Below are 115,343 nucleotides of genomic sequence, written 5' to 3'. Positions count from 1 at the left end.
ACAAGCGTGTCCTGGACCCAAGACTCACCGCTAAGCTACTGCGTTACCAAGCCGCCACCTTGATGGGGATGGTCAAGAATCGCAAGCTGCTGCTATTCCGATTCAACACCTTGAACGAGATGCCCGCTCTACCGCGTGACCTGCCTCTCGAAACAAGCCTGATGGGTTTATTGGTTGACTACGCGTTGCACTGTGACGCAGCACTGATTCCGCAAGACGATCCAGCGAACCGATACAAACGCGCTGCCGCTCGTGGACAAAACATGGATCGAGCGGGCTTGTCCCCCAAGCACATGAAGATCATTTCGCTACTGACCGAAGAACGCTCGGTCGAAGAATTGACCACCCGAACGGGCTGGGATCGCGAAGAGGTTCGTCGTGTGCTCGCCGGTTTTGTCATGGCTGAAATCCTGGAATGCACTCGCAATGAATCGCAGGGCAGCTTTGTCACCTATGTAACCAATGCCGTGGCCGCTGCCAAGTTACGTGCCGAACTCAAAGCCGATCAATCACCCTACCAGGGCAAGATTGTTCGCGACACGCTGACACTGCAATTGCTACTCAAACGCACCAAGCCGGACGCGGTATTCATCGCGGTTGATTCGCCCGAGTCCTGTGCGCAGGTCCGCGAAGCCTACACCAACGCGGTCGAGGCCTTTGGCACATCCAAGATCATCGCTCTGGCACCAGCACAAGTGGTCAATGATCCCAACACACCATGGCAAGACCTGCTGGGCTTTACTCCCTCGCGACTGATCCAATCCCCCTACTCGCTTGACTCCATCATGCAAACCATGGGAGAGGTTGCTGACTTACCGGCACCAGCCACGGCTTCAATACCCGCCGCTGAAACTGCCGAATTATCGCCCCCAGCTACTGCTGTCGATCCCGCGATCGAAAGCGGTTCCAATCAAGCACCGACTCATCAGTAAGTTCGCATCGGAGTGCATCTCATGACTGCAATCAACACGAAACAACAGTTTACGATTCGCATCCGGCGCAAGGGGTCTGGCGACTCAAAACATGAACTGCAAAGCGGAAGAAGCATCTTCCTGGGCACGGGCGACACCTGCGGCATCAAGGTCTTAGGAGACAATGTTGCTGCGATTCATTGCCTGCTGGCTGTCGAAGACCATGCGGTTTACGTGCAAGACTGGGCGTCACCGACCGGGACGCTCATCAACGGCCGAGTCATCGAAGAGAAAACCCAGTTCAAACCTGGTGACACTCTGCGCATCGGCGACGCCTCACTCAGCCTATTCTCTAAAGCGATTGAAACGGCGGAAATCAGCGACGAAGACGAGGGCCATGAAGAAGCCATCGGCATGGAAAGCCTCGGCTTAGAAGACGCCAAAATCGCCACGGATCAGGCTCCGGTCGCCCCCGACCACACTGACGTGGGGAACTCACTGGTCGATCGACTAAGCGACCTGATTGATGCCACCAAAAACATCGATTCACACGAGGCCGTTGAAACGGGACAGACACCTGAAGAGGCTCCTGCACAGGATTCATTGGCTAACGAAAACCAGAGTGCCGAAACGATCGACGATGAAGTCGAGCCTGCAAAACCAAACACCGGCCTGATGGGGCACGACGCGTTCGAATCGTTGATCGACAACGACTTTGATGAAGACGACGCCTCAACTCTTGAAGACTTCCAGTCAACGAGCTTTGATCGCGATCCGATGGATGCCACCGACTCTGACTCAAGTCCCTTCAACAGCTTTGACTCGTCTGACGATGACAGCTTTGGCCAAAGCGATCACTTTCAGAGCAGCGACGTTGACACCTTGGACCTGAGCAGCGATGACGACACACTCGAACTGAGCAGCGACGCTGACACGTTGGCTGATCCGATCAGTGAATCCGACGAAGCATTGGCGATTTCCAACCCCCACACCCACTCAACCTCCACTTGGCAAGCCGTCGAAGCGACGCCTGGAACACAAGGACTGGACTGGGGCGATCAAGAGGAAAGCGTTGCCCCTGAAGTCGTCGAACTGCTCAAAGCAGAGATTGAGGACTTGCAAGCACAACTGGCCGAACGAGATCTTGAACTGGCGGACTTCGCGGGACTCGATTCCCCGACCAGTGCAACGGCCCATTCACTGGTGGATGCCAACGACCAAAACCCGGAACTTGAAGCTCGGGTCGAAGAGTTGTTGGCGGAACTCGCCGAACACGACGAGCGTGTCTCGACCTTGCAGCAACTCCTCGAAGCTTCGGAAATGCAGATCCAGAATCAGCAAGCCGAACGCGACAGCCTGGAAACGTGGGTCGGCGAAATTGAACAACGGATTGCCGGCCGCGAAAATGAATGGCAGGCCGAAATGGATGCCTTGAAAACTCGCTTGGAGCAAACCACCGAGGAACGCGACCTGCTGGAACGACGCTTAGTGACAGCCGCCCAGCGGATCGGCACCGATGCCCCTGACACGGCGGCGACCGACAAAGCGGTGGAGCAGCTGCAACGCAAAAACCGCAGCCTGCAGTCGGACTTGGATGAATCTCAGAAACGCTGCGCAACGCTCAGTCGTCAAATGGAACGCGCCAAAAGCGAAAGTGAGGAAAAACTGCAGGCCGCAATCGCCGAAGTCGCTCAGGAAAAAGCCGAACTGTCTCGCAAACAGGTCGAAATGCAAAAGCAAATTCATGCCATCGACCAGCCCTCCGAATCCAAAGATGTCTCGGATCGTGAGTTTGCTCATAAGCTGCAGACCCTACGCGAGCACCTTCGCGAGATTCACGAAGAGGAACAGGAAAAAAGTCGTGGAGATTCGCTGTTCCAACGAATCTCTGGACTCTGGAAACGTGTTGATGACGAATACTAATGCAGTGGCGATCTCCCATCGCCATTGCCATGACCTCGTCCCCTTTCAATCGTCTGTGGTGTTGAAACCAATGCCACATTTGCCGATGAAGCCCATGTCTGACTAAAGCCAATGTCTGACCACTCCACACCATCACAACCCAACCAACCCAGTGCTGACGCCAAAAAAGGTTCAAGCATCTGGTCTGGGTTCTGGTCGAAACCGACTCCCGAAGAAGCTCAGCCAGCAGAGGCTGGGAGCGATCATTCGCTGGCTTCGCTAATGGAAACGGTTGGGGAGCTCAAGCGTCAAACAACAGCACAGCAACAACCAGCACAGCAAACAACAGCACAGCAACAAGCAACACCCGAGGCGGTCACCGATGCCTCCGCGGCTCGCGACTTTTCACAGCGATTCATACAGCATCTAGAAACCACCGAAAGTTTGGTGGGAACGGTGGAGCAATTCGCCAACTCTTGGGTTCAACGTGGTCAACTGCTCGTGACCATGTCAAAGTCCATCAACATTGAAAAACAGCAGCTCGAGCAACAGATCGAACAGCAGAACGTCGAGCAGAAGCAGTGGTTGAATGAGTTTCACCGCCGAGAAACCGAACTTGGCGAACAAATGCAACTGGTCACTCAAGCGTGGCTCGAAGTCGAAGATGCGCGACGGCAAGCCTTGCAAGCCGCTCGGCAAGCACCAGCGATTTCGCCCATGCCAACTCACCAGCCCACCGCGGGTGACAATCAGTATGTTGACCCCGCCGCCTTTGCTGGTGCCGGTTCGGATCATTTGACATCCACCGGCCATCCCGCTCAGCCAGGCACGACGCTCCCGGCAGCGTCCCAGTCTTACAACAACCAGCCCTACAACATTCAGCCGGGCTACCCTGGCACTGGCGCAAACAATCAACCGGGCCAGCTCAATCAACCGGGCCAGCCGATCGCGCCCGTGGCACCGCATCAGCACCCTGCCGCAGCAGCGTCCCCCAATCCACAGCCTCCCAGCACCAGTCCTCTTCAGCAGCCCTATTCCCAGGATGGCTACCCTGCGGGGGCGGACCGTCCAGCAGGTGCTCACATGCCTGCGCCTCCGCCGGTTCAAACCAATGCTCCGTTGCCACCGGCTAGCCCGCAATCATGGAACAGCCCGCAACCCCCTTCGATGCCCCAACCACCGGCGGCTTCGTACCCGATGACTCCGGGCGTCCCCAACCCGTATGGGAATCAATCCCCAACCGGCCACAACGAACCTCTGCCGCCCAGCGCCGCAGACCAATCATCGAGCCAATACTCAAACTATCCCTATCCAGGAGCCACACCAACGTCTCCTCAATACCCCCATCGATCCGATGGTTCTTCAACCAACGCATCGGGGGAGTGATCGACCAGTGACTTTAACCAGCATCCTGACCAGCCCCTTCCGACTCTTTCGCCCCTCTGCGCCTAAACCGGCGCCGGAGCCAGAGTTCGCTGTCCCCGTTCTGGACTTCCCTGAAGCACCAGCCGACATTCGACAGCTGATCCGACTGCGTCGTTACGCCGGCATTGTTCGTCCCCGTGATGGCGTCCCCTTTGATGGCGAATCGATGCGATTTGCTTGGAAGGCCATCGAGCACGACATGGCGCTTGTGCCGGCCGGCAGCGTTTCGATGGTGGCCGAATACGCCACCACCACGGACAAAGGATTCGCCTTGCTGCCTCACGCCATCGGACCGACCCCTGTCGAATCGGTCTATATCGATCGCTGGTGCGTCACGAACGCTGACTACAAGCACTTCATTACCGACGGTGGCTATGAAAACCCCAACTTCTGGCCCGAACAAATCGTCCCAACGCTGTCTCAGTTTCGCGACCAAACGCGTCACCCTGGTCCAGCCTATTGGTGTGACGGGCAACCTGCCGCAGGCACCGAATCGCATCCCGTTGTCGGCATTTGCTGGTACGAAGCGAACGCTTATGCCCAGTGGGCCGGTAAACGAATGCCCACCAGCGCCGAATGGCAACGTGCCGCGGTTTGGGAAAACACAAACGCAGAGACCGGCCGCGAACCACGCTACCCCTGGGGCGATTCCTTTGATCCTCAGTATGCCAATATCTGGTCATCCCAGCGTCATGGAACAGCCAGTGTTCAGGAGTTCCTTGAAGGCAATACAACCAGTGGCGTTCGACAGTTGATCGGAAATGTTTGGGAATGGGTCAATACGCAATATGTCTTGGCTGCCACAGACAATGTGCAAGTGCTGAGCAACGAGCCGATGGCGGAGATTCGCGGCGGCGCCTTTGACAGTTACTTCCATACCCACACGACGGCCCAGGCTCGCAGTGCAATGCCCTTGATGACGCGAGTTACCAACCTCGGATTCCGATGCTGCCTGCCAGCGACTGGACTGACGCCGCCTGCGCCGCAACGGCCGACGGACAACCCAACCGAACCGCCATCCACTCACGACGCCTAAGGGCAATGGCTCACCTCGCGATTCGCATCACGTGCAGGCAAAACTCATGAGAACTGAAGACTATTCCACCGCAGTGCTAGAAGCGGAAACCAACCGTTGCATTTGCTGCCAGTCAGCGATCAGCGACCAGAATGATTTCTGTGATCATTGCCACACGCCAACGGAGATCACTCGATCCGTCGGACGACGCCAAAAGGATCCGCACTTTATTTCCATCGTCGGTCCCAGTAACGCCGGCAAAACGGTTTACCTTGGCGTGCTGCTGGACATGCTGTGCGGTGGCTCACAAAACTTGAAAGGCATTCCCAATGGTGCCTTTTCGATTGGGCTCCAGGAAAGTGTCGTGCGTGATCTTGAAGCACGTCGTTTTCCCGGCAAAACGCCCAACGAATCCGACCTTTGGAATTGGCTTCACTGTGTTGTCACCGACAACACTCCGAACGAAGAACGCACCGTTGACTTTGTCGCGCCGGACTTCGCAGGGGAAGCCATTGCGATGGAACTGGAACAGCCCGGCACCTATCCGGCTGTCGAAAACATCATCAAACGCACGTCCGCATTCCTGCTTCTTTGTGACTCCATGGAAGTTCGGGACAACGGCTCTAGCGCAGACTTATTCGCGATGAAACTTGGCTCCTACATCGTGCAAAAACAATCGCTGGCTGCACAGGAAGGAAAGGATGCAATCACCCCTGCGGTGGGCGTGATCTTCACAAAAAGTGACACCTGTCTGGATGCGGAGCAAGATCCCGCCCGATTCTTGGCAAACAACATGCCTCGATTCCGCGACTTCTGCTTTCATCACTTTCCCAAACATGAAGCCTTTAGTGCCAGCATCGTTGGATCATCCGTCTTGCTTGCCGACAGCTACGGCGGCAATGCGCGTGTCCCGTTGCACATCCAACCCAAAGGCGTGATCGAACCTCTCAAGTGGGCCATCCAAAACAGCTGACCAATGGCGCCTCTCTGAGACGCAATGCGTGGCCTTTCTTCCTTGCGATTGCTCGCCAGCATCGCCTCAACCGACATCGACCCGACTTCGACCGACCATGACTTCCACCCAGGCAACCTTACCGATGATGAGCGTCGATCAGATCACTTATGGATCGGTCGATCGCATGCGGATGAAGGGTTACCAAATCATCGGCAAGTCTGCGGGCATTGACCAAGCCATGTCATCGTCCTTTTGCAAGTGGGCGCCCTCGCACAGTTCGCTTGAAGTGGATCAGTTTGAAAACAATGTCGACGCTTGGGGGCTGAGCTACTTTCCAATCAATGACCAACAGTTCGCGCTCGCACGCAGCGTACATGGAGCCCCGGAGTACAGTGGCCGAGGCGGCCTGACCGTGATGACGCGCGCACTGGTTTTGAATCGCCAGCAGATGCGCCAATACGAGGGACAAGTCGTCAACTTGGCTAGAATTGCAATGAGCCTGGGCGGACTGATTCTGGGCGACTCTGCCAACGAAGTCTTAGAGCCGTTTGAGATTCCCGAAAACGGATTCCATCTCTCTGAACTCGCCAGTGACTTTACGGACTCTACCGAACCGGTGCTGGAATACGGAGTTCAGCGCGCAATCGTGCAGCAAATTCAACTGCTAATCCAACGAGGGGCTCGCGTGATGGTGATCGGCCGCTGTGATCCACTGCCAATTCTGTCCAATGTCTTCAGTGGCTTGGAGACACAACGAAGGATCGCGACCAGTTTTGCTTGCGGGCTAAAGCCAACCAACCGACGTGTCTTTCAACTTCAGTTCACCCAGGAAACACTCTCGCAGCGGCAACACAAGGAACTGCAGCGATCAAACCTGGAGATCATTCAGATCGAAGACGTGCTACAGATGTTCTAGCCCCCGCAGAGACGACTGCGTGCTGCTGCCAAAGCGATCAATTTCTAGCCCCATCCGATGCGCCAGCGGCACAAACAGGTTTGCCAACGGTGTATTCTTGGCTTGATCATGAGCGACATACCGCCCGTGCCGATAGCCACCACCCGCAACGATGATCGGCAAGTTACGCCAATCGTGCGAAGACGCGTTGCCCAGGTTAGACCCAAATAGAATCGCAGTGTGATCCAAAAGTGAACGGCCCTGCTCTTGGACTGCCTTGAGCTCTGCCAAGAACGTCGCAAAGGCATCGAATTCAGCCTGCTCGACCAATCGCAGCTCATCGATCTTCTCTTCATCCTTGCCATGGTGGGACAAGTTGTGCCAGTCCGTTTTGACACCAACAATGTTGCTGGGCACGGCGTTCATGCTGCCCAGGGTGTAAGTCACCACGCGAGTCGAATCGGTTTGCAACGCTAACTGAACCATGTCGTACATCAAACGCTGCTTGGCAATGATGTCTTGTTTGTCTCTGACATCAGTAGGAGGCTGATAATCGACCGCAGGCTTTGGCTTCCGGGCCCACTGTTCGCTTTGCAACAAACGATCCTCTAACTCCCGAACCGACGAATAATACTGATCTAACTTGTCCCGATCGGCTGGACCCAACGTCTGATTTAGACGCTTGGCCTGTCCTGACACCGTGTCCAAAATACTTTGTCCACGCTGTAGCTGGCCAACCTGTTGCTGAATCTGATCCTCCGTCCCAGCAATAAACAGCTTCTTGAACAACTTTGCTGGCGATGATGCTGCCGGAATGTTGACACCACTAGACGTCCACGAAAGCGATGGTCCTGTCGCCGTTAATGCCAGGTACGGAAACCGAGTGGCGACGGCTAACTTGGCAGCCATCTGCTGGTCAAGTGAAATCGTGTTTTTGAATCCTGCCAGCCCAGGTCGCTGAGCGGAGGTCAACCATGTCATGCCTGACGCGTGACCGTTGTTACCATTCTGATTCGGATGCGACAATCCAGAGAACAGCGTGATCTGATCAAGATGATCACGCAGACGATTCAAATACGGCGTCGATGGCTGAAGCGGGCCGGGTTGATCAGGGAACAAAAACGGCCCATGAAATCCTAACCCGGCACAGATGGCAATAAAGCGCTTGGGCGTTTCTGCGGCCGCAGCAAAGGCTGGCTGCATGGCCGAAAGCATTGGCAAAGCTAATGAAACACCAGCTGAACGCAACAACGTTCTACGCGACATGCCTCGCTGACGAAAATTAATTTGCACGATCTGCCTCTGTTCAATGTTCGGTTAGGAAGCATGCCATGAATCTGCATGCACGCCATCGTACCTGAAAACACCTGTCAACTGCGATAACTATTTCTGCCGAAAGATCGAGCTCTTGACGACAGCCATCAGCAAATCTCGCGCTCGGTAGCCCGTCTCGGCAGTGCTGTCAACAATCCGCTGCACCTCTTGGCGATCGGAAAAACCGAGCTCACGGCCACTGGCAAAGGTCGCCAGTTTTCCTACAAACGCTCGGGCCAGCTGCTCATCTTGATCAGCCAACAACTGCCGAAACTCCTGGAAACTGGCGAAGCGATTCCCATCTGACTCTTCGCCCGAAGCGTCCACCGGCGGCCCCAGGCGATAATTCACCTTACGCCCCAAAATCACGCGGTCCACCCGATCGCCTTCTCCCAAACTTCGATAGCGATCACGAAAACCACCAATCGGATTGAAACACTCCAGAGCAAATCCGGGTGGATCTATCTTTGCATGGCAAGCGCGACAGTTACTGGAATCACGATGCTTGGCCAGTAACTCGCGCAGCGTGCTGGCACCGCGAATGTCGGGCTCCACGCCAGGGACTCCCGGCGGTGGTGGCGGGGGAGTCTTTCCCAGCAACCGCTCACTGACCCACACGCCGCGAACCACCGGGGAGGTATTGGTTCCGTTGGCAGTGACCTTCAAAATCGCCGCCTGAGAAAGCAAGCCGCCGCGTAGGGAATCGGGCGGCAACTTCACCAGCTGGATCTTTTCGCTTTTCAACTTGGGCAGTCCATAGTGTTCGGCCAAGCGACAATTCAGCATCGCAAAATCAGACTGCACTAGGTTGCGAATCGGCAAGTTCTTGACCAACAAGTGTCGCACGAAGGCCTTTGTCTCCAGAGGCATGCTGTGCCTTAAGAACAAATCGTATTCAGGAAATAGCTTGCGATCGGGGGCCGTAAAATCCATCTGCCGCAGGTCCAACCAGTTATCGCAAAAGTCATCGATAAAGCGTGCGAACCGGCCACTGTTCATCATGCGCTGCGTCTGTTGGGTTAGCACATTCGGATCAACCAAACGCCCCTGCTGAGCGAGTTGACGCAAGGTTTCATCAGGTGACGACCGATGCAGAAAGTACGCCAGTCGTGAAGCCAAAGCATGGTCATCCAGTTGGCCGGGCTTTTCCTGCAAGAACAAAAACTGCGGGGAACACATCATCGCCAGCACAGAAGTCCGCAAGGCAATTTCATGACTGTCTCCCGCGTCGACGCGTCGCTGAAAGAGCGCAAACATCTCATCAACAGTCTCTGGCTGAACAGGCCGCCGAAACAGTTGATCACCAACCCGCACCAGCGCACGGCGCACATCGGCTTCCAGATCTTCGGAGACGATTTCAAACGCGGGCTTGTACCAGGACTTGGTGCGATCGTTGGGATTGCGAGGTGGAATCTCTCGACGCCCCATCCCAGTGAAGATCAAATCATGGCCGACCGACGGAAAACGATCCACCAGCGGACCCTCGACCTTGATTTCACCAATCGCAAGTCCGGGTCCCTGGTATTGATCAATGGGATCTCCGCGACGAAAACCGCTCATCGAAAGTCCATATGGCTCAATCTGCACCATGTATCGTGGTTCAATCCAAGTCACCAACTGCACCGTCGTTGGTTCACCGGACGGCGCTTGGTAAAAGCCATAGATCGGCTTGTCGCTCCCCGCAGCAAAACTGGTTCCACCGATGGAAAAGACAATCGGCTGATCCGATTGATGGGCATATCCGGTCACGGTAATTCGATAATAGCCAGCCTTGCCAAAGTCGGTGCCGCGAACCATTCCACTGGGATAACCACCGCCTGCAAACCGCACCATGTAGCCATCATCAAGCAGTTTCCACGACTTGCCAACATGGGTACTAGCTTCTCGCGTGTCTTTGTACCAAACCGTCTTGGTTTCAACCTTCTCTGCTTCGGTGCGACTCGCGATGGCCGCATCCAGCACTTTGTTGCCAGCCTCCAAGTAACGCTGCAAGTGGACCATCGAGAGGCCCAGCGATTGGCCAACATTGTCAAATTCATGACTGCGGGCGTCTTCTGGCAGCATTGCCGCCAGCGCCAAGTTGGTTCCAAAGAGATCATTGACCGTGTTCTCATACTCTTGGCGGTTCAAACGCCTCAGCACCGTCCCCTTTCGATGGGCATGAACGGCAAACAAAGGCGTCGCGACCGTTTGAACAAACTCCTGCCGCGACGCGTCGTCTAATTCGCTTGCCTGGGCAGGTGGCATCTCACCGGATTCAATTCGATCATGAATGGTCTCCCATTGATCAAAGACAGCGACTCGCGCCAGGTCCCAATCCAACTGCTCAATCGCGAAGCCGCCTTCCGACTGGCCATTGGCGTGGCAGTCAGCGCAGTGCTGCTGCATCAAGTGACGCAACTCCTGCCGATCCGAATCAGCAAACCCCGCCGTGGCTTGCTGAGCGTTGAGCACCGGCTGAACCTGTGCCTGAGCAACGCCAGTGACGATCAACAGCGCGATCACCAACGGGATACGTTTCCAATGTCTCAACAGTTGATTGCAGGCACACGACATCATGACCACCAAGATTCCAGTCACAACAAGTCAAACGAGAGGCAAGACCGACAGGACGATAGTATACTCCACCTGCTCATGCACCGCGTCGATTAAACGTCATGCCCCCATGCTGCAGCACTCCACGACTTCACCGTCGCCACGTCAGCGAAGAATCCCAAGGCGGTAGGCTTTCTTGATTGCCGCGGGACAGCATCTGGCCGGTCCAACGACTGGACTGGACTGGACGCGGTGCAGAAACCAGAACCTAGAATAGAGTCTCAGATTCTCAACTGCCTCCCCACGAAGATTCCATGCGTACACTGCCCACTCTGTTGTCGCTCGTGCTCTGCTGCTGCGCGAACTCCCTGTTGGTCGCACAACCATCATCGAACAACGATCGTTCCCAGGACACGTTGCCACCGATGACCGCCCAAAGCCTTCCGGCCGACATCCCCTCGTTGTGGGCAACCTTTGATCCGGCCAAGGATCCGCTGGATGTACAGGTCTTGCATCGTTATCAGCAAGACCATGTCACCATCGAAATGATCTCCTACGTTGTGGGCACTTTCAAAGGCAAACAAGTGCGTATGGGCGGCTACCTCGCCTATCCATCCAAGCCAATGGGCAGGGTTCCCGGCGTGGTGCAAATCCACGGTGGTGGTCAACGAGCCATGGCGGAACTCGCCTTTGGCGTGGCTCAAAACGGTTACGCCGTGCTGTCAACGAATTGGGGCGGTCGCTTGATGCAGCATCAAGAACCTGGCCAACCCGGCGAAGGCAAAGTAGGCACCGATTGGTCGCCACTGGATGCGACTCAGAAACACAACGGCTGGTATGCGAAGACTCAACCTGACCCGCTGACCTACGACGATTTCGATTCACCACGCAACAACAACTGGTTCCTGATCAACCTGGCCAACAAACGAGCGATCACGCTGCTGCAACAATTGGACTTCGTTGATCCCGATCGGATAGGTGTTCACGGCCATTCGATGGGCGGCAAGCTTTCTGTCATGCTGGCCGGCACGGACGATCGAGTCAAAGTTGCCGTGCCCTCTTGCGGCGGCACCGGCGCAGCCCCTGCAGCGTTAAAGCAACGCAAGGGCAACTCCTCTCGCCCCCAACCACTCCAGCCACTCTATGCCAAGTACATCGATGACACGCGAATGTTGCAAGATGTGCGTTGCCCGATCCTGTATCGTGGCCCACAAAACGACTTCAATGGAATGCTTTCCAATCTGGCCTTTAACTGGCCTGCGATTCCTGCTGACACACCGGTGCGGTTCTCGATCACGCCTCATATGAATCACCGGCATGCTGCCGAGTGCGACTTCACGCATTTGCTGATGTTCGAACAGTATCTCAAAGGCACTTATGAACTGCCGAAAACGCCTGCAATCAACGTCGACCTACATGGGGACGAGACGGGGCCGATTGTCACCGTCCTCCCCGATCGCCCAGCGGAGGTGGAGCGTGTGGAAATCTATTATTCTCAGGATCCCAACGGCCAATTTCGCTTCAATCGATCCGCTCGCGTCGAAAAGCAAGGCGATGCCTATGTTGCCTCGGCGCCAATCACTTCGAGCGACCTGGGCTTCTTTACTCTGGCCAATGTCTATTACAAACATCCCCAAGCTCTCCAGCTACATGGGCCGCGCTGGAAGAAAGATCCCGCGGAGCTGTTTGCCTTGAGCACCAACGTGCAGAAGTTTGAAATCCCCGAGGTCCAGAAAGCTCAGCCAGCTGTCACCGACGTCACAACGCGTCTGATTGAATCAAGCTTTGCGAACGATGGCAAACCGGACTGGTATCGCTATTCGAGCGATCGCTTGAACACTCGCAAGATCCGCGACCCCAAATGGCGTGGCCCGATTGGTGCCAAATTATCACTCGACGTGCTCGATCCGATTGGCGAAAACCTGATCCTTGAATTCACCTTCAACAGCTACTCCAAATATGGACGTGAGTTTCCATCGGGTGACTTCTACTGCGTCGTGCCAATGATGGCATCCGACGATTGGCAAACACTGACCATCGACATCAGTGATCTCAAGCCAAAGCTTGCAAACCAAACCGATCTGCCTGCCGATTGGCAAACCCTTGATCACATGACCATCGCCGATCAACTGGAAGCAGTCGCTGACGGCCAGCGCAAGGTTTTCAAAAGCAATGCCAGACGAGGTCAAGGTCGCCAGATGCGAAACCTCAAATGGGTCGGAGGCACCTACCCCAAGACCATCTTGCTAAACGGCGGCGGATTAGAACTCGATGCCAAGGCATATCAACAACAGTTCAACGATCAGATCGATGTTTCGATCGGCCTAGAAGAAAAGGTCGACGGGCTGCAACCCGCTCAAGACTAAGAAGCCAGCAGGAAGCCAAGCCAGTGGCGACCTACACCGCACCCATCACTGGTCCGTGGCCTGGGCGACGATGAAGTAACCGCCCGTGTTCCAGCGACTGCGGGCCAGGCCATCACCGTGCAGGTTCACTCGATCAATGACTTGCACCTCCCAACCGGCAGTGGCAAACAAACGGGTTAACTCTCGTTTGGAGAAACGATGCATGAACATCTTCTCCAGACCTCGATAGCCATAAACAGCGTCACCCCATTCTGTTTCCGGTTGTCGCCACGCCTGCCAGGCACCTCCGATCAGTTTGCCCAGTCCACCGGTTTCGCGCAAGGCCGCTAGATGTCGATGCACGTGCGCAATCATTAAACCCTCCGGCTGCAAAATGCGGCGCACGTGTTTGAGAAACTGCAGTCGATTTTGGGCCCCCTGGATCATGCCTAAAGTACTGAACATGCAGATCGCGGCGCTGGCCACCTGATCAGCGATCCCGTCCAACTGAACCAGATTTGCTTGGACAGGGTACAGACGCCCCAATTTGGTTTCGGCAGTGGTTTGTGGCGGTGCTTTGGCATCTGAATCGGCGGTTCGCTGACAAAGCTGGCCGAGCATGGGCAGGCTCAAGTCGATGGCCAACACATCCAGACCTTGATGTGACAGCGGCACACTGATTCGCCCGGTTCCGCAGCCCAGATCCAGAATGGGCCGCGTGGGCAGCCCGGTACCGGCAAATGAATTCTCTATCAGGGGGGTTAAATGTCGCAGGACGTAGTCCAGGTCCAACTGACAAAGCGGAGTGCCCGCCACAAAGCCATCATAGTGGCGTGCGATTGCCCCATGATGCACGTAATCCCAGGTTCCGGCGGCGACGCCAGGCGGTCGCTGCCAAGCGGGTGGTGTTGATTCAGGGGTCATGGTGTAAATTCGGCTGCGTTTCTATAATCTGCTCTGCGTGGATTCCACAATCGTTTTGCAGCAGGCTCACTGCCGTGGTTTAGTGTTGTCGCTCAACTGCCGCAGCTCAACTGTCGTAGCTCAATTGTGCAACACAACATTGAATTGTTGAAATTGTATTGTCGTCGCGTTTCATCGCAAAAGACATTCCCCTTCCCCGAGACTGATGACAACGGCCAGCGAGCGGTTGTGATCCAAACCAACCTTTTATAAACCAAGGAGCGATCAATACCGTGGGTATTCGAGTTGCAATTAACGGTTTCGGCCGCATCGGCCGTTTGACATTCCGAAACTTGATGGAACGCAGTGACGAGTTTGATGTCGTCGCAGTCAACGACTTGACGGACAACAAAACGCTGGCGACCTTGCTGAAGTACGACAGCATTCACGGTCGCTACCCAGGTGAAGTCGAATACGACGACGAATCCTTGACCGTCGACGGCAAGAAAATCGCCGTCCTCGCCGAGCGTGACCCAAGTGCTTTGCCTTGGGGCGATTTGAACGTTGACATCGCGATCGAATCAACAGGGATCTTCACCTCACGTGCAGGCAACGGCAAAGCTGGCTATGACAGCCACCTGACCGCTGGTGCCAAACGTGTCATCTTGAGCGCTCCGGCGAAAGACGGCGCTGACCTGACTTGCGTTTTGGGCGTCAATGACGACCAACTGACTGCCGACCTGAAGTGCGTCAGCAACGCGTCTTGCACCACCAACTGCTTGGCTCCTGTTGCGAAGGTTTTGAACGAAACCTTCGGCATCGAAAGCGGTTTGATGACCACCGTTCACGCGTACACAAACGATCAGAACGTACAAGACCAGCCTCACAGCGACTTGTATCGTGCTCGTGCTGCTGCGTTGAACATCATCCCAACGTCAACCGGTGCTGCCAAAGCTGTTGGTCTGGTCATTCCAGAACTGCAAGGCAAGCTGACCGGCATCGCGATGCGAGTTCCAGTGCCAACCGGAAGCGTCGTCGACCTGACCGTTAACCTGGGCAAAGACGTCACCGCCGAAGAAATCAACGCTGCCATCAAGGCCGCCGCTGATGGACCTTTGAAAGGCGTGCTGAAGTACACCACTGACCCAATTGTCAGCAGCGACATCGTTCACGATTCGCACAGCAGCATCTTCGCTGCCGACTTCACACAAGTCATCAATGGCAACATGGCCAAAGTTGTTAGCTGGTATGACAACGAATGGGGCTACAGCTCACGCACCGCTGACTTGGTCGCTCGTATCGGTGGCATGCTCTAAGCAGCCGCTTTAGCGAACGAGAAAAACATCAAACCCGCTGCGTGCATGCAGCGGGTTTTTTGTTGGCTCTCAGCGGTGATGGTGAATGGCACGCCCCGACTCGGCCGGCCGCTAGGTCCGCTCCGGCCGGCCGCCAAACGAACAGGCAATCAGCTCATTTGCGGGCGCTGCAGGCAGGCAATGAGCGTAGTACAATGGTGGGTTATCCGCAGGCGTCCCCTCTCCATCCTCCTGCGTCCGCCGCCACACGCTACGATGGCATGAACATGCGATTCCTGGCCTTGCTTCTGCCACTGCTACTCCAGCTCCCTCAGCTCTTCCAGTGCAGTGCCCTGCTCTCCCGCGCGAACGCTGAATCCTGGGCGACCTATCGCGGCGACGACCGACGCTCGGGAGTCGCTGAGGTTGACATCTCAACTCACGATCTCGCACTCCTCTGGCAGCACCAACTGACGATGCCACCGCGACCAGCCTGGGATGGCCCGGCGCGCTGGGACGCCTTCAACGACCGACGTCATTTGCCTTCGATGCGGAATTACGATCTGTGCTACCACCCGGTGGCCAAGGACGGCACGGTCTACATCGCTTCGTCCGCGGATGACTGTGTCTACGCCTTCGATGAAAGCACGGGAGAATTGAAATGGCGGTTTGCAACCGGTGGCCCGGTTCGCATGGCTCCAACAATCCACCAGCAATCGGTCATAGTCGGCAGCGATGATGGCCGCGTGTATTCTTTGGGGACAGAATCCGGCCAGCTCCAATGGTCCTTCTGCCCCAGAGAACACCAACTGCCCCACGAAGCTAGCGATGCACTGCACGACCATGTGCTCAACGACGGACGCCTGATCAGTCTGTGGCCTGTTCGCACCGGTGTCCTGGTTCACGAGGACCAAGCCATCTTCGCCGCCTCCTTGCTACCTTGGGAACCGTCCTATCTGTGCAGCATCGATGTGAAAACCGGAAAAACCAACGAAGCTGGCTTCGTCAAACGACTCAACGATCACACGTTTGAAGGCGCCATGGCTATTGCCAATCACACACTGATCGCACCACAGGGTCGCATCGCACCAAAGTTCTTCTCCGCTCGAACCGGCAAATTCTTAGGCTCTCCCAAAACAGGCGGCGGCACGTTTGCGATCATCACGCCCGAACAAAAACTCGTCCTCGGTAACCACGCTGAAGCAAAGCAATTCAATCCAGAGAACAATGCCGCAAGCTTGGCCGTTTACCGCGACGTCCGATCGGTCGTGATCGGTGGCGGTCGAGTGTTTCGCATGACCTCTGATCGCATCACCTGTCGCGATCATGCATCGCAAGAAACGCTTTGGAGCCAGCCGATCCGCACCGGCAATGCCCTTGCACTGGCCAAAAACGCGGTGATCGTTGGCACTGCATCGGGCCTGAATCTCTACCGCCCAGAAACCGGCCAACTGATCTGCACCGCCAAATCGACATCCGACCAACGCGGTCGTCCAGTGCATGGCATTGCCATCACTGAAGCAGGGCAAATCATTGCCTCCACTGAATCCGGGACACTCCTATGCTTTGGATCGGCGGAACTATCCAAGACCGCTCAGGGAAAGGATTTCGTTCATCATTTGAATGCCCCGTCCAAACAGTCCGCAACCAATCAAAGCCATGCCCCCGAACTGCCAACATTGGCGAAGGGACTGCAAACGGGACTCATCAGTCGTTGGGTCCCTACACGCAAAGGCATCGAGGCAAACAACCGTCGTCAAGCCCATGAAACGAAGGTTCCCAAGGGACTGAAGGTCTTTGACCAAACTGGCGATCAACATGGCCGATTGCGAGAATCAGCGACGATTCAATCGTGGCCAACGGGAGAAGCCTTAGAACTCGCTGGCACGACTTCGATTGAGATCTCCACCGGCGCGACTCCGGCATGGTTACCAAGAAACGCGCTCACCGCTTTGGCGTGGGTGCGACTGCGTGAAGGCTCCGAATGGGGCGGCGTGATCTCGGCGGTTCGCGACAACGGCAACGATGAACAAGGCTGGGTACTGGGTTACCGACGCAACAAACTCGCCTTCGGCATCAAACAAAGCGGCACAAAAACCGGCGTCCGCTACTGCATTGCCCCGCAGGATTTCCAATCTGATTCCTGGCATCAAGTGGCGGGAGTCTTTGATGGCCGTCAGCAATCACTGTATGTCGACGGCAAACTGGTCACCCAATTGGACTGCGAATCGGCAGGCATCCAATATCCCGACACGCTTTTTGTCACCTTAGGAGCCTTTCACGATGAAGACGAACACCATCGAATGAAAGGCATGCTGGGCGAGGCCAGAATCTACGATCGTCCCTTAACCGCCACCGAGGTCGCTACGGACTTCAACCAGTTGCGCACGACCTTCCCTGCGGTTGAGCCCACCCCTGAGCCAAAATCATTACGCCAGGGACCCATCGTTCAATTCCTGACCTCCGGCCAGGCTGCGTTTTGGGGACAGACCCACAAATCCGTCCCAACCGGAGCGCTAACGCTGAAATGGAAAGAACAGGGAAGCCATCAGTGGCAGATCGCAGCACTGGAATCCGATTCACCGTTCATTACGGCAACGCTGACGGATCTTCGTCCACGCAGCTTGTACGATTACGCTGTCTTTCAGGATGACCAACTGCATGCTGGCCCCTGGCTGCTTGACACTCATTTCAGCTATGCCTGGCAGCGCCCGCATGGTGCGGGCACCGATTCACCGGCATCGGCATCCACCGATTTCATACCTGGGCTGGGCCAAGTGCTTGAGAGCGTTTCGTCTTTTCCACGATCAGCGCAGCGGCCCCTGATCGGCATCGTTGGCAATGACGTCGCAACGGCAATTGCTGTCCAGACCGCCAGCCAATCTCAGGTGGTGATGCTTTGCCCGGCTGAACCAAAAGACATCATCCGCATTCGCCAAGAGCTTGCAGCACGCAACTTAAGTGGCCACAGCATCGCCGCAATGCCACTTTCTGGCGATGCACCAGAGGACTTTGTCAACGTGCTGATCACGCGAGACCACGCGGCACTGGAAACGGCCTGGAGGCACGTGCGCCCCGACGGAGGCGTGGCGATTGTTTGCCAATCCAATCTGGATGCTTTGACCAAGACGACGAACCAACTCGCTCAACTGGAGTCCTCTCAACAACTTGATCAACACAGTGTCTTGATCAAAGGCAAACGGCGCGGCGCAGCAGACTGGACTCACATGTACGGCGGCGCGGACAACTCACACTTCACTGGCGAAACACTTAGCGATGCCAACCAAGCCAAGGACTTAAAGGTTCAGTGGCTGGGGCGACCGGGGCCAAGACACCAGTCCGACCGAGAAAACCGCAAGCCATCTCCACTGTACGCCGACGGCCGACTGTTTATCCAAGGGCACCAACGCATCTTGGCACTCGATGGACACAACGGCACCATCCAATGGACACGAGAAATCCCGGAGATGGCTCGCTTCAATATTCCCCGCGACTGCTCCAACTGGTGCACCGATGGCAAGCACCTTTACCTTGCCATCGGCGATCGATGCTGGACGCTGGACTGCCAAACGGGACAGTTAACAAAGTCCATTGAAGTGCCTGATGATCCAAACGCTGACGGCAACAAAGCCTGGGGTTACGTGTCCATGTCCCAAAATCAATTGATTGGATCGGTCACCAGTGATGCATCAGCGTTCACAGATTGGTACGGAAAACAGTTTTGGTACGACAGCCAAAACGGTGCGTTGGCGGCCAAAGTCGTCAGCTCGTCCCTGTTCGCGATTGATCCGGCAAGCTCCAAACGGCTGTGGACATTCCAAGACACTCTGATCCTCAATTCGACCATCACCATCGCCGGCGACCATGTCTTTTTCTGTCAAGCCAGAGCTCCCGAGAACTTTGACAGGAGCCTCATGAGGCTCCAAGACGCAGCGGCTTGGGATTCACTGGAACTTGTTGCCGTCGACCGCAAGACCGGCAAGGAACACTATCGCACACCATTGCCTGGGATTGACCTGACAACCAGTCTGTCTGTGACTGCGTCAGAGGATTGGCTCATCGTCTCCGGATCCGCTCAGGGTCGCTTTGAAGTGCTAGGCATCAAGCAGCAAGACGGCAGCCAGTGGTGGCGCCGCAAGATTCCTTGGGAAGCCGATCACCACGGCAAGCACTTGTCACGACCTGCGATCGCTAACGGCAAAGTCTTTCTGCGCCCTGTCGTCCTGCAGTTGGCAACCGGAGAAACCCTGGATGCATTGAAGTTCCCCGGGGGGCACACTTGTGCGTCGTACACGCTAACGGCGCGTTCAATGTTTCTGCGTGCCGGCAGCATGACCATGTGGACGCCGGAGAAAAATCAGTCCAGCAAATGGAATCGCTTGCGCACCGACTGCTGGATCAGTCATGTTCCAGCCGGTGGCATGCTGCTGATGCCCGAGGGCGGCGGCGGCTGCAGTTGTGGAGGCTGGTTGGAAACATCAATGGGCTTTCGCCCTGACAAGTAGGGCTTGCTGAATAAGTCGAATACCTTGCTTTTTACTTGGCTTGACGGCTTGTTTGTTGTTTCGGGTGCAAGGCTTTGGGCGAAACACCTTGCATTTGCTTGCATTCCAAGGGACTATCCCGAACCAGTTGTAGAACACCTACGGCGTTCGGAGACGATGTGCATAGGACCTGTCCCCAGGGTGCGCTGCGCGACCCTGGGCTATGGGGTAGAACACCTTCGGCGTTCGGAAACTTCGGTGTGATGAAAATCCGCTCGATGGAATCTCGCTGGCAGCCGTGGTGTGTTTCCCTGATTCTGTTGGATGAAGAAACGTCATCATGGACTGCCCTGCGCCATAGGTGTTCCACACTTGCAATCGGGCGTTCCGTGGAGAGAGCAAGTGTCATCTGCAGCTTTAGCGTTAGCCAGAGGTGGCGCTACCAACCGAGCCAGCAGTGCTGACAAAATCAGCAAGCCCTAAGTCGAGGCGGGACGAGCGGTTTACCACCCGTTGGTCATCCAACCGCAACGTCATAGCCGACGCGCCTGAAGCGTTTTGTGCAGAGACATCAAACGCGCGAGCCGCTGCCTCTATTGGCGCTGCTGCACCAAGTCGACGATTTGCTGTTTGACTTCCTGAGCAGTCAGGCCATCGGAATTGACAACCACCGCGCCATCGGCGATTCGCAAGCGTCCGACAGGCCGCGATTCATCCTCATGATCGCGTTTCATTTGTGCTGCCAACACCGCCTGAAAGTCCTCTTCGATCCCCTGCTCTGCCAGCTGCAAGACACGGCGCCGGGCTCGTTCCTCGGCAGTGGCGGTCAAGAAAATCTTGCACTCCGCCTCTGGGAACACCTCGGCACCCTGATCGCGTCCCTCGGTCACCATGTTTCGACCATGAGCGATGGACTGCTGGATCAACGACAGCTGGGCACGGACGCGAGGCTCGTCGGCCAAATACTTAATCGAAGCGGTGACTTCAGGGGTGCGAATCTGCGTTGAAACATCGCTTCCGTTGACGCGAACCTGAGGATCCTGCCAGCGAATCTCCAGCTGAGAAACAAAATCGGCCAGCGTTTGAGGATCTTCCAAATCCACCCCGGCTTGCAAGGAAGCCAAGGTAGCCGCACGATACAGTGCTCCGGTGTCCAGGAATTCGAATCCTAGCGCTTGAGCGATTTGCTTTGCGATACTACTTTTACCCGCTCCGGCAGGTCCGTCGATGGTAACGATCACTGAAAACTCCGATGAATGGGCCACACTGCAAACGCAACCCTGGACCATGCGTTTGGTTGCCGCAACCCTGATTTTGCCCCCCAGATTTTAACGCAGCCGCCACTCCAGCAGTCCAGGCATTGCCTCATTGTGCCCCGCATATGAAACCACATCAATCTGGCCAAATTTTCGATTACCTGAAACTGCACTTCGTGATTTTGTTGTGGGGATTCACTGGCATTCTGGGGGATCAAATCCCCATGCCCGCCACACAGATGGTCTGGGTGCGCAGTTTGCTGGCCACTTTGATCTTAGTTGCTGTGCTTCCCAAACGAATCAACGTTCACTGGAAAACGGCCTTGGCATTGATTGGCAATGGCATGCTGCTGGGGTTTCACTGGGTCCTGTTTTTTACGACCGTGAAGATCGCCAACGTCTCGATTTGCATGATCGGAATGGCGACCGTTTCGTTCTGGACCGCAATTATGGAACCGCTGATGGTTCGATCGGTGAGAATGCGTTGGATCAACGTGTTACTCGGCTGCATCATCATCGCGGCGGTGTACTGGATCTATCGCAATGAAACCTCGTATCACCTGGGACTGGGCATTGCGTTGTTGGCGGCAATCATCGCCACCGTATTTTCCATCTTCAATGGGCAGCTCGCTCCCCATGCTCACCCGCAGACCATATTAATGTACGAGATGGCAGGCGCTGCGCTGTTCTGTACGTTCGCGCAACTGATCGGGCCGTCGCTTTACCAACAGATCAATCAATTCAGCGACGCGTCGCTCGCCTGGCCAGAAAACGTGTGGCAACTGAGCGCGTTGGAGATTTTCTACTTTGCCCTGCTGGTCCTGGCGGGCACGATCTTGGCTTACCAGATCTACATTGAGTTGCTTGACCGGCTGAGTGTCTTCACGATCAACTTTGCCAATAACTTGGAACCCGTTTACGGCATTAGCTTAGGGGCCCTGATCCTGCAAGAGAACCACGAACTCGGTGGCAGCTTTTACGTCGGCACACTGGTCATGCTGGCGGTCGTCATCGCACAACCGTGGCTCAATGAAAAGCAAGAGCGTCAGCTAGCCCCAGAAAGCTGACGGTTCATCAGCCAGCGACTGCTCGGTGGCCGCTGGGCTCCGTCCCGTGAACCCGACTCCCATCGCGTGCGCCTAACAAGCACTGTCCTACCAGGCACTGTCCAGTAGGCCTCTGCGCCATGGTTTCACTGAGGCAACTCGCAGGGAATTGCGTTTTCTCTGAACTGATTGTGGCAACATCCCTGGCGGCGCTTCGGTTAGAATCGCGGGTCTCGCCTCTTCGCCCTCCCTTTGACCATTCGGTGACCACTGATGAACACAGATCGTGAACTCTTGCAACAGCGCCGTCAACAGGATCGTCGCTTATTCCTGAAAACCAACGCGATGCTTGGAACCGCACTGGTTGGCGGCTCGCTGGCCAGTGCTCAAGAAGCCCCTCGATCGGCGAATCCAAATGAGCGTTTGACCATCGGAATCATGGGCGTCAACGGCCGCGGCGGGGCGATTGCAAAAGGGATGCTGCAAACCGGACAAGTCGACATTGCCTATCTCTGTGACGTTGACTCACGGGCCGTTGAACGCGTGACCAAGCAAGTCAATGACAAGCAATCCTTCAACGCCAAGTCGACCAAAGATTTTCGCCGCATCTTAGATGACAAATCCGTTGACGCGTTAGTCTGTGCGGCGCCCAACCACTGGCACGCCCCAGCGACGATTTTGGGATGCAGCGCCGGGAAGCACGTGTACGTGGAAAAGCCTTGCAGCTATTCGCCCGAGGAAGGTGAATTGGCGGTCGCAGCAGCACGCAAGAATAAACGCATCGTCCAAATGGGGACACAGAGACGCACCTGGCCTGGAATCGTTGAAGCCGTCGAAAAAGTACACTCCGGAGCGATCGGCGACTGCCTGTACAGCCGCTCCTGGTACAACAATCGCCGTGGGCCGATCGGTCATGGCAACGTCACATCGCCACCGGACTGGCTCGACTGGGATCTCTGGCAAGGCCCCGCCGCGCGGCGAGACTACAAAGACAACGTGGTTCACTACAAGTGGCACTGGCATTGGCACTGGGGCAACGGCGAACTTGGCAACAACGGCGTGCATGGACTGGACGTTGCTCGTTGGGGCATGCAAGTTGAATTCCCCACCGCTGTCTCCGTCGGTGGAGGCAAGCATCGCCATGATGACGATCAAGAAACACCCGATACCATGATGGTTGTCTATGACTTCCCGGGCAGAAAAACCATCACCTGGGAAGGGCTCAGCTGGTCAGCTCTGGGACCACATGACACGGGATTCGGGGTCAGCTTTCACGGCACCGACGGGTCCATTGTGATTCGCAATAGCGGCTACACACAATATGACCTGCGCAACAAAGAGGTGGCGACGGGAACCGGGGCCGGTGGCGATCAAGATCACTTCATGAACTTCATCAACAGTGTTCGCGGCAGCGAAAAACCCAACGCAGAAATCGAGATCGCCCATCGCAGCACCTTGCTGTGTCACCTGGGCAATATGGCCTATCGCGTCGGTGAACGCCTGGAAACCAATCCAGCGGACGGGCGGCCAATCAAGAACGCAGCGGCGGACCGATTATGGGGACGCGAGTACGCCAAGGGCTGGGAGCCCAAGGTCTAACTCGCCACCATCATCACTAGCCTTCACCACGTCCCAAACGCCCCCCAAACACGCCCACCCCAATACGAACATGATTCGAACCACCCTTGTCGCCTTGGCGATCCTCATCAACCTACCTCAGTTCTCAGCCGCTCAGGAAAAAACAATCCGAGTCGGCATCATTGGTCTCGATACCTCGCACGTGCCCGCGTTCACTCGCAGCATGAATGCGACGCCTGCTGACCCCGACATGAAAGGCTGCCAGGTCATTGCGGCTTATCCCTACGGAAGTCGCACCATCGAAACGAGCTCCAGCCGCATTCCCAAATACACCGCCGAAGTCAAAGCGATGGGAGTCGAGGTCGTGGACAGCATTCCTGAATTGCTTAAACGAGTCGACTGTGTCCTGCTGGAGACAAATGATGGCACGATGCACTTGGACCAAGCGATTGAGGTCTTCAAAGCTGGCAAGCCTGTCTTCATTGATAAGCCCGTTGCCAGCAACCTTGCCGAGGCCGTCGCGATCTTTGAAGCAGCGGAACACTTCGGCGTGCCGATGTTCTCCAGTTCCTCGCTGCGTTACAGCGCCGGCCCCCAAGCCATCCGCGGGGGCAGCATCGGCGACGTCCTGGGCTGTAACACCTATAGCCCCGCTTCGCTAGAACCCTCGCACACCGACCTGTTCTGGTATGGGATCCACGGCGTGGAACTGCTTTACACCTGCATGGGAACGGGATGCCAGAGCGTCAGCCACACCTCAACGAAGGATCGTGAGTTCGTTGTCGGCACCTGGGACCGTGGTCGAATCGGAACCTTTCACGGCATGCGGAATGGCAAAAAAAGCTACGGTGGCACTGCGTTTGGATCAAAGGCCATCGCACCGGTTGGCAAGTACGACGGCTATCAACCGCTGGTCAAACAAATCACAGCCTTCTTCGATTCCCGTCAACCTCCCATTGCGCCACAGGAAACCATCGAACTGTACGCGTTCATGGAAGCCGCTGCGGAGAGCAAGAAGCAAGGCGGGGCCAAAGTTTCCATCGCTGAGGTCTTGCAGCGGGCTCAAACGCAGGCTGAGCAACTGCTAAGCACACGCCTTTAAGCCGCACAAACCCGCCGCGACAGCGGCTGTGGCAACCGCACAAACTCCCCCCAGCCGGCCAGCAATGGCCGGCTGTTCTTTTGTGACTGTGTCGACGCGGCCCCACAGGGAACCATGAACAACGCTGTCGATCTTGAACGGGGCGATCCCTGACGTTAAACCGATCCTCTGATCAAGACGATCGACGATCAGCTATGATAATCGCCAGCGTAGCCCTCTGTTCCCCTTTGGTACCAACTCATGGCAGGCTCGACCCACCTGCAGAAAATGCGCCTTGGTGCATCCGTTTTACTGGCCACCTGTGTGACCGCTGTGATCGTTTACATGATCGCCGGCTGGACGTTACTAGACTCGGTTTACATGGTTGCAATCACGGTGTTTGGAGTCGGATACGGCGAAGTCCAACCACTGGACGATCCCTGGCTAAAGTCCTTTACAGTGTGCTTGGTCATCACGGGCTGCAGCAGTGGGATTTATACCTTGGGCGGCTTCCTGCAAATGATCGCCGAAGGTGAATTGCACCGCGCACTAGGAGCAAGACGAATGAGCCGTGGAATTGATCAAACCAACGACCATGCAATCATCTGTGGTTATGGCCGAGTGGGCCAGCGCTTAGTCCTGGAACTCCACGACGCCGGTGTCCAACTGGTTGTCATTGATCAGGATGCCGAACGCTTAGCGGAAGCTGAACGGGCAGGCATGTTTGTCATCGTCGGGGATGCTTCCCAGGAATCGGTTCTCATGAAAGCCGGAGTCCAACGCGCAAAAGTCCTCGCCACCGTCTTGCCTGCCGATCCAGACAATGTCTTTGTCACCCTGACTGCTCGTGAACTGAATGAGGACGTCGAAATCATCGCTCGCGGTGAATCCGAAGCGACGGAGCGAAAATTGCTGCGTAGTGGAGCGAACCGAGTCGTGCTTCCAACAATGATCGGCGCCACGAAAATTGCCAACATGATTGCCAGCCCGACCCTGGAAAGTCTGATCGATGACTCACAAGCGTTTGGCAGATTGAATCAGGACCTGGGACTATTCGGGCTGGAGATGCAAGAGCTGGTGGTGGAACCGAACTGCGAGCTCAATGGTGCCACGATCCGAGAGATCGAGCTAACCGGCGATGGTGGAACCGTGGTCGTGGCAATCAAACGCCCTAACGGCCAAGTCCTGCGAAATCCCAAGCACACTGACACCATTGCCACCGGCGACGTCTTGGTGGTGCTTTCGCATCACGAAGACATGCCCGAAGTCAGTCGTCGCGCAACAAGGCAGCAAGAAGCCATGGTGTATCGCGGAACACGGTACGAGAAGTAACCTCCGCTGCACACAGTGCCTCGCCGCGCCGTACAAGCACTCGATCCATCACAGCAAGCGCACCGTCGGCCACCATTCCCGGCAGAGACGCGTCAGCACACGCCTCTGCCGTCAAACAGAGCGGAACACATTACTTGATGACCAACAGCATGCGTTGGTTGCCGCGACGCAGCACTAAACGGCAGGCAACATTCTGGCGCTCACACTCTGCCAAAATGGCCTTGAGCTGCTCGGCAGACTTCAGGGGTTCGCCAGCAGCCGATTCAATCACGTCACCCACTTCCAACCCACTCTGGTCAAATTCACTGTCATCCTTCAGTTCAGTGATGATCAATCCGGAATTCAGATTGCTGTATCCGAACCGTTTGGCGGTTTGCGGTGTGGCGGGTGTCAACTGAGCGCCACCAAACGAGCCCGTTCCGAACTCTGCCAACGCATCACCGGTTCGCTCTTGCAGATTCACAGTCACCTGCATCGGCCGGCCACGTCGATCAATCTTCATGACCACTTTGGATCCGGGAAGACGACTGGCAATATAATTGCGCAGCAAGTCCAATCGCTTGACTTCGCGACCGTCCACTTCAGTGACAACATCGCCGGGACGAATGCCAGCGCGGTCGGCTGGTTTATTGTCCAAGACTGATCGAATCACGACACCACGCGACACCTTCAAATCCAGCTCCGCGACCGTGTCCTCATTCACAGGCCCCAGTTCCGCTCCCAGAAAGCCGCGACGGACCGAACCGGATTCAACAATCGATTCAAACACCGGTCGAGCGAGCGACACCGGAATTGCAAACCCGATCCCGGCACTCGATCCGGTGCGCGACATGATCGCAGTGTTGATTCCGATCAACTCGCCACGCAGGTTCACCAGTGGACCACCGGAGTTACCAGGATTGATCGCGGCATCGGTTTGCAGGAAGTCTTCGAAGCCGTCACCGTTACCAACGATGCCTCGAACCCGATTTTTGCCGCTGATGATTCCTGCGGTCACGGTTTGGTCCAATCCAAATGGGCTGCCAATCGCAACGCACCAGTCACCGACTTGAACATTGTCGGGATTGCCAAACGGAATCGGCTCCAGCCCTTGTCGGTCGATCTTGATGACGGCGACGTCGGTTTGCGGATCGGTGCCAATGATTTTTCCTTCGACAGTACTCCCGTCGCTCAGTTCGACTTCTAGTCCATCGGCGTCTTCAACAACATGATTGTTCGTCAGGATGTAGCCGTCGGTGCTAATGATCACACCGCTGCCCACGCCACTTGCTTGGCGCTCTTGCGGGCGATCGAACAAGTCTTCAACCCCAGGTGCAATCCCCCGTGGCAAAACGCGCGGACGAACCGAGCGTTTCACAGTGGTATTGATGCTGACCACGCTCGGTCGCGCGTATTCGGCCACGTTGCGAAAGGCCTGGGAAAGCCCAACAGCGGCCTGCAAATCCTGCGCTGGCAGCGGCGCCCGTGAGCGATTGTCCAGGTTGGCAGAAGCATTGGGACGGTTCAAGGTCTCCGCGACCGGATCATGTCGCAGGACCTCTGGAGTGCTCATGACGACACCGGTGACAAGACTACCGATCAGCATGGCGGCGAGCACAGCGCTCATGTGTTTCCATTGGTTGATCATTCGTTTGAACTCCATCTTTCGAATTTGTAAATCGATTAACGTTCAATGACGTGAGGGGCAAGAAGCCTGGCACGTGCAGTACAGTTTCAGCTGCCGAAAAGTTCGAATCTCAGCCGCCGAGGACCACTGGAGCCCGGGATTTCGCTAATCATGCTGTCAAAATTGCAGGCTAACACTCAGTGGCCAGGCCATGAATTGCAAACCGCGGGCCAATCGATTCCCTTTTCGCTAGCGGCGACTGAGTTTCTTGTATAGACAATCTATGCCCGAATACCGTACGTTAGGGGAAACCGACATCGGATTTTCCCGCATGATTTTCCCGCTGGAAATGAAGTATTCTCCAGCCCTGGCGGCCAGAGGTGGCGCCTTGGCTCAGTCCGCTCTGATAAACCAAGGCGGCTTACCCCAAATAATGACGAATGACAGGCCTGCATGATCCAGAAGCGATCACCCGCAGGTAGAGTTTCATTCAGTTCAGGCGGTCGGATTGCCGATGCTGGAAGCATTGGTTTACCAGAGGCTTAACCAACCCGTTCCCACAGCGTTGCAAAGGCGTCACAGATGCGAGACATACTGACAGTGATTCTGGCCGGCGGTCGAGGTTCAAGATTAGAACCACTGACCCGTGACCGCGCAAAGCCTGCTGTCCCTTTTGGTGGCCTGTATCGCATCATCGACTTTGTCCTTAGCAATTGTCTGAACAGTCAAATGCGACGACTGTTGTTACTGACTCAGTACAAAGCACAGTCGCTTGATCGTCACATCAACTTGGCCTGGCGACAATACTTCTGCCGTGAACTGGGGGAATTCGTCGACGTCGTCCCTCCCCAGCAACGACTCGCTGGTGATTGGTACAGCGGCACCGCCGATGCGGTTTACCAAAACATCTATGCGATCGAACGTGAGTCTCCTGAAGAAGTGATGATCCTGGCAGGTGACCATATTTATAAAATGAACTACGGACCGATGGTTGAATACCATCGTCAGCAAGGGGCCGACATCACGATCGGTGCCCTGCGAGTGGGAATCGAGCAGGCGCGACAGTTTGGCGTCATGCAAGTTGATGCGGATCAACGTGTGATTGGATTTGAGGAAAAGCCTCAACATCCGACACCACTGCCCGAGAATCCCTCGCTGTGCTTAGCTTCAATGGGCATTTATGTCTTCAATGCAAGATTCTTGTACGAGCGTTTGTGTGCTGATGCGACACAACCGGGCAGCAACCATGACTTTGGCAAAGACATCATCCCGCGAGCGATCCAAGATTCCGTCGTCTGTGCGTATCCATTCCTGGATGAGAATCGCAAGATGGACGCCTACTGGCGAGACGTGGGCACGATCGATGCCTACTACGAAGCCAGCATGGACTTAATCAGCATCGATCCCCAATTGAACCTGTACGACGACCACTGGCCGATGCGTGCTTACCAGCCCAACCTGCCACCGCCCAAATTTGTCTTTGGCAGTGAAGGTGGCTCGACGCGTCGTGGTGTCGCGATGGATTCAATGGTCTGCCAAGGCGCGATCATTAGCGGTGGTGAAGTGGCGCGTAGCATCATCGGCCCCGGTGTCCGAGTGAACAGTTACAGTAGCGTTCAAGACAGCATCTTATTTGACGATGTCTGTGTCGGTCGCCGCAGTCAGCTTCGCGGTGTGATCATCGACAAAGGCGTACAAATCCCGCCTGAAACCTCCATCGGCTTTGACCCGGAATTGGATGCGGCCAGAGGTTTTCAAGTGACCGATAGCGGGCTGGTCGTGATCAGTCGCGACCATGAAATCACACCGCAACCCTCAGCGGTCCCTGCGCCAAAATCAACTCGCATCGTTCGCAGCACCGAACAGAGCGCGAAAGAACTGCCCATCGACTAACCGATTGACATCAACTGCAAATGACAAACCGCATCGCGGCCAATTGTGCCGCTGCGAGGTCCATCCTGACACGTTGACGGGGTTGGATGTAACGGCTAGGCAAACAACTTCATCGGCTCGTAACTGGCCCCCAAGGCCGTTTCGGCATCGCCGCCCAGCCAGTCTTGAATGATCCCCGCGTAGACGGTGCGAAAATCAATTTGGTGCTTCAAATCGCCTTGCTGCAGATCAGTGAGATCCGCTTTCTGGCCCAGCAATCCTGGCTTGAGAGACTCGCCACAGAGCATCATCACCCCAGCCGCTCCATGGTCGGTACCCTCACTTGCATTCTCTGCAACGCGGCGTCCAAACTCACTGAAGGTCAAAACACAAACCTGCTGTGACAACTGGTGATGTTTGAGATCTTTCATAAACGCCGTCACCGCCTCGCTGTATTGCCGCAGGAGCGCAGCGTGCGAATCAGCTTGCTTGGCATGAGTATCAAACCCGTCGAGTTCAACGTAGTAAACTCGAGTGCTGAGCTGCGACGTGATCAACTGGGCGACCATTTTCAGCTTGGCACCCAATCCAGATTCTGGGTAATCAACGGGAGTCTCGTAATCCTTGATGGCACTGGTAATGCGTTCGCTGGCGGCAATCGCGTTAGAAGTGCTGGAATTCAGAAAGCCTAATAGGGATGAATCCGCTGGCGCGGTTGGCGTTGCCTGATCTTGCATCGGTTGGTTGCCCAGCAACTCGCTGACGACGGCCGATTCATCACCACGCAACTGAAATCCTTTCAAGCTTTTAACGGTCGGAATCGTCAAATCTCGGGAGGCCAACGCCAGCGGCTGGGCGTTGTGCCCAAGATGCATCGCCGGAGCATCTCCACTCCGAGGCGATGATTGCGATTGCAAGTAACGGCCGATCCAGCCTTCTTCGGTCCGCTGATCTTTACGAAAGCAAGTGTGCCAGATATCCATCGATTCAAAATGAGATCGATTGGGATTTGGATAGCCTACGCCTTGGATGATCGACGCATTGCCCGCTTGCAACAGTTCGTTGAAGCCGCTTAGTGAAGGATGCAAGCCATGCTCATCATCCAACTTCAACACATCACTGGCCCCGATTGACAACTTGGGGCGAGCAGCCGTGTACGCGTCATCGTTGTACGGCACCAGCGTGTTCAGGGCATCGTTGCCACCGGATAACTGAACCACCACCAGGATTTGCCCCGAGTCTGATTCGCTGGCAGCAGCAATTTGTTGAAAGCAGGCTGGCACCACAGAAGAGGTGCCAACGCCTACCGCCGCCGTGCCAGCGGCAGCTTGCTTGAGCCACAATCGTCGATTAAGTGCAGAGTTTTGCATCGAACGTTTCTCAGTACAGTGAAGACAGTCAGAATCTGTTGAATCAAGATCATTCCAAGTCACACGAATGAATGATCTGCATTAAGTGAATGGCGATTAACCGAGCTGGAACGTCGGTTGTGACGCAACCGCATGAAGCAGTCCACGATGCCTAGCCTCTTTGTCCTTGCCAAACTTGGGAAAGGATTCGATCAGCGTTTGCCGCGTCTTATCAGGTAATGCAGTGACCATCATTAAACGCTGGTACAAATCAATTGCCGCATCGGGGCGATCAGCTTTGATCCGTTTGAGATAATCACTCAAGCCACCTTGGTCGAATTTGGTATCCGGATCACGCACCAGATCACGAATCAGATTGGCTCTTCCCAGCAGCGTCGATGAATTGATCCAATCGCGCCCGCCCGCCCAGCCTTTTACGTTAGGCGGATAAAACAATCCCTGGCCGATCTCTCGAATGCCCTCGGCAATTCGATGGCTATTACTCGTCGCTTTCAGACCACGCATCAAGCCGATCACCAAGTGCGCCGGCGACTTAATTTTGCGATGACGTGCCCATGAGGACTGAAACAGATTGCTGCCGAGCATCAGCTTTAACGTCGGCAAAAGTTGCAAATCTGACTGGCGAAGCAGCTCGGCGGGTTGTTCCAACAATGACTTTGGTGTGGTGACTCCATCGGCGATCAAATACCGAAACAGCTTCTCGCAGATAAACAATGGCATGGCTTCCTGTGCCAGCACAATGTCAACGGCCTCTTCGCCATCAAAGTTGCCGGTCTTAGAAAGCACCGTCTTGCTTCCCGAATCGTGCTGGTAGCGGTTCTTGCGAAACTTATTGTTGCGAACTTCCCAGCCGGTAAAGCATCGCGCCAGTTCCAAGACATCGTGCTCGCTGTAATTCCCCTCGCCTAGGCAGAACAATTCCATCAACTCACGGGCAAAGTTCTCGTTGGGGTGCGACTTGCGATTAGAGACTGAATCAAGGTAAATCAACATTGCCGGGTCTTTGGCAATGCTCTGTGTCATCGCGGCGATGTCGCCAAAGGCATGCTGTCGCAGCATGCGATTCTGTTGCCACATCAGACTGGCTTTTTCAACCTTGTCTGCGCCGGTGGCAAAGTGCCCATGCCAGAACAGGACCAAGTTTTCCAAGGCCGGCTCGGGCGTAAACAGCAGCCGATAAACCCAAGCTGCCGAGAGCGTCATTGGGTTATCACTGGCCAACAGCGTGTCAGCCATTTGATCGGAAACCTGCTCAAAGACTTCTCCGTTGTCGGCTTTCGCCAACAGCAAATCAACCGCCTGAGCGGGAGTTCCCGAGGCAAGTGTCTTGATGCGGGCATCGTCGGCACCAAAACTTGCTCGCCGCACCAAATGCGCCGCGGCGTCAAAGTTCCACGGATCACTGTCGCTGGGCTGAAACGACTGCCAAGCCCATTGCGGATCAAGACTGTTTAGGAACAACTGCTCAGAAGAGGCGTTCATTGCAACGTCACTTGGAGGGTGGAAACGAAGTTCATCCTGAAACCGGGACAGTCCTAGCAAGCAGTTTAGTTCGATGTTACGAATCGCACTTCCGTCGAAAACTTCAAATGCTGATCATCCGTTCGCAATTGTATGGTTGCATCTTTGAACATGGACAGAAGATTAAACAGGATGCCGATCTCAGCCTCTGCAGCTTCCATGCCGTGCCCTTTATCAAGCATGCTTTGAGCAACAAGCTGCTGTCGGTTCTGTTCCAACACCGATCCAATGGGCGCGACTTCGAAATGCATCAAACCATTGTCACCCGGTTGAACCAAGTTTGGCTGATCGGCCTTTGCTTGGCACATTGCAGTCGCCAGTTCGGTTGTGCTGGCCAGCACCATGCGATCGCCGCTAAACGCCAAAGACGGTGAAAAGTTGTACTGAATCGGTGCCTTCTTCCAGTCTTGCTTGTCAATCGGCGGGACGAAACTGGCGATCACACCGCTGACTTCGCCTTCCTTTAAGAAATCCAAATCCAATTGCGGTTGGCCATTCATCGCGCTAACGATGTTCAAAAAGCCGACAAAGCTTTGGAAGACTCGCCTGAACTCACGCGTGGTGGTCTCCGCGTCAATCATCTGCACTTCAATCGCAAACGCGGGCAACTTGATCGCTGGCAACGGTGCCTTGTCAGAAAAGGTTTGGGAGACCACGATCCAGCTGATCCCCGGCTTTAACGCTCCAAGAATGTCTTCACCAAAGTCACGCCCCGAGAACAACGTTGTTAACGTGGTGTCCGCTTGCGCCAGTTCCTCGTTCGCGTTGTCAGTCATCAAATCGGGGCTCAGCAACCACATTTGGCCCAGGTCGCGATAGAGACTGCCGCGATGCAAAGTCTCTGGTAAACTGACAATCGCCGGCGCCGTTGCCCTGCCATCTTCACCGAAAAAGTACTGGCGTGGTTCGATGTTCTCCGGATCGAACGCGCTGGCAGCTTGCAGGCGAATGGCTTCGTTGCTGAGCTGAAAACCCACCGCAGCATAAGGTGTGTGCTGCAAATTGCCGACCAAGCCACCAAACAAAAACTCTGCGACGAGATTGTCTGTCGTTCCGCGATAGATCTCCGGTGCCACGTTGAGTGCTCGGATCGCTTCGACATCAACATAACCACGCAAATTACACTGTTGAACTTGCTTCAACGCCGCCTGGTAACGACTGTTTTTTGCGAGTGATTGATCAAAGGTTTTGTCGGCATAGTTGTCGATGATCAATCGTCCTAAGTCGCTATTGTTGGTGATCAGCAACCATTGATCCATGATCGCCATCTTTGCTTTGTCGGTAATTGCATAGGCATCGAAACCTCGATACTCAGCTTTCTTTGATTTGCCCAGACTGTTGTTGGCCAACTGAATGGTGCCTAGCGCAAGTGTTGAAAACTTTTTCATGTCTTCGGCATTGCTGCCTTTAATCAAGACGGCAACACCTTGGGTGGGTGCATCCAGTGCGATGCAGACACCACCGGAAGTGAATGACTTCAGCGCCTGCTGCCAGGACATTTCGACTTGGCCTTCGAAGCCCTTAAGAATGTTCTCTAAAAAAGCCAACTGAGGAGCCTGCATCGCTTGTTGCCCGACGGGCGATTGCTTGATCTGCTGCGTCACCGAATGGTTCAAAACCGTCTCGACCAGTCCAGCCAAATCGGGCGCGTCGGCATAGGCGACCACGCTGTCTGGCAACAGATCGGCGGCCGTGAGTTCCTGGTCGGGCTCGGCGGCAACGGACGTGTGTGCTGTAACGCCAGTGACAAAGACTGCCAGCAGCAAAGCAAAACCACGTGGAAAAAGGCGTGAATGACAGAGAGAACGAGAACGCATGATCGGCACCGCATGCTGTGCGAAAAGAAAAAATGCAGCAAAAGAAGTTTTAACACCGAGCATTGGCAAGAGTTTCGGGGCTGCAAAAAACCGGATGGTTTTGCGCCCCGATCTGGCTGTGCCCCTGCCCATGTCAAAAAAGTTTGCCACCGAACGACTAGTAGTTTACTTGATTCGTCGGACGGGCGTCAAAATTGGCTAGCGTCCAAGAAAATATTCGTCAGCTGCTGAAACCACTTCCTCTTGCCCCAACAAGTATCGCTCATCTCGCTGACCGGTGCGGCGGTCAGCGGTCGATTTGACAATCACTCGAATTCCATCGGCCAACGAGAAGGTTTGAGCAAGCTTTGCGGCCCACTGCAACTGATACCTGGCTTGCGGATAGACCGGAACCCACCGCTGCTGAAGAGAAAGCTGCCCCAAATCTAAGGTGAGCCAGCGGTCGTCGAACTGGGATTCCAACAACGTCTCGCGCAGCGACTCGGGCAGTTCGCTGGCCGAGGTTTCATGAATCTGGATCAGAGCTCGACTGCTGTGCGGCGCATAAAGCGCCCAACTCGCCCAGTGATCCCAATAGCCGAAACGTTCACTCAGTGGAGCCAACAATGCCAGCACAACAACCCCTCGCGCGACATAGCCCACCCAAGGCATTGAAGCCTGTCCCTGGCCTCGCTCAGATGACTCGGAAGCACTGGATGCCTGATCACCGGCAGGCTGTGGCAGGAAGAGCAGCGCACTCTGGACAGCCAGAACAGTATTCCACATCAACACTCCATAGCTATGATTCAGCGACCAGGGTCCCAGCAAACCAATCAATGTGATGTGCATCACGATCGCCAACGCGCCCCCGAGTCGTCGGGTCTTGGGAATCGCGATCAGGATGGCAAACCCCAATTCGGCCGACGGCAAGAGCAAGGCAAGCTTGGCTGCGACACCCTTTTCAACGCCCATCAACGGGGACAGCAGTGTGCGAACAAACTGCGTGCCAACCGTCTGCGCGAACTGGTAGTCCAGCTTTCCAGTCGCACTGTAACAGTAAATGCTAATGGCAATCGCGATGATCCAAGGTCGTGCTTGTTGCCAGGAAAGTGACGCCAGCAACATGGCATACAAGCAGCACTGAATCGCCCACGGTTGCAGGTGTTGCTGGTCAACCACAAACAGCAACAACAGACCGCTAAACGGAAACCACCACAGCCTTGTCCGTTGCGGCCGAAAGAGAATGGCAACGACTCCGATCAGGACCAACGCAAGCCCGATCCAGCCCAGTGATGCCAGTGCAGCAACAGGCAGTGGCAGGCTGGGAATCGGTGGGTAATCAGCAGCATCAGTGCCTGCGAATCCAATCGGCAACCACAGTGGCGCAGTCGCCGCCATCAAAGCCAGCAACGCCAAGGCGACAAATCGGCAAAACCGCTCGCCAGAGCATGGGCGGAGAAAGTTGCTGGGCTGGTTGTTCATGCGTCAATCTCTTGCTGCGGAAGCCCTTGCCACCGTCATCTCTCAATTCCAATCGTGCATCAGACGTCACGCTGGCACTCACTGGATCATAGGCCAAATCCTGACCACATTGGGAGCGATTGTCGGCGTGTTGACCGCAAATGCTCGCCAGCCAGCCGGCACGGTGCTAGCCAACCCAGTCCAGCACTGGCCAATCCAGCACTGGCCAATCCAGCACTGGCCAATCCAGCACTGGCCAATCCAGCACAGGCCGGAAACTTAGCGGCCAGATTCAAACAGGTTGATCGCACCAAGAGCTATGATTTCCCATTCACTTTCCGCGCCCATACAATAGAGACTTCTGTTTTCACCCAACCGATTCGTCTGCGGTCAGCCAGCGGGCGGATAGCAGGTCATCACGAGACGAGAAAATCATCATGCACAATCCCTGGGGCTTGCTTGTCACCGCTATCGGCTTGCTGATCTTTCTTGGTGGGCTCACCGAGTCCAACTTCATCCTCTATCGCCTGATCACGGCACGTTCACGCCTGCGTTGGGGAGACCACGTGCATCGGTTCAGCATGGTTGCAGGGACTCTGATGGCAATCTTCGGTGCTCTGGTTGCCTTTGGCCTGATTGGCCGATAGCCCAGTCGGCCGATAGCCCAGTCGGCCGATAGCCCAGTCGGCCGATAGCCCAGTCGGCCGATAGCCCAGTCGGCCGATAGCTCAGTCGGCGAGCTCGCCTCATCTGCGATGTGAACGGGATGAAATCGGCCACCGCAAATGCGACCGTGGTAACCGTTAGAGGAAGTTGGCGAAACACATCATCACAAGGATGCGATATCGCCCAGGCACTGTATCCATCGCCCAGGCACCCCATCAATCGCCAAAGCACCCCCAGCAGGATTCGAACCTGCGCAGACGCAGCTTAGGAAGCAACCGCTCTATCCTCTGAGCTATGGGGGCGTGAAAGCGCATCTGGGTTGGGGGAATCAAGCGTCATCACTTGCAAGCCCCACGCCCCACTGACACGACGGCAATTGTATCCACGCGTTGGCATCTTGTCGCCCCCTGCCATCAGCAGATGGCGATCAGCAGATGGCCATCTGCAGAGGCGATCGCTGGAGAGACGGCATCGCGTTTGCTGCGGGTCTGAGATCAATTGCGGTCCTTAGAACGGCGCTTCTTCGTCGCCGACTTGATTGAACGCGTCGTTGGCGTCGCTCACACGCTCGGTGCCATTGTCACTGTTGGCGCCATCCCCGGTCACGCGAAAACTGAGTGCTTCGACGTTGACAAAGAAACGCACTTCGCTGTTCGCATCCTTCTGCCAGCGGCGACCACTTAGGCGGTACGTGATTTCAACTTCGTCGCCTTCATTCAGTTCGTCCACCGAGTCACAGGCATCGCGTGTGAATTCAACCGGGACAAAGTTAGTGAAGCTGCCTTTGTCCTGTTCCAGCACGACCATTCGTTTGCGAAAGCCCTTGCTGCCGTAGGTTTTGGTTTCTTCGATCAAGTGAATGACGCCGGTGACGGTTGGATCACTGCTCATTTGTATTCTGTTCTATCTAACGTTTCGTTGTGGGTTGATGCGGCCAATGGCCATCTGGCAAGCATTGCTGCCGGGAAGCCCCGCCAGCGATGTTCCGAATTGTAGCCGCACCACGGGGCCATTTGCGAGGGTGGGCAGCGGGAAACTTCCCCGACCAACGCAAAAGCCGAATCTCGCCCAGCTGGGCCCTCGCAGTGGACCCTCCGAATCCCCACCCCCGCTGGCCCTCCCTTGATCGGCGAAATCACACAGGGGCGTGGTACGAATTCCCAGACATTGGACTACACTTGCGAAGGCCGATGGTGCCCGGTGATGCGTCTAGACGTCGCCGCGTGGGTCCGCCAACCCCCAGCCCCACGCTTGCTGGCTGCGTCCCCTTCTGCGAGGTAGCCCCCCGCGAGAGTCAGGCACAGCAAGCGAAGCAAACCACAGTACACTGTCTGCTCTGAGCGACAGCCAATCCGTCCCTCTCTCCCTGTTTAGGAACCCTTGCACGATGAACTACATTCTGCGTCCTGCTCTGTTGATCACCTTGGTCGGTTTGCTGGCCGGCCCAGCCATGACCGCCCAAGCTCATGATGGTCATCCACCCGCCGAATCAGGCATGACGGTCTTGTTCGATGGCGAAGGCCTGGAAGGCTGGGACGGCGACCCACGTCTTTGGTCCGTTCGCGATGGTGTGATTCACGGCGAAACCACTCAAGAGAATTCGACCAAGGGAAACACCTTCTTGATCTGGAAGGATTCAGCCAAGGACTTCGAACTCCGCTTGTCGTTCCGCTGCAACGCTGTCAACAACTCGGGTGTGCAATACCGATCCAAACACCTCACAACCGGCAAGAAAGCAAGCAACCAATGGGTCCTGCAAGGCTACCAGCACGAAATTCGTAACGAAGAAAACTTCCCAAACGTGCCCGGCTTCATCTATGACGAAAAGGGGACGCGCGGACGCATCTGCTTGGCCGGTGAGAAAGCTGTCTGGACAAAGGACGGCAAGAAGGTTGATCCCGAAGCACTAATTTCAGCCAGCGAGTTCAAAGAACTGATGAAGGTCGACGACTGGAACGATATCGTGATCATCGCCAAAGGCAATCGCATTCGCCACTACTTGAACGGCCACTTGATTCTGGACTTCACCGACGAACATCCAGAAAAAGCACTCAGCGAAGGCCGAATCGGACTGCAATTGCACGCCGGAAAACCAATGTGGGCGGAGTTCAAAAACATCCGCTTCAAAGCCCTGTAAGCATCGGCTCAATCCATTCGACTCGCGAGGTCTGCATCTCTGGCAGGCCTCGCGACCGTTGCTCACGTGCCTCTAAGACATCACGCTCAAGAATCAGCGGTGCGCGAACTGCACTTCTGTTCATTGCTCACCAACGCACTCTCATCAATGGTGACGCTGACGCCTGAGCAACAACGCACTCAAGAGCCCCAAGCATAACGGCAACAGCACCGCCGGCTCGGGAACCACCGCAACGGTGATCGTACTCTCAAACGCTGCAACGCCAGCACCTTCAGAGTGCGCTTCAGGACGCTGAAACACGGGCTCCACCATCGACGCAATCTCAGTGCCTGGATCACGCAAGACAAATGAAGTGGTTCGTGAGCCGCTTGCATCTGCTTGGCCCAGCACATCCAGCGTGACCGAATCCCCCGCACTGAGCTCCAACCCACCATAGTCCATCGTGAGCGTCGCGATCCGTAGCGTTTCGTCATCAGCCAGCAACCAGGGCGTTGGATCACTTAGATCGGCGAACGCATCCAGGGAAACCTGAGACTCGAAATCCACGCGACTGCCAAAACCTTGGCCGTCGAACCAGGAATCAAATCGCGGACTGATCTGCAAATCCACACGCTGATAACCACGACCTTGGTCAAGAGTTCCCAAACCCTGGGCTGCCTGATCGAAACGCTGAATTCGACTGAAATGCAGATCCAGGTTGACGAACTCAAGCTCTTGGCCGATGGAACTGCCCCGCGCCTGGATCATCAAGTCGGATTCAAACGCCGTCTCGCTGACAGCTTTGGCAGCCGTTAAATAAGCCACCAATTCTCCATGACACCGAATTTCCGCGGGATCAGGTCTCACGAGAGCGACGACCAAGGCGGCGATCAAGGCGGACAATTTCATGGTGACCTAGGGCAGCTTGTGGAGGGCTGTGAAAATCGGGAATCGCAAGGCCGCTAAAAAATGCTTGCATCTTACGGGGGGATCGGTACCATCTAGCGGTTCGTGCGGCCACTTAAGTTTATCAGGAATGGGGGTGCCTTCGCTACAGGCTGCCTCGGCTTTTCTTCTTCCTGTGATCTGGCCCGGCTTCGTTGGGGCAAACGGAGCAACACGGCGTAAGACAGGTGTTCCTGGGCTGAAACTGGTTGCACGGCATGAATGAATTGATTCGGTACGCTCCCACACCGAGATTCCCCTATGCCCTCACGCTCTGTTTCAAAACGCCCACCGCGCGCACGCACCAGTCGTCGGCGGAATCGCAATCAGGCCACTCGAGCCGAACTTTGCCGCCGCTTGCTGTCCCCGTTCGAATCACTGGAGGACCGGCGCGTGTTAGCCGCTGGCCTGCCCAGTGATGACGGCCCCCACGAAAAAACGTCGGCACTGTGCGCATCTGTGGGAACTCCCAACGATCAAATTCAGCGCGGTGGATCAAGACTGCGGATGGATCTTCCGGGACAAAGCCAAGCAGACGCAGCATCAGATGCAGCCTTAGCCGTTAACCTGCAACGCACGCCCCATCCGAGTGTTGGCAGATTCTTGGTTCTCGGCCAAACCCCGGAAGCCGAGCAGGCACCAGGTCAGGCAACCGCTCTGGTTCAGGCAACCACACTGACCACGATCGACTGGCTCGGCGGCGATGGTGACTGGTCGGACCCGACGAAATGGAATGGTGGAGCGGTTCCCGGCCCATTAGACATCGCGATGATCGACGACCCGCTGGCGACAATCACGATTAACCATGATCAGACCTTGCAACTGGCAGCGTTACAAAGCAACGCCACCATCAATTTGTTAAGCGGAGCGTTGCTCGTTCAAAGCGACTCCACGATCAGTGGAACCTTCTCCGCGACATCGGGAACAACGATTCAGGCGACGGGCAATCAAACCAGTCTGACGATTGCCGGAACCGTTGACATCGATGGTGCAAATCTCAAAGCGTCCGATGGTGCGCGGATTGAATTGCAAACGTTGACCGAGTATCAGCATGCTGCCCCCAGTTCCTCCAAGCACCGCACTTGGATTGCGGAGGGACTGGGTTCACGAATTGACGCACCACAGTTAGAGCAACTTACCGGCGGCGTGCAAATCGGTAGTCGCTTCACGATCCGTGCAAAGGACGGTGGCGTCATTACGCTTCCCAAGCTGGCGCAAATCATCGATCGACAAGACGGCAATGCTTCCTATCGAGCCATTGTGTTGGAAGCTGACGGCAATGCAAGTGCGATCACAATGCCGGTGCTTGAACAGTTCACCGATCGCAAAACCTCGCATTCGTCCGACAGCAGCTACTCACAGCTTCGCGCCACAAACGGTGGGCAGATCCATGCCACCAGCCTGCATCACCTGGACGGCGTCTGGGCCACCGTCGATTCGGCCAGCCAACTGGCAATCGAAGCGATCAAAACCTGGCACCATGGCCGACTGGACCTTGCCGGCGGCGATCTTTCCTTGCCGCAATGGCTGGAATCACAAACGACACATCTGACGATTGATGCGGGAACCGTAACTGCCAATCAGTTGCAACATTTCAAAGGTGGTTCAGTCGCCGTTCATCAGGGCGGCCAATTCGATGCCAGCCAGATCGTCAGTCTCGATGGCAGCGGACTGGAAGCATGGTCAGGATCAGCGCTTCGCTTCCCGGCGGTGGTGGCATATGTGTTCGAGAGCTCCACTCACACCTACCATCGCGACTGGATTGCTGACGGAGAGGACAGCCGAATTGAATTGCCGAACCTCACGGCATTGACTGGCGGTGATCGCTATGAGTCCAGGTTGTGGATCACCGCGCAGAACCAAGGGCAAATCCTGTTGCCCAAGGTGCAACGCATCGCGGATCCTGAAACCGGCTTTCAGCGACGTGGTGCCATTCATGTGACTGCCGACGGCGCGTCCAGCCATGTGGACTTGGGTTCCTTAGAAGAAGTCACGGATCGCGGACAGCAGCCAGTCGCCAGCGGCGCTGGTGGAATTCGCTCCAGCATGGTTGCAACCGCTGGCGGCAGCCTCAACCTGACGTCCTTGCATGCGTTACAGAACGTCGACGTCTTGGTGGACCAGCAAGCAACGTTTCCTTTTGAACAACTGGATCAGGCGATCAACTCGATCCTGCAATCCTCTGGCACACAACCGCTGTCCTTTGCCAAGTTGATGTCGGCTCCCGGTTCGGCAATTCGCTTGCACGGCCATGCCGCCGACTTGTCGACGCTAAGCGATCTGCGACAGGGTGAGCTCAGTTTATCAGGAGGCGCCAGCGTCTTGGCGCCGCAACTTGCCAACATTGACTCGGCAAGCCTCCTGGCCGCAGACGGTGCGGTGATCAGATTGCCGAATGTGAGCCGGATCGATCACAACCTCTCTGCCAACGCGAGCGTCGCCAGATTGCGAGCAGAGGGGCCCGGCAGTTTGCTCGACCTCAGCCAGGTCACGCAAATGACCGGCGGAACCGCCTTCGGAACCGTGCTGGCAATCGAAGCGGCTGACGGGGGCAAAGTGGATCTAAGCAAACTTCAATCGATTCATGACCCAGAAATCGGGGACAAAGCCAATCGACGGACCGAAATCATCAGTGAAGGACTGGGCAGTCAAATCCGATTGCCATCACTGCTGCAACTGACCGATCGCTCATCGGGCAGCCTGACGGGAACCAAGCGATTTTCATTGGTGCAAAGCGTCGATCAGGGCGTGATCGACTTCGGCACCGATCGTCGCTCTCAAGGCCAGCCTGCCGTCGAGCTGACGGGTGTTTTCGTCTCCGCGGGAAATCAGCCCAACGACCTCAGCACCGACGCGCCACCGACCCTTATCGGTGACCTGCAGATTGCAGAGTCATCGATTCTGGCAGGACATGGCCGCATTGAAGCCACCGAGATCCATGTCGCTGGCTCATTACAACCCAGTGGCAAGCTAACGATCGCCGGCGCCCTGACTCTGGACAGCGCCGCGGAGCTTCTGATAGAAATTGGTGGCCTGAACGAGATCAGCCAGTACGATCAAGTTTCCGTCACGGGGCAGCTTCAGGTCAACGGGGACATCCGGTTTCAATCCAAGAACGGGTACGCCGCTGGACCGAGCGATCTGTACCAAGTCCTGGCATTCGGATCACTGCTGGGAGACCTGACCTATCAAGGGCTGGACTTTCCCGGGCACGCGTTGGTTCCCCAGCTCAGTCCCACCAGCTTGTCGCTGACCACTGGCTTTGCAACCGGACCACGGCTTGATCAGGTTCAGCCGTCCCTTGCCGCACAAGATCTAGAGGCACCCTTCTTGGTGATGGCGTTTGACAAACCCATCGACGCCAGCACGTTGACGGAACAGAACGTCCGTGTGGAAAACCCCAGCGGCGACTTCATCAGTTGGCAAGTGATCGAACCTGTCGATGAAACGCTGCGCACATGGAAACTGGTGGCCGACATCGGCAACTGGATCAATGGAACGCATCAATTGACGCTCGGTCCTGGAGTGACGGATCTGAACGGCAATCTGATGAACCAAGATCAAGACTTGGTCAATGGCGAAGCCGGCCAAGACGAATACACCCAAGCGGTGCTCTGGGAGATGCCTTTGCTGGTCGACTTTGTTCCCAGCGAACTCAAAGCTCCATCGATTGCACAACCAGGCGATCGCATTGATGTTCGCTGGAATGTGCTCAACCAGGGAAATCGGGCCACGGACGCGGCTTGGATTGATCGCCTGGTGCTCCTTCCTCTTGAAGAGGGCTATCAGCGGTGGGTCGGATCGGTTCGTCACCAGATGCAGGTGCACCCTGGCAATGACTATTCATCCACCTTGTCCGTTCCGTTTCCAGCGATCCCCGATGGCCAGTACCAGTGGCTGATCGAAGTGGATGAATCGGACGACTATTACGAAGCCCAGTACGACACCAACAACCAACTGCATGGAGGGACTGTCACCGTTTCTCGGCCCGATGTCTGGCCGGTTTCAGCGACGGCCCCGTCGCAGGCAATCGCAGGACAACAGGCTTCTATCTCTTTAGAGTTGACCAATACCGGAAGCGGCGCAGCACGAGCGTGGACACAAGGCTTTTATCTGTCCAGCGACGAAACCCTGTCGGCAGACGATCGCCTGGTTGACCGCTTGATGGTCGATCAAGCCCTGGCGTCGGGCGCAACTCAAGTGTTAGAGACAGAACTGACGTTGCCGGTCGATCTGTCTGGATCGCTGTACTTGTTATCAGTCACGGACGATGACAATCAACTCTTCGAAGGCAACACTGGTGAAGCCAACAACGTTATCGCAACCCCCATGCAAGTCACATTGGCCCCCTATGCAGATCTTAGCATCAGCAGTTTCAATGCTCCCCAGAGAGTCATTGGCGACCCTGTCACGTTTGATGTGTCTTGGACCGTCGAAAACATCGGAACAGGCCTTGGATTGACCGACACCTGGCACGACGAAATCGTCCTCAGCCCGAACAACGTGATTGGAGATGACGATGACTTGCTGATTGGCAGATACTCTCACCCGCACCCCTTGCAGGTCTCCGAACGCTACCAACGTCAAGAAACCATTGAATTGCCCATCGGATTTGATGACCGCTTTCACATCGCGGTGATCACGGACGCTGATCAGCAAGTATTCGAGAATCAACAGGAGGCAAACAACGTCCGGCAAGCATCTCAGCCCATCGACTTGATGCAATCGTTGCCTGCGGATCTGGTTGTCACGGAGATTGAACTGGCTGGCCAGATTGACGCCGGCGAAACATTGCAAGTTCGCTGGACGGTGGAAAACCAAGGCTTGGGCATCACGGATCGCGGCGATTGGGTGGACCAAATTTTCCTGATGAGCCAACCGGCGGACGATTGGCAGTCCGCGGCGCCAATTGACGGCACGTTGATTGAGTGGCAACACTTTGGACAAGTTGCCGTTGGGGGACAGTACACGCACGAAGCCGAAATCTTGATTCCACACGGCTTACAGGGCGAACATTACGTTGTCGTCCGCAGCGCTGCACGGCAGGCGCCTTATGAATTTATCTTCGATCAAAACAACGGGGCACTCAGTGATCTGGTAACAATCACTGAACCACCATTGCCAGATCTGCAGATTCAATCCCTTCAAGTCCCCGAGCAGTTTACCGAAGACAGCCGGATTGATGTCCAGTGGACCGTCAGCAATACTGGCAACGGAGATCTTGTCACCAATGCCAACTCGCTGACCGGTTGGCAGGATCGCCTGCTGTTGCGACCGCTGGATCCGGCCAGCGCGCCCGGTGGCGCATCCGGCGACCGTTTGCTGGCAAGCTATCGTCGCGGCGAATCACTGTTGGCTGGTCAGTCCTACACCCGCCGCGAGTCGGTGCAAATCCCCGGCCAGCTGGCCGGCGCGTTTGAATTCGTCGTGATCACTGACGCGATCGGCGACGTTTACGAAGGCCAATCGGTCACCAACAATCAACGGCAACAGAACGTCGTGGTCAACGCCCATCGGCGACCTGATCTGCAAGTCAGCTCGATCGACATCCCCGAACAATTAAGCCCCGGTCAAGTCCTGGCGCCCTCCTTCACCGTGATCAACCAGGGAACAGCGGCAACAGGGTCAGAACAATGGGTGGATCGTGTTTACCTGTCGCTTGATGCGTCCATCGATGAAGCGGACCTGTTGCTGGGTGAGGTTGATTCGGTTAGCGCGTTGGAATCCAGCGCGGAGTACGCTTCGCAAGTCAGCGGCTTGACGGTTCCCATGCGATTTCGCGGCGACGCCTATGTGATCGTGCAAACCGACGCGAAGGACCAGATTGACCAATGGCCTCACGACGGCAATGACATCCGAGTCCAATCGTTGTTCATTCAGCCCACGCCGTTGCCAGACCTTGTTGTCGAAGACGTTGTCGTCGCAGATCAGGCCATCGCGGGATCAACGATTGATGTTCGCTTTACGGTGACGAACTATGGACCAGGTGAAACCGTTCGCAGCGTCAACGATGCCAACGCCATGCAGTGGGACCAATCCATTTGGTTGACCCAGGATCGCAATCGACCACACCCTGGTAAAGGCGACCATTTGCTGCGCCGCGAAACCCACCAAGGCAGCCTACAGAGTCTGGCCGGCTATGACGAACAGGTGTCAGTGACGCTCCCCGACCAGCTGCCATCGGGCAAGTGGTACATCATGCCGTGGGTCGACTCCTATGACAGGATCGTGGAAGACACGCTCTCGACGAAGATCAATTTGGACGATCCGTTACAAGCGGACAACAACAACTATCAAGCTGCCGCGATTGACATCATCGGATCGCTTGCCGATCTACAGGTCACTCAGATCGATGCCCCCGCATCGCTGACCGCGGGACAGCAACTGGACGTCTCCTGGGTCGTGCAAAACCGGGGGCTCAGCGACGCCGGTCCGGGGCCATGGGTCGACCGTGTGTATCTAAGCGATTCGCCCAACCCAAATCGCGACGATGCCAACACGTTCTTGCTTGGCGAAGTGCAACGCAAAGGCGGCTTGGTCGCTGGTGGTTCCTATGCCGAACAACTTTCGATCCTGCTTTCACCGGCAACCACAGGTCAATACCTGATCGTGATTACCGATGCGGTGCAGCCCTCCAGCGGTGGTCTCGATTTGTCAGTGATCTATGAAAGCCTGGGCGCGATCGACACCCAACCGGTGATTCAAACCGTCACCGAAATCAACGAACAAAACAACTGGCGCGCCGCTCCTGTTGATGTAACCGTCCAGGCGGCCAACCTTGCGATTGTGGATTTCGAATTGCCTCAACAAGCTCAATCGGGTGAAGTCGTCTCGCTGCGATACACCGTTGAGAACGTTGGCCAGACAACCCTCTGGCCGGGCACTGGATACTGGAAGGACTTTCTGTGGCTTTCACCAGACCAAGAGTTTCATCGTCACAGAGCATCCTACTTGGGCGAAGCCACTCATCTTGCCAGCCAGCCACTGAAGCCCGGCGATCGCTATACCATTGAAAAAGAGATCCAGTTGCCTGAGGGCACCGACGGAAATTATTCGCTATGGATTCATCTCAATGCAAACAATGATCTTAGCCCCTTGGTGTTTCCCTATGACTCACGAATCTTGCGGACCGATTGGTTTCCGATCCAGCAGGGACGCAATCAGGATTGGCTCAGCCACTTCCAACGATGGGCGTTTGAAGATCCACGCGATAACTTGTTCCGAGTTGATCTGCCGATCAGCTATTACGAAGCTGATCTACAGGTTAGCGACGTCACGATCCCCGCTGTCGTTGCGTCCGGACAATCAATCGAGATAACGTACACCGTGACCAACGTGGGCAATCGGGCCACACGTCAAACGTCGTGGACGGATCGAGTGTTTCTCTCACATGATCCCTCCCTCGATCAAACCGACACTCAATTGTTGGCATCACCGCGTGTCGGAGTGTTGCATCCCGGACAGCACGAAACACGGACGGTCCGTGTCAATGTCCCAGCGGGCATCGAGGGTGACTTCTTCGTGACCGTGTTTGCCGATGCTGCGGCCAGTCGGGATCGCGGAAACCGTCCAAGCCACATTGGTTTGGGACTGACCGGTTTGGAGTTTGAGTTGCCTGGTGAATTAGCACCTTGGGATTTGGCATCACAAGCGGCACGACGATCCGCTCGCGGTCGGGTTCATGAATTCCAAAACGAGGGAAACAATGCGCTGACGCTCCCGTTGCATGTGAACGCGACCACACTTCCAGACCTGCAAGTGACCACCGTCGAGGCTCCCCAGCGAGCTCCCAAGGCTGGTCAGATTCAAGTGAGCTATCAGGTCGCGAACGAAGGCAGTGCAATGCCACCTGACCAAACCGCTTGGTTCGATCATGTCTATCTTTCACGCGATCAGTATTTAGATGTGACCACGGACCTCTACTTAGATTCCTTTCGGCATGAAGACCGATTGCCCTCTGGCCAAGAGCGCACCGTCAGCGTCTTGTTGGATCTACCCCCGGATCTCTTAGGTCCTTTTCACGTGATGGTCGTCACAGATCCATTGGGCCGCAGCGCTCACGGCAAGGTGCTCGAAGGGAAACAGGAGCACAACAACACGAACGCGGATCCGGTGCCAACGCTCATCGAGCTTCCAGCTCCCGTCGACTTGGTGGTCTCCTCGATCGAGGTTAGCGAGCTGAGCGAAGTCGGGCAGGAGTTTCAGCTGCAGTGGACAGTCACCAATCAAAGCGACCAACCGGTCACAGGGCGCTGGTTTGATGCCGTCTATCTAAGCCAGGACGCGGCGTGGGACGCAACAGACCACGTGCTGCCAACCAGCGAGTTTGACGGCGTTTTAGCAGCAGGGGAAAGCTATTCGAAAGTCATCACCGTTGCCGCCCCCGCTTTGACTCCTGGCACCTATTACGCCTTGGTTCGCACCGACATCTTCGACCAAGCCTATGAAGAAAATGCCAACGAGAACAACGCGGGAGCCTCAGCATCCACTCTGACCATCACGCCCACAACGATCCAACTGGGCACGGCACTGGATTCACAGATCGCGACGGCAGATCGATTGTTTGCCGTTCAGGTCTCAGCGGGCGAAACCTTGGAAGTAGCCATCAACAGCGACTCGGCAACGGGCAACGAAGTGTTTGTTCGGTACGGCCAAGCCCCGACTGTCAATCAGTTTGATGCTCGTTCGGCGGGCTTGGTTTCCACACAGGCCAGCGCAATCGTTCCGCAAACAAGAGCTGGCATCTATTACGTCTTGCTGCGCAACCGGGGCGCTGTGATCGCACCCGACCCCGACCCAATCCCCGTTCAGGTCTTGGCCAGGACCCTGCCACTGACGATCACCGATGTGCAAACCGATTTCGCTGGCGACACGGGACTGGTAACGGCATCTATTCATGGTGCAGGATTTGATACCAACGCAGTCGTGCGGTTAGTGCGTCCGGGGTTCGCGGAGATCGAACCGGCGGCAATCGAGCATCTGTCAGCGACCGAACTCCGCGTCCGATTTCAGTTTAACGAGGCCTTGCATGGCCTGTACGACGTACAGGTGATCAACCCAGATGGTCAAACCGTTGTCGCACCCTATCGTTTCTTGATCGAATCAACGGTGCCAGCCGAGATCGCCGTTGGCATTGGTGGCCCTCGCTATGTCTTCGCAGGTGATAACGGCACTTACAGTCTTAGTTTGCAGAACATCGGCAATGTGGATGCGTCCTATGTGGCTTTTGATGTGCAAGTCCCTGCATTAGGCGTCAACCGTCAGGTGCATAACCTGCCGTTTTTACATTTTGCATCCAACTTAGGTGGGCAACCATCGCTGGGTGAATCAAGTGATTCAGAACAGTGGGCGCTGCTGGACTCAGCGTTGAACTTGGACGGTTACGTGACGGCCTCAGGCTACGCCTTTGCGCATGCCGCTCAGGAGATGACGGGAATCAGTTTTGATGTACAAACCTACCCCGGCTTGCAAGCGCTGCATGATCACGCCTGGGAAGAATTCAAAGCAAAGATCTACGAGGCGCTTCCCAAATACGCGGAAACGGACCTGCTGGCCGAAGGTCCCAAGGCTCTGGATCTGATCTGGCCGGGGCTGTACTTGCTTTGGGAAACGTTCGGCTCTGTCCCCAATCTTTTAGTTCAGCCCTTGGTCCCATTCCAGTTCCATGTCGCTGCCTCGGCGACAGCGATGACCGAAGACGAATTCATTCGTTATGCAATCACTCAGGGCGAGATCCTGCGCCAAGGGATTCTGCAAGATCCCGGCGCGGATGTTGCTTTGGTCTCCTTGGCCGCTGACGCCAATCAGTGGGCGGCGCTGTATCTCGATTCCTTAAGATCCTCCGGTCAGCTGCATCGAATGGATCAGCTGTCCACGATTGATACCGTTTTGATCAGCCAAGTGGCGTCGCTTGCAGGGTTAGTGCTCAATGGCCCCGCGGGACAAACAGCAATCGCAAATGGCAATCCGGTGGATTTGTTTCAACAACTGCGGATGTGGTACGGGCATGACTCAGATCAGTTGGCGGAAACTCAATTGTCCGGTGACAGTTTCACAGCGGATTCGCTTGCGTTGCTAGCGATGCTGAAAAACCCCAACCCTGTTGCTATCGTACCGACGATCGACGACGTTGACCTGGGGCTGCAGTCACCGACGCACTTTCAAAGCACTCGCGTCTACGTGCCCTGGGTGCCGTTCCACCAACGCGACACTGGCATCCCCGCAGACTATCAAGTCAATGGCATCCTGACCAATGATCAGCAGCCGTTGTTCCCGCTTCATCCCCCCGTGGGTGAAACGCAATCGGATCGCGTTGCAACCGGCACGATCTCCCAGCAAGGACCGCTGGCGATTCAATCGTCCGGTTACCTGGCAGCGGATCAAGCGATTCCGATGGCGGTTCATTTTCAGAACACAACAAAGAACGGCCGGTATCTGAACGAGATTCGCCTGCACGTTCCACTGGATCCGCTGATCGATCCAACACGTTTCACGCTGGGCGAGATTCGGCTTGGGGATTTGCAACTGACCCTGCCAACAGGCCGACCACAGTATCAACGCGATTATGAACTCCAAGAACAATTGGGATTCAACATTCGATTAAGCGCTGGCATCGACGCGACTCACTCCACCGCGTCTTGGTTGATTCAAGCGATTGACCCTGCCACGGGCCAAGTCTTGACGGATCAACTGCGAGGACTGTTGCCACCGAATAACGCCAGGGGTGACGGTGCGGGCTATGTACGTTACCAAGTCCAGCCACTTCCCACGGCCAGCACTGGCAATTCGATTCGCTTGGGTGCCTCATGGCAATCCGATCTCACTGCACCGGATGCTGCCGAGCCATTGATCTACCAATTGGATGCGACACCGCCAGTGGCTTCTCTAACGGTCTCACAAACCGAGGAACGGTGGCAGGTTTCCTGGCTGGCTAACGAGGAGACCGAAGGGAGCGGGGTGCGGCACGTGTCACTTTATGTGTCCAAAGATGGAACCAACTACCAACTTTGGAAACGGCAGGAGGCTCAGCCCGAAGGCTCAAGCGTCTTCCAAGGGCTTCCAGGAGAAAACTATCAGTTCCTGGCACTGGCCACCGACTGGGCCGGCAATCAAGCCTCACCACCGCTTGGGGCGATCGTTCCCTTTGATGGCAGTGTTCACTCGGTGACCGGGCAGCCGGCCGCCGGTGGAACCAGCGTGCCACCGGTGATCCCACGGGCGGCCCGGACCACCAGCGCACCTCATCCATTACTGTCCGCAGCGGCTCAGCAAGTCGTCAGCGCGACGGAGGAGGATGGAGCCTCGCAACCCTCCTTTCAGTCCGCCGTCCAGCCTTTTCAATTGGAGCGCTTTGCGGGCAACTTTAGTGGCTTGCAAGATGCATCGGGCATTGGTCCGACTGCAATTGCCCAGTCACCCCAGGGCGACTGGTGGATTGTTGCCGGCAGTGGACGCAATCAACTGTATCGATTTGGTCAGCGCGGCGATCGACACGCCGGAGGCACCGCCGCAGCCCTGATTCACCAACTGCCCTACCCTGTTTATCAAATGCAGTTTGATGATGCTGGGCGTCTGTGGGCGACAACCGGTGGCGGCCCACTGCTGCTACTTGATCCAAGCGACGGATCCTTGATCGAGCAATATGGTGACGGACTGACCTTGGGACTAGCAATCGATCCAATTTCGCAGAATGTCTTCGTTGGCTCTCGATTCGGCGTCGAGCGTTTTGATCCTGAAAGTCACCAATTCACTCGATTCACACGCGATCAAAACTTGCGTTACGGCAGCTTGGCCTTTGACGAATCCGGGCGACTGCATGCGGTGGTTTGGCCCCAGCGTGATCGTGTGGTGCAGTTTTCGGAAACGGGACGAGCATCCACCGTCGCGGAGTTCAAGACGCCGATTGATTCCATCGCTTTTGGGCAACCGCAAACGGCTTTGTCAGGCCTCTTGTTTGTGTCTCATAACGGTGAACCGACGGACCAGGGCAGCCATCTCACGATGATTGACCCCGGCAGTGGGCAACGCGCAATCATCGCCCGTGGTGGCACGCGCGGCGATGTCGTGATGACAGGACGTGATGGCGCGATCTATGTCAGCCAGACGGACACCGTTGACCGGCTCAGCACGGTCAGCGTTCCACAGGTCGTCGCGACGCGTCCCGCACCGGGAACGATCGCCGCGCTTCCACTGGCAACGTTGCGCGTGACCTTCAGCCAACCGATGAACGAACACGCCCCTGATCATCCGGGATCAGTTCTTAATCCGGACAACTACCTTCTAAGTTACCGCAACGATCCGAGCGACACTTATCAACCCACCGATCAGGTCGAAATCAACACCATAATTTATGACGCGGATTCACGCACGGCGTTGGTTTCCGTTGCAGGCATGCAAATCGGTGACTATCAGTTGACGGTGGTCCCCAGCATCGAAAGCCGTGGCGGTTTCCCGCTGCCGACCGCCTATCAAGTTGCCTTCCAAACCGTCAGTGACTTTACGGCACAAGTTGAATGGGAAATAACCGGGACACGATACCACCGTTTGGAACAAACCGTTCGTTACGAGGTTCGATTCACCAATCGCACGCCATACGATCTCTTGCTACCGATGTCGCTGGGACTGAGTCCCAACAGTGCGTCATCGGACTCCGTCCCCTTGAATGCCGCGTGGTCGCCGCAATTGAACACCTGGCTCGTGGATCTTGCCCCCGCCTTACCCGAGACATTGAGCCTGCGTCCCGGTGAAAGCACCGATTCAGTGACCGTTGAATTGTCGCTTGATGAAGTCGGTTCGGCGGACTTCGTTCCAACTCTGTTTGCCAGCGCGACGGTCAACCAACCGCCGCAACTCCAGAAACCAAATCCCGCGTCAATCAATGCGGGAGCTTTATACCAACATCAACTCCAGGGGCAAGACCCCGACGGCAGTCAACTCTGGTTCCTGCTGGTCGATGGACCGGAGGGCATGCAACTTGATGAACAGACTGGCTTACTTTCCTGGCAGACCAACAGCGACTCCCCACAGCAGACCACCGTCGGGGTCATCGTGATCGATTCGCGGGGAGCGATCGCATCGACAGCGTTTGAACTGCAAGTGATTGGTGGAAATCGTCCTCCACGGTGGATTGATCCACCTAGCGATCTCACACTACGCGAAGACCAATCACTGGCGATTGCGTTGAATGCGTTAGATGTCGACGGCGATCCCATCGAGGTCTGGGCAGATCACCTGCCGCCGGGCATGTTTTTCGACCCCGATTCAAATCATCTGCTTTGGTCACCGACAGCGGACTCCGCAGGCCGCTACCGGGATGTCACTCTCTTCGCCAGCGATGGCAAGCAGACGACAACACACGCTTTTACGATTGACGTCATGGATCTCAATCAAGCACCTCTTGTCACACTCGTTGATTCCTTGACCGTCCGACAGGGAGACTTCGTGCTGCATCACGTTCAGGCAAGCGACCCCGACGGCGACACTTTATCCTTTACTTCGGAACACTTGCCAAGTGGCGCCACGCTAGATCATCAAACCGGTTTGTTGCAGTGGCGCGTTGGCTACGCTGCACCGTCGCAGTTGAGCATTCCCATTCAAGTTCATGCCGGCCAGCACTCCAGCGAATTGACGCTGCCGTTTGAAGTACTCAATGCCAACGGCATTCCGTTCTTTGAAAATCGACCGGTTCGTTACCTCCAGCAAGGCCAGTCGCTTGATGTCTCGATGCGCGCGATCGACCCCGATCATGACGGGGATCCTGTTGAACGCTTGCAGTATCAGGTCAGCAACTTGCCAGCCGGTGCGACGTTCGATTTCCAAACGGCACAGCTTCAATGGACACCAGATCATCATCAATCGGGACGCTTTGAAATTGAAGTCACCGCCATCGACGATGGCGATGGAACAGAACAACTCCATTCGGCCTCAACAACCTTGGTGGTCGAAGTCCAGCCGATCAACCTGGCTCCTGTGATCGAGCCGATTGATGCGATTCAAATCACGCGAGACCAAACGCTACAGGTCCCTGTGACAGCCGCCGACCCCGAAGGCAATCCAGTCTCACTGCAACTCAACCGTTGGGCCGACCATGCTGCGTTGCCATCGTTCATTCGTTTCAGCGACCATCAGGACGGAACCGGAACGATCGAGCTTCAACCAACGGTGGGCGACCGGGGAAGCTACACGTTCAGCCTGGTTGCCACGGATGACGGCGACGGCGAGGGAGCGAACTTCATCGCTCAGTCACGCTATGACTTCTCGGTGGTCGTGTTAAGCGAAAATGAGCCGCCAACGATCGAGCCCATTCCCGACACCGTTGCCCTAGTCGACACGCGCGTCCAAGTACCTCTCCAGGTTTTCGATGCCGATCAAGAGCCACTGTCGGTCACTTTTTCGGGACTACCCGATCGAGCAGTGCTGTTGGCAGGACCGGTTTACGGGCAGTACTTATTGAAGTTCGATCCCGGCACAGCAGACGTTGGACGTTACCAGGTCACCGTCACGGCAAGGGACTCTGGCAACGGAGAGACCAATCGTTCCTTGTCGACCACAACACCATTTGACTTGATCGTTCGTCAACAGAACTCGCCGCCGCAGGTGAACAGCGTGGAATTGCTTGATCGCTCTGCAGGGCAGTTGCAACATGCTGATATGGAAACCGCCTCGGTTCAAGTCAGTGAGGGTCAAGAATTGGCGATGCAGTGGCAGACCTCGGACCCGGAGGATGACGCCTTGCATTGGACCAGCACCGCCTTGCCGCTAGGCGCTCGCCTGGATTCTGTGACGGGACAGCTGTTTTGGACGCCAGCTCATGACCAAGCGGGCACACACACCATTGGCCTGCATGTCAGTGATGGAGCCTCGGCACAGTCATTTCAATTGACGATTGATGTCGCGAACACGAATCGAGCGCCCTTGATCTCTAATCCCTTGCCACAGTTTGGGCGTGAAGGATCGCCCCTTGAATTCAGAGTGTTTGGGGCGGACCCCGATGCAGACTCGGCGACTTGGTCGGTGGCCAACTTACCCCGAGGCGCCAGCTTCGATCCCAGTCGCGGCCGAGTTCGCTGGCTGCCCGACTTCGATCAGGCCGGACGGTATTCCATTGACCTCATGCTGACAGATGCTCAGGGCGCGGCCCAGCAGGTCACGGTTCCAATGATCATCTCAGATTTCAATCGAAACCCTCAGATTGCAGATGCAGTGTCCCAAGCATTGGTCGGCCAGCCATTCGAATATCAAGTTCAGGCTGATGACTTGGACAGGGATGACGACTTGGTGTACACGGTCGCAAACCTGCCGGAGGGCGCGACGTTCGATGAACAACGGCCTGTCATTCGCTGGTCCCCCAGTCCCGGCCAACTGGGTGTGCATGTGATCGACTTATTGGTTGACGATGGCGTGGCTATCTCGCGAGGCACGCTGCAAGTCCACGTGACTGCGATCGCCAGTCAGCCAATCATTGAAATCGTGACCACGCCGCTGCAAGCAGCCACACCCGGCCAATCGATCCGTGTCCAAGTGATAGCCAGCGGAATCGCAGCGATCGTGCAGCGTTCACTGGTGGCCAATGAACAACCCGTCACGCTGGATGCAAACGGCGTCGGTTCTCTAGAGATGCCCGCTGATCAGTCGCTCCACCTGACAGCTACGGCCCATGATGCCGATGGTTTCATCGGCACCCAATCACGCGAACTCAAGCCACGAAGCGGCCCTGTCAATCAGCCAATGCAGATCGCCTGGTCCAACCTTGACGATGCGTTGATCACCGAGCCTAGAGAGATCCGAGCGAGCATTGTTGCACCCAACTTGCTGAACTGGACTCTGGAACTGGTCGCAACGGACAGCCAGTCAGCACGCTTGTTGAATCAAGACGACATCGTTGGTCACGAGAGTTTGTTGACCACCCTGGACCCCCGACGGTTTGCCAATGGACACTATCGCTTGCGACTCACGACGACCGATCTGTCAGGAAACATTGCCTCGATCGAACAGCCGATCGAGATCCTGACCAGCGACAAAACACAGGGCTTTCAGCGTGTGGACGTTGATGCGGTGCTGGAGGTGAACGACAAACCCTTTGCACTGCAGCGCAGATACGATGCACTGACAGATCAATGGCAATTCACCTGGGATGACTACCACGTTCAATACCCTGTCCCAGTGACTGGAAGCGACGAAGGCGGCTACCCCGTCCGGCAAGGCATCCGGTGGGGACAGCGTGTGTACCTAACGCTCAAGGAGGGACGCCGCGTCGCGTTCCGCTTCGAACCGCTCGCGATTGAGGCGCCAGCATCCACCGGTGGCCCACAGTACTTTGAACCACATTGGGTTAGCCAGGACGGCGTCAATGTTCAGCTACGATCGCCCAGTCAACGCTTGATTCGTGGTGGCGACACGTTCTACGATGCAATCAACGGTGTTCCCTACCATCCAGGCGCGGTCCAACAAGATGATTCAGAATCCGCTGCGGAGGCCTTGTCGATTCATTATGCCGATGGCGTGATCGACCACCTGAACGGACAAGGGAAGTTTCTTCAACGCCGAGTGCTTGACCAAACGGTCGTGAAAAACAGTGACAGTGGACTGCGATTCGGCGATGGCACGTTTGTTCCGATCGTGCGTGACAAACAGGGACGCCCAACCGCCATCCGCTTGCCTGATGCTGAATTGCAATATGAATCTGATCACCAGAATCGTCTTGTCGCTGTCTACCGGGTCGAAGCGGATGATGATTCAGCGCCGCTGCGATTGCATGCGTACGGTTATCTTCCGCTGGTGGACGATCCCACCCTCAACGTGCTAAAGGTTGCAACAGATTCCAACGGTGGTGGAACACATTACCCATCTCAGCGTCCCATTCGGCAGGACTTGGGCGGCACGGTGGAATTTGCGGGATTCGAACAAACCGGTCGCTTGTCCCCCCAGCAAATCGAGTCCTTTGCCTTCCGAATTGATCCCGTCCAATTGCAGCAGACCGCTCATCAACAAGTCTGGCTAAGAGTGCACCTAGAGGGCAACGGGCGACACTTTTCGCCCGCCGTGCCGCAGATCGATGGCTTGCAACCGCTCGCCATTGGCAGTCACGGCGACGGGGTTTCGGCGGTGTATGCTGTCCACCAGGCCGGACTCTACGCTCTGAACATCGGTGCATCTGAGATGCTGGCCGCCAGTGACTATCGCTTGACGATCGACCTGATCGGCGACATCAACGGCGATGGAGCAGTCTCGGGCTACGACAGTCAGCAATTTTGGGATCACAGCGGAGCAACGTTTGGCCAATTGAACTACAACCGCCGCGCTGACTTCAACGTCGACGGAGTGATCGATCGGCAAGATCGCCAATGGCTGGGAGTGAATTTTGGCATCCGTCGCAGCCAGCAAAGTCCGGTCTCACATCGCGGATTCTTTTTTGATCCGGATCGGCAGATCGTGGGGGCCAATCTCCTGGCGACAACCGGCGAACCGGAGTCCGCAGTCAAAGCACCAGCGACTGAAATTGAGCGACCGTTCTCGCTCTCCACAGCGTCCATCTCCAGCGTCACCGTCAATCCACCGTCCAGTTCACCGGGGCCCCTCGCGCACTCGTTGGTCATCCTGGATGATGCGATCATTGGGATCCGCAATGGTGATTTCGACACCGTTTCGGGTTGGTCCCCGAGTGGCCATGCCGTGATTGAATCAGGGCAAGCGAAGATCCACGAATCGCCTGGTTCACGAAGTTCATTACGACAAGGGTTCTATGTTCCGCAAACAGCAACCGTCTTGGAATTCAATCTCCAGGGACTGCAACTCAATGCGACAGAAGATCGAGCTCCTGATGCGTTTGAAGTCGCACTCTTAGACGCTCAGACGCTGCAACCCTTGGTTCCAGCGTTGACGCAACATGACAGCGACGCGTTGCTAAGCTTTGCCGCGGATGGAACGGCGATGACGGCAAACGGTGTCACCATGGTGGATGTCACACCAGCGCGACCGAGCAATGACCTCGGTGGTCAGTGGACGAACGGTCAGATGCATGTGCAAATCGATTTATCCACCGTCACCACTGGCTCATTGGCGATCCTGTCCTTTGATCTCATCGGCCAAGGACACGCGGACAGTACCGTGATCGTGGACACGCTCAACTTGCGAGGCAACACGTTGACGCCACCCTGGACTGCGGGCGACCAGGCGGTGATGCTAGAAGATCAATCAACGACCTTGGATCTGTTGATGAATGATCAAGAACAACTGAACCCTAACAGCCTTGTGATCGTTTCCGCACCCAACCATGGGACGCTGCAAATCGACGATGAAACGGGCCATGTGACCTATACCCCGATGCCCGATTACTCGGGCGACGACTTCTTCACGTACACCGCGTCGGACCATCGAGGGCTTCAAAGCGAAGAAACGCTGGTATCGCTACAGATTTTGCCGGTCACAGATGCTCCAATCCTGGTAGCGAATCCACTTTCTGGCGACCAGGAACAAACCCTGGCGATGATCATTGACGCCCAATCTACCGATCTCGATGGCAGTGAAATGCTGCTGATTGAAATCGATTCGTTACCTGTCGGAGCGATGCTAAGCGCCGGCCAGCGCCAGCAGGATGGTCGTTGGCGATTGACTGCCGACCAGTTGCAGAACTTGCAATTGATTCCATCGGTGGGCTGGAGCGGCCAAGATCAAGTGATGGTGACTGCGATCGCCCAAGATGGTTCCGCCGATCCGATCGGTAAAACCGTCACGGTGCAGGTTGATGTCAGTCACACCATCGCCCAGCCCGTTTCCCTCATGGATTTCCAAATCAATCGCGGCCACCTCCAACGATCATCGATTGATGAGCTGAGCGTCACCTTCAACCAAGACGTTTGGTTCTCGGACGTTGCTGCCGATGTTCAAGTGGTCGATGCGCTGGGGCATCCCATCGTCATCCCACCGGATCGCTACCAGTACGATGCTGATTCAGCGACGTTACAGATCCATGTTTCTGGGCTCATCCACAAAGATGATCAATACTATTTAACGCTGCGGACCACGGGAATTGCCAGCGCTGCCAATCGCAGACAGACGATGGGAATGGATGCCGACTCCACGTCACCCTTCGCCAGCCTCCCTTTCCATCGTTTGCTGGCAGATGTCAACGGTGACAGTCAGGTCTTGCACGACGACTGGCTGACCATTCGCCAAAGTCTTAACACGCTGCAAGGCAACGAACACTACGTTGCCCATCACGACTTGGATTCTGATGGACGCGTTGACCGCTATGACTTCACCATTTGGACCAATTTGCAAAACAAGTTTGTCGATCAGTATGCACCGCGTGTGACAGCAGGACTGACGCTGCCCAACTTTGAACCATCGTTTTCACAGACGTTTCGTCGCGATGCATTGCTGACCGTCTTTGTCCATGACTACAGCGAGATCAGCTCGTTAAACGTCTCTGTCAATGGGCTCAACGCGCAGGACTGGATCGAGAGCCTATCGACTGAGAACAGTCTGCAACTCTCGCTAGAGGAGTTGTTGACCGCCAATCAGTTGCCCATCACAGACCAAGCTTACTGGATTGGAATCATCGCTGAAGATCGCTTTGGCAACCACAGTCCACAGGTCGTCATTGATTTTGACATGGATGAGACAGCGCCGCTGGCACCGTTACCACCCACCTTGGCTGGCAATCCAAACGCTGCCGACACCCTCACCCTTCGCACAGGCGACTTTCAAATCCAAGGACAGGTCGATCACGATGTCGCGATGCGTTTGTTTCAAAATGGACAACCGATTGCAGTCGCTGCTGGACCGACAAGCACCTTTCCCTTGCAACTGGATAGTTTAGGCGATGGTGACTATCAGTTTCAGATTCAAGCGATCGATCTGGCTGGCAATCACAGTCCATTGTCGCCACCACTGACGGTCTTGATTGACAGCACGGCCCCAGTCATTGAGTCAATTGACCTAAGCGCCGCAACCGACACGGGTGTTCGCCACGATCGCATGACGGAGACCGGCGAGATTGTCTTGCAGGGGCAGACCGAACCGGGAGCCCTCGTCGAAATCCTGGGATTGCCTGGAACCTGGGTTGCCGATCCAAACGGACACTTCGAACTCACCGGGATTCCGCTGAACTTTGGAATCAATCACGTCGAACTGTCGGTGCGTGATGCGTTCAACAACCAAAGCCACTCGACATTGGCCATCGTTCGCATGCGTCCCGAATCCGCTGCTCCTGAGTTGGCCGTCAGACTGGCAAATGATAACGGTCGATACACAGGCGATGGGCTAACAAATGATCTGGCCATCACGGGAAGTTGGCTTGACGAAAGCCCGTTGGCTCACTTGTACATCCGTGCCACCGTGAACGATGAACTTGGCGTCGTGTCTGAATTCGATGCAGTGGATTTGGTCACTGCACCGACCGTGGGCACAGAACTCGCCCAAGGCGTCATTCAGCTAACAACCAGTGAACTCGAAACGGTCCTCGGAGCACAACTGCCCGACGGGCATTATGAATTAGAGTTCCAAGCGATCGATGAATACGAGAATCGTTCGGCAACGTCGACCATTAGAGTGCAACTCGATCGCAGCGCGATTTCAGCGCAAACCGCTCCCGATTTGGTTCCCGCCAGCGATACCGGCATCCATGACAATGATGATTTAACAAAGTCATCGTCACTGACCTTTGCCATCCCGTTTCGTGAACCTGGACAAGTCGTGGTCTGGGTGAATGACATTGAACACGGTCGCTACCAAGTCTCGGGCAACGTCTCGGGAGACCAAACGAATCACGTCACGATTGATGGTTTGAACGAGGGCTCGCATCTCGTTCGCTATCACTGGATCGATGCCGCAGGAAATGTGGGACAGAAAAGCCCACCACTGTCGGTAACGATCGATGCCACGGCACCGTTGATTCCCGAGATAGATCTATCCCAAGTCAATGCAGACCGTGGCCGCCTGACGGGGCAAATCCCGCAGGGGCAATCGACGACGGGGCAACGGGCCATGCTGTTCGGTGGCGATGGGCGACAGATTCCACTCGACGAAACCCTTGCCAACGCAGACGGCCATTTTCAGTTTGACGACCTCCTGCTACGCGAGGGCTCCAATCCATTTCGCGTCACGGTCGTTGATGATGCTGGAAATCACGCCACGGTGAACACCGAACTGCATGTGTCTGTCCCCGATGTTAGCCCGCCAGACATTTCGATTGAATTAGCCGATGACACAGGTTTCGACTCCACCGACTTGATCACTCGCGACGCGACGGTTGTCGCCACGATCCTTGATGCAAGCCAGTTAGCCGCAGTCGAAATCCAGGTCAACGACGGCGTCTGGGTGCACGCGTTGGGGTTGCTTGTCGGCAACCAACTGCAATTTGATCCACGTCAGTTTGAAACGTCATCGCTACAGCCAATGGCTGATGGCGTGATCAGCGTTGCCGTTCGCGCAGTGGATCAAATCGGCAACCGTGCTCAGGCGGTGCCGTTCCAATTCACCCTTGATCAACTTGCACCATCTGTTCCAAGTTCACTGGAATTGAATGCCATCGATGACTCAGCATTGGTTGGCGACCTGATTACCAACCAACAAACCGTCATGCTACAGACGGGACTGAATCATGAAGCGTCCAGTCGGGTGAGTTTATTCGCTGATGGCCGACTGGTGGATTCGCAGGCGGCGGATTCGAGCATCGGATTCCTGGCCGATCTGACTCCGGGGTCTCAGCGATTCGTGGCACAGGCTGTTGATCTCGCCGGAAACACGAGCCCCTACACTGCCCCGTTATTCCTAACGCTCGATCAAACCATCAATCAGCCCATCCTGTCATTACCCCGCCAGCACCAACGACCTGACCTCGGCAGTCGCTGGCACACCGCGCGATCAACCGTGCAACTGCAAGCGACAGCGGACGCAGACGTCACGGTTGAAGTCTACCGCGATCAACAACTGCTTTCTTTCAACCGGGCCAATCAGCAAGGACATCTTGCCATCGGCGAAATTTCGTTGTTGCCAGGGCTGAACGCGTTACACGTGGTTGCCAGGGATGTTGCGGGCAATGAAATCCACTCGGACATTTCGATTCACTTCATCGATGAGACGGCCCCTGATCTGCGACTCTCGTTAAACCACGACAGTGGTCGCCATTCGAATGACGGCTTAACAAACGATCCGAGCTTGCGTCTGGAAGTCAACGACGACTCACCACTGGTTGCCGTACAGATTAGCCTCAATGGCTCCAGCGAACACTCTGTCTTTGCAGATCTAGAAGACGGAGTGATCAGCCTTGAAGAAACAGTGCTGGCCGACGCACTGGAAACTTCACCGGATACTGCCTTGGCCGACGGTCGCTACATCGTTCAGGCCACAGCGATTGATCTCTACGGGAATGAACGCATCAATGAACTGGTGTTTGACCTGGATCGCACGGCGCCATCGGTTGACTCGATTGCCGACCTTCTGTCCAGCGATGACTGGGGCGTCAGTGCAACGGACAATCTGACGGGCAGTGTTCGCCCAACGGTGCGACTGTTTGCTCAGCGTGGTGCACTGGTCACCTTTCATCTTGATGGCAACGCTGTCTCGGAGGTGTATTCGACGGGAGTGGCCCAGCAAACGTTGGGACCGCTGGCGGATGGAGTCCACTCAATCACAGCCACCATCGAAGACCCAGCTGGAAATCGTTCTCAGGAGACGCCCCCGCTCCTGCTGTCGATCGATTCGCGGGTTCCTGGCCAACAGGAACTTGAATTAGCAGAATCAGATCGCTCAGCCAGCAATCCGCACCACACGCCTTTGTCCGACGTGATGATTGACGTGACTGGCGAACCTGATCTGACACTCACGCTCTCGGGCACCGACGTGATGATTCAGACCGACGATCAGGGACGGGCGCGGATCCCTGTGACTCTCAATGCCGGCCAGAACCTGATTGAGGTAACGGCCGAAACCGCATCGGGCGTGACTCGTCGCGAACAGCTTTTGATCACGCATGGGCCGCTCCTGCCACCAACTTTCGAGCTTCAACAATCCGGTGGTGGAGCCTGGTTGGCACCTGCCGTTCAAGGCGTCGTCTTGTCAGATCGCGAACTCGTCATCGCGCAGGTGAGCGCGGATCCGGGCTTCAACGATCGTGTGTTTGACCTCCTGCCAAGTCTGCACAGCGGCCAGTTTGAACTCTCGTCGAATCAGGTCGAATCCATTCTGGGCGCGCCGGCCGCTGGCCAGCCACAAACGCTGTACTTTCAGGCGGCGGACATCGATGGTCGGCAAAGCCAAGTCATTGAACTGAACTGGGACACAGCCTCCCAGCATGCCGGTCAATTGCACTCTCAAGTTCAGGCCATTGGTCAACAGTCCCTGTACACCTTTGTTCTCTCCCCCGCCATCTCGGGACACGCGTCCATCGATCAGATCCAGCTTCCATTGCCAGCAGACCTGGATTTGGAATTCAGCGAGGTTCCAAGTTGGTGGTCAATTGAGCGACAAGCTGATTCGCTGTTGATCGAATCCTCGGATCATCGGCTTGGATTGGCCGACGGTCAGGTCCGCCGGTGGACCCTGCAAACGTCAGCGCCCCCGACAACAGGCGTTGCGGAGTTGATCATGGATGATGATCTCACGGAACAGCGCCGGACCGTTCTGTCTTCTCTCTGGTTGCCGGATCCCTTGTGGATGACGGATCCCCAGCATTCTGTGGCAAAGAATGACTTCGTTCGCCTGACGGCCAATCAGGCTTCAAGTTGGATTCAGACCGCCGGCGTGCTGGACAACGATTTGATCGATCGATCGGCTCCCGACGAATTTTCGCTGTTAGAAAGCACTGGCCAAACCACATGGGGAGCCAGTGTCGATGTCCAGAGCGACGGAACCTGGGTCTTGCACAGCCATGGTGTTTACGATCGCTTGGCGGCCGGGGAAAGCATTGTAGACTCGTTCACCTACACGCTGACAACGGCACCTGATCTACAGCACACAGCAACAGTGTTCTTGACCATCGCTGGTGTCAATGATGAACCCTTGGCCAACGACGACTGGGCCAACGACGACTGGGCCAACGACGACTGGGCCAACGACGACTGGGCCAACGACGACTGGGCCAACGACGACTGGGCCAACGACGACTGGGCTGCTGCCCCACAACGACTGGCAACCCGAGCGAATCAGTCCTTGGTGATCCCCGAATCATCACTGCTGAAAAACGACCAAGACATTGATCGAAACGATACCCTTGCCATTGAAGCGATTCAATGGCGGTCGATGCTAGGGGCGACCATCACCTTTGATGGCAGCCATTGGATCTATGATCCTTCAGACGTTACGGTGCTGCAGAACTTGCCAGCGGGCGAAACCCAAGTTGACGAGATTCGGTATCGCCTCTCGGATCGCGCCAGTGACCGCAGAACCGTCGAGCAACTGCCAGAGAGTGCCCGCGTTGCGGTTGCACAAATCATTGTCGGCTCCAGCCTGAATCAAGCCCCCATCCTGAACAACGTGACGCTGAGATATTGGCAATCCGGGCAACCCGTGGCGACAGAGGCTCCGAACCTCTTAGACGCTGCGGTTGATCCCGATGGATGGGCCGCCAACGCCGCGTTGACCGCCGAAGCAAGAACGGTTCAAACCGCGAGGGGTGCTGCGGTTCACGTTCAAGCAGATGGCACCCTAACCGTCGACGCAACTTCCAGTCCAGAAATTCGCTCGCTGAGCGATGGCCAGACCATGCAGGACAGTTTCCTGGCCAGAGTACACGACGGGCAAGACGATTCAACGGAAACCACGGTTCACGTGGTTTGGCAGGGCCAGAACGATGCTCCGCAGATCATTCACGATGCTTACCCTGCCATCCTGGCGACGGGTTCCTTGGTGATTGACTCGGCCCAGGGCGTGCTGGCGAACGATCTCGATTGGGATGGCGACACGTTGCGTGTCGATCCCAGTCGCACCGCGTTACAAACCGAACAAGGCGGCACCGTTGCGCTTCGTCCAGACGGAGGTTTTGACTACCAACCGGGCGCTGCGTTTCAACACCTCCGCGCCGGCCAACTGGCGACCGATCGCTTTGTCTACTGGGCCAGTGACCTGCACTCCAATGCGCGTTCAGCCACCGTCACACTGCAGGTGATCGGTGTCGATGATGCGCCCGTCGCAGGTGACGATGGCATCGAACGCGGGTACTGGGCCGTGGCTTCTCAAGTCCTGGAGATACCTGCTCAGCAAGGTCTACTGATCAATGACGTTGACCCAGATGACGGCCAGCAAGATTCAATGCAGGCGGTGTTTGATGGCGTCAGCCAATATGGCGCTCGGGTCACGGTTCATCCCGACGGAAGCTTTCGATACGACCCAACCAACAGCGAAACCATTGCCCAATTTCAAGCACAGGGAATCGATGTCATTGATCGATTTGTCTACTCGCTAGAAACCAGCCTGGCCTCAGCACCGGTTGGCATGCAAGCACCGTTTGACATACAAGCACCAGTTGACATACAAGCGCAGGCCGCATTGACTGACGGCTCCGCACCAGTCGAATCGGTAGGCAGCAATCAAGCGGACAGCAGTGGTGTTGTACAGATCGTCTTGCGAAGCAACCCCAGCGGATACGCGTTTGAGTTAGTGGCATCGGGATACGAGCAGATTGGCGCCGGAGTTTCGATCAATAACCATGGGAACATTGGATACCGTGTCACGCAGGCACAGCGTGACAACTTGTATGTCTGGTCAGAGGACAGTGGTTCGGTGGCGTTGGTTCCAGAGCGATTTGCGTTTGGGACATCAGAGGTCTCGCCACCGCCGCGCGATGACTACAGTGTTTCGCCAATGGCTCGTTTCAGTGACAAGGTCCAACTGAACGATGCCAATCAGTTGCTTGCCCAGCGGCACATGAACACCAAAGCCGTCACAGGCTTGTTTGCCATGGGCACTCCTGTTTTAGACGAGGTTGATCTTGCCCTTAGCTATGCGGAACTGTGGAACGCGGAGCCAGCCTTAACCAGTGAAGGACAGGAATCGTTTGTGGCCCCGTATCAAGTCGCGGTCGGCGATTCAGGGATGGCGGCGGCGGGCCTACGGTGGGGTGATCCCAAGTGGGCGGACATGATGGCATTGACCACAGCGGGAGTTCTGCCCGGTGCCGTTGGCGCTTCGTTGACGTTGTCTTGGACGATGGTCCCACGGATCTGGACCTACGATCCCGTTTGGGCAAGTGCCTTTTACACCCCCGTCGATCCCGTTTGGAACGCTCTGCTGGAACCGGGTGAATATGATCTCGATCGCATTCGAACCGCCGCGTTGGCAACATCGTTGATCCCCATTTTTGCCGATCGATTGTATGTCACTCCGTTCGATGTCATCCATCCAGAATCGATCTCCGTCAATAACCTTGGGCAAAGTGTCTTTGTTGCGCAAACCAATGACTCGGAAACCGACGCAGGCTTGCAGTTAGTTACCTTCAGCCAAGATCGACAGTTTCCTTTCGCCAGCTTTCCGATTGATCGTCCGGTCAGTCGTTTGCAGATCTCGGATTCAGGCTGGAGTGTCTTTGTCAGCGATGGACAAGCCTATCGAATGGACATCGACGGAAATGTCTTTGACCTTGGCATGTCACCGCTTCATGGTCAACTGGCCATTAGTGATCACGGGTACATTGCCACCGTCGCGGACGGGCCGCGCGGGGTCGGCGTGTACGCCATTGATCCCGAATCAGGCCACTGGACAAAGGTCGCAGGAGTTTCGAACGACCCCATTGTCGACGCCAACGAAGTCTCCATCGATGGGATTGGGATCGGCGCGATCAAAGACTTTCTGCCCGGCCCCTTGGGGATCAATGGCTTACAAGGAATCAGTCCGGCGCCGTCGCCAAGCGGTTCCACATCAAACGGTGAAGCTCCCTCAGAGCCGCATGAACAGGACTCGGACGAAGATCTGGAAACGGGACTTGCGGGAATCATCGGCAGTGATGCTGAAACACCAGACGGCACACCGTTTTTAACCATTACGTTCATGGCCGAGGATCAAGATGGCAACCAGGGACTGCATTCGACGCGTTTCTATTTTCCGTCCAACGACGATTCATCGGCCGACGGTGTGTTGCCAGAGAGCCATTACCTTGGACATTCCAAGATCGTTGATCTTGGAGAGATTCTGCCGGGGATTGGGGCGATTGACTCGATCGACAGCTTTGACGTGGTCAACAATAGCGGGCAAGTCGCGTTCGTCTCTTCGGATCGCATCATTCGGGGCACAGCACCGATTTACGCCACCGGCGACGTGATCTATTCCCTGGAGGGGCGTCCACTAAGCGAAAACCGCAGTGCCCAACGCGCCGGTTCTGCGGCGGTCGCCTCCTTTGTTGCCGGGAACCCAGATGCGTCTGCGTCACAGTTTGAAGCCAGAATTGATTTTGGCGACGGCAATGAAGCAATCGGACGCGTCATTCCAAAACGTGACAGCGCTGGCAATTCCATTCCGCTGACCTTCGAAGTTGTCACAGATCATCAGTATCAACGCGAAGGCCCGTATGCGATCACAGTCCAGATCACCGACAACAAGTATCGCACCGGTGGCGTGGCTGTCTCTCTGGCCAACGTGGTCAATGTTGCCAACGAAGAGGACATCGAACGATTACTGCTGGATGAACTCGATGGAACCCAGTCTCCACCCCTGGTGAAAAGCTATGCATCACCGCAGGCTCCCGCAGCGATCGGCGAACCTGACGCTAATCTCATCATTGACTTATCTGCACCGCGCCAAAGCGATGCTGTGGATCTACAATCCACGACCGCCCCAACCTCACTGGGCCTACGCACCGTGGCCGTCGTCGATCGGGCAAGTGGAACCTACGAAGTGCTGTCTCGTGGCACGGCAGCGTTCGCTTATTCGTTTGCACTTCAACAAGCTGGCAACGATGGAAGCGGCACTCCTGACCGGCGTGACGAAGCCGACGGCACATCGATCAATGTTCGCAAGGTGCTGGCGTTTGGCAGCCTAGACGCAGTCAATTTCTCTCCCGATCGCTTTACCGTGCAGGGCTATCAAACCGCGTTTGATGGACAGATTTCCATTGACTCGGCCATCAAGATCGACTCAGCAGGGCAACAAGCAACGATGCACAGCTCGCTGGCACGCTCGTTTATCGATGAAAAGAACGCGGGCACGGCAGGATTTGACTGGCAGCTCACCTCCAGTGACACACAGGTCTATCAGACGTCTGGAACCAATCTGTTTTCACCTCAATTAGAAGGCCAAATCGAATCACTAATCGCAGGGGCCAATCTCACTGACTTAGGAGACTTCTTTCGATCAGGACAACAAAGCACTGAGCAAACACTGCGTGAATGGAGCGATGATGGCGAACAGATTCATCGTGACTGGGCGATCAACAGCGTCAGTGAATCCTTTCTACAAGGCGGCAACGCGATCCATCGCTTCGAAGAACAACGCCATCTTCAGTCTGACCGTCATTCGTATGGAACGATCCAATCCACTGGAGACTACGAACTTACGATCGACACCGACAGCACATCCGAATTGGTCAATCGCATCGACGTTCACGGGCCAATGCAAACCGTTTCAAGCGGAATCGATACCGTTGATGACCAACTCCACAAAACCTTTGATGCCCAGTCTCAAACCTTCTTCGTGGAGCAATCCACCAGCAGTCAGTCCGATCAATCGAGCCATCGTGTTAACCAAGGCCAGCATTCACAGACCACGACATCGGCGTTCCAGCAAACCACTCGCACAGGCGGTACTCTGAATGACTCTGACGCGAGCTTCACCGACGGAGAATACTACTTCACCGTTGATGGGCAGTCGGATGTCATTGTTGAAACGCAAATCCTGCACGACGCTGACACCGAATTTGCGAAAGAATCGAAGGTCGACACCACGACGACATGGGATGAAAAACAAACCGGCGGTTTCTTTGCAGGCGATTCGCTAACCGTTCGCCAAACAGAGTTGCGACAAGTGGAATCAACGCAATCACAGATTGCTGGCCAGCAAGACAACGTGTCATCGATCGTCACCGGCCAACAAACCACCAGACACTCACGCGATCGAATGACAGGTGTCTTTGACATCATTGACACACAAACCAGCACTTCAGAGACGAACACGCAATCAGCCTATGGGCAAGGCCAATCAGAATCCACAACGTCCAGCCACGTGGAATCAACTCACCAATCTTCCGGGAACGATCGCACCGGAACGTTCGAGTTCCAACGCTACTCGCAAAGCACCATCGATGTTCAGCAGTTCGACATTGGCTCGATCTTCGTACTCGGCAGCCGGCAACAGAACGGTCGCACGATCACTTCCAAGCAAACCGAAGTCACTGGCCACGGTGACGTGCGACTTGGAGTCACGCATCGGCGAACGGCCGAATCTGGCCACGGCAAGACCTCGCAGCGTGTCGCTCAACAAGCGACAGTTGCCGACTCACTGACCACGTTTTCATTTGACTCCAGTGCTAACGCAATCCTGTACGCCCACTCGGGTGATCTGATTGAAACGGCGATGCGATCCGAGCAGTCCTCTACAGAACAAAACGAACAGCAGGGCAACACGGTCTCCACATCCCAGTCAACCGTGTCCGCCCTGACCTCTTCCAACACGGAAGCCAATCGATTCACCGGTGAATCAGTTCAGCAAGTCGATCTTGAAACAGAAACATCCATCGAACAGCAAACCAAATTGGCCGATCGCCAAACCCTGCTCTGGACGACCACCACTGCAACGCAACAGACCGAGCGCAGCGACAATCAGTTCACCGGCATCAGCCATTCCACCGAAAGCTCGTCTAGCCAACAAGTGACCACGCAAACCACTGAGAACCAATCACAAACTCAAACCATCCATACCATCACCGATTCAAGCAGCACCGGCAGCGCGTACAGCGACGCAGTCACCAAACATTCCTCACAACGATCGGAAACCATCCAGGACTCTCAGCAAATCAGCCTCTCCTACAGCGGTGGTTTGCCCAGCGATCCACAGCAACCATCGCCGGTTGACTTGACGCCTCTGCAGGACGTGATTGAAACCGCTTCGTTCGAAAGCTTGGTCATTGCCGACGGGCACATGTTGCCACAGGACCGACAACAAATCACGGGGACGCGAACTCGCACGACTCAAAATGATTTCCGCTATCGGGATCAGATCTCCGGCCGAGCCAGCAGCGAAACGCAACGCAACATGTCGTCTGAAACCATCGATCAAGTGCAACACTTCGACATGACGCTGACGTCATCAAGTGCCAGTCAAGCAACATCCAATGTGCAGCGTCAGGATGACCTAACCGACGGAAGCTTTTATGCGAGCACGGTGCGGTCGACAACCCTGAACACTGAAAGCCAGTCCAGCCAGCACCCTCAACAGCGGACCAGCGACCTGAAAATCGAATCCTACGAGCGAGAGGTTGAACGTGGAGATCGCCACACCGCGATCAGCGAGATCACGCTGACCGGTGAAGAAACCACCGCGGAGGCCACCCGAACGGTAAACCAAGGGCGTGTGATGGAAACAACCTCAAGCATGGAAATCGATCGCTTCACCGAAAGCGTCATCAATGCAGCCAGTGGGGACCAGCAAAGCACAACCGAAATCCGCCAGTTGGTTCAGACTGACACGGATTCCAGCAATCAAGGCATTGTCGCCGAAACGAACGTGCAACTTTCCGTGCAAACGGACCAAACGCGGACCGCCAACGCGTTCGATGGAAGCTATCACCAGCGCAGCACAACAACGTCAGACGAAGACAAATCCGAATCCCAGTGGCAGGGAACCCAAACAACTCACCTACAGCAGACGACTTCAGTGTCCGGCCGCACCAATACAACGGGAAATACGGCAACGGGTACGTTCTCTAGCGAAGAGACCGTCGAACAAACGATCGCGACCCAGTCAAACTCACAGCAGTTGACGCAAAACATCGAATCAAGCCAGCACGGCACGGTGCGCACAACGACCAACCGCAGCGGCAATGCGGTCACGGGCGACTTCGATGAACAATGGCAATCCGATGTGACAACGACTGTTGATCAAACCGCCGGCAATCTGCCCCGCACCTCCCATACCACCACTCAATCGAATGCGGACTCGACCGGCAACTCCTCTGGAAATCAAATCACCGGTCAATACAACCGATCCGAGTCCGAGCAATCAACCACCGTCATTGAAGAACATCTACAAAACGGCCCACTGTCTGTCAGCACAACGATCGACGTCAAAACCACGACGGAGACCGAACAGATTGGCAACTCCGTTTTAGGAACCGCTGAATCCGAACGGACTTCAACCGCACAATCCAACCAACAGGAACTCAGCCAAAATGGGTCACAGTTCATCGAGATGCAATTGTCTGTTGACACCACCAGCATCGAACGTCAACAAACAAATGCAGTGACAGGGCATCAAACTCGCCAGGAATCCGTCGCAACCAGCGTGAAACGCAACTCGGATTCGACCAACCAAACCGAGCAAACAGAAACCGAGTCGAGGGAACAAACGAACACCACCGTCCTTCAAACTGGCAACCAAATCACCGGAGACTATTCGCGGCAATCCTCGACTCAAACCGACACAGAACTAGACGAACAAACCTCCAATCAAGGCTACCTTCAACAGGTCTCGGCCACCGAATCACTGACCCTTGATGATCAGGAAACAGGCAATTCGCTCACAGGTGTGCGATCAGGGCAAGCCAACCGCCAAACAGAATCAACGATTGATTCCACCGTCACCCAGGAACCCTTGATCGTCATCGCTCAGGTGACGGAGTCGGTTGCACAGGACTCAACGTATTCCGGCAATGCAATTGAGGCAACCAATGTGGTCGAAACCACGACCTCTGGCCAGCGCACCCGCCAGGAAACACTCGAGAACAGCACGTCCTTGATCGATGTCGTTGAAGCAACCACTTATGAATCCACCGGCAACCGCAGCGACTGGCTGATCCCGGGTGACTATGAAGAATCCTCTTCCGGCCATCAACAAACGACGATCACGACCACGGAAAACAACAAAACCTTACGAAACGAATCAACTCTCGTTGAAACCCATCAGTACTCGAATTCCACGTCGGGGAATCTGATCAGCGGTGTCTTCTCAGGCAACAGCCATAGTGAAGTAAAACAAGCCAATCATGTCACCGAGACGAATGGCCCCCTCTCGGTAACCAGAGACGAACAATCGACTCGATCCATGGATGAAACGCGATCCGGAAACTCACTCACATCCCAGACTGATTCGAGCCTCCAAATCAACCGAACCTACGAATCCACAGAAACACAACTTAACCAAGGCCTGCAGGTTGTTGTGACTCGCCAGGGACAAGAGAACAACCTCCGGACCATCACTGAGAATGCTTTATCGGGACAGTTTAGCTCCAGCGAAGAATCCAATGTCAGTGAACAGCAGGATGAAAGCTCCAGCAATCGCGGGCTCCTGGCAACCAAATCCGCCACTCTCGAGCGCAACACCCATGCACTGAACTCGGGAAACCAAATCCAGGGAACAAATGAGAGCGAGTCCAGTTTCGATGAACTTCTGCAATCATCCAACCGGCAACAAATCCATCATGAAGTCGTGACGGAAACGGTGAGGCGAGAGACCAGCGGCCTTTCGGAAGGAAACTCGGACTGGATCGGGGGCGACTTCAGCCTCCAAACGGAAAGCGAGACGAACGAAATCATCCGCAGAGACTTAGTCAATCAAACCCTGGTCACTGGTCAAGACCTTCGCGTCACAACCATCACGTCGCTAACAAGCGACGGCAATCAATACACCGGAGAGTACAGCGACACGACCGAGAGCACACGCGACGAATCCTCCACCGGGTCCCTTCGCAACCAAGTCGAGCAGTCAACCTCGGCCTATCAAACGTCAACAACGACTGTCGTAAGCGAAGACGGCAACCGCATCGATGGACGCTACTCTCGCTCAACAAGCCAGATGGACCAATCCGATAGCGAACAAAGCAATGAATCCGGACCGGCGACGCGTTCCATCACCACACAAAGCATCGAAACCACAGCTTCCGAACTGGGTGACAGTGTCACGGGGGATTACAGCACGACATCGCAATCAAACGCCGTCAACACCTTCTCTGAAACCTTTGAACACCTGACTCTGACCGCAGATCACCGATCCAGCAGCACCACGGAATCATCGACAACCAGTCAAGGCAATCACTTCACCGGGGCAAACGCCTCGCTGACAAAGACCGAGACCGAATCCGCAGGAACGACCCAGGAAAACAACGCGGGCTTCTCCGTGGTGGACATCGCCAGCACCGATTCAATTCGCGATGAAGTTCAAGTCGAAGAGAATCGGATCACAGGAGACTTTGAGCAACAAACAACGCTGCAGCGCGATGGATCCGTCAGCGAAACCAGCTCCAATCAAACGTATCAGGTTCACCGAACCGCCAATAGCTCACAAGAGCAAACCAGCACTGCCAACGGCAATCGAATCACCGGCGTGCAAACCCTTGCCACCACGTCCACCTCGGCATTGACTCAAACCACTGAAACCGACAACCAGGGCGCGCAAACAACAGAAAAAACAACCTCCCAGTCAACTCTCCTGTCTGACTCCACGGGCAACGTCGTGACGGGAGTGTTCGCCAGGCAAAGCCAGCACAATCACGATGTTACACGAGAACGCAGCGAACAAAACCAAGGCCAAAGCATTGCCTCGGTCAGTCACACCACCGGCGAAACCACTCAGCAAGCCAGCGAAAACCAAATCACAGGCGAATACACCTCCAACGCCGAGACCAACGAAGAGACCTCTTCGACGGTGAAAACAACCAACCAAACCTTGTCCACCGATCTGACAAGCGATTTGGTGCACCGATCCAACACAACGACGCAGGGCAACGCTGTGCTGGGTGATTATGTGAATCAGATCGTTGTCACCAACGACACCGCCACTCATCAAGTGCAACAAAACCAAGACCAATGGGTCGAATCCAACAGCACCGAATCGGTGACTCACGAAGAAGTCGAATCGGGAAACACGCGTGAGGCAAACTTTGACTCGCAGTCAACGACCCTCTCGGAAAGCTTCTCCCATCAGACCAGCGAGAATCAAACCTTACTGATTGAAAGTGAATCCAACACCAAGGCAACGACCACTCAGCAGCATCAGGGCAACCACATCAGTGGCACGTACACCTTGGATCGCCATGCCATCGTGACAACGGACACCAACACGCTGTCCGAAAACCAAACTCAGGTGATCGAAGACTCGATGACGACCGACTCGAATTCTGTGGAAACGACGACCGGCAATCGCTTATCAGGACAGTTTGAGCGAAGCGAACGGACAGAGCTCTCTCAGGCTCGTGACGCCGAACTTCGCAACGGTGATTTTCAGCAACTCGACTCAAGCCAGCTGACGACTCAAAGTGTCGCAAGCGAAACAGGCAATCAATGGACAGGATCCTATGAGCGGAATGTGAATGAATCACAGGAAGGAACCGCAAGTCACCTTTCAACCTGGCCGCATCATTCGACGAACAACCAATTAGAAGAATCAGCCACCAGCGAACAACTGATCACTGGCAATCGAATCACGACCGACGCTTCCATCACTGAAACGTTGACTCAAACCACCAACCATCGACAGGAGGGCTGGTACCAGAATGGCACGGACACGGTCTCCATTGACAGCTCCTTAACCGCTCAATCCATCACAACACGGAATGAATTAAAAGGCAACCTAAGCAGCGAAACCGAAAGCCGCTCAAGCAGCCGTCGGATCGAACGGGGAAATCGTCCTGAAAGCTATGAAACCATCATTGATTCGGACGAAGTGACCACCACTTCGCGCCAAGCCAATTTGGTCACTGGCGTTAGTGAAGACAGCTTGCACCAGGAATCGGCAGCAACCGTTTCTCGGCAATTACTGACCGACGCAGGCGACAACCTGGACTGGCTGCAAACAAGCACCACCGTGATCGATGATCTGTCTGTCTCGAATCAATGGACGGGCAGCTTTCAAAGCGAACGTGAGCAGGCGTTCGAAAGTGAGGTGACTCAATCCATTCGAAGCAACGACGATCGCTCCGACTATGTCGCGCAACAGACACAGAAAAGCACGGCAACGCTTATCAATGAAGGCAACGTGATCACGGGGATTTTCCGCACAACAGGCGACCTGATCAGCGACCAGTCGTTACACCAACGGGGCACTCACAATCATGGTGACCTGGATTACCAAAGCATGCAAGCGACCACAGAAAGCTTGCTCACCTCCGGAAACTCGATCATTGGGATCGCAAACTCAACCGACGACGTCACCGAATCGTACTCATTTGAACAGTCGGTTGATCGAGGTGATGCATTGACCGCGACGCTATCAGGCCAGGGCCTCAAAGAGTTCCAACGAAACAGCCAATCAGACCATATTCTGGGACAGGAAGCCTCCACCGAAACCGGTACCGATGTCTACACGCTGACTCAATCGGGAACCCATCCAAGTGGCCTTTACGACGTCACCTTATCCGGCGACGAGAGCTACTCGTTCAGTCAGCAAAGTGATCAACGCACCGGTCACGTAACTCGCCGCTGGTCCAGCGCAGGATCGCAGTCGGGTTCGAGAAACGTGGCCGGCGATCAGCAAAGCATCGACGTAGAGATCGATCATGTGATCGCTCAAGAAGTGGATTTTGTTCATGGAGTCGACCAAGTCGATGTCCAGGGCCAGGATCGCTATGCTGAGTTGCTAGACTTTTTTGACAGCAGTGACAACCAAGCGGGCCTGCCAGGCCAATTAGCGAGCGCTGCGGTGGGAAATCCCATTTGGTTGGACACCGATCTGGGAGCACATTCCGCGAAAGTCAGCCAAGGCATCCCCGCGGTGCACCCCACAACCATCGCCACCGTTTTTGCCAACACCAAAGAATCTCTGGCCGCAGCAGGCTTTCGAGGCGAGCCAGCGATGGTGCTGCCTGCTGTGCTCAGTGGAACCCAGGCCAGTGGCGCCGCAGAACTCGCTGGCAGCGCGGACCAAGCACAGGCACTGGCAAGACAGTACTGTTTCCCAGCGGGCACGGAAGTGCTCATGCATGATGGCCAAGCAAAGCGAATTGAGACCATCAAGGTGAACGACCGAGTCAAGTGCATGGACTTGCCACGGAAAACCCTGTGCTGCCAGGCCGTGTCAGAACTCTATCACAAAGGTCGACAACCATTGATGGCAATCAGTGCAGGCGAAAGCCAACTCTGGTTAACGCCTCGCCACCAAGTTTTTATTCAACAGGCCGATGGCTCAGGCCGATTCCAAGACGCCTGTCAATTGAAAGCCGGCGATCAGCTGTTAACCTCCACGGGCGAACTGCTATCCATCCAGACGCCGGGCAACGATCTTAGCCGTCACCAGGAAGTTTACAACTTTTGTGTCCCCGCGTTTCACAACTACTTTGTTCGCTTGCCAGGCACCGACCAGTTTGTGCTCGTTCACAATGATTCCTTTGGCACGTTGACTTACGGCATGGGAATCGATCCCGTCCTGAGCGCTGCATTCGAGAACGACCAAACCGAGGTCAGCACGGAAGCCTTGCAGGACATGCTCGCGCCGCTGATTGACGCCTTCGTCGCAGTTGGCGAAGCGGTTGATTCGGTCGCCGGATCGATTGCCGATGGACTGGTCTGGGCGGGCAACCAAGCGATCATTCAAGCGGGGATGGCAACCAACGCCATCGGGCTCACCAGCGTCGGGCAATGGATCGTCTCCTCAGGCCAGCAAGGGCTGCACCATGGCACGCTCTTTGGCATCGAATCCCAGACGATTGCCACCGCGATCGAAGCGGTGGGCATTGCCACGGTCGCATTCGCCATGGCACCCGCCGCCGGATGGTACGCCGCCGCTGGCATGGCCGCTGGTGTGATTGATGCCCACATCCAGGGAGAACTCATGGGATCGGGAATCGGTTTCTGGTCGGTGGGCCTAAGCGCTGTGTATGGTTTTTCAGTTCCATCGGGAGCGCTGGCCGGGCTGGCTGCAGGACTGCTGGGTTACTCCACAGCGGCCGCCATGGATGATGCAACCAATCGATACATGATTGGCTCGCTGGCAGGCGGGATTGCCGGATCAGGTGGCGCGGCCTTGATGCGACGAATTGTCCAGGGACCATCTGGCGCTGCTCGATACGCCCTGAAAGCGGCCCTGTTCGATGCAACTGGCGCCGGATTGGGTTACGGATACGCTAAATTGGCTGGCTACGATGATCGGACAGCGGTTCAGTACGCCTATTACGGCCAGATGGCCGCGGGGATCACCGGCGCCTTATCCGTGAAGTGCTTTGTCCCTGAAACGCTGGTCCACTTGCCCCTTGATCAATCAGTCAGCCACGTCATTGAGGGACATGCACCCCGCTTAGGGCGTGATTGGCCGCAGTCGCCCTCATCTTTGCTGGTCACAACGCTATTAATCGCCACGACGGTGATGCTGGTCAGTGACGAGCTGAGCGAGCGCAGGCAGCGACGGCAATTCGCTGCCGCGAAATTGCACCAAACACTGATTGATCAGTCACTCCTAGAAGAGGAGCATCTGTGGCTCGACGCTGCAGATCTGCTGTGGGGCTAAAACACCTGCTCGCGATTGAGAATGGTGACGGGTTCTGTGAGAGCAACAACGGGGACCGGGACAGTGACGGGTAACGGGACAGAACCACGACGCCAACGCGCTCCTTACGGCAGACAACCCACTAGCAAGAGCACCGAAGGCCCACCCACCATTCTGTCCCCCTTGTTAGCTTGATGGTCCAACAGGCAATCGATCCAGGCAGGGCTAGCTTGGAAACCCCCTTTAGAACGTCTGTTTTGTGGGAACTACGCAGCCAATCCATGAATGTTGCATTGAATACTTCTTAAGTTGAGCTTGTATTACTGTTTATTTGAGTACGATTAAGGCTCTGACCCATTTCCGATTGTTTTGTCATTTCGACGGCGAACTATCCAAGACCTTTCGATTTGCTCGGCCTGCTGGAAGAGCAGGCCAAACACGAAACCCGAATGGTCTTCCATCATACCCCCAAAGGGATTGAGTGCTCAGGGGCTGGGATCACTCTTCATTTTTTGACGAACACAACATTTCTCGGAGAACCTAATGCCACGCAGAAATCGACTCGACAAAGCTGGTCTGATTTATCACGTCTTCAATCGAGGCTTCGAAGGAAAAAAGATCTTTCGCAAAGCGAAGGATTTCGAAGTCTTTATTCAGCGACTTGGTGAAGGGCTAGAACGTTATCCTGTTGAGATGTACGCGTACTGCTTGATGCCCACCCATTGGCACTTGGTCCTGCGTCCCAAGAAAGATCGCCAGATGGGCGAATTCATGCGTTTTGTGGCTGCCACGCACGCGCAGCGTTATCTGGTGACCCATAAGACCGAAGACGAAGGCAAGCTCTATCAATCGCGTTTTAAGAGCTTCATCGTGCAAGACAACGAGTACTTTCTAGACGTGTGCCGGTTTGTCGAAAGCAATGGCTTGCGTGCCAAGAAATCCAAAAAGGCCGAGGACTACAAGTATGGTTCTCTGTACCTATCGGTTCAAAAGCCCAAGCTGGAACCACAATTCTTGGCACCTTGGCCCGTTAAGAAGCCACCACGTTGGACGGCAAAAGTCAACGCGAAGTTTGATCCCGATCAGTTGGCCGAATTGCAGACATGCGTCAAACGGGACCGACCGTACGGTGATCCAAAATGGCGCAAGCGAATGGCCAACAAATTCGATCTGTGGTCGACGATTAATCCCATGGGCCGACCACCAAAGAGCGCCAAGTAACCGAACTTGGATCTCAACCGCCAGGTCTCATTTTGACGCGGCGGTTTATTAACAGTCATGAACCGGAACGAACGCCCAGAGGCTCATGGATCATCCATGAGCAACCGGCGGTCGGTTCCGGTTTTTTGTTGCCTGACAAGCATCGCTGCTGCCAGGCAGCCTGCCATCCGGGCGACATCAGCGACCTATTTGCTCGTCCAGCGGCGATCTTTTTCATTACCAGCGGACATCAGGTAAGTGATCAGGTCACGCACCTCTTCGGCACTCAATGTGTCGAGCAATTCTGCTGGCATCTGAGAAACCTTGCTTTCGCTGATCGATTCCACATCCTCAGCAGGAATTGCGACAGGTTTCGCATCTTGGCCGACGGGATACAGGGCCAGGTCACCATTGTCTTGCTTGACCACCAAGCCTTCAAGAATCTGGCCATCGATCGTCAGCACGCGTGAGGAACCGTACTGATCGGAGATATGTTTGCTGGGATTCACGATGGCTTCGATCACATAGTCCTGATCAAACTTGTTAGGAATGCTGGTCAGGTCAGGTCCGATAGCGCCTCCGTAAGATCGCAACCGGTGACAGGCGGCACACTTGGCGCTAAAGAACATGGATCGTCCCTGCGCAAAGTCCTTCGGTCCACGCATTTCTTTGGCGACCGCACCGACGGTCCACCTCTGGCCAGGCCCTTTGATTTCAGCGATGTCAAAATCAGGCTTGGGATCAAAATTTTCGCCGGTGATTTCGTTCAGTGCGACCCGTTGCTCACTGGTGCAAAGCGCCAAAGCTTCGTCGCGAATTCGCGTCAAATAGCCTGCATAGCTGGCACCACCAGATGTCTTTGCTGCTTCGTTAAGAAAGGTAAAGTAATCGCGCCGCAGTGCTTGCGTCCAGCCATCACGCAATTCGCGAATCAAGTACGCGTACATGATTTCATCCGACGGTGGCGGCGACTTCATCAAGTCGAGAATGCGACCGCCATAAGATGCGTTGCGGCTGGCTAAGTCCGACCAAGGTGGGACGCTGGGCGCCCCGCGATCATTGATCAACTGCATGGCCTTTGCCGCCACGGTGGGACTGCGCAAGTAAGCCAGCACACGGATCAGTTCGCGGTTCTGATCAGCATGCTTACTGGGCAGAAGCCCATCAAGTTGATCGATCACCTGCTGGCGCTGAGGGTTGCTCGGCGCGCCAAGCTGGGTGAAGATCAACGCATAACCGCGCAGCAACCCCAGCAGCTGTCCATGCGTCAATTCGCTCGCAGGCAGTTTCAGCAAGCCGGCGATGGCAGCATCCTTGTGCGACTCATTTCCACGGCGAGCCAGAGCAACGGTTGCCGTGATTTTGCTTTGCGGATCAGTTTCATCAGCCACTTTCGCGGCCCACGAATCAACCGGCTGACTTTCAACCGCAATGCGTGCCGCATGGCGGATGTAGCGATCGGTGCTGGAGAGATGCGGCCAGGCTTCGGCGATCGCCTGATTGTCGACCAGCCCATGGAAGCGTTCCAGCTTTTCACGTTGCTCACGTGCTGCTGCAGCAGCGGCATCAAGGTCCGCTGGCAAGTCAGTGGATTGATCGCCAACGTAGCGAACACGATAGACCCCCGATGCTGTCCCACGGCCACCAACAGCAAAGTACAAACAGCCATCCGTCCCAACGGTGGCATCGGTTAGCGGCAAGGGAGCTCCAAAAACGAATGGCTCAACGGTTCCCGTGTAGCCTGCCCCGTCGGGCTGAAGATGGATGGCGTACATTGTGCCAAACGTCCAGTCGCAAGCGAACAGAGCGTCGCGATACTTGGTGGGAAAGCTGGTTGCCAAGCCGGAGATCACACCCGTCGGTGACCCGGGCCCGATCTCGACCACCGGTGGCAACGTGTCTTCATAATAAGTGGGCCACTTCCCTGAACCGCTGCGCCAACCGTAATCGGCTCCACTGGCTGCGAAACAGATTCGCGTGGGACGATACCACGGCAATCCCAGGTCCCATTCCATGTCCGCGTCATAAGCAAACAGATCACCGAAACGGTTCAGCGCCGCATCGTACTCATTGCGAAATCCGGTGGTTAAAACGGTTTGCTGCTTAGTCTCAGGATCCAAACGGGTGATCCAACCGCCGGGAGCCAGTCGCCCTCGAGCGTGACCGTTGGAGTCCCACATGCGAGTGATCAAGTGCCCTTCATACCAAGTGGGGACACGACTACGTTGGTGTTCAGCCAGCGGAGCCATGTTGCCACCGACCATATAAATGGCGTTTCCATCAGGCGTCTTGATCACCGCGTGATTGCCATGTTCGCCGCCCCCACGGGTTCCAGGATACTGCTGGGCGCTATCTAGCATGTCATCGCCATCGGAATCCGTGAGTCGATAGAGGTGACCACCGTTGCGATGAAGCCACAGAGCGCCGTCATCCCACAGCAACCCTTGTGCGCCAGAAATGGTTTGCAACGAACCGACAGAGACCTTTTCAACCAGAGCGTCTTGGCCCTTGCGAAGCGTCAGACGATAGAGTCCCGCACCGCCTTGATCGCAAGCATACAAGCGTCCCTTGTCGTCGGATGCCAAAGAAACCCAACTGCCTTGATCGCGAGGAACCTCGTAGACCTGGGTGACCTCGAAGCCAGGTGGGGCAGTGATTTCATAGGGGCGAATCAGATTGTTTTTTTGGCCACCGCCACCGGTCGCTGTTCCAGGAATCCCCCAAGGGCCTTCACCGAGTGCATTGATTTTTACTGCGGCCAACCAATCGCTGTCATCGGTGCCAGTTTGTTTCCAGTCACCAACAGGTTTCTCAGTTTGTTTCCACGTGCTATCGGTGGCAACCTGTTGTTCGGATCCATCCGCGTAGGTGATAGTCACTTTTGCAATCAGCGCTGCAATGCCGCCATCATTTTGGCATTCACAAGCAATTAGATTTTGCCCGCTGCGAACGGCCTTCGTCACATCCAGTGCGGTGGCTTGTTCCCAACGACTGCTCTTTTCAATCAACTTGCCATTGAGAAACAGTTGCAAACGGTTATCGCAGGTTGCATAAAGACGCGCTGATTTGATATTCGCCTTGGCGGTAAACGCGCGTCGAAACCAGACCTTTTGATTGCTGCCAGCACGTTTGGCCCAAACCCATTGTGGTTGCGGTGCGGATCGCAGCCAGGTTTCCAGCGGTTGTTTGCTGGGTTTCACCGTTGCTTCGTCGTTCGTCTCAGCCGCAGCGGTCGGGGCTGCCAACGAATCGAGAAGTTCCCCGCCCTGGTCAGCCGTGAGCTTCCGATACAATAGGTTGCGGAACTGGACTTTCATCGCCGGTCCACGGTGAAGCTGCAGTCCCAAGAGGCCCGTCGCGAAGGCTTCGGGATGATTGTCGGTGAGATCAGTGGTGGTGACGCCATTGATTTGATGGACCAAACGATTGCCAACGGCAATGATACGCAATTCATTCCAGCGCTCCGTCGGTGCATTGTGATCAGCGTTAATCGGCGTGACTTGTTTTTTGCCATCAGCAGAAATCACCACTTGCTGGCCACCGGTAGCGATGATGCCACGTCCCGTTTTTTCGCCGTACATCATGCCCATGTAGTCGGCGCGTGGATGCAAGTCAGCCTGATAGCCTTTGAGTGCCAAACCATCGGGATCGGTCAATTCACTGCGATACTGAACTCCGGAGTTGTTGCCTTCGAATCGAACCAAGCAGCGAAATTCAAAGTCACTAACGTCTCCGCCTTGCCAGACCAAGAAAGTGTTGGCTTTGATCGGCTCATTGTCCGTGGTTTGTCCGGTGATGGCACCGTCTTCGACAGACCACAGGCCTGGCAGGCCTTTCCAGCCTTCGAGGTTCTTGCCATTAAAGAGAATTTGGAACGAGGCAGAGTCGTCAGCATTGACGGAAAGCGTCGACAACAGCAGCGCCGTGCAGGCAATCGCCAACGCGATGCCACGAAGGAAACGGAGGGGCATTAAGAATCCCTAAGCAAGTGGGGGGGGAAGGCAGGAGGGAGAAAACCATCAGGTCATGAAATCACTGAAATAGCATATCAATGATGGCCAAGCAATAGAATCGCGCTATCGCAGGGTTGGCTGATCGCCGGTGCACCCCCTGCCAACACAGCTCGCCAAACAGCTCGCTACGTCCCCGACACGCTTACCTTTCGATCACATCAAACAAGCCCTCTTTGTCGTATCGCAATTCGATACCGGGCTTGGAGAAAAACGTTGCGTGACCGGCGTACATTTTCGGCGGACCGGCACAGCGCAACGAGACCGTGGTGCGAACTTGAACCAGTTGATCGTCTCCCTTGCGTTTCCCTGTCTGCCCCCAGTCAACTAACCGCGTGGTCTGATTCGGCGGCAAGGTATTGGCAGGCTGACTGCGAGCAAGGGTGACGCGATTGATTGCATTCGGGTAAGACAGATAGTTTTCATTACTCACCGACCAACTGCTGTAACGCACTTTGGGAATTGGAAGTTCGTGCGACACCCCTTGTATGTTACATCCTAGTGGTGTTTCGTTGGACACTACAGATGCAGTTGCTTTAGCCTCTGAGCGTAGCGAAGAGGCTAAAGCAACTGCGGCCGACGGCAGATCGTTGACCCTCGAGTGCTGCAACGCAGATACTGTGCGGGAGCTGGATCGTCGTCGGCCTTTGGTAAATAGCCCGAACAGCCGCCTGAGCCGAGACAAGCTCTCGAGCTCGCATTTGCAAGGAAGGGATACATCCAAGATGAGTTTTCAACACTTTATCGGAATCGATGTCTCAAAAGCCAAGCTTGATCTCGCGTTTGATGAACAAGCCACGACAACTGTCGTTCCCAATGATCCAAAGGGAATTGATGAGCTAGTGGATTTGTTGCCAGAAGCGAAGTCTTGCCTGATCGTAATTGAGGCCACTGGCAACTACGAACGTCCACTCGCTGTGCGACTTGTTGAAGCCGGCCATGTTGTCTCTGTGGTCAATCCGAGACAAGTGAGAGACTTTGCCAAAGCGATTGGAAAATTGGCAAAGACTGACAAGATCGACGCACGCATCATCGCACTGTTTGGGAAATTGACGAGGCCTCGAGCCGTCGCCAAAACCAAGCAATTGCAGGGTGAATTGGATCAGCTTGTGACTCGAAGAAGACAGTTGATCGGCACCAGAACTGCCGAGAAGAACCGACAGGGACAAGCCGTGTCCGGAGCGGTTCGCAAGAGCATTCAGCGCGTTCTCGATGCAATCAACAAGGACATCAAAATGATTGATCGTGAGATCCAAAAGCTTGTGCAGTCTGATGATGACTGGAAGCATCGCGCCGAATTACTTGGGACGATGCCTGGTATCGGCGATGTGACATCAGCAACGATCATTGCAGAGTTACCAGAGCTTGGCGACCTGAACCGACAGGAAATCGCCTCGCTCGTTGGACTAGCACCGTTCAACCGGGACAGCGGGCAGATGCGAGGCAAGCGTTCGATTTTTGGAGGCCGTGGATCAGTGCGATCGGCGCTCTACATGGCCGCACTGAGTGCTCGCCGATACAACCCAGCGATCGCAGCCTTTTCCAAGAGACTGGCCGAACAAGGCAAGCCTCCAAAGGTCGTTATTACCGCATGCATGCGCAAAATCCTCATCACACTCAACACAATGGTCAAAACAAATACAGCATGGGAAAATCCACAAAACGCTTGACATCTAACACAGCCGCTTCCGCCTCGGGATCTGATGACTGAATTGTCCAGGCAATCGTCGTCTCCTCTGACTGTTTCCACTTGGACTTTAAGAGATAACGTTGGCCAGGAGCTAACTTGACAATCCACTGCTGTTGACCCGGCGGGATTTTGCCGGTGTCTGCAGTGTCGTTTTGTTCTTCAGAAGTCCCGTCGCTCGATTTGGTTTTCCGCGGCTTCCAGCTGGCATCCACGATGACCTCGACAGAAGTCTCTGGCAAATCAGGGACATGAATGACTAAGGCTTGATCGCTGGTTGCGGTCGCGACCAGCAGTGGTGCATCAAGAACCGGGACGTCGCCGACAGCTCTCACCTTTCCCATCACTTGCAAGATGTCATGACGTGCGTCTTCGATCCGTTTAAAGGCTACTTTGTGCTCATCAAGCGCCAACTGGACCTGCTCGCATCGCTGGTGAACGTCGGCTTCACGCTGTCGCAACCGCTGTGCATCACGCGCGGCCATCATGAGCATCACCAGCATGATGACGGACAACACAAGCATGGTCAGCGTGAGCCACAACGAACCGGCGTGAGGAACGGTTTTGTCAGCGTTGACTTCAATGTTTAGTTCTGAATCGCTCATGCAGGATGACTTGGCAAAGGAGAGGGATCAATGGTGAACCGGTTACTGCAAGGGTTGGCCGGCCAGTCCCGGAAAAGCAGGCAAATCGCTCGATTGTTCACCCAGCCAGAGATGAGCAACCGGCGGCCCACTGCCTTGCGACCGATTGAATCGGAGACGCAGCAGTCGGTGAGGTGTTTTGCCAGGTTGATAGTCGCTCTGCCGAGAACTCCCTAACGCGACCGTGCCGAAGGCCGATGTGCCGCTGCTACGATGCGAGGACTGCAACAAGACTTGATCGCCGAACTGAATCCGAAATTCGTGGACCGTCTCTCCCTCATCATCATCAGACTCGACACGGTTGGAGGTGACCGTCAGAACGTGCTCTCCGGTCGGCAATGGAAAGGCGTAGCCACCTGGATGCTGAAAGCCGGAAGGCTCCCCGCCCGAACTTGATTCCATGGGCTGGGGCTGCAAGGATTCGATTGCCAGTTCGTCCAATCGTTCGGTGGTCGCACTCGGCGGATCGGGTGCAGCCACATACTTAAGCCAGACCTGGCGGTCGGCCGGGATTCGAACTCGAAAACTGGTCCGGTTGCCTTCACCAAGACCGGTGATCTCGGGCACGCTGCGCAGTGAGACCACCCCCGGCCCACGATCTTCAATCTTGCTGTCGCGTGCTTGCAGGATGGCAAAGTGATCCAACGCATCTTGCCGGGCGCGCTGATACATCGCCTGTTGATCCGCCATCGCTTGCCGCATTTCGCTTGATCCGCTGACAGCTTGCAACTCAGCCTGCAGCGATTGCAACTGTGCCTGACGGGCTAACAGTCTCTCCTGCTGCACACGGGATTGATACAGCTTCATCACCAAGGCAATCGCAACGGCGACGGCCAGGGTCAAAACAAGCAACGTGCGTATGGAAAACTTCATGTGTCTAGTCTTTAATCGGTTGCAACTTTGCCGGGTCGATGACCACGTGCTTGATCTTTTGGCGTTTCCAAGTGTACGTGGCGTGAATCAAACCATCGGCGGTTTGAATCATCGCCGGATAACTGAATTCGGCTTTGGCCTCTTGCTCGAGGACTCCCACTGGCGTCCAGTGGTCGCCGTCGCGACTGATGGCAAGATTCAATTGACCACGCGGGCCCCACTGGCCTTTCCCGCTATCCAAGTGGTTGTAGATCAGTAAATGCCGACCATCCGCTAGGCTGACGGCATCGATTCCTGAATTCGGATTGGGCAAATCGGTGGCAATCAATGGCGACCAAGTCTGACCGCCATCTTGGCTGCGTGTGCTGGCGATGACGCTTTCTTTGGTGCGGCAGAGCGCTTGCAAGGAACCGTCTTGATGGCGCAGAAACGTGGGCTGAATGGCATTGAACTTGGAAGCATCATTGATCGGACCAATGCGCTGCCACGAAGCGGTTGGCTTGCCATCTTGCAGGTCAACTTTTTCAAAGTGCACGCGCCATCCATCGAACTCCGTCGAGCTGCCGCAAAGCAATCCTCCATCGCGGGTCACGATCGACTTGCAGCGCACGGGACCATCGATCCCTTCAGGCAGACGTTGGCGCTGGCCAAAGGTTCGCCCACCGTCGTCGCTGATCATCATTTCGCCCCACCACGCGGCGGGATTGGGCCCCACTTTAAAAAACAGCAACAGGGGACCGCTGCCCGGTGTCTGATGCAAAACGGGATTCCAGCAGGGATAGCGCAGGCCGTCATGCTGAACGCCATTGGCCACTTCACGCGGCGCTGACCAGCGACTGCCGTCGTGATAGCTCACCCAGATGCCAACGTCTTTGTTCTTTTCCCGAGTGCCTGCAAACCAGGCGGCGACCAGCCCACGCGTCGTTTGCACGACCGTCGAAGCATGGCACTGAGGCGTCGGCGGTTTGTTAAACACAAACTGCTCACTGATCAAGCCAGGCATGCGCGGCTGAGGGGGTTGAAGATTCAGCGTGACGGAGCGCTGTGCTTCAGAGAACTGGACACAGTCTTGATGGCGAATGTGATAAATGCGTCCATTTTCAGCCCCCACCAACAAGTCAGGCTTGCCGTCGTTGTCGAAATCACAAACAGCCGGGCTGGACGTGTGACCGGCCACGTTGCGTTTGGCCAGGTTGCCAACTTTCTTCAGAACAATTCGACCTTCATGATCCAGGCAATTGCGATACCAAGCCGCGTTTTCGGAATTGACCAAGACATCCAATCGGCCATCACCGTCCCAGTCCACCACGGCAAGCTTATAGCGTCCTGATCCGCCACAGGAACGCTGGTTCAAACGAATGGGATTTCCATTGGCGTCAATGAAGAGGCGTTTGGCCAACCCCAGATTGCTTCGCAAGGTCAGATAACCTTCCTGATCCAACATCAGCAAATCCAGCTGATCATCGCCGTCAAAGTCAATCGCCACCGGAGTCGTTCGCCACTGCGTGATCGAGGCGGGTGTTTTCGTTTGCCACCAGTACCACGCTGGCGGCATCTCAGAAGGCGTGCGGGTGAGGTCGGATTCGTACAGTTGGCCGTTTTCGTTTCGCAGCCACTGAACTTTGGAAAGGATCGAGTTGTAAACGATGTCCGCGTCACCATCCTGATCCCAATCCGCGACCGACAGTGTGGTGTAACCCCACTTGGCTTCGCAGGGACCTTGAATCGAACCGCTAGGACCGGCCATCACACGAAATGGCTTTGCCATCGCATCGGGATGAACTTTCGTTTCAATCAACTGGCAGGCTGCCCAGCGTGGTGTCCCCCCTGCTTGTGTCCCCAAGTTTTCAAAGTAGCCAATGTTGCCAGCTGTGTTTCCACACAGAATGTCTTCGTCGCCGTCGTGATCCCAGTCGTAGGCAAACGGTGTTGCCAGAGCTCCGAATTTCAGCGTGTCCGCTTGCTGTTGAAAATACTTGGGCGGCAAGAACACAGGCTGAGCGTCACGCAGAGTGCCCGTATTTTCAACCAGCGCAACACGTCCATCTTCATCACCTACGATCAGATCCACGTCCCCATCTTTGTCCCAGTCAAGAGCCGTCGGCGTAATCATCTGCAGGTGCATTTGCAGCGGATGACCGCTGACATCATTCAGTTTTTGACCAGCGGCGTATTCCGGTTCCCTGCGAGTGCCAACGTTTTGAAAGTAAGTGAAGCCATCCAAGAATTCGCCACACAATAAATCCAAGTCTCCATCGCTATCAAAGTCAACAAAGTTTGGTGACGGCCAGCCATACACATCAATCGCGGCACCACCTGCATGCAGCTTGACCGGTTTGTCGGAGTACTTGGGTTGTTCGTCGGAACCCTGATTGCTAATCAAGTAGACGTAACCGTGCAGTGGGCCGTTATGCCAGCGTCCACGAGAATCATAAGCATTGTCCCAGCCATATTCCGTCCAGTCTCCAGCTCCGACGATCAAGTCTTGGTCGCCGTCACCATCAAAGTCAACGTACCGCCACATGTTGCCGCGGACACGATTCGAATGCACGTTGCTTTTGGGATAAATGCGCTGGGGTTGATCAAAATCAAATCGCCCCGAATCGTCTCGTACGATTTCAAATCCTTCACGCAAGAGACGTGGTTGCCCGGCAACGTAACTGACTTGCATGTTGTGACCGGTTTTCCCCAACCGTACCGCAGGCCGAAACACGGGCAGCTTGACCTTGGGATCGTTACTGGCATTTTCAAAGTAGTAAACGCCATTGGACGGCTTATCGGGACAGGACACCAACAGATCCATGTCGCCGTCCCCGTCATAGTCCATGGGCAAGGGCCAAGCCCACAGGCCGACGCCTAGGTCAACGACCAAGTCTTCATCGTTATACGGCAGCGGCTCAAGCGTGCCCGATTCAGACTCGCTCTGTTTTGCAAGCCCCTGAGAAGTCGTCGACGTTGCACTCTGGGCGGAGACAAACGCACTGAAAGCCAGCGCTGCTAATGAGCAACAGGCGCAGCGGGAGAGAAGGTTGATCATCGGTTGCGAATCGCGGAAGGAAGAAGGCGGGAGGAGCCCCCATGATAGCCCATGCGTGGGAATGATGCACGCAGAGGCCGACTGCCGGGATTCGCGAGACGCTTTGATCGGTGCGCTGAGCTGCATGGAGCGACAAGCTTGAATCAAGTCGCTGGAAGCGATTGCTGGGCAGCTTAAGCCGGTGACAAGCCTTGCATGCGGCGCCAGGCACTAAACTGACCGATGTGAATCATCACATGGCCACTGAGATAAAACGAGTGCATCGCCGCAATGGTGGGAAAGCGTGCGGCCATCGCCTCGTTGGGATTGGGTTGACCGAACTGCTCGTCCTTGGCCGTTGCCAACGTCTCGATCGCTCGCTGGTGAGCACCAAAAAAGGCATCGACGACCTCTTGCATGGGCGGATACAGGCTGCCGTCAACATCATCCTGACACTGCGAATCTTTGCCAAAGAGCTCGACGTACTTGTCACTCGGCTCAATCCCCGCTGCATCACCGCCCAGTTCCTTGACAACGCGCGGCGCATACAGACTCAGGTGCCCCAGCACAAAGCAGGGATGATTCGACTGCACCGCCTGCCCACCCACCGATGCCCAGCGAGCAAAGTTCTGCTCGGTCACCCCTTCGAGTAATCGTTTTGCATACCCGACGCCCACTTCCGCAGAAGCGATGATCATCGGTCCGATCAGCTGTGAATTGCTATTGTCTGTCAAGGCGTGCTCCAAAATGATTTCAAACGAGTCAACCGAACCGGATGGCAAATCCGGTGTTCTAGAGGCGGCCTGCGACAGCCGCTGCTAAAGCCTAACGCGCCGCGTGGTCAGCAGTAAAGCCGCTGAACGCTAAAGTCGCTGTGTCTCAGGCCGCTGTGTCTCAGGCCGCTGTGTCTCAGAGCCGCTGTGTCTCAGAGCCGCTGTGTCTCAGAGCCGCTGTGTCTCAGAGCCGCTGTGTCTCAGAGCCACTGAGCTGAGAGGCACAGAACTTCCCGCCGCTGAGCATGTGCCTGTGCTGCTCGTACCAGAAATGCTCCTCCAGGGCCCTGAACCGCCAATCCAGGGCGGATTGCCAAGGGAATCTCGCGTGTGAATCGCTCAAGCCTTGCTTTCGCTCTTGTGGCCGCAGAGCCTCAAGGCGTACGGTAGCGTTTCGATCTTGCGCTGATGAATCGATGTGGCCGATGAACAAACTTTATTCACTGATTCGAAACACTCATTGCACCAGCACGCATCATCGCTTTGCGCTGGATTGCTTGCCGCTGGTCCAGACGCCCCAGGCGAAAAACCTAGCGTGCTGGTTTCTACAGCATCACCGTCGCTTGTTACGCGGCGCGGTCGATCCGGACCAACGATTCCGTGACTTTCATAACCACAACATTCACGTTGATCAGGGCTCATGGGGCGGCGCACCGCGTGTTGCACACCAATGGTACGACCGTTTGGTGACCTACATCGCGATGCGACAGTACGCCGATGCGGCGCATGCGTTTGGGATCCTCTCCCATTATCTGACCGATGTGTTACAGCCGTTGCACACCGTCAGCAACGATCGCGAAGCGCTCGTTCACCTGCCGCTGGAAAGTAGCATCCGAAAGCACTACGGCAAGATTTATCAGCGTTGCCAGCGTGGGGACTTCAGCATTCATCTTGATCTTTCCACACAGGTTGGCTGGCTGGGCGGTTGCATGCTGGCGGGTGCCGAATTTGCGCATGAGCGCTGCGACGACCTGATGGACCATTACGTGTTCGACGACGGACCGCAATCACCCACCGCAGGCTTAACGTCGACCAGCATGGATTTGCTAGCCGAGCTTTTCTCACTGGCCCTGACGACGCTCAGCCAAGTTTTGGAGCGTGCCACCGCGGACGCTCAAGCGATCGCCGGCCACGCCGTCAAGCCGACGGCGTTCCATCGCGGATACTTCAGTGCCCTGAGCAAGACGCCTTGGATCGCGGCCAAGAACCTGTTTCAAAGTCGCTTCAACCAGTACCAAGTCAACGAACTGAAACAGGAATACTATCGTACGGGAACTGTGACTCAGTGGTTGCCAGAAGAGGTCGACGTCAAGCGCCGTGTGATCGCGATCTATCAGCAAGAACAGCAGCGCGGGCAAGCCCCCAAACGTCGAAGCGCCGTTCGTTTCCAGCTCTCTGATCAGCCCGTCGCCGCTTAGCGACGCTTCGCCAGATCGACCGAGTGCGAACCCGCAGGAAATCTTCGCGCCAATCGCTCCCGACGACGACAACAACTTGCCGAAGAACCTATGATGAATGGTGCGCAAGGGAACCTTCAATGCAGCATGAAGGCACCTTATCTGGCGATGCTGCACCCTGCCCGTCCGCAGTCAGGCTCCTGCGATTGATCCATCATCACCAACCATGAATGCCCGAGTGAAGTCATGAAAGCCTTTGAATCGACCAGCAAGTACTTTCATCGCGCCGCCGACTTGTTAGAAATCGACGACCACATGCGCCAGGCGCTGCTGATGCCTCGTCGTGAGATCCAAGTCCAAGTGACGATCGAACGCGATGACGGTTCACTGGGCACGTTTGTTGGCTTTCGTGTCCAGCACAACAAGAGCCGTGGTCCCATGAAGGGCGGTCTGCGATTCCATCCCGAAGTCGATTTGGATGAAACCCGGTCACTGGCTAGCCTGATGACTTGGAAAACCGCCGTCGCCAACCTTCCCTATGGCGGCGCCAAAGGCGGCATCGGCGTGGACCCCAAACAGCTCAGCACTCGTGAACTGGAACACTTGACGCGAGCCTTTGTGGACCAGATTCATGACATCGTTGGCCCTGACACCGATATCCCAGCTCCCGACATGGGCACCGATCATCTGGTCATGTCCTGGTTCCGTAACCAATGGGAAAAGTACCACGGCTTTCATCCAGCGGTGATCACCGGCAAACCGGTCGAAGAATACGGCGCCGTCGGCCGTGAAGAAGCCACCGGCCGCGGCGTGGGCACGCTGACCATCAAGACCTGCAATCGCCTGGGCATGAAGCCTGCTGACACCAAGGTCGCGATTCAAGGCTTTGGCAATGTCGGTTCACATGCCGCCAAGTTTCTGCATGAATCGATGTTCACCATCATTGCCCTAAGCGACATGACGGGAACCTATTATGATCCAGAGGGGCTGGACATGGGAGCTGTCTTGCACCACAAGCTAAACAATCCGGACGGAACCTTGCACGGTTTCAATCGCTGCGAAGTGCTGCCAGTGGATGACTTGCTAACGCTGCCTGAGATCGACATCCTGATCCCAGCCGCTCTGGGTGGTGTGATCAACGCGTCCAATGTGGATCACATTTCAGCGAAGGTCATCATTGAAGCCGCCAATGAACCGATTGAGCCCGACGCCGATGATCAATTGAATGAGCGTGGCGTGACGGTCTTGCCAGACATTTTAGCCAACGCGGGCGGTGTGACGGTGAGTTACTTTGAATGGGTACAGAATCGCCAACACTACCGCTGGACGCTTGATCGCGTGCGTCAAGAACTTGACCACACACTGTCAAATTCCTTTGAACAAGTTTGGCAAGTCGCGCAGTCGAAGAATGTTTCCTTGCGAACCGCTGCTTACTACCTGGGCATCGGACGGGTCTTGAACGCGTCCAAGCTCGCCGGCATGACGTCCGTCTAGGAAAACGCACCGCCCATGGCCAAACGCACCGATCGCTCCGCGGAAAGTGGCGCAGCACAAAGCCGCGAAGCACAGCGTGGGGAGGCGCAATTTCCTGCTGAATCAGAACGGCTTGAGTGCCGCTTGTTCCAAGACACGCATCCCAGCTTGTTAAGCACAAACGAATTGAACCAGCAGTGCGAGTTCCGCGCCCAGCGCCGCAGTGGACCGGGCGGACAGCATCGCAACAAAACCAGCAGCGGCGTCTTTCTGGTTCATCGCCCAACCGATGTCGGTGCCGAAGCGACCGAGCGACGCAGTCAAGTGAAAAACCGAGAGGTTGCGCTGCAGCGATTACGATTCGTGATGGCAGTTTCCGTGCGCACTGCCAGCCCAATCGTCCCAATGGTCATGCCTGGCGAGCAAGCCTCTTCGGCTGCCCATCGGCCGGAAGCACCCTTGACGTTTTCGCCCCCAACATTGGAAACTGATTTGCGAGCGAAGTATCATCGAGCCGATCTGCGACTCGGAGAGCGCAATCCAGACCGACCGGCTGTTTTGGCTTTGCTGCTCAATGACCTCTGGGTCGCCGGTGGCCAACCCAGCCTACTGTGCAAGCCATGGAAGGCATCGACCAGTCAGATCACAAAATTGATCCGATCTTATGCTCCAGCGCTGCAATGGATCAATCAAATACGCCGGCACCATGCTCGCCCACCACTTCACTGACGCATCCAGCAACGCAACTCGTTTGCCTTGCGTCCGCTGAACGCCTTGCTAGAGAATCGAGTCTCCTTCGGATATGGCACCGCCTCGTCGAAAACTTGCTGCACTGATTCATGGGTTACGCTTGGCACTGGTTGCCAGCTTGCTGTTGCTGCTGCCCAGCCCCGTCCAACAACGAACGCTTTCGCAGGGTTCCGATTCCACTGAGATCTTGGCGCCTCCGCTGAAGGCCATCCAAGCGATCGCCAGCGGAGCCGACGCGATCGGCCCGCAAAGCGACTCCAATGGATTCTGGCCCTTTTATGATGCCCAGGGGAAACTGCTCGGCCGAGCAGGCACAACGCTCCCCCAAGCAGCGGATGCCGTCGGCTATCGCGGACCAAGCAACAGTCTACTGGTGCTTGACACCAATGACATGATGCTGGGCGTGGCGCTGTTGAGCAGCGACGATACAGTGGAGCACGTGGAAGCCGTTCGTCAGGATGCTGACTTCTTTACTCAGTTTCAAAACTGGACATGGTCGGGCCCGCCAAGCGATCAATCAATCGATGCTGTTTCAGGGGCAACGCTGACGTCGATGGCGATTAGCGAAGGGATCTTGCAACGGATCGGTGGCCAACGCGAGTCACTGATTTTCCAGGAACCACTGTTACTGGGAACCGTCCAAACGTACTTTGCTGAAGCCAACTCCATTGCCAAAGAAGACCTGCTGTACCGTGTCGACGACAAACAGGGACAGACGATTGGTCGTTTACTGCGAACAGCTGACTTTGCCGATGATGTCGCCGGCTATCAGGGCCCCACCGATGTACTGCTGTGGTTGCCAGCCAGTACGGACGGCGAACCCGCCAAGATCAGCCAGCTGCAAATCTTGACCTCCTACGACAACGAACCCTATGTGCGATACTGCCGAACGGAGTACGGTTTCTGGGCGATCTTCAAAGGCAAGACGCTTTCAGAACTAGCCACATTCGACCTGCAAGAAGCGGGTGTCGAAGGCGTTTCCGGAGCGACGATGACCAGCCTGGCGGTGGCGGAAACCTTGGTGCGCAGCGTCCGAAAATGGCAACTGGAAAAACAAGCCGCGATCCAACACGCGGCAAAACAATCACGCCCCTGGACCGCCAAAGCTTGGCAAGATGTGATCCAGCCATGGCTGCACACGATGCGCTGGGCGGATCTGTGTTGCCTGCTGTTGATCCTGGCCCTGCCGTTGCTGCGGCATTTCTCCTGGTTTCGCAATGCTGCCTTTCGCCGGACCTGGCTTGTGACGGTGATCGCAGTGATCGGTTTATGGGCGGGCAACCTGGTGTCATTGGCGTTGGTTGCTGGTTGGGCACAGGGTGGCATCCCTTGGCGAATCGCTCCAGTCCTGGCCGCCGTGGTGGCCATCGCGATCCTGTCTCCGCCGCTGGGCAAAAGCAATCCCTATTGCAATCACCTCTGCCCACACGGGGCGGCCCAGCAGCTCTTACGACGCAAGCGAAAACGCACCAGCAAGGCTCAGCAACACAGCGCCGCCAAGCGGACCAAACGGCTACAAAAAGCATTGCTCATTTTGCCTGGTGGTTCGCTGACAGCGGCCTATGTGATGCTGCTGTTCAGACCGCAGGCGGACCTCTCCAGCTGGGAACCGTTTCATGCCTACCTGCTTGGCATTGCTCCAATAACCGCCATTGTGTTCGCACTGGTGACGCTAGCGATTTCAGCGAAGATCCCGATGGCCTACTGCCGACTGGGGTGCCCAACAGGTCGAATGCTGGATTACTTGCGTCGCAACGCCAGAAGTGACAAACTAACATGGGCTGATGCGACTGCCGTCACGCTGCTAGTGCTAGCCATTTGCGTTCGCATTTAACATTCGTTGTTGCAGACGCGCTGTGACCACTCTTACTGTCTAACTGGGCAAATGACTGACACCATGGATTCATTTCAGCAACTTTGCCCTGCCTGCGAAGCCGTCTTGGAGCTTCCGCTTTCGGCGCAAGGTCGATCATCGTTTTGCCCGGCCTGCAACGCCAGCTTCACCGCGTCGACGTTGCAACAACACATTGCAACGCCGGTGCAGCAAGTGCGCAACCTACTGAGCGAGCACCATCGTGATCAGACGCTGCCAAACATTCGAATTGAGATGATCACGTCGCTGGCCTTTGCCTTATTGCGCCGACATTACGGGTACTTGTTAGCCTGGTTTTTGATTCCAGCGGTGGTGATGATGGCGTTGATCGTGATGCCAATCCTGGAGGCGAATCAGACGCTGATTGACAACCCCAAAGCAGACATCAGCTGGCTGTACTTCTATTCGCCAGTGATTGCCTTGACACTTTGCTTTGTTGCTTGGCAGGCATTCTTGCGTGCGAGAAAAGTAACCGACCATGCGGCAGGGGAGCCAAAAACAGATCCCTCGGATGCCCCATCGCAATCATTCAACGGCTTGATCGCCACCAGCTTGGCGACGCTTTGCCTGTTGGTCGCTCAAGCAATCGCCATCAGCGTGCCGGTCGTCGCGTCACAGATGACGGCTCAATCCTCTGCAGTGGGCAGCACCGTCAGCATTGGCTTGTCCTCGCTGATTGGCCTGCTGTTGTCGATCGGCTCGCTGACGGTGCTTTGGCCGTTGTTACCACTGTGCGAGGCAACCGGGTTCCGGCAGCAGAACTTGATGATCAGCCTACAGATCAGCACCGCCAATCCACTGACATCGTTTTTGATTGGATGCTGGATCGCGGGCTGCATCGCCCTGGGCTTTGGCCTGTTTGGTATCGGCTTGGTCGTCACGTTGCCGTTTGCGGCCCTGCTGTGCACGGTTGCCCTGCGTTGTTACTGCGGGATCGAATCACTGGGCATGCAAACGGTGCGGTAATGCCACAGCTTAGATCCACAGCTTGAGCCGATCATCCAGCATGCCTGGCAGTGCTCGTTGGACCAGGGTCTCCACTTGCTTGTCGTGATAACGCGTGCTCAAGTGCCCCCCAACGATTAACTCATTAGCAAACTGGTCCGCTCGAGCGCGATAATCATCCACATGCATGTGACCATGTTTGTGAATCAAGTCCTTGCGGTGCTCAGGCGCGACAAAGGTGATCTCACTGATCAGCACTTTGGCTTGATAGAACTCTGGATTGTTATCTAAACCACGTGGTGACGTGTCTCCGGTGTAGGCAAAGATCGGCACCTGTTGTTCAGTGGTGATTTCCGTGCCATTTTGCTTGAGGTCGCGAATCTCAGCACCGGACAACTTCAAGAACTCGGGCTTCAGCTTGTTGCGCAGCTGGTACACCACGAACCCCAAGGCGGTGATCGTGTGACGCATGGGAAAGGCGCGCACCAAGTATTCTCGACCGTGCTCGATTTCATCACCGGCTTTGATGCCAATCAGCTCGCAAGGCATACTGCCTCGATCCAACCGACGAAACGATTGCAACATCTCCCAGGCATCATCCACCGCCGAATCAGGCAAATAGACCACCGGAGGTTCCATCTTCATCATTCGTCGCCGAGACACATAAGACGGCAGTGCAGCAATGTGATCCAAGTGCGCATGGCTGATGAACAACGTCGGCGTACCAATGAAGTCCCATGGGTGAGCACCGACATCAAACAGCAATTTCAATTCGTTCAGTCGCCAACACGTTTGGACCGCTGCACGTGAATAACCCTCAATCGTCAGTCCATCATGACAATGACGAATCAAAGGGATGTTCTCTACCATTGCTAATGGTTCTCCAATAACCGTTCGGAAGACGAATGAGCTGGGCTGGGTTGCCAGGCTGAGTTAACAGGCTGAGTTAACAGGCTGAGTTAACAGGCTGAGTTAACAGGCTGAGTTAACAGGCTGAGTTAACAGGCTGAGTTAACAGGCTGGGAGCGACAAGACAAGTCGCAATCATCGGCAACCACAGACGGTAGCAACACTGCAGCCTTGATCACAGTCGATTTAGCGAAAAACGCGCTCGGAATCAATCCGCAGGGACGACCCGTGCTTTGCCCGCACCAACCGTTAATTTTAACGATGCGGTCCGCAAAACCTGGCGCACTAACTGCTCCAACGTCTGGTCTCGATCTTGCAAATTGACCAACGTCTGAGCCGCTTGATTCGCTTCCGGATCGATCTCCGCGGTAATGCCGGCATTTTGCAACAACGCCAACAGCACTGCCCCGGCTGGCTTATCTATCACCTGCAAAGTGAATTGTCGGCGATCGGCGCGCAACACCTTCCATGGATCCATGACAGCGACTGTAGGTTCGCTGCCATCGCCTGGATTTGACGGAGAGACCACATCCTCCATTGACTCGCCGGCCGAGGGCTGATCTTGCTGCCCAGGCTGGTTGCCCTGGTCGGCTGGATTGCGCGGATTTAGTTGCGGTGGATCTTGCTGCGATGCGGCGCCCAGCCACAGTGCGCAGAATCGCGCGTGTGTTTCGATGTCACCAGTCACCGTGACATCGCCGGCGGAAACAGTGACCGGAAAGTCCGCCACAGCCTCCGCAGAGCGTTGAGCGGCAGCCACGGCAAACGGACCACCATACGCTTTCCGAAAAGCGACCTTGGCCTTCCCTTCGATCTGTGCTGTCTCAAGAAACTGCCCTTCGATCAACAACCAAGCCATCGCGGGCGACACACGCTGCCAGTTGACCGCTGGCCATAAATCATGGGGAAGCTCTCGTAGCGACAACTTTGCCCACGGTGCTTTGCGCCGCAAGAGAGCCACAGCCTGTTCAGGTGTCGTCAACTGTGGCCATTGAATGTCAATGCGCCGACGCTCTCGACTGGCACGTATTGCCAGCGTTTGGTGGTGCTCCATCACGATGGCGGCAACCCAATCGGGCCGTCCGATGATCAGGCAATCACCCGCAGCAACGCTCAGGCAACCTGCCGCCGATGCGATCGCTTGCAGAGACGCAAAGCGTGTAGGCCCCAGCGGCCCAGGTGTAACCAACTGATCCGGGTTAACCGACCGATCCAACCAGACATTCAGCGACGTCGGCGTGGCTGGCCTGGCAACCGAATCAATCGCCTGACGCAACGGGACACGCTCAATCACTGCACCATGAGGCAATTGGCAGCGCTGTTGGAACGTCAAAGTCAATGACTGGGGGCGCTGGGCGATTGCCGTGGCAACCAATGGATTCACGGGCAACACCGGGCTGTCGCCAAGACCAAACAGCATGGCACAAAGCAAGATCCAGCGAAGCCGATTGCGATGCTGCGGACCAGAGGCAAGCAAGCGATCCTGCATCTTGGAAAGCCTGTGCCGATTCATTGCGGGGAGCCGTTGCCCAAGTGCCTGAAGCACAGAGCGGCTGACCAGCAAAATGTTTTCGGCAAACATCGAATGATTTTCTCTTTTTGCATCGCACACAAACCAGACCCAACATGCCGCTTGCTTGCTAGCAAAACAATGGGCAACAACGGTCTCTTCGAGCGCCATGAACGGCAACAATGGAAAACAACCTGACTTCGCAATCCTAACTCTACCAACGACGCTAAGCAACGGATCAGGGTCAGTTTGTCAGACAGGTAAACTTTGAGGCCTAAAAGCCAGTTATAAACGCTACGTTCGGACATTCGATTGCTGGTTTCCAGGCCAGACTGATCTTGCCGAACTCCCGGAGATCGAGAAGATAGAAAGACAGCGCAGAGACCAAGCTGAAAAGTCCATTGTAACGGGCGGCCAGCGAGAGGACGTGTAACGCGAGACAACGGAGGGCTGTAGGGGCGTGAGCAGAGCAAAGTTAATCGCTGAACCCAAAACTGTGAGCGCCCATTGTTGTATCCAGCGCCAACGGCAATTAAACTAGTCCCCAAACGAACTGCGCATTGAAATCCCACCCACCACAACTGCTGACGTCACGGCGACAATTTCTTGGAAAGCAGACGAGGGCGGAACCACGCCAGCAATTGCTGCATCCAACCTCAGCTTTTCCAATCGAACTGTCCCAGCCACTGCTGCAAAACGTGCCCCAGACTGCAGCAAAACCGGCCGCAAGATTGGCAACACGAGCCAACCATCGGCGCCGTTGACTGAACTCGGCTGGACTTTTCCGACCGCCTCATCCTCTCCCGCCTCAGCACTTATCGATCACCCACGGACATCCTCGTGACCTTCCCGCTTGTACACACAACACACTTGGCAATCGCCTATCGCCGGTTACTGTCGACCTGCGACTCACCTCGGTTTGCCAGTGAAGTTGATCGCCACTACAGCCCTGAGACGCTCGCTCGCCTGCTTTGTGACGGCGACATGGAACAACGACGTGCGGCTGGCATCGCGTTGGGGATTCTTGGTGATGCAAGCTTGCTTGAAGTGATCGGCCGGGCGATGAGCGATCAGGATCGCGGGGTGCGCATGGTCGCCGAGGACAGCTTTCGCGCCATCATGGTTCGCTCCGCAGCTCCCGTTCACCAACAGCGATTGTTGCGTGCGATGCACTTGATTGATGGCGGTAACTTTAGCGCTGCGATGCCGATCTTGCGAACATTGATTGCACAATGCCCTTCGTATGCTGAAGCCCACTATCAGCTCGGGCTCTGCCTGCATGCAACCAAAGACTATCAGCAAGCAATTGAATGCTACACGCAATGCTTATGGCGTTGCCGTTATCACTTCACCGCTTGGCAATCCATCGGCCGCTGCGAAATTGCTCGTAAGCGAATCCCAGCTGCGATCAAGGCACTCTCGCGATGCATCACCATCAACCCGCACTGCGATAACGCTCGATTGCAACTCCGCACTCTGCGACGCCGTTTACGACGCAGCGACGTTTAGTCGTCAGTGGTTTTGAATCCGCTTTCAAACGACTTGGCCATCACGCCGCATCACCGACTCGTACAAGGTCGCGAGCATGGAATCCTTCAGTGACTGGATTGTCTCTGGTATCGCGATCATCGCGGGACTGATTGCACTGCTGGCTGCGGCAAGCTCTTGGCAAGCACCTTATCGTCTGCGATCCATTGATCGCATCAAGCAGCGTTATGGCATGGCAACCGCACGAGCACTGTGGCTGCTCATTGGCGTGATCTCTCTGACGGCGGCAACATGCATTCTGATGGGCGTGCGTCCCGGCTATGCGCGGCCCGAATCAGAGAATGCCAATCAACAGAACCCTGGTCAGCAGCGGCCGTAAGTGCCACTGCGTCGGCTCATCAGCTGGATCACGTCTCGGGATTTGATTCCTTGACGGCTCGCTGCATCACGTCGATCGCTGGATCAACGTAGCGTTCAAACTGCTTTTCAAACTTGACCAAAGAATCTTCATCGGCAAAGAAGAACATGCGATTGTGAACGGGATCAAAGGCAGCCCATTCGCGTTTCCCAACGACAATCTTCTTTTCGTCAAAGAACTGTACCACGTCGATTTCGTTCAAGACCGGCGTGTACAGCATCGGCTCTTTCAAGAAAGCGTCCATCGTCTCTTGGCTGGCAAACAGGTACAGCTTGCCCAAGTGAATGACGCCGAATTCGGTCTTGCCTTCAACCCATTGCTCCTTTTTGACAACCGTGACAGCACAGAAGCCTTCCATCGCCAACTTGGGCCGCGAGCTTGCGGGCTTTGCTGCACTGGCAAGCGGTGCAGAGGATGGCTGAGCATTGGTCGCAGCTGCTTCAGCCGCGTTTGCTTCCGGCACACTTGTTTCGGTCACAACGGCTGTTGCGTTGCTTTTTAACTCCGCTGACTGCACCACTTGCTGTGAAGCGGTGTCCGCAGCCAGAGCAGCTGCAGGTGGCAAAGCGGGTCCCGCAGGCAACTGAAAGCCACCGCTTGGTGCACTGACAGTCGCAGGTGCTGGATTGGCAGGTGCTGGATTGGCAGGTGCTGGATTGGCAGGTGCTGGATTGGCAGGTGCTGGATTGGCAGTGACCGGCGTAGCCGACGCAGTGGGGACGGCGTTTGGCAACGCGAATCCGTTTGATGTGGCTGCAGCGGGCTGCGTGGCAACAGGCTGTGTGGCGGCAGGTGCCGCTGCTGGCTGTGTCGTTGAAGTTGGTTTGGCAGCGGCAATTCGTTCCAAATTGCGTGTGTAAGCCATCCGCGTTTCGGCCAACCTTAGCACATAGTGTCGTGGGTTCTGTGGACTGGTGTATTTGTTCAACAGCGTGCCATCGGTGGTCACGATCACTTCGGTCGGAAAAGCATCGACCTTGTATTGATTTTTGAGCTTTGGATTGCTCATCGCGTGCACTTTGATCGTCACATAATTGCGATTGATCGCCTCGATCACTTTGGCGTCCTGAAACGCCCCTTCTTCGAGCTTGTCACAGTAGATGCAGTTGTCATCGTAGAAGTGCAATAGCATCAACTTGCCTTCGGCTTTGGCCTTCGCCAATGCCGTCGGACCGTCTTTCTGCCAAGCGATTTGAGCATCTGCGTGGTGGGAAGCCAACCCAGCAAAGGTTAGTACTACGGCCAAGATTGCTGCGTGTCGCATCCTGCGTTCCTGCTATCAATCCGAAAGGAATTTTGTGGCTGCCAATAAGGTATCTGTCGTGCGTTGTGCCTTCAGCCATGGGCTCCGTGGCGACCGATGAACGCGGACTGCTTCGTGCAACGCATTCAAATCAAGTCGTGGCAACACTGTCTTGTGCTGCATCATTGCGGCCAAATCCGCAATCGGTTTCCCAAGCGCAACGCTTCACGATGTGCATCGGCCATCGCGGGGCATTCGTTTAATCGGAAAGTACAAAATAGGCGAACTTTGACGCCATACCAACTGAACAAGAAAATCAGCCAACAAGCCAGAGAGTCCTGGCAAACTAGAGAAAACTCATTCCCGCTCAACAATCGGGGCTGGCGCCAGCGATCGCCAGCTCAGCGATCGATCATCAGCCCAGTTGGAATCGGCCGAACGGGCTGAATCACCCGCAATGGCTCTGCGACTCCGAGCGTTTGGCCGCAGCCAGGCGGCTTGACCACGGCCAGGCGCTTGACGACCGCCAGGCGTGGCAAATCTTGATCATCACCGGCGGCCGGGGGGAGACTGATTTCCGATCGCCTGCAAACCCTCGACCGCCGCCCCTTTGAAGTCGACTTGACAAGCAGAAAAGACAAGTTATAGTTGCCACAGCTTTTAAGGCGGGATCCCCCTGGCACGAAACTGCAGGAAACTTTCTCCGCCGCGATATCACAGACACACAAACATCATGCGTGACATGTTGTGACGTGACCGACCAAGGTCGGTGTGATGGTTCTGATACTTGGTGAATCTGCTTCCCAAGATTAACCTCCCCAAACCAACCGTTTGGACTGCGTCTGCCCAACCACATTGGCTGCATTGATTGCTGCCCCCATTGATTGGCACGGACTCAACCTCACCAGCAGTCTCGCTGCGTTTTGCTCGCAAAACATTCAGTGAATCTGTCATGAATGAGGAGTGCCGTTCAGTGAGCGGTGCAGACGAGCAACACAGTTCAGTTGGCAAGGACATAACCTTCACGAGGTTTTGGAAGCAGCCCGCAACGGCTTACCTTGTGAAACAATGCGACATGCCACTTGGCATGCTGAAACAGCGAACAAGTTGAAAGGAATGGACGCTTTGAAACGCTTGCTCGTTGCACTTGCGAAGTGCAACTCCGGCAAACCACTTGCTTCAGCGATCGCTGTTCTCCCCTAGATACTGATGGACCAAACAACAGCTTGGTCCTGCACAACTACTGGATTGACTCCTTGCGATTATCTCCGCAGTCCTCGCAAGGCAGTCGTGAATGTTCATATCCTGCGGACTCTGACTATATACGCCGAATCGACGCTGCTGCCCACGCATTCATTCTTTCGAGGCAAAGGAAATCAGTGTCGTTCTCTGGATGACTCATGGCGAAAAAGAAACGGTTCAACCGCCGCGGACCTGGAAACCAATTCAATGGCCCAGGAAACAACGGCTCGGGAAACAATGGCTCGGGAAACAATGGCAAGCCGAAGAACCAACGACGTCGGCGGAAAGGCCCCGGCGGTAATGGCTCACAAAACTACGATCGCGAAGCGGATGTCATCACAGACGCTCCCTTAGAGGACTGTGAAGGCATTTTGGAAATGCACCCTAACGGGTATGGATTCCTGCGCAGCCGCGACAACAATTACTCGCGTGAACGCACCGACCCCTTTGTGCCTGGCACAATGATCGAGCGTTTTGGTTTGCGACAAGGTGTCTACATCAAAGCGATGATGCAGCAGACCAAGCGTCAGCAAGGGCCGCGGATTCGCGAGATCCTAGACGTCGATGGAATCTCGCCAGAGGCCTATCCAGATGTCAAATCCTTTGACAGCTTAACGGCGATCAATCCGGAAGAATGGCTGCATCTGGAACGCGGACAAAAACCGATCACCAACCGCGTGATTGACTTGCTTTCACCACTTGGCAAAGGACAACGTGCACTGATCGTTGCTCCGCCACGCAGTGGTAAAACCATCATGCTGCAAGATATCGCAGGCGGGATCGCAGCCAATCATCCTGAGCTAAAACTGATCGTCTTGCTGATCGATGAACGCCCCGAAGAAGTCACCGACATGCGACGCAATGTCCTCGGGGGTGAAGTCGTTGCCAGTAGCCTGGACATGGACGTGGAAAGCCATGTGCGGCTTAGCCAACTGGTGATCGATCGCGCTCGCCGCTTGGCTGAAATGGGCCAAGATGTGTTCCTGATGCTGGACTCGATCACCCGCCTTGCACGTGCGTTTAACAAGTGGGTTGGCCGTAGTGGACGCGGTGGAGCGACGATGTCCGGCGGTCTGGACATCAAAGCGATGGACATCCCCAAGAAACTCTTTGCCACCGCTCGTGCTTTCCAAGAAGGGGGCTCGCTAACCATTGTCGGCACCGCCTTGGTGGATACCAACAGCCGAATGGACGAAGCGATTTTCCAAGAGTTCAAAGGTACCGGTAACATGGAACTGGTGCTCGATCGCCGCTTGGCTGACCGCCGTGTCTGGCCAGCGATTGACATCAGCCAAAGTGGTACTCGCCGCGAAGAATTGCTGCACGACGACGAGACCTACGAAGCCGTCACAATGCTGCGTCGGACACTCTCCAGCATGCACCCCAGCGAGGCGATGGAGCAACTGACGAAACAACTCGGTCGCTTCGAAAGCAATGATGAATTCATCAAGCTGATCAGCGGCGCAAAAACTTCGCTGTAACGCGAACGCCATGGATCTGGCGGTGTCTTTTGAGCGGTCTGCGATTTTGCCCGCTCAGGCACTAGGCATTCGCGGCCTGTTCGGATTAGAATTTGGCCGCTCCCGGAGGGTAAGCGAATTGGTGAGCAGCGTCACTGGAACTGACGTACCCCGTAAGGGGCTGTGGGTTCGAGTCCCATGCCCTCCGCTTTCCTGGTCTCGCAATCGCGACTGACCAGATCGAACAAAAAGCCCGCACACATTGACTTGTGTGCGGGCTTTTTTTATCGACCGTCCGCTGGCCACCAGCCACCGCCGCTCAATTGCTTGATCGCCGACTGCGGACACCACGCGGCAGGCAGATCGCTACCACACGGTGCCAACAAAAGCGAATACACTGTTGCATCGCCTGTGCTTCTAGGCCGCCTGTCCTGATACCGCCGCATCGATGAGTTCTAACATGAGATTCGCACTGACCCTGCTGGTCACGACCTGCTGGCTAGCCACCACCACCTTGGCCCAAGATGCGAACCGTCAAGGGCGGCCAAGTTCCAATGACGTCTGCGACCAGCCCACAAACGCCTTGATCAAGCGATTTGAAAAAGCTGCGATCAAACGTTGGTCCAAAGACATCGCCGCATTTGACAAACTGAATGCCAACCAAAAAGATAACCCCGATGCGGTGCTGTTTATCGGCAGCAGCAGCATTCGGCGCTGGGACACGATGGCCACCGATATGACGCCCTACCAAACGATCCGCCGTGGCTATGGAGGCGCAAAGTACAGTGACATGGCCGTGTTTGCCAAGCAGATTGTGCAACCGCATCAGTATCGCGCCATCGTGATGTTTGTTGGCAACGGAATCGTCGGCAGCGACGATGACTTAAGCATCGACGAAGTGGAATGCCTGACGCGCCACATCATCGAACAATCCCAACAACACCAGAGCTCTGCCCCGTTTTTCATCATCGAGATCACACCCTGTAAAAAGCGGTTTGATGTCTGGCCAACGATTCGCCAAGCCAATGCGAGACTGCGAAAGGTTGCCCTCACCACACCCGGGACGCACTTCATCCCCACCGCTGGCAACTTCTTGGATACAAACACACAGCCGCGCAGCGAACTATTCGTGGACGATCAGCTGCATCTCAATCCAGACGGCTACAAACTTTGGTCGCGGCTGATCAAACGCCGCTTGGCCGATGTGCTCGGTACCCCAGACGAAGCATGAGCGACTACGAGATCACGCCCGCTGATTACCTGCCGCCGGTTCCGGAGGTCACAGACTTTCGCATCGGCTGTATCGGCGCGGGGTTCATCATGGCGGATTGCCATCTGGTCGCCTATGCAGCGGCCGGAATTCATGCCACCGGGATTGCCTCGCGAACGCACCACACCGCACAACAAGTTGCCGCGCGACATGACATCCCCTCTGTCTACGCCGACTACCACCAGTTGCTAGACAACCAAGACATCAATGTGCTGGACATCGCCGTCCCACCAGACTGTCTGCTGGAGGTGATCCAGGCGGCTTGCCAGCGCGATCACCTGCGCGGAATTTTGGCGCAAAAGCCATTAGGAGTGAACCTGTCAGAGGCCAAGCAAATCGTAGCCCTTTGCCAGCAAGCAGGCATCACGCTTTCGGTCAATCAAAACATGCGGTACGACCAAAGCGTGCGCGCGGCGACCAGTCTGTTAAGACGCGATTGGCTCGGCGACCCAGTGCTGGCCACGCTTGACATGCGCGCCATTCCTCACTGGATGCCTTGGCAACAGCGACAAGGCTGGGTCACATGCCGGATCATGTCCATCCATCACCTTGACACCATGCGCTGCTGGTTTGGCACACCCCAACGAGTCTTCGCTAGCTTTCGCACCGACCCACGCACCCAGTTTGCTCATCAAGATGGGATCGGCCTGTACATTTTGGAATACGACAGCGGTCTGCGTTGCCAGATCTGTGATGATGTTTGGGCAGGTCCCGCCAGAGAGGGCGCCCAAGCCGACCTGGGAATCCACTATCGTCTCGAAGGCACCGAAGGGATGGCCAAAGGCACCATCGGCTGGCCCAAGTATCCCGAACGAGAACCAAGCACACTGGAGTACACGCTGACGAAAACTGGACGCTGGCACCAGCCGCGCTGGAATCACGTCTGGTTCCCCGACGCCTTCTTAGGTCCGATGGCTGAACTACTGACCGCACTTGCAAACGATCAGCAAACGGAGACCAGTGGCCAAGACAACTTGCAAACGATGGCGCTGGTCGACGCCTGCTACCTTTCGGCGAAACAACAGCAGGCGATTTCAATTGACTCTGTCCTGAATGCGTAACCGCTCAAACCATCCATCAGGACTGCATTGCAAGCCCAAACCGCAGGGATTCTCGGCTGAGAAACCTTCGAAAGCCTAGCTTTATGAACTGCAATAGACTGAGCTACAATCTCTCCAGCGGCATCCGATTCACTTCTCGTTACCAGTCTGCTGAACTCCCTATGGCGATCACCATTGAAGTCCCTTCTGTCTTGCAAGCGCAATGTGATGGCGTTGACGAAATCCAATTGAACGCCTCGACGGTTGGCGATGCGTTACACCAGCTGAAATCACAATCACCTGATCTCTATGCTGCTGTCTGTAACGAACACGGACACCTGCTGACGCATCTCAATCTGTTTGTCAACTCCAGCATGCTTCCCAAAGCAGCTATCAACCAGCATCCGCTCACCGATGGCGACGTGATCACCCTGTTCCAAACCATCGCCGGTGGCTAACGCCCAAACGGATGATGGCCAACCGTCTACATCACCAGGTCTTTGATGACGTGACCGTGTACGTTCGTCAAGCGACGCTCCAAACCGTTGTGATAGAACGTCAAACGTTCATGATCCAGGCCCATCAAGTGCAAGATCGTGGCGTTGAAGTCGTAAACCGTGGTTGGATTCACCGTTGCCTTGAAACCAAACTCGTCGCTTTCGCCGTAGTTAAAACCTTGCTTCACACCGGCGCCTGCCATGAAGCACGTGAAGGCACTGGGGTTATGATCGCGTCCGGTTCCGTTGGCCTGCAAGAACGGCATGCGTCCAAACTCAGTCGCCCAAACCACCAGCGTCTGATCCAGCAGTCCACGCTGTTTCATATCGGCTAGCAGTGCGGCCGTTGGCTGATCCATGATCTCCGCTTGCATCGCATGGGTCTTCAGAATGTCCTTATGCGAGTCCCAGTTGGTGATCCCATTGCCGCCGGCCGGATCGCTCCCATTAAAGAGCTGGACGACGCGCACGCCTTTTTCAATCAAGCGTCTGGCCAAAAGACAGTTGCGAGCGTATTTGCCTTTCAGCTCGCTTCCACCTTCGACTCCATAGGCGTCCAAGGTCTGCTGAGTTTCATTGGACAAGTCCATGACCGAAGGCACGGAGGTCTGCATTTTGCCTGCCATCTCATAGCTGGCGATCCGTCCGGCCAAGTCAGCATCACCGGGAAAGCGACTCAAATGCCGTTCGTTCAGTCGCTGCAACAACGACACCGTGTCACGTTCGGCCTGCAAACTAATCGCCCCTGGACGTCGCAGGTTGCTCGGTGGATTCATGGCGTTGAAATCGGTGCCTTGGAAGGCAGCTGGCAAAAAGCCGTTACCGAAGTTGTTCTTGCCACTGCGTGCTAAACCGCGTGGATCATTGATCGCGACGAATGCTGGCAATTCTTGGTTTTCACTGCCCAGCGCGTACGTTACCCAAGCACCAAAACTGGGGAAGCCCTCCATGGTGAAACCAGTGTTCATGAAGTTCTCGCCCTGCGGGTGAGCACTGGTGTCGGTGGTCATCGAATGAATGAAACTAAAGTCATCGACCAGTTCACCCAGGTGCGGCAGAAGATCTGACACCATTTTTCCAGACTGGCCACGAGGCTTGAAGTCCCAGAAGGGTTTGGCGATGTTTCCCGACGGGCCTTCGAACGTCACCGCGGGCAATCCCGGCGGCTTCTGGTTGTGCAGCTTGGTCAGCGCGGGCTTGTAATCAAAGGTGTCCACATGGCTGACAGCGCCGGGACAATAGATCACCAGCACCTGTTTGGCAGGCATGTCATGATGAGCCTGCCTCGGTGCGTAAGGATGATCGGGATCAACGTCGGGACGGATCGGAGTCTTCCCACTGGTCGTGCGCGAATCCGCAGCAAGCAACCCATCCTGCTGCAAGAGGCTGGCCAAGCCTAAGGAAGCGGTGGACATGCCAGCGATCCCCAAAAAGCCACGACGATCAAGGAACCGGCGGCCTAGCGGCGAAAGACGTTCAGGATTGGACATGGTTGAAAACCGATAAAGTGAAAAATGAATCGTGGTGTGAGAAGCCAATGACGGCGCTGGATCACGGCAAAAAGATGAACTCGTTGGAATTGATCAGAGCTCGGCAAACCATTGGCAAACCATGCTGCTGAGCGACTTGCAAACAATCGTCCACTTCTTGCTTGTCCGGTTGGCGTCCCAACAGCAATTCGAAGCAACGTTTGATCGCGGCCTGGGTGTCGCCAGCTGCAAACTCGATCGCCCGCTTGGCCAACAGGTCCGCTTGATGCTGAACAAACTGGCTGTTCATCAGGTTTAAAGCCTGTAGCGGCGTGGTGCTAACGGGGCGTTTCGCACGGACTTGCCCACAATCGGGGAAGTCAAATGCAGTGAACATCTGATCATCGACACGCCGCATTCGCTCTTGGTAAATCATGCGCCGGAACGTGTCGGCGCCGTGATTATCGACCACTTCCCACTGCGCGTACGTCTTCTTGATATTGTGAATGCGATAGCTGCGCCCACCCTTCTCTGGATTCAACACACCTGAGGCAAGCAAGATCGAATCACGCACCACTTCGGCCTCCACACGCCGTGGTGGGAACCGCCATAGCATGCGACTGCTGCCATCGATCGCCAGTGCGGATTGCTGCGGCTGTGATGAACGTTTGAATGCATCACTGGTGACCAGCAGGCGAATCATCGACTTGACCGACCACGGCTGCAGCTGATCCGAAGTTGGAGCCACGAACTCTGCAGCCAAGTAATCCAGCAGTGCTTGGTGACTGGGTGCAGCACCAGCGGTGCCAAAGTCAGAGGTGGTGGTGACAATCCCAGCACCAAAGAGATGGTGCCAAATGCGATTGACCATCACGCGTGACGTCAGTGGGTTTTCAGGGCTGACCACCCACTGTGCAAACGCCTGGCGGCGTTGGGCACCCGTTGCGTTGGAACCCAATCCGAAATCGCCCCCAAACACAGCCGGAGCCGAAGGCATGACCTCCGCTTTAGGATTTTCGGGACTGCCCCGGTGCAACACTCGGGTAACGGCGGGTTCAACAAATCGACCGATGAAACTTGGACGCGGACCTTCCTCTGCCAACAGATCAATCAGCCGCTGAATCTGCTCCATCGCTTCACCACGCTCGGCAATGTCCTTGTTCAGCTGTTGGTTCATGTACCAACTGGATGCGATGGTTTTCCAGTTCCCCTCTTGGTCGCGCACTTGAACGTCATAGTCACCAAAGTTCAGACCGGGCTTTTGCGTCAGATAGTCGGTGTCATAGAAGTACTCGCGGTTCGAACTGATTCGCAAACGGTTGATCTGCTTTGGTTCAGTAAACTCAAAGATCGCGTAGGGCCGCTTGGTTTTGTCTTTGGGATTGCCCCGAGCCCGCCAGGCCATGGTTCCATATTCACCATCGTTCAGCCGTGTGATCACGTTACGCGGATCACCAACCATTTCATCTGGACCACTGACTTGGGTGCCACTGGCTGCGAGCGCAAGGTTTTCTCGGTTGTCCTGGGGACCAAAGACTTCCAATTCATCGATTCCCACAGCCACGGACTGAAAATTGATTCGGACCGCAGTGGTGGTCACCGGACGCAGGTGCATTTCACGATAGGCACCCCAATTCTCCTCCCAAACACCGTGCGGTCGCATTCGATTGCGTTGCTGGTTGATTTGCGTCCAAATCGCTTGGCCGCGTTGTCGACGAGGATGGTCCTGCGAGAGTTCGGGAAAGCGACTACCGAATTCGATGTCCTGAAACACAGCCGTCATCGCGTAATAATCCGTGATTGTCAGCGGATCAAATTTGTGATTGTGACAACGTGCACAGCCCACGGTCATGCCAATCATCGAAGCTCCGACGGTTTGCATGACCTCATCCATTCGATCAGCTCGAGCCTGGCGAATCGCGGACGCCTCTTGCCCCACCGTGGCCGCGGGAACATGCGGACCGGCAACCAAGAAGCCCAATGCCTCCCCCGATCCCATCACATCACCAGCCAACTGCTCACGGACAAACTGGTTGTACGGCTTGTCTTCATTCAAACTGCGAATCACATAGTCACGGTAAACCCAGGCGTTTTTACGATAAAGATTTGATTCTGATCCATTGCTTTCCGACCAGCGAATCACGTCCAACCAGTGCTGAGCCCAACGCTCGCCAAAATGTGGTGACTGCAAGAGTTCATCCACAAGATGCTCGTACGATGTCGCAGGATCTTTCCTGGAATCAGCCACAAACTGTTCCACGCGTTCCGGGGTCGGAATCAAACCGGTTAGCACAATCGACGCACGGCGAATCAACTGTCGTGGGTCGGCAGATCCGTTTGCGGTGAGCTGTTGCTTTGCTAACGCCTGATCGATGAACGCATCGACCGGATGCTGGCTACCTGGGGGAACTTCGGGGCGCGTCACCTTTTGGAAGGCCCAGTGATCAGCCCCCTGCAGTTTTAACTCAACCGCCTCCATCTGCCCTGGCCACACCGCACCTTGGCGGATCCAGCGGGCGAGCACATCGATTTGCTGCTTGCTTAACTTGTCTTCATCTGGCGGCATTTCCATGCCTTCTTCGACATGCTTGACCAGATCCAATAAGTAGCTGCTCTGGGGATCACCTGGAACGATGGCAGCAGCCCCGGAGTCACCGCCACGCAACAGATGCGCGCGTCCATCGACTCGAAATCCCGACTCTTGTTCATCCTCGCCATGACAGTGCTGGCAGGAGTCTTGCAAGATTGGCAGCACTTGAGATTCAAAATCAATTCGGTCCACCGATTCAGCGGACGCCGACGGTGGCTGTTGAGCCCAGCCAGGACAACCGATCCCAGCGGCAACCCAAAAACCGAACCAAGCAATGCCCCATCGCATGGAGCGAACAGGAGTGTCAAAAACGAAACGTTGCATGCGACTCGATCAATGGACAAGGTAATGAAATGTGGTGTGCAATCACGCAATCCACAGTTTAATTCGTTGGCCAGAGCCGCGAGCTGGCAAGCAGCGGATCGGAGGCCTTAGTAGATGATTCCCCAATGCGGCAGATTTACCACTCGTTGGCGGGCAAAAGTCAGATAATTTGTGAGGCAACGTTTGCGCCCCCACCCCAATACGCGATAATTTGGTCAAACACCGCCTCAGATGGGTGCCATCACAGCGACGGCTTGACGCCCTGCACTGCAGGTTCTGGCCTGTCGGCGCGAGCCGATGGGGTCCATTCATCTCACACACGCAGCCCAAACCAGTCCTTGATGAAACCCGCTCGCCCACTGGATGACCGTCTGAAGTGTGTGGCCGAGCAGCTGATCGAGGGACGCCAGCGCCAGCCCTGTCAACTGGCTCACGTGGATATCGGATGCGATCATGGCTACCTGCTGGCTTGGTTGATCGCGACGGGAAACGTGGATGCCGGAATCGCCATCGAAAACAAAACAGCGCCGCTACAAATGGCTCAACGGACTCTCGCTGGGCTGAACGTCCAGGTTCGACTCGCCAATGGGCTCGACGGCCTGGCAACGGACGAAGCGGACAGCTTGAGCATCAGTGGCATGGGTGGCCGAGCGATTTGCAAAATTCTAGCGGCCCACCCTGAACGACTGCCGCCAGTGGTGGTCCTGCAACCCAACGATCACCTGGATCTGGTCCGTCGCTGGGCCTACGAAAACGGATTGCCCATCATCGCGGAAACCGTTGTCCGTGGCGGCCGCTATCAAGTCATGCGTTTTGAAACCCAATCCGATCACCGGCGAGACACCGCCTATGATTCGCTTGATTTAGAAACAGCGTTCTTGCTGGGCCCTTGCCTGCTGCGGCACCGCCCGGAGTCAGCGATCAAGATGTGGCAGCAGCAACATGATCATCTAGCAGGATTGCCCAAGCGGACACCGGCCTCACAACACAGGCTGGATGCATTAAAGTCGGCGTTGAACCGGTAAACGGTCACGCAACGCCCCAGCGTCTGATTACTGTCGACGCTGAAAGGCTTCAAAAGCATCACGCAGTGCCGGTGGTGGGGGGCGGCGTGTTCGAGCGTCGTTCAGGTGACGCAATCCATCGGTTCCCAGTCCATTGGACTTTGCCGCGTTGCGACCGGGCTTGAGCCCCAAGCTGCGCAGTGCATCTCCGAACGATTGCTGATCGCTTGCATCCGCTCCAGGCTGATCCAACTGGCGAACCCGTTCCCAACGCTGTTGGAATCGGCGCATGTCTTGTTCCGTCCAACCGAGGTCATTGAGCAATTCAGGGTCAAACTGATCACGCGGCTCCTTCAAGTAATCCAAGACCATGTCGGTTGCCTTTTTGGTGTACTCCAAATCTGGCGGAGGAGGCGGAACGGTCTGCTGTGCTGGCTGAGACCCCGTCCCATTAGAATCAGGACGGCCATTGTTGCCCTCCTGGCTTTGCTCCTGGCTGGGCTGCTCTCCTGGCTGATCGCTTGAATTTGGGTCGTCCCCTTCCTGCTGGCCGGGCTTCTGCCGAGGATTACTAGGCTGACCAGAGTTCTGCTCGCCAGAGTTCTGCTCGCCAGAGTTCTGCTCGCCAGAGTTCTGCTCGCCAGAGTTCTGCTCGCCAGAGTTCTGATTGTCTTGCGACGGGGTTTGGTCCTGTCCACTTTGCCCCGTTTGGTCCTGCTGACCTTCACCCTGTCCCGTTTGTGGATCACTGCTATTTTCGGAGTCACTTTGGCGATCATTCATCTCAGATTGACCATCGTCCTGGCCTGAGTTCTGATCGCGATTGGCATCATTCATCGGTTGATCGGATTGACCACCAGAGTTCTGGTCTTGCTGGCCCTGGGGATCTGTTGATGAATCTCCTGTTGATGAATCATCGTTTGCCTGCGAACCGGCCTGCTCATTCTGACCGCCCGTTTGCGAGTCATCTTGCCCCTGAGTACCGGTTTGATCAGCGTCAGTTTTGGGATCTTTGGTCTGCTGGTCACCGGTGTTTGCAGAGCGATCGTCGCCAGACGGCTTGTCCGTTGCCGAGGGTTGCTGAGGAGGATCTTGATGATTGGACGGCTGTCCAGAACCCTGCGATTGATCTTGAGCATCGCTGGTTGAACCTGAATCCGCGTTCTGGTCGCCGTTCTGATTGTTAGCCTGATCACCTTGCTCGTTCATCGGTGCGGCTTCGCTTCCCTGGGCTTCATTGTCGCCACTTCCCTGGGCTTCATTGTCGCCACTTCCCTGGGGCTTGTCAGTCGTCTCAGGCTGCTGGCCTGTCCCCACCTCGTCAGGGCCTTTATTTTCCTGCCCTGGATCGGTCATTTGGCTAGGATCAGACTCACCCTTCCCTGCGTCCCCACTTTTCTGATCGCCCCCTGATTCAGATCCGTTGGTCTGATCGGGTTGCTGTGTGGAATCGCCTGACTGATCACTGGCGCTGCCCTGCTGGCCCTGTCCCTTCTGCTGCTGACTTTGGTTTTGTCCCTGTTGTTTGGGATTTTTCTGCTGTTCGATGTAGTCCTTGATTCGTTCAAAGGCATCCGCATCGTCCTGAACAGGCTGTTGTTGGTCGGGCGAAGATTGGCCTTGGCCTGATGGGGGTTGCCGATTGGCTTGGTCGCCCGAGTTGGGCGGTGCGTCCTGGGGATCTGTCATGCCGTCACCGGATTGATTTCCAGTGGACGGATCCTGTCCCGTTGAATCCTGGCCTGCGGTCTGATTTTGATCTTGCCCACCGGCGTTCCCCTCATCGGCAGATGGCTGATCACCGCTGGGCGGCGAGTCTTGTCCTGCGGAGGACTGGCCACCGCCTGACTGCGTACTCGAATCCCCCTGCTGGCCGGCAGGTTGATCCTGCATGGATGAATTGCCTGAATCAGCCCCACCTTGACCGTTCTGCTGGCCGCTATCGCCCTGCTGGCCAGTGTTTCCCTGCTGGTTGCCATCGCCCTGCTGGTCGTTGTCGCCTTGCTGGCCTTGATCTCCGGACTGCCCTTGATCCTGTTGGTTTTGGTCGCCCTGTTCCCCTTGATCGCCCTGTTGGCCTTCACCGGTCTGGCTTTCGGAATCCTGGCCATCTTGCTGATTCTCGTCCGCGGGTTGGTCCTGATCCTGGCTCTGACCCTGACCCTGATTCATTTGAGCGTCATCACCAGACGGGTTGTTCTGGCCCGGTTGCCCGTTCTGGCCCGATTGCCCGTTCTGGCCCGACTCGCCTTTGTCTCCAGATTGGCCCTTATTTCCCGACTCGCCGTCTTCCCCTTGTTGCTCTTGATCCTGTTGCTGATCAACATCCGACGGCGGTTGCTGGTCGGGCTTGGACAACCCGTCATTTTCCTGTGGCTCTTCGGGCAGGTTTTGCTCTGCGGCAATGATTTGGATTTCCAGAGGATCGGTCACCGCTTGGTTGGGGCCGCCAAAGGGATCATCTGGCAAGAAGCGATTGTCGGCAGCGGTGGCGATCACTTGAACAATTTCGCCGGCTTTTAAGCCAAAGTCTTGGGGGCGGAAACGGAATTCAGCGATTTGGTTTCCGCGTCCGCTAAAGCCATCTTCGTTAATCCAGATCAGCGGTGACTTGAGTTCGCCGATGCCATCAGAGATTTTCAGCTGCAGTGTGCTCAACTGAAAATCAGCGTCCATGGCATGAACTTCAATCGTCTGCTGGCCGTTGACAGGCAGTTTGATCGGCGAACGCTTGGGCAACACAATGGCCACCTCGGGAGACAGATCCGCGATCACTTCGATCGGGTAGACGATTGGCTGGGGGTTGGACTGGCCTTGTTGGTCCCACACTTTGATTCGATAGTTGACCGGCTGTGTGGCGCGGCTGTGATTGGCGACTGCATGCAAGACGGTTTCCACCTGCAGCGTTTTTCCGTCATCGGCAATCTGCATCGGGATCCGCGCTGCGGAGGGCTGCTGGTCACTGCCAACGGCCTTGATGTTGAACTGCAATTCCGCTTTGACAACGGGACGGCTGGAAACGGCGGAGAGTTGCACCATCGTGCCGTCGATCACGGAGA

Annotated in this window: 54 protein-coding genes, 2 tRNA genes and 1 pseudogene (2 of these 57 running past the window's edge); 33 read left to right on the top strand and 24 right to left on the bottom strand. The window is 55.7% G+C overall.

Features of this window, described 5'->3' with window-relative positions:
* The 6 genes from SV7mr_RS02135 to SV7mr_RS02115 all read left to right on the top strand — a co-directional run.
* Window positions 1-932 carry the 3' portion of a response regulator gene (locus tag SV7mr_RS02135; RefSeq protein ID WP_145268787.1) on the top strand. Its footprint begins 727 nt before the window's first position, so only the last 932 of its 1,659 coding nucleotides appear in the window; its start codon lies off the left edge, out of view; the stop codon is at window positions 930-932.
* A 21-nt stretch (window positions 933-953) separates the two neighbouring features.
* Window positions 954-2,834 (top strand): FHA domain-containing protein, encoded by a 1,881-nt coding sequence (locus SV7mr_RS02130; RefSeq protein ID WP_145268785.1) that lies wholly within the window; start codon window positions 954-956, stop codon window positions 2,832-2,834.
* A 111-nt stretch (window positions 2,835-2,945) separates the two neighbouring features.
* A complete protein-coding gene (locus SV7mr_RS25015) occupies window positions 2,946-4,199 on the top strand; it encodes a hypothetical protein (RefSeq protein WP_419187985.1) in 1,254 nt (417 codons plus the stop codon).
* A gap of 7 nt (window positions 4,200-4,206) precedes the next feature.
* Window positions 4,207-5,274, top strand: coding sequence for a formylglycine-generating enzyme family protein (locus tag SV7mr_RS02125; RefSeq protein ID WP_419187984.1), 1,068 nt, complete (start codon window positions 4,207-4,209; stop codon window positions 5,272-5,274).
* Window positions 5,275-5,320: 46 nt separating this feature from the next.
* Window positions 5,321-6,226 (top strand): TRAFAC clade GTPase domain-containing protein, encoded by a 906-nt coding sequence (locus tag SV7mr_RS02120; RefSeq protein WP_145268781.1) that lies wholly within the window; start codon window positions 5,321-5,323, stop codon window positions 6,224-6,226.
* Between the two features lie 97 nt (window positions 6,227-6,323).
* Window positions 6,324-7,124, top strand: a complete 801-nt coding sequence (locus SV7mr_RS02115) for a GAP1-N2 domain-containing protein (RefSeq protein ID WP_145268779.1) — start codon at window positions 6,324-6,326, stop codon at window positions 7,122-7,124.
* On the opposite strand, the gene SV7mr_RS02110 is transcribed toward SV7mr_RS02115, so the two are convergent.
* Together SV7mr_RS02110 and SV7mr_RS02105 are read right to left on the bottom strand one after the other, a co-directional pair.
* Window positions 7,110-8,396: a DUF1552 domain-containing protein gene (locus SV7mr_RS02110; RefSeq protein ID WP_419187983.1), complete on the bottom strand. Its 1,287-nt coding sequence runs from the start codon at window positions 8,394-8,396 to the stop codon at window positions 7,110-7,112. The two genes, SV7mr_RS02115 and SV7mr_RS02110, sit on opposite strands and share 15 nt — an antisense overlap.
* Before the next feature lie 90 nt (window positions 8,397-8,486).
* Window positions 8,487-10,997, bottom strand: a complete 2,511-nt coding sequence (locus SV7mr_RS02105) for a DUF1592 domain-containing protein (protein ID WP_145268777.1) — start codon at window positions 10,995-10,997, stop codon at window positions 8,487-8,489.
* 269 nt (window positions 10,998-11,266) lie between these two features.
* On the opposite strand from SV7mr_RS02105, the gene SV7mr_RS02100 reads away from it, so the two are divergent.
* Window positions 11,267-13,318, top strand: coding sequence for a dienelactone hydrolase family protein (locus tag SV7mr_RS02100; protein ID WP_419187982.1), 2,052 nt, complete (start codon window positions 11,267-11,269; stop codon window positions 13,316-13,318).
* Between the two features lie 45 nt (window positions 13,319-13,363).
* Here the strand turns inward: SV7mr_RS02100 and SV7mr_RS02095 are convergent, their stop codons facing one another.
* A complete protein-coding gene (locus SV7mr_RS02095; protein ID WP_145268775.1) occupies window positions 13,364-14,221 on the bottom strand; it encodes a class I SAM-dependent methyltransferase in 858 nt (285 codons plus the stop codon).
* A 272-nt stretch (window positions 14,222-14,493) separates the two neighbouring features.
* Here SV7mr_RS02095 and gap point away from each other — a divergent pair, with 272 nt between their 5' ends.
* Both gap and SV7mr_RS02085 read left to right on the top strand, forming a co-directional pair.
* Entirely contained in the window at window positions 14,494-15,516 is a 1,023-nt protein-coding gene (gene gap, locus SV7mr_RS02090) for a type I glyceraldehyde-3-phosphate dehydrogenase (protein ID WP_145268773.1), read from the top strand.
* Between the two features lie 194 nt (window positions 15,517-15,710).
* Window positions 15,711-20,000 carry an outer membrane protein assembly factor BamB family protein gene (locus tag SV7mr_RS02085; protein ID WP_145268771.1) on the top strand — a complete coding sequence of 1,430 codons (4,290 nt, stop codon included), beginning with the start codon at window positions 15,711-15,713 and terminating at the stop codon, window positions 19,998-20,000.
* Between the two features lie 572 nt (window positions 20,001-20,572).
* Here the strand turns inward: SV7mr_RS02085 and cmk are convergent.
* A complete protein-coding gene (gene cmk / locus SV7mr_RS02080) occupies window positions 20,573-21,220 on the bottom strand; it encodes a (d)CMP kinase (RefSeq protein ID WP_145268769.1) in 648 nt (215 codons plus the stop codon).
* A gap of 140 nt (window positions 21,221-21,360) precedes the next feature.
* Between cmk and SV7mr_RS02075 the strand changes: the two genes are divergently transcribed.
* The 4 genes from SV7mr_RS02075 (at window position 21,361) to SV7mr_RS02060 (ending at window position 26,272) form a co-directional block, all read left to right on the top strand.
* The gene (locus SV7mr_RS02075) at window positions 21,361-22,302 is read left to right on the top strand and encodes a DMT family transporter (RefSeq protein ID WP_145268767.1); all 942 of its coding nucleotides are present in this window, start codon (window positions 21,361-21,363) and stop codon (window positions 22,300-22,302) included.
* Between the two features lie 252 nt (window positions 22,303-22,554).
* Window positions 22,555-23,880, top strand: coding sequence for a Gfo/Idh/MocA family protein (locus SV7mr_RS02070; protein ID WP_145268765.1), 1,326 nt, complete (start codon window positions 22,555-22,557; stop codon window positions 23,878-23,880).
* Between the two features lie 70 nt (window positions 23,881-23,950).
* Window positions 23,951-24,961 (top strand): Gfo/Idh/MocA family protein, encoded by a 1,011-nt coding sequence (locus SV7mr_RS02065; RefSeq protein WP_145268763.1) that lies wholly within the window; start codon window positions 23,951-23,953, stop codon window positions 24,959-24,961.
* Between the two features lie 240 nt (window positions 24,962-25,201).
* The gene (locus SV7mr_RS02060; RefSeq protein WP_145268761.1) at window positions 25,202-26,272 is read left to right on the top strand and encodes a potassium channel family protein; all 1,071 of its coding nucleotides are present in this window, start codon (window positions 25,202-25,204) and stop codon (window positions 26,270-26,272) included.
* Window positions 26,273-26,402: 130 nt separating this feature from the next.
* Here SV7mr_RS02060 and SV7mr_RS02055 read toward each other — a convergent pair whose 3' ends face one another.
* Complete coding sequence (locus SV7mr_RS02055) at window positions 26,403-27,899, bottom strand: Do family serine endopeptidase (RefSeq protein ID WP_145268759.1); 1,497 nt, start codon at window positions 27,897-27,899, stop codon at window positions 26,403-26,405.
* Window positions 27,900-28,454: 555 nt separating this feature from the next.
* On the opposite strand from SV7mr_RS02055, the pseudogene glgC reads away from it, so the two are divergent.
* Window positions 28,455-29,771 (top strand): annotated as a pseudogene (gene glgC, locus SV7mr_RS02050) (glucose-1-phosphate adenylyltransferase); the annotation flags it as partial.
* Between the two features lie 95 nt (window positions 29,772-29,866).
* Here glgC and SV7mr_RS02045 read toward each other — a convergent pair.
* From SV7mr_RS02045 to SV7mr_RS02035, 3 genes are all read right to left on the bottom strand, one after another.
* Window positions 29,867-31,120, bottom strand: a complete 1,254-nt coding sequence (locus tag SV7mr_RS02045) for a DUF1501 domain-containing protein (RefSeq protein ID WP_145268755.1) — start codon at window positions 31,118-31,120, stop codon at window positions 29,867-29,869.
* 96 nt (window positions 31,121-31,216) lie between these two features.
* Complete coding sequence (locus SV7mr_RS02040; RefSeq protein WP_145268753.1) at window positions 31,217-32,602, bottom strand: DUF1800 domain-containing protein; 1,386 nt, start codon at window positions 32,600-32,602, stop codon at window positions 31,217-31,219.
* A 65-nt stretch (window positions 32,603-32,667) separates the two neighbouring features.
* Window positions 32,668-34,458 carry a hypothetical protein gene (locus tag SV7mr_RS02035; RefSeq protein ID WP_145268751.1) on the bottom strand — a complete coding sequence of 597 codons (1,791 nt, stop codon included), beginning with the start codon at window positions 34,456-34,458 and terminating at the stop codon, window positions 32,668-32,670.
* Here SV7mr_RS02035 and SV7mr_RS02030 point away from each other — a divergent pair.
* A complete protein-coding gene (locus SV7mr_RS02030) occupies window positions 34,457-34,660 on the top strand; it encodes a hypothetical protein (RefSeq protein WP_145268749.1) in 204 nt (67 codons plus the stop codon). The genes SV7mr_RS02035 and SV7mr_RS02030 overlap by 2 nt on opposite strands.
* Here the strand turns inward: SV7mr_RS02030 and SV7mr_RS02025 are convergent.
* Window positions 34,657-35,919, bottom strand: coding sequence for a hypothetical protein (locus tag SV7mr_RS02025; protein ID WP_145268747.1), 1,263 nt, complete (start codon window positions 35,917-35,919; stop codon window positions 34,657-34,659). The two genes, SV7mr_RS02030 and SV7mr_RS02025, sit on opposite strands and share 4 nt — an antisense overlap.
* A gap of 416 nt (window positions 35,920-36,335) precedes the next feature.
* Here SV7mr_RS02025 and SV7mr_RS02015 point away from each other — a divergent pair, with 416 nt between their 5' ends.
* Window positions 36,336-36,545: a hypothetical protein gene (locus SV7mr_RS02015; protein WP_145268743.1), complete on the top strand. Its 210-nt coding sequence runs from the start codon at window positions 36,336-36,338 to the stop codon at window positions 36,543-36,545.
* Between the two features lie 247 nt (window positions 36,546-36,792).
* On the opposite strand, the gene SV7mr_RS02010 is transcribed toward SV7mr_RS02015, so the two are convergent.
* Window positions 36,793-36,866 (bottom strand) — tRNA-Arg (locus tag SV7mr_RS02010).
* Window positions 36,867-37,071: 205 nt separating this feature from the next.
* The gene (locus tag SV7mr_RS02005; protein ID WP_145268741.1) at window positions 37,072-37,455 is read right to left on the bottom strand and encodes a DUF3127 domain-containing protein; all 384 of its coding nucleotides are present in this window, start codon (window positions 37,453-37,455) and stop codon (window positions 37,072-37,074) included.
* A 496-nt stretch (window positions 37,456-37,951) separates the two neighbouring features.
* Between SV7mr_RS02005 and SV7mr_RS02000 the strand changes: the two genes are divergently transcribed.
* Entirely contained in the window at window positions 37,952-38,701 is a 750-nt protein-coding gene (locus tag SV7mr_RS02000) for a 3-keto-disaccharide hydrolase (RefSeq protein WP_145268739.1), read from the top strand.
* Between the two features lie 144 nt (window positions 38,702-38,845).
* Here the strand turns inward: SV7mr_RS02000 and SV7mr_RS01995 are convergent, their stop codons facing one another.
* On the bottom strand, window positions 38,846-39,589 hold the full coding sequence (locus SV7mr_RS01995; RefSeq protein WP_145268737.1) for a PEP-CTERM sorting domain-containing protein: 744 nt from the start codon (window positions 39,587-39,589) through the stop codon (window positions 38,846-38,848).
* 297 nt (window positions 39,590-39,886) lie between these two features.
* Between SV7mr_RS01995 and SV7mr_RS01990 the strand changes: the two genes are divergently transcribed.
* Window positions 39,887-77,200, top strand: coding sequence for a tandem-95 repeat protein (locus SV7mr_RS01990; RefSeq protein WP_145268735.1), 37,314 nt, complete (start codon window positions 39,887-39,889; stop codon window positions 77,198-77,200).
* A 522-nt stretch (window positions 77,201-77,722) separates the two neighbouring features.
* Complete coding sequence (locus tag SV7mr_RS01985; protein WP_145268733.1) at window positions 77,723-78,400, top strand: transposase; 678 nt, start codon at window positions 77,723-77,725, stop codon at window positions 78,398-78,400.
* 185 nt (window positions 78,401-78,585) lie between these two features.
* Here SV7mr_RS01985 and SV7mr_RS01980 read toward each other — a convergent pair whose 3' ends face one another.
* Together SV7mr_RS01980 and SV7mr_RS01975 are read right to left on the bottom strand one after the other, a co-directional pair.
* On the bottom strand, window positions 78,586-82,350 hold the full coding sequence (locus tag SV7mr_RS01980; protein WP_145268731.1) for a 3-keto-alpha-glucoside-1,2-lyase-like domain-containing protein: 3,765 nt from the start codon (window positions 82,348-82,350) through the stop codon (window positions 78,586-78,588).
* Between the two features lie 184 nt (window positions 82,351-82,534).
* Window positions 82,535-82,822 carry a hypothetical protein gene (locus SV7mr_RS01975; protein ID WP_145268729.1) on the bottom strand — a complete coding sequence of 96 codons (288 nt, stop codon included), beginning with the start codon at window positions 82,820-82,822 and terminating at the stop codon, window positions 82,535-82,537.
* Between the two features lie 292 nt (window positions 82,823-83,114).
* On the opposite strand from SV7mr_RS01975, the gene SV7mr_RS01970 reads away from it, so the two are divergent.
* Window positions 83,115-84,059, top strand: a complete 945-nt coding sequence (locus SV7mr_RS01970) for an IS110 family RNA-guided transposase (protein WP_145268727.1) — start codon at window positions 83,115-83,117, stop codon at window positions 84,057-84,059.
* Here SV7mr_RS01970 and SV7mr_RS01965 read toward each other — a convergent pair.
* The 4 genes from SV7mr_RS01965 to SV7mr_RS01950 all read right to left on the bottom strand — a co-directional run bounded on the left by SV7mr_RS01965 (window position 84,019) and on the right by SV7mr_RS01950 (window position 89,343).
* Window positions 84,019-84,681: a hypothetical protein gene (locus SV7mr_RS01965; RefSeq protein WP_145268724.1), complete on the bottom strand. Its 663-nt coding sequence runs from the start codon at window positions 84,679-84,681 to the stop codon at window positions 84,019-84,021. The two genes, SV7mr_RS01970 and SV7mr_RS01965, sit on opposite strands and share 41 nt — an antisense overlap.
* 42 nt (window positions 84,682-84,723) lie before the next feature.
* Window positions 84,724-85,593 carry a hypothetical protein gene (locus SV7mr_RS01960; RefSeq protein ID WP_145268722.1) on the bottom strand — a complete coding sequence of 290 codons (870 nt, stop codon included), beginning with the start codon at window positions 85,591-85,593 and terminating at the stop codon, window positions 84,724-84,726.
* 4 nt (window positions 85,594-85,597) lie between these two features.
* Window positions 85,598-88,630, bottom strand: a complete 3,033-nt coding sequence (locus SV7mr_RS01955) for an exo-alpha-sialidase (protein ID WP_145268720.1) — start codon at window positions 88,628-88,630, stop codon at window positions 85,598-85,600.
* A gap of 173 nt (window positions 88,631-88,803) precedes the next feature.
* Entirely contained in the window at window positions 88,804-89,343 is a 540-nt protein-coding gene (locus SV7mr_RS01950; RefSeq protein WP_419187981.1) for a DinB family protein, read from the bottom strand.
* 464 nt (window positions 89,344-89,807) lie between these two features.
* Here SV7mr_RS01950 and SV7mr_RS01945 point away from each other — a divergent pair, with 464 nt between their 5' ends.
* The 5 genes from SV7mr_RS01945 to SV7mr_RS01925 all read left to right on the top strand — a co-directional run bounded on the left by SV7mr_RS01945 (window position 89,808) and on the right by SV7mr_RS01925 (window position 95,841).
* The gene (locus tag SV7mr_RS01945; protein WP_145268718.1) at window positions 89,808-90,800 is read left to right on the top strand and encodes a zinc dependent phospholipase C family protein; all 993 of its coding nucleotides are present in this window, start codon (window positions 89,808-89,810) and stop codon (window positions 90,798-90,800) included.
* Window positions 90,801-91,025: 225 nt separating this feature from the next.
* Window positions 91,026-92,273, top strand: coding sequence for a Glu/Leu/Phe/Val family dehydrogenase (locus SV7mr_RS01940; RefSeq protein ID WP_145268716.1), 1,248 nt, complete (start codon window positions 91,026-91,028; stop codon window positions 92,271-92,273).
* Window positions 92,274-92,288: 15 nt separating this feature from the next.
* Entirely contained in the window at window positions 92,289-92,981 is a 693-nt protein-coding gene (locus SV7mr_RS01935; RefSeq protein ID WP_145268714.1) for a peptide chain release factor family protein, read from the top strand.
* Between the two features lie 73 nt (window positions 92,982-93,054).
* The gene (locus SV7mr_RS01930; RefSeq protein WP_145268712.1) at window positions 93,055-94,836 is read left to right on the top strand and encodes an FMN-binding protein; all 1,782 of its coding nucleotides are present in this window, start codon (window positions 93,055-93,057) and stop codon (window positions 94,834-94,836) included.
* A gap of 51 nt (window positions 94,837-94,887) precedes the next feature.
* Entirely contained in the window at window positions 94,888-95,841 is a 954-nt protein-coding gene (locus tag SV7mr_RS01925; protein WP_419187980.1) for a hypothetical protein, read from the top strand.
* A gap of 9 nt (window positions 95,842-95,850) precedes the next feature.
* Here SV7mr_RS01925 and SV7mr_RS01920 read toward each other — a convergent pair whose 3' ends face one another.
* Both SV7mr_RS01920 and SV7mr_RS01915 read right to left on the bottom strand, forming a co-directional pair.
* Window positions 95,851-96,690: an MBL fold metallo-hydrolase gene (locus tag SV7mr_RS01920; protein WP_145268708.1), complete on the bottom strand. Its 840-nt coding sequence runs from the start codon at window positions 96,688-96,690 to the stop codon at window positions 95,851-95,853.
* Window positions 96,691-96,937: 247 nt separating this feature from the next.
* Entirely contained in the window at window positions 96,938-98,242 is a 1,305-nt protein-coding gene (locus SV7mr_RS01915; protein ID WP_419187979.1) for a hypothetical protein, read from the bottom strand.
* 837 nt (window positions 98,243-99,079) lie between these two features.
* Between SV7mr_RS01915 and SV7mr_RS01910 the strand changes: the two genes are divergently transcribed.
* Together SV7mr_RS01910 and SV7mr_RS01905 are read left to right on the top strand one after the other, a co-directional pair.
* Window positions 99,080-99,748, top strand: a complete 669-nt coding sequence (locus SV7mr_RS01910) for a tetratricopeptide repeat protein (protein WP_419187978.1) — start codon at window positions 99,080-99,082, stop codon at window positions 99,746-99,748.
* 76 nt (window positions 99,749-99,824) lie between these two features.
* The gene (locus tag SV7mr_RS01905; protein WP_145268702.1) at window positions 99,825-100,106 is read left to right on the top strand and encodes a hypothetical protein; all 282 of its coding nucleotides are present in this window, start codon (window positions 99,825-99,827) and stop codon (window positions 100,104-100,106) included.
* 28 nt (window positions 100,107-100,134) lie between these two features.
* Here the strand turns inward: SV7mr_RS01905 and SV7mr_RS01900 are convergent, their stop codons facing one another.
* On the bottom strand, window positions 100,135-101,409 hold the full coding sequence (locus SV7mr_RS01900; RefSeq protein WP_145268701.1) for a thioredoxin family protein: 1,275 nt from the start codon (window positions 101,407-101,409) through the stop codon (window positions 100,135-100,137).
* Between the two features lie 1,379 nt (window positions 101,410-102,788).
* Between SV7mr_RS01900 and rho the strand changes: the two genes are divergently transcribed.
* The 5 genes from rho (at window position 102,789) to SV7mr_RS01880 (ending at window position 106,858) form a co-directional block, all read left to right on the top strand.
* Entirely contained in the window at window positions 102,789-104,111 is a 1,323-nt protein-coding gene (gene rho / locus SV7mr_RS01895; RefSeq protein WP_145268699.1) for a transcription termination factor Rho, read from the top strand.
* Between the two features lie 104 nt (window positions 104,112-104,215).
* A tRNA-Ser gene (locus tag SV7mr_RS25010) sits at window positions 104,216-104,298 on the top strand.
* Between the two features lie 252 nt (window positions 104,299-104,550).
* Window positions 104,551-105,321, top strand: a complete 771-nt coding sequence (locus tag SV7mr_RS01890; protein WP_419187977.1) for a GDSL-type esterase/lipase family protein — start codon at window positions 104,551-104,553, stop codon at window positions 105,319-105,321.
* Window positions 105,318-106,421, top strand: coding sequence for a Gfo/Idh/MocA family protein (locus SV7mr_RS01885; protein ID WP_145268695.1), 1,104 nt, complete (start codon window positions 105,318-105,320; stop codon window positions 106,419-106,421). The genes SV7mr_RS01890 and SV7mr_RS01885 overlap by 4 nt, the downstream gene beginning before the upstream one ends.
* Window positions 106,422-106,504: 83 nt before the next feature.
* Window positions 106,505-106,858, top strand: a complete 354-nt coding sequence (locus SV7mr_RS01880) for a MoaD/ThiS family protein (RefSeq protein WP_145268693.1) — start codon at window positions 106,505-106,507, stop codon at window positions 106,856-106,858.
* Between the two features lie 26 nt (window positions 106,859-106,884).
* Here the strand turns inward: SV7mr_RS01880 and SV7mr_RS01875 are convergent, their stop codons facing one another.
* Both SV7mr_RS01875 and SV7mr_RS01870 read right to left on the bottom strand, forming a co-directional pair.
* On the bottom strand, window positions 106,885-108,387 hold the full coding sequence (locus SV7mr_RS01875) for a DUF1501 domain-containing protein (protein WP_145268692.1): 1,503 nt from the start codon (window positions 108,385-108,387) through the stop codon (window positions 106,885-106,887).
* Window positions 108,388-108,448: 61 nt separating this feature from the next.
* Entirely contained in the window at window positions 108,449-111,280 is a 2,832-nt protein-coding gene (locus SV7mr_RS01870; protein ID WP_419187976.1) for a PSD1 and planctomycete cytochrome C domain-containing protein, read from the bottom strand.
* 341 nt (window positions 111,281-111,621) lie between these two features.
* On the opposite strand from SV7mr_RS01870, the gene SV7mr_RS01865 reads away from it, so the two are divergent.
* Window positions 111,622-112,305 (top strand): tRNA (adenine(22)-N(1))-methyltransferase, encoded by a 684-nt coding sequence (locus SV7mr_RS01865; RefSeq protein ID WP_419187975.1) that lies wholly within the window; start codon window positions 111,622-111,624, stop codon window positions 112,303-112,305.
* A 27-nt stretch (window positions 112,306-112,332) separates the two neighbouring features.
* Here SV7mr_RS01865 and SV7mr_RS01860 read toward each other — a convergent pair whose 3' ends face one another.
* On the bottom strand, window positions 112,333-115,343 hold the 3' portion of the coding sequence (locus SV7mr_RS01860; RefSeq protein WP_145268688.1) for a hypothetical protein. 967 nt of this gene lie beyond the right edge of the window; only the last 3,011 of its 3,978 coding nucleotides appear in the window; the start codon falls outside the window, past its right edge; it ends in the stop codon at window positions 112,333-112,335.

Origin of the sequence: Stieleria bergensis, assembly GCA_007745635.1 — a bacterium.
Lineage (GTDB): Bacteria > Planctomycetota > Planctomycetia > Pirellulales > Pirellulaceae > Stieleria > Stieleria bergensis.
Note: the sequence above shows the minus strand (reverse complement) of the source record. Positions and strands in the feature narration are given on the sequence as shown.

What these genes read in the sequence shown, in the direction of transcription:
- SV7mr_RS02130 (WP_145268785.1), top strand. Translation starts at nt 954, where the DNA reads ATGACTGCAATCAACACGAAACAACAGTTTACGATTCGCATCCGGCGC.
- SV7mr_RS25015 (WP_419187985.1), top strand. Translation starts at nt 2,946, where the DNA reads ATGTCTGACCACTCCACACCATCACAACCCAACCAACCCAGTGCTGAC.
- SV7mr_RS02120 (WP_145268781.1), top strand. Translation starts at nt 5,321, where the DNA reads ATGAGAACTGAAGACTATTCCACCGCAGTGCTAGAAGCGGAAACCAAC.
- SV7mr_RS02115 (WP_145268779.1), top strand. Translation starts at nt 6,324, where the DNA reads ATGACTTCCACCCAGGCAACCTTACCGATGATGAGCGTCGATCAGATC.
- SV7mr_RS02100 (WP_419187982.1), top strand. Translation starts at nt 11,267, where the DNA reads ATGCGTACACTGCCCACTCTGTTGTCGCTCGTGCTCTGCTGCTGCGCG.
- SV7mr_RS02095 (WP_145268775.1), bottom strand. Translation starts at nt 14,221, where the DNA reads ATGACCCCTGAATCAACACCACCCGCTTGGCAGCGACCGCCTGGCGTC.
- SV7mr_RS02085 (WP_145268771.1), top strand. Translation starts at nt 15,711, where the DNA reads ATGGTGGGTTATCCGCAGGCGTCCCCTCTCCATCCTCCTGCGTCCGCC.
- SV7mr_RS02075 (WP_145268767.1), top strand. Translation starts at nt 21,361, where the DNA reads ATGAAACCACATCAATCTGGCCAAATTTTCGATTACCTGAAACTGCAC.
- SV7mr_RS02070 (WP_145268765.1), top strand. Translation starts at nt 22,555, where the DNA reads ATGAACACAGATCGTGAACTCTTGCAACAGCGCCGTCAACAGGATCGT.
- SV7mr_RS02065 (WP_145268763.1), top strand. Translation starts at nt 23,951, where the DNA reads ATGATTCGAACCACCCTTGTCGCCTTGGCGATCCTCATCAACCTACCT.
- SV7mr_RS02060 (WP_145268761.1), top strand. Translation starts at nt 25,202, where the DNA reads ATGGCAGGCTCGACCCACCTGCAGAAAATGCGCCTTGGTGCATCCGTT.
- SV7mr_RS02055 (WP_145268759.1), bottom strand. Translation starts at nt 27,899, where the DNA reads ATGATCAACCAATGGAAACACATGAGCGCTGTGCTCGCCGCCATGCTG.
- SV7mr_RS02045 (WP_145268755.1), bottom strand. Translation starts at nt 31,120, where the DNA reads ATGCAAAACTCTGCACTTAATCGACGATTGTGGCTCAAGCAAGCTGCC.
- SV7mr_RS02040 (WP_145268753.1), bottom strand. Translation starts at nt 32,602, where the DNA reads ATGAACGCCTCTTCTGAGCAGTTGTTCCTAAACAGTCTTGATCCGCAA.
- SV7mr_RS02030 (WP_145268749.1), top strand. Translation starts at nt 34,457, where the DNA reads ATGATCGGCACCGCATGCTGTGCGAAAAGAAAAAATGCAGCAAAAGAA.
- SV7mr_RS02035 (WP_145268751.1), bottom strand. Translation starts at nt 34,458, where the DNA reads ATGCGTTCTCGTTCTCTCTGTCATTCACGCCTTTTTCCACGTGGTTTT.
- SV7mr_RS02025 (WP_145268747.1), bottom strand. Translation starts at nt 35,919, where the DNA reads ATGAACAACCAGCCCAGCAACTTTCTCCGCCCATGCTCTGGCGAGCGG.
- SV7mr_RS02015 (WP_145268743.1), top strand. Translation starts at nt 36,336, where the DNA reads ATGCACAATCCCTGGGGCTTGCTTGTCACCGCTATCGGCTTGCTGATC.
- SV7mr_RS02005 (WP_145268741.1), bottom strand. Translation starts at nt 37,455, where the DNA reads ATGAGCAGTGATCCAACCGTCACCGGCGTCATTCACTTGATCGAAGAA.
- SV7mr_RS02000 (WP_145268739.1), top strand. Translation starts at nt 37,952, where the DNA reads ATGAACTACATTCTGCGTCCTGCTCTGTTGATCACCTTGGTCGGTTTG.
- SV7mr_RS01995 (WP_145268737.1), bottom strand. Translation starts at nt 39,589, where the DNA reads ATGAAATTGTCCGCCTTGATCGCCGCCTTGGTCGTCGCTCTCGTGAGA.
- SV7mr_RS01990 (WP_145268735.1), top strand. Translation starts at nt 39,887, where the DNA reads ATGCCCTCACGCTCTGTTTCAAAACGCCCACCGCGCGCACGCACCAGT.
- SV7mr_RS01985 (WP_145268733.1), top strand. Translation starts at nt 77,723, where the DNA reads ATGCCACGCAGAAATCGACTCGACAAAGCTGGTCTGATTTATCACGTC.
- SV7mr_RS01980 (WP_145268731.1), bottom strand. Translation starts at nt 82,350, where the DNA reads ATGCCCCTCCGTTTCCTTCGTGGCATCGCGTTGGCGATTGCCTGCACG.
- SV7mr_RS01970 (WP_145268727.1), top strand. Translation starts at nt 83,115, where the DNA reads ATGAGTTTTCAACACTTTATCGGAATCGATGTCTCAAAAGCCAAGCTT.
- SV7mr_RS01965 (WP_145268724.1), bottom strand. Translation starts at nt 84,681, where the DNA reads ATGAGCGATTCAGAACTAAACATTGAAGTCAACGCTGACAAAACCGTT.
- SV7mr_RS01960 (WP_145268722.1), bottom strand. Translation starts at nt 85,593, where the DNA reads ATGAAGTTTTCCATACGCACGTTGCTTGTTTTGACCCTGGCCGTCGCC.
- SV7mr_RS01955 (WP_145268720.1), bottom strand. Translation starts at nt 88,630, where the DNA reads ATGATCAACCTTCTCTCCCGCTGCGCCTGTTGCTCATTAGCAGCGCTG.
- SV7mr_RS01945 (WP_145268718.1), top strand. Translation starts at nt 89,808, where the DNA reads ATGAACAAACTTTATTCACTGATTCGAAACACTCATTGCACCAGCACG.
- SV7mr_RS01940 (WP_145268716.1), top strand. Translation starts at nt 91,026, where the DNA reads ATGAAAGCCTTTGAATCGACCAGCAAGTACTTTCATCGCGCCGCCGAC.
- SV7mr_RS01935 (WP_145268714.1), top strand. Translation starts at nt 92,289, where the DNA reads ATGGCCAAACGCACCGATCGCTCCGCGGAAAGTGGCGCAGCACAAAGC.
- SV7mr_RS01930 (WP_145268712.1), top strand. Translation starts at nt 93,055, where the DNA reads ATGGCACCGCCTCGTCGAAAACTTGCTGCACTGATTCATGGGTTACGC.
- SV7mr_RS01925 (WP_419187980.1), top strand. Translation starts at nt 94,888, where the DNA reads ATGACTGACACCATGGATTCATTTCAGCAACTTTGCCCTGCCTGCGAA.
- SV7mr_RS01920 (WP_145268708.1), bottom strand. Translation starts at nt 96,690, where the DNA reads ATGGTAGAGAACATCCCTTTGATTCGTCATTGTCATGATGGACTGACG.
- SV7mr_RS01915 (WP_419187979.1), bottom strand. Translation starts at nt 98,242, where the DNA reads ATGAATCGGCACAGGCTTTCCAAGATGCAGGATCGCTTGCTTGCCTCT.
- SV7mr_RS01905 (WP_145268702.1), top strand. Translation starts at nt 99,825, where the DNA reads ATGGAATCCTTCAGTGACTGGATTGTCTCTGGTATCGCGATCATCGCG.
- SV7mr_RS01900 (WP_145268701.1), bottom strand. Translation starts at nt 101,409, where the DNA reads ATGCGACACGCAGCAATCTTGGCCGTAGTACTAACCTTTGCTGGGTTG.
- rho (WP_145268699.1), top strand. Translation starts at nt 102,789, where the DNA reads ATGGCGAAAAAGAAACGGTTCAACCGCCGCGGACCTGGAAACCAATTC.
- SV7mr_RS01890 (WP_419187977.1), top strand. Translation starts at nt 104,551, where the DNA reads ATGAGATTCGCACTGACCCTGCTGGTCACGACCTGCTGGCTAGCCACC.
- SV7mr_RS01885 (WP_145268695.1), top strand. Translation starts at nt 105,318, where the DNA reads ATGAGCGACTACGAGATCACGCCCGCTGATTACCTGCCGCCGGTTCCG.
- SV7mr_RS01880 (WP_145268693.1), top strand. Translation starts at nt 106,505, where the DNA reads ATGAACTGCAATAGACTGAGCTACAATCTCTCCAGCGGCATCCGATTC.
- SV7mr_RS01875 (WP_145268692.1), bottom strand. Translation starts at nt 108,387, where the DNA reads ATGTCCAATCCTGAACGTCTTTCGCCGCTAGGCCGCCGGTTCCTTGAT.
- SV7mr_RS01870 (WP_419187976.1), bottom strand. Translation starts at nt 111,280, where the DNA reads ATGCAACGTTTCGTTTTTGACACTCCTGTTCGCTCCATGCGATGGGGC.
- SV7mr_RS01865 (WP_419187975.1), top strand. Translation starts at nt 111,622, where the DNA reads ATGAAACCCGCTCGCCCACTGGATGACCGTCTGAAGTGTGTGGCCGAG.